General features: G+C 66.5%; 106 protein-coding genes (2 of these 106 running past the window's edge). 60 read left to right on the top strand and 46 right to left on the bottom strand.

All coding sequences use genetic code 11. The annotated features are described in order from the left end of the window. Positions 1–947 carry the 3' portion of a CAP domain-containing protein gene (locus AB4Z27_RS02070; RefSeq protein ID WP_441643839.1) on the top strand. 214 nt of this gene lie to the left of the window's left edge, so the window shows 947 of its 1,161 coding nt (coding positions 215–1,161); the start codon falls outside the window, past its left edge; its stop codon occupies positions 945–947. A gap of 154 nt (positions 948–1,101) precedes the next feature. Continuing rightward, entirely contained in the window at positions 1,102–3,018 is a 1,917-nt protein-coding gene (gene ggt, locus AB4Z27_RS02065; RefSeq protein WP_441643838.1) for a gamma-glutamyltransferase, read from the top strand. A 94-nt stretch (positions 3,019–3,112) separates the two neighbouring features. On the opposite strand, the gene AB4Z27_RS02060 is transcribed toward ggt, so the two are convergent. The 4 genes from AB4Z27_RS02060 to AB4Z27_RS02045 all read right to left on the bottom strand — a co-directional run bounded on the left by AB4Z27_RS02060 (position 3,113) and on the right by AB4Z27_RS02045 (position 7,820). Further along, the gene (locus tag AB4Z27_RS02060; protein ID WP_092292473.1) at positions 3,113–4,114 is read right to left on the bottom strand and encodes a Bug family tripartite tricarboxylate transporter substrate binding protein; all 1,002 of its coding nucleotides are present in this window, start codon (positions 4,112–4,114) and stop codon (positions 3,113–3,115) included. 198 nt (positions 4,115–4,312) lie between these two features. Continuing rightward, complete coding sequence (locus AB4Z27_RS02055) at positions 4,313–5,389, bottom strand: phosphotransferase (RefSeq protein WP_441643837.1); 1,077 nt, start codon at positions 5,387–5,389, stop codon at positions 4,313–4,315. A 60-nt stretch (positions 5,390–5,449) separates the two neighbouring features. After that, positions 5,450–6,229 carry an oxepin-CoA hydrolase, alternative type gene (locus AB4Z27_RS02050; RefSeq protein WP_441592011.1) on the bottom strand — a complete coding sequence of 260 codons (780 nt, stop codon included), beginning with the start codon at positions 6,227–6,229 and terminating at the stop codon, positions 5,450–5,452. Between the two features lie 67 nt (positions 6,230–6,296). Then, complete coding sequence (locus AB4Z27_RS02045; protein ID WP_441592012.1) at positions 6,297–7,820, bottom strand: 3-hydroxyacyl-CoA dehydrogenase; 1,524 nt, start codon at positions 7,818–7,820, stop codon at positions 6,297–6,299. Positions 7,821–7,998: 178 nt separating this feature from the next. Here AB4Z27_RS02045 and AB4Z27_RS02040 point away from each other — a divergent pair, with 178 nt between their 5' ends. From AB4Z27_RS02040 to AB4Z27_RS02030, 3 genes are all read left to right on the top strand, one after another. Then, the gene (locus AB4Z27_RS02040; protein WP_092292481.1) at positions 7,999–8,640 is read left to right on the top strand and encodes a glutathione S-transferase; all 642 of its coding nucleotides are present in this window, start codon (positions 7,999–8,001) and stop codon (positions 8,638–8,640) included. A 208-nt stretch (positions 8,641–8,848) separates the two neighbouring features. Beyond that, positions 8,849–9,349, top strand: a complete 501-nt coding sequence (locus tag AB4Z27_RS02035) for a PAAR domain-containing protein (protein ID WP_441592015.1) — start codon at positions 8,849–8,851, stop codon at positions 9,347–9,349. Positions 9,350–9,352: 3 nt separating this feature from the next. Continuing rightward, positions 9,353–9,964, top strand: a complete 612-nt coding sequence (locus AB4Z27_RS02030) for a hypothetical protein (RefSeq protein ID WP_092292485.1) — start codon at positions 9,353–9,355, stop codon at positions 9,962–9,964. A gap of 760 nt (positions 9,965–10,724) precedes the next feature. On the opposite strand, the gene AB4Z27_RS02025 is transcribed toward AB4Z27_RS02030, so the two are convergent. Both AB4Z27_RS02025 and AB4Z27_RS02020 read right to left on the bottom strand, forming a co-directional pair. Then, on the bottom strand, positions 10,725–11,897 hold the full coding sequence (locus AB4Z27_RS02025) for a pyridoxal phosphate-dependent aminotransferase (protein WP_441643836.1): 1,173 nt from the start codon (positions 11,895–11,897) through the stop codon (positions 10,725–10,727). A gap of 52 nt (positions 11,898–11,949) precedes the next feature. Beyond that, the gene (locus AB4Z27_RS02020) at positions 11,950–12,477 is read right to left on the bottom strand and encodes a putative toxin-antitoxin system toxin component, PIN family (RefSeq protein ID WP_092292491.1); all 528 of its coding nucleotides are present in this window, start codon (positions 12,475–12,477) and stop codon (positions 11,950–11,952) included. 40 nt (positions 12,478–12,517) lie between these two features. On the opposite strand from AB4Z27_RS02020, the gene yaaA reads away from it, so the two are divergent. Together yaaA and AB4Z27_RS02010 are read left to right on the top strand one after the other, a co-directional pair. Continuing rightward, on the top strand, positions 12,518–13,303 hold the full coding sequence (yaaA, locus tag AB4Z27_RS02015; RefSeq protein WP_441592021.1) for a peroxide stress protein YaaA: 786 nt from the start codon (positions 12,518–12,520) through the stop codon (positions 13,301–13,303). A 36-nt stretch (positions 13,304–13,339) separates the two neighbouring features. Next, the gene (locus tag AB4Z27_RS02010; RefSeq protein ID WP_092292495.1) at positions 13,340–14,482 is read left to right on the top strand and encodes a M14 family metallopeptidase; all 1,143 of its coding nucleotides are present in this window, start codon (positions 13,340–13,342) and stop codon (positions 14,480–14,482) included. Positions 14,483–14,537: 55 nt separating this feature from the next. On the opposite strand, the gene AB4Z27_RS02005 is transcribed toward AB4Z27_RS02010, so the two are convergent. The 3 genes from AB4Z27_RS02005 to AB4Z27_RS01995 form a co-directional block, all read right to left on the bottom strand. Further along, complete coding sequence (locus AB4Z27_RS02005; RefSeq protein WP_369823390.1) at positions 14,538–15,290, bottom strand: BspC domain-containing protein; 753 nt, start codon at positions 15,288–15,290, stop codon at positions 14,538–14,540. Between the two features lie 286 nt (positions 15,291–15,576). Then, on the bottom strand, positions 15,577–16,449 hold the full coding sequence (locus tag AB4Z27_RS02000; protein ID WP_092292499.1) for an N-formylglutamate amidohydrolase: 873 nt from the start codon (positions 16,447–16,449) through the stop codon (positions 15,577–15,579). 25 nt (positions 16,450–16,474) lie between these two features. After that, entirely contained in the window at positions 16,475–17,461 is a 987-nt protein-coding gene (locus AB4Z27_RS01995; protein ID WP_092292501.1) for a Bug family tripartite tricarboxylate transporter substrate binding protein, read from the bottom strand. A gap of 160 nt (positions 17,462–17,621) precedes the next feature. On the opposite strand from AB4Z27_RS01995, the gene AB4Z27_RS01990 reads away from it, so the two are divergent. Beyond that, positions 17,622–18,524: a LysR family transcriptional regulator gene (locus AB4Z27_RS01990; protein ID WP_092292503.1), complete on the top strand. Its 903-nt coding sequence runs from the start codon at positions 17,622–17,624 to the stop codon at positions 18,522–18,524. Positions 18,525–18,543: 19 nt separating this feature from the next. Here the strand turns inward: AB4Z27_RS01990 and AB4Z27_RS01985 are convergent, their stop codons facing one another. From AB4Z27_RS01985 to AB4Z27_RS01975, 3 genes are read right to left on the bottom strand one after another with little or no spacing between them, the layout of a single operon-like run. Further along, on the bottom strand, positions 18,544–19,719 hold the full coding sequence (locus AB4Z27_RS01985) for a vWA domain-containing protein (protein ID WP_441592025.1): 1,176 nt from the start codon (positions 19,717–19,719) through the stop codon (positions 18,544–18,546). Positions 19,720–19,746: 27 nt separating this feature from the next. Next, complete coding sequence (locus AB4Z27_RS01980; protein WP_092292507.1) at positions 19,747–20,337, bottom strand: GNAT family N-acetyltransferase; 591 nt, start codon at positions 20,335–20,337, stop codon at positions 19,747–19,749. Between the two features lie 5 nt (positions 20,338–20,342). Then, positions 20,343–21,221 carry an AAA family ATPase gene (locus tag AB4Z27_RS01975; RefSeq protein WP_092292509.1) on the bottom strand — a complete coding sequence of 293 codons (879 nt, stop codon included), beginning with the start codon at positions 21,219–21,221 and terminating at the stop codon, positions 20,343–20,345. Positions 21,222–21,573: 352 nt separating this feature from the next. Between AB4Z27_RS01975 and AB4Z27_RS01970 the strand changes: the two genes are divergently transcribed. Next, positions 21,574–21,921, top strand: coding sequence for a c-type cytochrome (locus AB4Z27_RS01970; RefSeq protein WP_092292511.1), 348 nt, complete (start codon positions 21,574–21,576; stop codon positions 21,919–21,921). A 22-nt stretch (positions 21,922–21,943) separates the two neighbouring features. Then, positions 21,944–22,342, top strand: coding sequence for a c-type cytochrome (locus tag AB4Z27_RS01965; protein WP_441643862.1), 399 nt, complete (start codon positions 21,944–21,946; stop codon positions 22,340–22,342). 89 nt (positions 22,343–22,431) lie between these two features. Here AB4Z27_RS01965 and aroG read toward each other — a convergent pair whose 3' ends face one another. The 4 genes from aroG to AB4Z27_RS01945 form a co-directional block, all read right to left on the bottom strand. Beyond that, positions 22,432–23,511 (bottom strand): 3-deoxy-7-phosphoheptulonate synthase AroG, encoded by a 1,080-nt coding sequence (aroG, locus tag AB4Z27_RS01960; protein ID WP_177219872.1) that lies wholly within the window; start codon positions 23,509–23,511, stop codon positions 22,432–22,434. Positions 23,512–23,948: 437 nt separating this feature from the next. After that, on the bottom strand, positions 23,949–25,409 hold the full coding sequence (gene tldD / locus AB4Z27_RS01955; RefSeq protein ID WP_092292517.1) for a metalloprotease TldD: 1,461 nt from the start codon (positions 25,407–25,409) through the stop codon (positions 23,949–23,951). Positions 25,410–25,477: 68 nt separating this feature from the next. Continuing rightward, complete coding sequence (locus AB4Z27_RS01950; RefSeq protein WP_441592029.1) at positions 25,478–26,335, bottom strand: carbon-nitrogen hydrolase family protein; 858 nt, start codon at positions 26,333–26,335, stop codon at positions 25,478–25,480. Between the two features lie 36 nt (positions 26,336–26,371). Then, positions 26,372–30,754, bottom strand: coding sequence for a YhdP family protein (locus AB4Z27_RS01945; protein ID WP_441643835.1), 4,383 nt, complete (start codon positions 30,752–30,754; stop codon positions 26,372–26,374). 109 nt (positions 30,755–30,863) lie between these two features. Between AB4Z27_RS01945 and glnE the strand changes: the two genes are divergently transcribed. Continuing rightward, entirely contained in the window at positions 30,864–33,830 is a 2,967-nt protein-coding gene (gene glnE, locus AB4Z27_RS01940; RefSeq protein WP_441643834.1) for a bifunctional [glutamate--ammonia ligase]-adenylyl-L-tyrosine phosphorylase/[glutamate--ammonia-ligase] adenylyltransferase, read from the top strand. Positions 33,831–33,867: 37 nt separating this feature from the next. Further along, positions 33,868–34,449 carry a rhombosortase gene (gene rrtA / locus AB4Z27_RS01935; RefSeq protein WP_092292525.1) on the top strand — a complete coding sequence of 194 codons (582 nt, stop codon included), beginning with the start codon at positions 33,868–33,870 and terminating at the stop codon, positions 34,447–34,449. Here rrtA and mprA read toward each other — a convergent pair. The 4 genes from mprA to AB4Z27_RS01915 all read right to left on the bottom strand — a co-directional run bounded on the left by mprA (position 34,446) and on the right by AB4Z27_RS01915 (position 39,405). Next, complete coding sequence (gene mprA / locus AB4Z27_RS01930; protein WP_441643833.1) at positions 34,446–36,068, bottom strand: MprA protease, GlyGly-CTERM protein-sorting domain-containing form; 1,623 nt, start codon at positions 36,066–36,068, stop codon at positions 34,446–34,448. The genes rrtA and mprA overlap by 4 nt on opposite strands. Positions 36,069–36,146: 78 nt before the next feature. Further along, positions 36,147–36,587, bottom strand: a complete 441-nt coding sequence (locus tag AB4Z27_RS01925) for a hypothetical protein (RefSeq protein WP_092292529.1) — start codon at positions 36,585–36,587, stop codon at positions 36,147–36,149. A gap of 66 nt (positions 36,588–36,653) precedes the next feature. Beyond that, positions 36,654–38,444: a DNA repair protein RecN gene (gene recN, locus AB4Z27_RS01920; protein WP_092292531.1), complete on the bottom strand. Its 1,791-nt coding sequence runs from the start codon at positions 38,442–38,444 to the stop codon at positions 36,654–36,656. Between the two features lie 28 nt (positions 38,445–38,472). Next, a complete protein-coding gene (locus AB4Z27_RS01915; protein WP_092292533.1) occupies positions 38,473–39,405 on the bottom strand; it encodes an NAD kinase in 933 nt (310 codons plus the stop codon). Between the two features lie 101 nt (positions 39,406–39,506). Here AB4Z27_RS01915 and hrcA point away from each other — a divergent pair, with 101 nt between their 5' ends. The 3 genes from hrcA (at position 39,507) to AB4Z27_RS01900 (ending at position 42,150) form a co-directional block, all read left to right on the top strand. Beyond that, the gene (hrcA, locus tag AB4Z27_RS01910) at positions 39,507–40,556 is read left to right on the top strand and encodes a heat-inducible transcriptional repressor HrcA (protein WP_092292535.1); all 1,050 of its coding nucleotides are present in this window, start codon (positions 39,507–39,509) and stop codon (positions 40,554–40,556) included. Between the two features lie 63 nt (positions 40,557–40,619). Further along, positions 40,620–41,735, top strand: coding sequence for a ferrochelatase (gene hemH / locus AB4Z27_RS01905; protein WP_441643832.1), 1,116 nt, complete (start codon positions 40,620–40,622; stop codon positions 41,733–41,735). Positions 41,736–41,754: 19 nt separating this feature from the next. Then, positions 41,755–42,150 (top strand): RNA-binding S4 domain-containing protein, encoded by a 396-nt coding sequence (locus tag AB4Z27_RS01900; RefSeq protein ID WP_092292539.1) that lies wholly within the window; start codon positions 41,755–41,757, stop codon positions 42,148–42,150. Between the two features lie 4 nt (positions 42,151–42,154). Here the strand turns inward: AB4Z27_RS01900 and AB4Z27_RS01895 are convergent, their stop codons facing one another. Then, the gene (locus AB4Z27_RS01895; RefSeq protein WP_177219874.1) at positions 42,155–42,319 is read right to left on the bottom strand and encodes a hypothetical protein; all 165 of its coding nucleotides are present in this window, start codon (positions 42,317–42,319) and stop codon (positions 42,155–42,157) included. A 281-nt stretch (positions 42,320–42,600) separates the two neighbouring features. Between AB4Z27_RS01895 and grpE the strand changes: the two genes are divergently transcribed. Next, the gene (gene grpE / locus AB4Z27_RS01890; protein WP_092292541.1) at positions 42,601–43,173 is read left to right on the top strand and encodes a nucleotide exchange factor GrpE; all 573 of its coding nucleotides are present in this window, start codon (positions 42,601–42,603) and stop codon (positions 43,171–43,173) included. Between the two features lie 85 nt (positions 43,174–43,258). Further along, complete coding sequence (locus tag AB4Z27_RS01885) at positions 43,259–43,675, top strand: thioredoxin family protein (protein WP_441592037.1); 417 nt, start codon at positions 43,259–43,261, stop codon at positions 43,673–43,675. Here AB4Z27_RS01885 and AB4Z27_RS01880 read toward each other — a convergent pair whose 3' ends face one another. Further along, positions 43,676–44,986, bottom strand: coding sequence for a phospholipase A (locus AB4Z27_RS01880; protein ID WP_441643831.1), 1,311 nt, complete (start codon positions 44,984–44,986; stop codon positions 43,676–43,678). A 128-nt stretch (positions 44,987–45,114) separates the two neighbouring features. Next, entirely contained in the window at positions 45,115–45,546 is a 432-nt protein-coding gene (locus tag AB4Z27_RS01875; protein ID WP_092292547.1) for a DUF1841 family protein, read from the bottom strand. Positions 45,547–45,652: 106 nt separating this feature from the next. On the opposite strand from AB4Z27_RS01875, the gene AB4Z27_RS01870 reads away from it, so the two are divergent. Together AB4Z27_RS01870 and AB4Z27_RS01865 are read left to right on the top strand one after the other, a co-directional pair. After that, the gene (locus AB4Z27_RS01870) at positions 45,653–46,588 is read left to right on the top strand and encodes a DMT family transporter (protein ID WP_092292549.1); all 936 of its coding nucleotides are present in this window, start codon (positions 45,653–45,655) and stop codon (positions 46,586–46,588) included. A gap of 88 nt (positions 46,589–46,676) precedes the next feature. Continuing rightward, positions 46,677–47,264: a malonic semialdehyde reductase gene (locus tag AB4Z27_RS01865; protein ID WP_092292551.1), complete on the top strand. Its 588-nt coding sequence runs from the start codon at positions 46,677–46,679 to the stop codon at positions 47,262–47,264. Positions 47,265–47,283: 19 nt separating this feature from the next. Here the strand turns inward: AB4Z27_RS01865 and nth are convergent, their stop codons facing one another. Together nth and rsxB are read right to left on the bottom strand one after the other, a co-directional pair. After that, the gene (gene nth, locus AB4Z27_RS01860; protein ID WP_441592040.1) at positions 47,284–47,928 is read right to left on the bottom strand and encodes an endonuclease III; all 645 of its coding nucleotides are present in this window, start codon (positions 47,926–47,928) and stop codon (positions 47,284–47,286) included. Continuing rightward, on the bottom strand, positions 47,925–48,734 hold the full coding sequence (gene rsxB, locus AB4Z27_RS01855; protein WP_441643830.1) for an electron transport complex subunit RsxB: 810 nt from the start codon (positions 48,732–48,734) through the stop codon (positions 47,925–47,927). Before rsxB ends, nth begins: the two co-directional genes overlap by 4 nt. A 231-nt stretch (positions 48,735–48,965) precedes the next feature. Here rsxB and AB4Z27_RS01850 point away from each other — a divergent pair, with 231 nt between their 5' ends. Then, on the top strand, positions 48,966–49,601 hold the full coding sequence (locus AB4Z27_RS01850) for a TetR family transcriptional regulator (protein ID WP_092292557.1): 636 nt from the start codon (positions 48,966–48,968) through the stop codon (positions 49,599–49,601). A gap of 77 nt (positions 49,602–49,678) precedes the next feature. On the opposite strand, the gene AB4Z27_RS01845 is transcribed toward AB4Z27_RS01850, so the two are convergent. Both AB4Z27_RS01845 and AB4Z27_RS01840 read right to left on the bottom strand, forming a co-directional pair. Continuing rightward, positions 49,679–50,920, bottom strand: coding sequence for a polyhydroxyalkanoate depolymerase (locus AB4Z27_RS01845; RefSeq protein ID WP_092292559.1), 1,242 nt, complete (start codon positions 50,918–50,920; stop codon positions 49,679–49,681). 276 nt (positions 50,921–51,196) lie between these two features. Next, a complete protein-coding gene (locus AB4Z27_RS01840) occupies positions 51,197–52,393 on the bottom strand; it encodes an amino acid aminotransferase (RefSeq protein WP_092292561.1) in 1,197 nt (398 codons plus the stop codon). Between the two features lie 191 nt (positions 52,394–52,584). Here AB4Z27_RS01840 and uvrB point away from each other — a divergent pair, with 191 nt between their 5' ends. The 13 genes from uvrB (at position 52,585) to iscX (ending at position 63,835) form a co-directional block, all read left to right on the top strand. Then, positions 52,585–54,660, top strand: coding sequence for an excinuclease ABC subunit UvrB (uvrB, locus tag AB4Z27_RS01835; RefSeq protein ID WP_092292563.1), 2,076 nt, complete (start codon positions 52,585–52,587; stop codon positions 54,658–54,660). Between the two features lie 61 nt (positions 54,661–54,721). Beyond that, on the top strand, positions 54,722–54,943 hold the full coding sequence (locus AB4Z27_RS01830) for a hypothetical protein (protein ID WP_092292565.1): 222 nt from the start codon (positions 54,722–54,724) through the stop codon (positions 54,941–54,943). A 38-nt stretch (positions 54,944–54,981) separates the two neighbouring features. Further along, positions 54,982–55,224: a hypothetical protein gene (locus AB4Z27_RS01825; RefSeq protein ID WP_092292567.1), complete on the top strand. Its 243-nt coding sequence runs from the start codon at positions 54,982–54,984 to the stop codon at positions 55,222–55,224. 33 nt (positions 55,225–55,257) lie between these two features. After that, positions 55,258–55,746 carry a low molecular weight protein-tyrosine-phosphatase gene (locus AB4Z27_RS01820; RefSeq protein ID WP_441643861.1) on the top strand — a complete coding sequence of 163 codons (489 nt, stop codon included), beginning with the start codon at positions 55,258–55,260 and terminating at the stop codon, positions 55,744–55,746. 59 nt (positions 55,747–55,805) lie between these two features. Then, entirely contained in the window at positions 55,806–57,902 is a 2,097-nt protein-coding gene (locus AB4Z27_RS01815; protein WP_441643829.1) for a site-specific recombinase, read from the top strand. A 109-nt stretch (positions 57,903–58,011) separates the two neighbouring features. Then, positions 58,012–58,563 carry a Fe-S cluster assembly transcriptional regulator IscR gene (iscR, locus tag AB4Z27_RS01810; RefSeq protein WP_092292569.1) on the top strand — a complete coding sequence of 184 codons (552 nt, stop codon included), beginning with the start codon at positions 58,012–58,014 and terminating at the stop codon, positions 58,561–58,563. Positions 58,564–58,632: 69 nt separating this feature from the next. Next, on the top strand, positions 58,633–59,856 hold the full coding sequence (locus AB4Z27_RS01805; RefSeq protein WP_304441456.1) for an IscS subfamily cysteine desulfurase: 1,224 nt from the start codon (positions 58,633–58,635) through the stop codon (positions 59,854–59,856). 54 nt (positions 59,857–59,910) lie between these two features. Next, complete coding sequence (gene iscU / locus AB4Z27_RS01800; RefSeq protein WP_092292573.1) at positions 59,911–60,315, top strand: Fe-S cluster assembly scaffold IscU; 405 nt, start codon at positions 59,911–59,913, stop codon at positions 60,313–60,315. 78 nt (positions 60,316–60,393) lie between these two features. Then, complete coding sequence (gene iscA, locus AB4Z27_RS01795) at positions 60,394–60,714, top strand: iron-sulfur cluster assembly protein IscA (protein ID WP_092292575.1); 321 nt, start codon at positions 60,394–60,396, stop codon at positions 60,712–60,714. Positions 60,715–60,800: 86 nt separating this feature from the next. Continuing rightward, on the top strand, positions 60,801–61,319 hold the full coding sequence (gene hscB, locus AB4Z27_RS01790; RefSeq protein WP_092292577.1) for a Fe-S protein assembly co-chaperone HscB: 519 nt from the start codon (positions 60,801–60,803) through the stop codon (positions 61,317–61,319). A gap of 78 nt (positions 61,320–61,397) precedes the next feature. Then, positions 61,398–63,263, top strand: a complete 1,866-nt coding sequence (hscA, locus tag AB4Z27_RS01785; protein WP_092292579.1) for a Fe-S protein assembly chaperone HscA — start codon at positions 61,398–61,400, stop codon at positions 63,261–63,263. Between the two features lie 37 nt (positions 63,264–63,300). Then, positions 63,301–63,639 carry an ISC system 2Fe-2S type ferredoxin gene (fdx, locus tag AB4Z27_RS01780; RefSeq protein ID WP_092292581.1) on the top strand — a complete coding sequence of 113 codons (339 nt, stop codon included), beginning with the start codon at positions 63,301–63,303 and terminating at the stop codon, positions 63,637–63,639. Position 63,640: 1 nt separating this feature from the next. After that, the gene (gene iscX, locus AB4Z27_RS01775; RefSeq protein ID WP_092292583.1) at positions 63,641–63,835 is read left to right on the top strand and encodes a Fe-S cluster assembly protein IscX; all 195 of its coding nucleotides are present in this window, start codon (positions 63,641–63,643) and stop codon (positions 63,833–63,835) included. Between the two features lie 92 nt (positions 63,836–63,927). Here iscX and AB4Z27_RS01770 read toward each other — a convergent pair whose 3' ends face one another. The 5 genes from AB4Z27_RS01770 to prfB form a co-directional block, all read right to left on the bottom strand. Beyond that, on the bottom strand, positions 63,928–64,623 hold the full coding sequence (locus tag AB4Z27_RS01770; RefSeq protein ID WP_441592046.1) for a glycine zipper 2TM domain-containing protein: 696 nt from the start codon (positions 64,621–64,623) through the stop codon (positions 63,928–63,930). Positions 64,624–65,249: 626 nt separating this feature from the next. Next, complete coding sequence (locus tag AB4Z27_RS01765) at positions 65,250–65,840, bottom strand: peptidoglycan recognition protein family protein (RefSeq protein WP_441643828.1); 591 nt, start codon at positions 65,838–65,840, stop codon at positions 65,250–65,252. 221 nt (positions 65,841–66,061) lie between these two features. Beyond that, positions 66,062–67,594 (bottom strand): lysine--tRNA ligase, encoded by a 1,533-nt coding sequence (lysS, locus tag AB4Z27_RS01760; protein ID WP_092292589.1) that lies wholly within the window; start codon positions 67,592–67,594, stop codon positions 66,062–66,064. Positions 67,595–67,649: 55 nt separating this feature from the next. Further along, positions 67,650–68,408 (bottom strand): SDR family oxidoreductase, encoded by a 759-nt coding sequence (locus tag AB4Z27_RS01755; protein WP_441592050.1) that lies wholly within the window; start codon positions 68,406–68,408, stop codon positions 67,650–67,652. A gap of 109 nt (positions 68,409–68,517) precedes the next feature. Next, a protein-coding gene (prfB, locus tag AB4Z27_RS01750; protein ID WP_143093866.1) for a peptide chain release factor 2 occupies positions 68,518–69,622 on the bottom strand; the annotation gives its coding sequence in 2 pieces (ribosomal slippage) (positions 68,518–69,540 and positions 69,542–69,622; 1,104 coding nt in all). Positions 69,623–69,798: 176 nt separating this feature from the next. Here prfB and AB4Z27_RS01745 point away from each other — a divergent pair. Continuing rightward, positions 69,799–70,545: a M23 family metallopeptidase gene (locus AB4Z27_RS01745; RefSeq protein WP_092292596.1), complete on the top strand. Its 747-nt coding sequence runs from the start codon at positions 69,799–69,801 to the stop codon at positions 70,543–70,545. Positions 70,546–70,564: 19 nt separating this feature from the next. On the opposite strand, the gene AB4Z27_RS01740 is transcribed toward AB4Z27_RS01745, so the two are convergent. The 4 genes from AB4Z27_RS01740 to AB4Z27_RS01725 form a co-directional block, all read right to left on the bottom strand. Beyond that, positions 70,565–71,074 carry a hypothetical protein gene (locus AB4Z27_RS01740; protein WP_255370742.1) on the bottom strand — a complete coding sequence of 170 codons (510 nt, stop codon included), beginning with the start codon at positions 71,072–71,074 and terminating at the stop codon, positions 70,565–70,567. Further along, positions 71,071–71,949 (bottom strand): hypothetical protein, encoded by an 879-nt coding sequence (locus AB4Z27_RS01735; protein WP_092292598.1) that lies wholly within the window; start codon positions 71,947–71,949, stop codon positions 71,071–71,073. The genes AB4Z27_RS01740 and AB4Z27_RS01735 overlap by 4 nt, the downstream gene beginning before the upstream one ends. A 116-nt stretch (positions 71,950–72,065) precedes the next feature. Then, the gene (recJ, locus tag AB4Z27_RS01730; RefSeq protein WP_092292600.1) at positions 72,066–73,766 is read right to left on the bottom strand and encodes a single-stranded-DNA-specific exonuclease RecJ; all 1,701 of its coding nucleotides are present in this window, start codon (positions 73,764–73,766) and stop codon (positions 72,066–72,068) included. A gap of 47 nt (positions 73,767–73,813) precedes the next feature. Continuing rightward, on the bottom strand, positions 73,814–74,974 hold the full coding sequence (locus AB4Z27_RS01725; protein ID WP_092292602.1) for a hypothetical protein: 1,161 nt from the start codon (positions 74,972–74,974) through the stop codon (positions 73,814–73,816). A 102-nt stretch (positions 74,975–75,076) separates the two neighbouring features. On the opposite strand from AB4Z27_RS01725, the gene AB4Z27_RS01720 reads away from it, so the two are divergent. From AB4Z27_RS01720 to AB4Z27_RS01705, 4 genes are all read left to right on the top strand, one after another. Beyond that, positions 75,077–76,327 carry a lipoprotein-releasing ABC transporter permease subunit gene (locus tag AB4Z27_RS01720; RefSeq protein ID WP_092292604.1) on the top strand — a complete coding sequence of 417 codons (1,251 nt, stop codon included), beginning with the start codon at positions 75,077–75,079 and terminating at the stop codon, positions 76,325–76,327. Further along, positions 76,320–77,069, top strand: a complete 750-nt coding sequence (gene lolD, locus AB4Z27_RS01715) for a lipoprotein-releasing ABC transporter ATP-binding protein LolD (protein ID WP_092292606.1) — start codon at positions 76,320–76,322, stop codon at positions 77,067–77,069. The genes AB4Z27_RS01720 and lolD overlap by 8 nt, the downstream gene beginning before the upstream one ends. Positions 77,070–77,118: 49 nt before the next feature. Then, positions 77,119–77,961 (top strand): TatD family hydrolase, encoded by an 843-nt coding sequence (locus AB4Z27_RS01710; protein ID WP_092292608.1) that lies wholly within the window; start codon positions 77,119–77,121, stop codon positions 77,959–77,961. Positions 77,962–78,085: 124 nt separating this feature from the next. Beyond that, positions 78,086–80,641 carry a DNA internalization-related competence protein ComEC/Rec2 gene (locus tag AB4Z27_RS01705; protein ID WP_441643827.1) on the top strand — a complete coding sequence of 852 codons (2,556 nt, stop codon included), beginning with the start codon at positions 78,086–78,088 and terminating at the stop codon, positions 80,639–80,641. A gap of 42 nt (positions 80,642–80,683) precedes the next feature. On the opposite strand, the gene AB4Z27_RS01700 is transcribed toward AB4Z27_RS01705, so the two are convergent. Further along, positions 80,684–81,640, bottom strand: coding sequence for a MurR/RpiR family transcriptional regulator (locus tag AB4Z27_RS01700; protein ID WP_441643826.1), 957 nt, complete (start codon positions 81,638–81,640; stop codon positions 80,684–80,686). Positions 81,641–81,899: 259 nt separating this feature from the next. On the opposite strand from AB4Z27_RS01700, the gene edd reads away from it, so the two are divergent. The 12 genes from edd to ftsB all read left to right on the top strand — a co-directional run bounded on the left by edd (position 81,900) and on the right by ftsB (position 95,099). Beyond that, positions 81,900–83,786 (top strand): phosphogluconate dehydratase, encoded by a 1,887-nt coding sequence (gene edd / locus AB4Z27_RS01695; protein WP_441592062.1) that lies wholly within the window; start codon positions 81,900–81,902, stop codon positions 83,784–83,786. 188 nt (positions 83,787–83,974) lie between these two features. Then, positions 83,975–84,493 carry a gluconokinase gene (locus tag AB4Z27_RS01690; protein ID WP_092292614.1) on the top strand — a complete coding sequence of 173 codons (519 nt, stop codon included), beginning with the start codon at positions 83,975–83,977 and terminating at the stop codon, positions 84,491–84,493. A gap of 243 nt (positions 84,494–84,736) precedes the next feature. Further along, positions 84,737–86,212, top strand: coding sequence for a circularly permuted type 2 ATP-grasp protein (locus AB4Z27_RS01685; RefSeq protein ID WP_441643825.1), 1,476 nt, complete (start codon positions 84,737–84,739; stop codon positions 86,210–86,212). Between the two features lie 35 nt (positions 86,213–86,247). Continuing rightward, positions 86,248–87,321 (top strand): alpha-E domain-containing protein, encoded by a 1,074-nt coding sequence (locus AB4Z27_RS01680; protein WP_092292619.1) that lies wholly within the window; start codon positions 86,248–86,250, stop codon positions 87,319–87,321. A gap of 81 nt (positions 87,322–87,402) precedes the next feature. Next, entirely contained in the window at positions 87,403–88,269 is an 867-nt protein-coding gene (locus AB4Z27_RS01675) for a transglutaminase family protein (RefSeq protein ID WP_092292621.1), read from the top strand. 152 nt (positions 88,270–88,421) lie between these two features. After that, complete coding sequence (locus tag AB4Z27_RS01670; RefSeq protein WP_177219875.1) at positions 88,422–89,225, top strand: peptidase; 804 nt, start codon at positions 88,422–88,424, stop codon at positions 89,223–89,225. A gap of 39 nt (positions 89,226–89,264) precedes the next feature. Beyond that, on the top strand, positions 89,265–90,083 hold the full coding sequence (locus AB4Z27_RS01665; protein ID WP_441592068.1) for an alpha/beta fold hydrolase: 819 nt from the start codon (positions 89,265–89,267) through the stop codon (positions 90,081–90,083). A 175-nt stretch (positions 90,084–90,258) separates the two neighbouring features. Continuing rightward, entirely contained in the window at positions 90,259–91,917 is a 1,659-nt protein-coding gene (locus AB4Z27_RS01660; protein ID WP_092292627.1) for a CTP synthase, read from the top strand. 23 nt (positions 91,918–91,940) lie between these two features. Further along, positions 91,941–92,810, top strand: a complete 870-nt coding sequence (kdsA, locus tag AB4Z27_RS01655; protein ID WP_092292629.1) for a 3-deoxy-8-phosphooctulonate synthase — start codon at positions 91,941–91,943, stop codon at positions 92,808–92,810. Positions 92,811–92,935: 125 nt separating this feature from the next. Further along, positions 92,936–93,226: a DUF1330 domain-containing protein gene (locus AB4Z27_RS01650; RefSeq protein WP_092292631.1), complete on the top strand. Its 291-nt coding sequence runs from the start codon at positions 92,936–92,938 to the stop codon at positions 93,224–93,226. Positions 93,227–93,302: 76 nt separating this feature from the next. Then, a complete protein-coding gene (gene eno / locus AB4Z27_RS01645) occupies positions 93,303–94,592 on the top strand; it encodes a phosphopyruvate hydratase (protein WP_092292633.1) in 1,290 nt (429 codons plus the stop codon). Positions 94,593–94,757: 165 nt separating this feature from the next. Further along, positions 94,758–95,099, top strand: a complete 342-nt coding sequence (gene ftsB, locus AB4Z27_RS01640; protein WP_092292635.1) for a cell division protein FtsB — start codon at positions 94,758–94,760, stop codon at positions 95,097–95,099. Between the two features lie 24 nt (positions 95,100–95,123). On the opposite strand, the gene AB4Z27_RS01635 is transcribed toward ftsB, so the two are convergent. From AB4Z27_RS01635 to AB4Z27_RS01625, 3 genes are all read right to left on the bottom strand, one after another. After that, positions 95,124–95,465, bottom strand: a complete 342-nt coding sequence (locus AB4Z27_RS01635; protein ID WP_369823395.1) for a hypothetical protein — start codon at positions 95,463–95,465, stop codon at positions 95,124–95,126. 103 nt (positions 95,466–95,568) lie between these two features. Continuing rightward, positions 95,569–96,576, bottom strand: a complete 1,008-nt coding sequence (hslO, locus tag AB4Z27_RS01630; protein WP_177219876.1) for an Hsp33 family molecular chaperone HslO — start codon at positions 96,574–96,576, stop codon at positions 95,569–95,571. A 60-nt stretch (positions 96,577–96,636) separates the two neighbouring features. Further along, the gene (locus AB4Z27_RS01625; protein WP_092292639.1) at positions 96,637–97,161 is read right to left on the bottom strand and encodes a gamma carbonic anhydrase family protein; all 525 of its coding nucleotides are present in this window, start codon (positions 97,159–97,161) and stop codon (positions 96,637–96,639) included. Positions 97,162–97,330: 169 nt separating this feature from the next. On the opposite strand from AB4Z27_RS01625, the gene AB4Z27_RS01620 reads away from it, so the two are divergent. Beyond that, positions 97,331–98,197 (top strand): ferritin-like domain-containing protein, encoded by an 867-nt coding sequence (locus tag AB4Z27_RS01620; RefSeq protein WP_441643824.1) that lies wholly within the window; start codon positions 97,331–97,333, stop codon positions 98,195–98,197. Here AB4Z27_RS01620 and AB4Z27_RS01615 read toward each other — a convergent pair. Beyond that, positions 98,186–99,937 carry an acyl-CoA synthetase gene (locus AB4Z27_RS01615; RefSeq protein ID WP_441592077.1) on the bottom strand — a complete coding sequence of 584 codons (1,752 nt, stop codon included), beginning with the start codon at positions 99,935–99,937 and terminating at the stop codon, positions 98,186–98,188. The two genes, AB4Z27_RS01620 and AB4Z27_RS01615, sit on opposite strands and share 12 nt — an antisense overlap. A 159-nt stretch (positions 99,938–100,096) precedes the next feature. On the opposite strand from AB4Z27_RS01615, the gene AB4Z27_RS01610 reads away from it, so the two are divergent. Continuing rightward, on the top strand, positions 100,097–100,990 hold the full coding sequence (locus AB4Z27_RS01610; RefSeq protein WP_092292645.1) for an alpha/beta fold hydrolase: 894 nt from the start codon (positions 100,097–100,099) through the stop codon (positions 100,988–100,990). A gap of 20 nt (positions 100,991–101,010) precedes the next feature. On the opposite strand, the gene AB4Z27_RS01605 is transcribed toward AB4Z27_RS01610, so the two are convergent. Further along, positions 101,011–102,078: an NAD(P)/FAD-dependent oxidoreductase gene (locus AB4Z27_RS01605; protein WP_441643823.1), complete on the bottom strand. Its 1,068-nt coding sequence runs from the start codon at positions 102,076–102,078 to the stop codon at positions 101,011–101,013. Between the two features lie 151 nt (positions 102,079–102,229). Here AB4Z27_RS01605 and AB4Z27_RS01600 point away from each other — a divergent pair, with 151 nt between their 5' ends. The 7 genes from AB4Z27_RS01600 to AB4Z27_RS01570 all read left to right on the top strand — a co-directional run bounded on the left by AB4Z27_RS01600 (position 102,230) and on the right by AB4Z27_RS01570 (position 108,323). Continuing rightward, on the top strand, positions 102,230–103,075 hold the full coding sequence (locus AB4Z27_RS01600) for a 3',5'-nucleoside bisphosphate phosphatase (protein ID WP_441592177.1): 846 nt from the start codon (positions 102,230–102,232) through the stop codon (positions 103,073–103,075). Positions 103,076–103,115: 40 nt separating this feature from the next. After that, positions 103,116–103,751, top strand: a complete 636-nt coding sequence (locus tag AB4Z27_RS01595) for an L-threonylcarbamoyladenylate synthase (RefSeq protein WP_441592081.1) — start codon at positions 103,116–103,118, stop codon at positions 103,749–103,751. A 67-nt stretch (positions 103,752–103,818) separates the two neighbouring features. Then, positions 103,819–104,484 (top strand): site-2 protease family protein, encoded by a 666-nt coding sequence (locus AB4Z27_RS01590; RefSeq protein WP_092292651.1) that lies wholly within the window; start codon positions 103,819–103,821, stop codon positions 104,482–104,484. 5 nt (positions 104,485–104,489) lie between these two features. Further along, entirely contained in the window at positions 104,490–105,089 is a 600-nt protein-coding gene (locus tag AB4Z27_RS01585; protein ID WP_092292653.1) for a class I SAM-dependent methyltransferase, read from the top strand. 155 nt (positions 105,090–105,244) lie between these two features. After that, entirely contained in the window at positions 105,245–106,129 is an 885-nt protein-coding gene (gene dapA / locus AB4Z27_RS01580; protein ID WP_092292655.1) for a 4-hydroxy-tetrahydrodipicolinate synthase, read from the top strand. Positions 106,130–106,192: 63 nt separating this feature from the next. After that, positions 106,193–107,461, top strand: coding sequence for an outer membrane protein assembly factor BamC (gene bamC / locus AB4Z27_RS01575; RefSeq protein WP_092292657.1), 1,269 nt, complete (start codon positions 106,193–106,195; stop codon positions 107,459–107,461). A 70-nt stretch (positions 107,462–107,531) separates the two neighbouring features. Beyond that, positions 107,532–108,323, top strand: a complete 792-nt coding sequence (locus AB4Z27_RS01570) for an MBL fold metallo-hydrolase (RefSeq protein ID WP_092292659.1) — start codon at positions 107,532–107,534, stop codon at positions 108,321–108,323. Between the two features lie 131 nt (positions 108,324–108,454). Here the strand turns inward: AB4Z27_RS01570 and AB4Z27_RS01565 are convergent, their stop codons facing one another. Together AB4Z27_RS01565 and AB4Z27_RS01560 are read right to left on the bottom strand one after the other, a co-directional pair. Further along, entirely contained in the window at positions 108,455–108,697 is a 243-nt protein-coding gene (locus AB4Z27_RS01565) for a hypothetical protein (protein ID WP_092292661.1), read from the bottom strand. Positions 108,698–108,895: 198 nt separating this feature from the next. Further along, on the bottom strand, positions 108,896–110,104 hold the full coding sequence (locus tag AB4Z27_RS01560) for a ribosomal protein uL16 3-hydroxylase (protein ID WP_441643822.1): 1,209 nt from the start codon (positions 110,102–110,104) through the stop codon (positions 108,896–108,898). 11 nt (positions 110,105–110,115) lie between these two features. Here AB4Z27_RS01560 and AB4Z27_RS01555 point away from each other — a divergent pair, with 11 nt between their 5' ends. After that, a complete protein-coding gene (locus AB4Z27_RS01555; protein WP_092292663.1) occupies positions 110,116–110,646 on the top strand; it encodes an FKBP-type peptidyl-prolyl cis-trans isomerase in 531 nt (176 codons plus the stop codon). A 155-nt stretch (positions 110,647–110,801) separates the two neighbouring features. Here the strand turns inward: AB4Z27_RS01555 and AB4Z27_RS01550 are convergent, their stop codons facing one another. After that, positions 110,802–111,848: a hypothetical protein gene (locus AB4Z27_RS01550; RefSeq protein WP_369823388.1), complete on the bottom strand. Its 1,047-nt coding sequence runs from the start codon at positions 111,846–111,848 to the stop codon at positions 110,802–110,804. Next, on the bottom strand, positions 111,845–111,967 hold the 3' portion of the coding sequence (gene mutS / locus AB4Z27_RS01545; protein WP_092293299.1) for a DNA mismatch repair protein MutS. It continues 2,493 nt past the right edge of the window; the window shows 123 of its 2,616 coding nt (coding positions 2,494–2,616); the start codon falls outside the window, past its right edge; its stop codon occupies positions 111,845–111,847. The genes AB4Z27_RS01550 and mutS overlap by 4 nt, the downstream gene beginning before the upstream one ends.

Genomic DNA, 111,967 nt, shown 5'->3' with positions numbered 1-111,967 from the left:
GCGCCGACCGCGCCTGCTACACGGTGACCGGCAGCGCGCCGGCGCCGGTCACGGGCAGCGTGAGCCTGCTGCCGGCGCGCGGCACCGGCGTCTCGGGCTATCGCGTGCTGGACGACGCGCGCAGCGCCGGCCTCTGCTACGCCAACTATCGGCGCGAGCAGGTGGGCCTGCCGCCGCTGACCGCGCGCGACGCGCTCAATACCGTCGCCCAGAACCACACCGCCTACATGCTGGCCAACAACCTGCTCACGCACGACGAGCAGTCGGGCAAGTCCGGCTACACGGGCGCCGCGCCGAACGACCGCATCCAGGCCGCCTATCCGACCAATGCCACGGCGGAAGTCGTGGCGGCTGGCAACAAGTGGACCAGCGCGGCGGGCGCCAACCTGTCGATGGCGCCGAAGGACGCGCTCGTGGCGGACCTCGTCAACGCGCCGTTCCACCGCGCCGCGCTGCTGGGCAGCTACGGCTCGGCCGGCAGCGGGTTTGCGGAAAGCGTGGGCGCCGGCAGCAGCGGCGGCACCTCGGCCAGCTACTACCAGACCATCGACCTCGCCGATGCCAGCAAGGGCGGCGCGGATAACCAGGTGGTGGCGTACCCGTACAGCGGCCAGGCCGATGTGCCGGCGAGCTGGGTCAACAATGAGAGCCCCAACCCGGCGCCTTCGTACACGGGCCAGACCATGGGCTACCCGGTGACGGTGCAGGCCATCAACACGTCGCTGGTGTTCAATGCCGATACGTTCACCATCACCGACGCCGCCGGCACCAACGTGCCCTGCGAGAAGGTGGATGCGCGCACGTCGGGCATGTCGAGCTACGCGCGCGGGCTGGCCATCTGCACGCCGCGCGCGCCGCTGGCCGCCCACACGCGCTACAACGTCACCGTCGGCGGCACGCTGAACGGGCAGGGCGTGAACCTGAACTGGTCGTTCACCACGCTGTGATGGCGAACTGACACTATGTATACGGGGCGGCGCCCGCCGCCTCGTTCCCGTGCCTCCGCGCCGGTCATCCCCGATCGGCCAATCAGCCGTTTACAAGCGCATTACCGGTCATCTGCGTCTACAATCGCCTCAGCTTCCCCCCAGGAGAGATGGCATGGCTCGCGCAGTGACGAAGACACCGGCAGTTTCCCCGTCAACCCCCTCCTTGCTGTGGCGCGGCACGCTGGCCGTGGCGCTGGCCGCCGTGCTGGCGGGCTGCGGCACCGCCGCCAAGGATGCGGGCACGCCATCGGCATCGGGCACGGCCACGGCCGCGCCGGCCCAGGCGCCGGCGGCTGCCATGCCGCCCGCGCCGGAGGTCTCGTCGGGTTACCGGCCCGACATGACCACCAGCTACGGGCAGAAGCACATGGCCGCCGCGGCCAATCCGCTGGCCACCGAGGCCGGGCGCGAGATCCTGCGCGCGGGCGGCTCGGCCATCGACGCCGCCGTCGCCATGCAGGCCGTGCTGACGCTGGTGGAGCCGCAGGCCACCGGCATCGGCGGTGGCGCCTTCATCATGTACTGGGACGGCAAACGCGTGCAGGCCTTCGATGGGCGCGAGACGGCCCCGGCCGGCGCCACCGAGAACCTGTTCATGCGCGCGGACGGCAAGCCGATGGAATTCTCCGAAGGCCAGATCGGCGGCCGCTCGGTGGGCGTGCCCGGCGTGCTGCGCGCGCTGGAGATGGCGCACCGCCAGCATGGCCGGCTACCCTGGGCGCGACTGTTCCAGCGCGCCATCACGCTGGCCGAGAACGGTTTCCCGATGTCCCAGCGGCTCTACACCCAGGTGGCGGCCGACAAGTTCATGATGGGCTCGTCGGAGATGGCCGGCTACTTCCTCGATACGCAGGGCAAGGCCAAGCCGGTCGGCACCCTCGTCAAGAATCCGCAACTGGCCAAGACGCTGCGCGAGATCGCCAAGGGCGGCCCGAACGTGTTCTATAACGGGCCGATTGCGCAGGACATCGCTGCCAAGGTCAACAGCCATGCCAATCCGGGCAGCCTGAGCACGGCCGACCTGAAGGGCTATCGCGCCAAGGAGCGCGTGCCGGTCTGCACGGACTACAAGCGCTGGAAGGTGTGCGGCATGCCGCCGCCGTCGTCGGGCGGCATCGCCATCGCCCAGATCCTGGGCACGCTGGAGGCCCTTGAGAAGCGCGACCCACGCTACGCGCTGGCCAGCCTGAAGCCGCAGCCGGTGAACACCCCGGCGCGTGTGGAAGCCGCGCCGCTGGCCGTGCACGCCATCTCCGAGGCCGACCGCCTGGCCTACGCCGACCGTGGCCTCTACGTGGCCGATGCCGACTTCGTGCCCGTGGATGTGGCCGCGATGGTCAGCCCGGCCTACCTGACCGAGCGCGCCGCGCTGATCGGCGACAAGAGCATGGGCCGCGCCCAGCCGGGCACGCCGCCGGGAGTGAAGGTGGCGTTCGCGCCGGATCGTTCGCCGCCGCGCATCTCCACGTCGCAGATCGTGGCCGTGGACAACCGGGGCGGGGCGTTGTCGATGACGACGACCATCGAGTCGTACTTCGGCTCGCACATCATGGTGCGCGGCTTCATGCTGAACAACGAGATGACCGATTTCTCGTTCACGCCGAGCGAGAACGGCAAGCCGGTGGCCAACCGCGTGCAGCCGGGCAAGCGCCCGCGCTCGTCGATGGCGCCGACGCTGGTGTTCGACCGCCAGAGCGGCAAGCTGGTGGCGGCGCTGGGCTCGCCGGGTGGCTCGCAGATCATCGAGTACGTGTCGAAGACGTTGGTCGGCCTGCTGGACTGGGACATGGACGTGCAGACCGCCGTGGGCATGGGCAACTTCGGCAGCCGCAATGGCCCGACCGAAGTGGAGAAGGGTCTGGTGACGCCGCAACTGGTGGAATCGCTGCGCGGCATGGGCCATCAGGTGGCCGAGATCGAGATGACGAGCGGCACGCAGGCCATCGTGCGCAAGACCCTGCCGAACGGCAAGCCGGGCTGGGCCGGCGGCGCGGACCCGCGCCGTGAAGGGGTGGCGCTGGGGGAGTGATTCAGCCGGATTGATGCTGCAGGAAAGACAAAAAGGGCGCGAAGATATCGCGCCCTTTTTGCTTGCCGCGTTGCAGCGGGGAATGCCGGTGGCGTCAGCCGTCCAGCTTCACGCCTGCGGCCTTCACCACCTGGGCCCAGCGCTTTTCCTCGGTCGAGAAGAACTTGCTGGTTTCCGGCGGCGTCATGGTCACCACTTCGGCGCCCTGGCCGGCCAGTTGCGCGCGGATTTCCGGGGTGCGGATGATGCGGATCAGCTCGCTCGAGAGGCGGGCCACGAGCGCATCCGGCATGCCGGACGGCGCCATCACGCCCTGCCACGTACCCGATTCGAAGTTCGCCACGCCTTGCTCGGCAATCGTCGGCACCTGTCCGACCAGCGCCATGCGCGTGCGCTTGGACACGGCCAGCAGCTTGAGCTTGCCGGCCTGCACCTGCGGATAGGTCGCCAGCATCCCGTTCATCAGCACCTGCGCGGTACCGCCCACGGTGTCGGCAATCGCCTGCGCGCCGCCCTTGTACGGCACGTACTGCCATGCCGCGCCGGTGGCCTGCTGCACCGCCACGCCCGCCAGATGCGGCGCGCTGCCGATGGCCGTCACGGCGAAGTTCAGCGTCTGCTTGTGCGACAGCGCCACCAGTTCCTTGAGGTTGTTGGCGGGCACCGACGGATGCACCACCAGCAGGTGGGGCGAGTAGGCCAGCATCGACACGCCCTTGAGATCTTTCTCAGGGCTGAAGCTCAGCTTGGTGTAGACGGACGGGCTGATGGCCAGCGCGCCCACATCGCACAGCAGCAGCGTGTGGTTGTCCGTGCCGGCCTGCGCCACCATGGCGGCGCCGATGTTGCCGTTGGCGCCCGGACGGTTGTCCACCACCACGGCCTGGCCCAGCGCTTCGCCGAGCGGCTTGCTGATCAGGCGGGCGATGATGTCCGACGAACCGCCGGCGGGGTAGGGCACCACCAGCCGGATCGGCTTGGTCGGCCACTTGTCGGCAGCCCAGGCCGACGCCGGGGCGAGGATGCCAGAGGTGCCGAAGGCGCCCAGTGCGGCCAGGCCCGATGCCTGGCCAAGGAATTGGCGGCGATTGCTCATGCTGTGTCTCCTAATGCTTATCTGCTTATCGTCTGTTGTCGTACAACATGGCAGCAGTGTAGACGCGATTTAGCCTTTGGTCATCAGGGTTATGGCTAGGGATAGTACTCAGTTGTCTGATGACATGCAGACAATTGCCCCCCCAGAAGGCACATCGCCCCGGCGGTGCGGGGCGATGTCGGGCAGGAAGATGCAGGATCAGGCGCCTGATTTCTGCGCGTAGGCCCAGCCCATTTCGGCCATCGGGCGGGCGCGCTTGCCGGCGTCGGTGGCCTGCGCCGACGACGCCGTGCCATCGACCACGCGCTTCATGATCCCCTGCAGGATGCCCGCGATGCGGAACATGCTGAAGGCGAGGTAGAAATTCCAGTCGCCCGTGATCTGGCGGCCGGTGCGCTGCTCATACAGGCGACGATAGGCGGCTTCATCGGGAATGCCCAGCGCCTGATGGTCGAGCCCGGCGATGCCCCGGAACTGGCCCGGCTGGATATGCCAGCTCATGCAGTGATAGCCGAAGTCAGCCATCGGATGGCCCAGCGTGGACAGCTCCCAGTCGAGCACGGCCAGCACGCGCGGCTCGGTGGGGTGGAACATCAGGTTGTCGAGCCGGTAGTCGCCATGGACGATGGTGGTCAGTTCGTCGGCATCGGCGGGAATGTGATTCGGGAGCCATGCGATGAGCTGGTCCATCGCCGGGATCGATTCGGTCTCGGACAGCTTGTACTGCTTGCTCCAGCGCTCGATCTGGCGCTGGAAGTAGTTGCCCGGCTTGCCGTAGTCGGCCAGCCCGATCGCCTTGTAGTCCACCGAATGCAGCGCGGCGATGACGCGGTTCATCTCGTCGTAGATCGCGCCGCGCTGGGCCGGGGTCATGTCCGGCAGCGCCTGGTCCCACAGCACGCGGCCGCTGACGAACTCCATGATGTAGAACGCGCGGCCGATCACCGACTCGTCCTCGCAGAGCGCGAACATGCGGGCTACGGGCACGTCGGTCTGGGCGAGGGCGGCCATCACGCGGTATTCGCGCTCGATGGCATGCGCCGACGGCAGCAGCTTCGCCTTCGGCCCCGGCTTGGCGCGCATCACATAGGTCTGGCCGGGCGTGATCAGCTTGAACGTGGGGTTCGACTGGCCGCCCTTGAATTGCTCGATGGTCAGCGGGCCGGCAAAGCCCTCCACATGCTGGCGCATCCAGGTCTCGAGCGCGCCCATGTCGAAGCGCTGCTGGTCGGCCACGGGGCGGGTCCCTTCAAAATGCGAAACGTTGCTGCTCATGCTGTCTCCGGTCTGTCTTTTTTATGTGGCGATGGCGTCGGTGCGTGGCGCGGGGGGACTTCAGCGGTAGTTCGGCTTGCGCTTCTCCAGGAAGGCGCTGATGCCTTCGCCCGCGTCCGGGTGGTGCAGCGCTTTCACGAAGCTGTCGCGCTCGGCGGCCAAGTGCTCGGTCAGCGAGGCGCTGCCGGCGTGGTTGATCAGCGCCTTGATGCCCTGGACCGCGTTCGGCGATTCCTTGGCCAGGTTCTCGGCAATGCGCAGCGCCTCGGTCACGGCCTGCCCCGGCGGCACCACGCGGTTCACGATGCCGAAATGGGCCAGTCGTGCCGGATCGACCGGCTTGCCATCCATCATCATTTCACTGGCGAGCTGGCGCGGCAGCATGCGGGCCAGTTCGTAGGAGCCGCCGCCGTCCGGCGTCAGGCCCACCTTCACATAGGCCATGACGAACTTGGCGTCGCTGGCCGCCACCACGAAATCGCACGCCAGCACCAGCGAGAAGCCCGCGCCGGCGGCGGGGCCTTCCACGGCGGCGATGATCGGCTTGGGGAACGCGTGCAGCGTTTCGATCCAGTGATTGAGGATTTCGATGCTTTTGGCCTGTACCTCGGCCGGCTGGGAGCGGTTGCCGAGCAGGCGGTTCAGGTTGCCGCCGGCGCAGAACACGCCGTCGGCGCCGGTCAGCACCACCGCGCGGATGGTGTTGTCGCGCGCCGCCACTTCCAGCGCCTCCTGGCTTGCCGCGTAGATGTCCGGATGCAGCGCGTTGCGCGCCTCGGGGTTCGAGATGGTCAGGACGAGCGTGGCGTCCACGCGTTGGGAAAGCAGTTGGGCGGTCATGGCGGCCTCTTGATGGGCAATGCGGGAGAAAAAAGCGCCCCGTGTCTCGGCGGGGCGCCCGGGAGGATCAGGCTTCTTCGGTCAGCAGCGACAGGCCCAGGCCGGCCCTACGCCACAGCCACGGGCTCGGGCGGTAGCGCATGTCGCCAGTCAGGCGGTCCAGGTTGCTCAGCACTTCGAGGATCTGCGCGGCGCCAATCGCATCGCCCAGCGCCAGCGGGCCCTTGGGGTAGCCCAGGCCGAGGTTCACGGCGAGGTCGATGTCGGTCGGCGTGGCGATGCGTTGCTGGGCGATGTCGCTGGCGATATTGACGATGCAGCCGATGATGCGCTGGGCGACGAAGCCGGCCGAGTCGCGGATCACGGTGACGGGCACGCCATCGCTGGCGAACAGGCCGTGCGCGGCGTCGCGGGCGGCGGCGCTGGTGGCCGGCGTGGTCATCAGCGTGCGGCGCTTGGTGGCTTCGAACGGCAGCAGCGTGTCGATGGCGACCACGCGGCTGGCATCGAGCCCTTGCTGCAGGGCAGTCGTGGTGGCGTCGAGACCCAGCGGGGTGACCACGATCAGTGCGTCGGCGGACGGGGCGTTGCCGCCTTCCGGCGTGACGCCGAGCGCGGTCAGCAGCTTCACGGTCATCGCATGACCACGCTCATTGGCGCGGCTCACCCACACGCTGGCCGGGCGCGCATCGGGCACCGGCTTGGCGGCAGGCACCTGCTTCTGGCCGTCCGGGTAGGCGTAGAAGCCCGCGCCGGTCTTGCGGCCCAGCAGCCCGCCCGTGTAGCGCAGCGCCGTGATCGGCGACGGGCGGTAGCGCGCTTCCTGATAGAACTGGTTGTAGATCGATTCCATCACCGGGTGCGACACATCGAGCCCGGTCAGGTCCATCAGCTCGAACGGGCCCATGCGGAAACCGGCTTGCTCGCGCATGATGTTGTCGATATCGACGAATTCGGCCACGCCTTCCTGGGCGATCTTCAGCCCTTCGATATTCATGCCACGGCCGGCGTGGTTGACGATGAAGCCGGGCATGTCCTTGCAACGCACCGGCGTGTGACCCATGCGGCGCGACAGTTCCATGAGCTGATCGCCGATGGCGGGGTTGCCCGACAGGCCGTCGATGACCTCCACCACCTTCATCAGCGGCACCGGGTTGAAGAAGTGGTAGCCCACCACGCGGCCCGGGTGCCTGGCGCCCACGGCGATGGCCGTGATCGACAGCGACGAGGTGTTCGACGCGATCACCGCGTCTTCCCGGACGATGGCTTCCAGCTTGGCGATCAGGTCGCGCTTGACCTCGAGCTTCTCCACGATGGCTTCCAGCACCATGTCGCAGCCGGCCAGGTCTTCCAGCGCGTTGCACGGCTTCACGCGGGCCAGCGCGGCCTCGCTGTCGGCGGCGCTGATCTTGCCCTTGTCGGCCAGCTTGGCGAACGTGTCCTGCAGGTACTGGCGCGCGGCGGCCACGGCTTGGGCGTTGACATCGAACAGGTTGACCGTCAGGCCCGCCTGTGCGGCAATCTGGGCAATACCGCGGCCCATGGCGCCCGTGCCGACGATGCCGAGCGTTTGAATAGTGGGTTGGCTCATCGTTCGTCCAAAAAAAGTTGTGGTTAAATTAGCACGATCGTACGATTTCTGCATCTTCCGCGACAGCGGGTAGGCTTACGTGGCGTGCGAAGATCGGCCAGGCGGGGGCGCCTCAAGCGTCCTCGGGTCTACATGGACGCGACCCGGACGATCCATTTCAATAACGGAGAGAGACGACATGCTGAAGCTCTGCGGCTTTGCCGCCAGCAATTACTACAACAAGGTCAAGCTGGCGCTGCTGGAAAAGAACCTGCCATTCGAGGAAGTGCTGGCCTGGATCGGCGAAACCGACCTCGCGGCGACGCCCCTCGGCAAGGTGCCCTACATCATCACCGATTCCGGGCCGCTGTGCGAATCGGAAACCATCGCGGAATACATCGAGGCGACTTATCTCCAGGCGCCGCTGCTGCCGCATGACGCCTACCAGGCGGGCAAGGTGCGCGAACTCGTCACCTTCATGGAGGTATATCTGGAGCTGACGGTGCGCGAGCTGTATCCGGAGGCGTTTTTCGGCGGCAAGGTCAGCGATAACCTCAAGGAGCGCCAGCGCCGCCTGCTGGACCGTTATATCCCCGGTTTCGCCAAGCTGGCGAAATTCTCGCCCTTCGTGGCTGGCGACACCTTCACGCTGGCCGACTGCGCCGCCATCTGCCACCTGCCGCTGGTGTCGTCCTGCACGAAAATCATCTACGGCGAAGATTTGCTGGCGGACCTGCCGGTCAAGGCCTACCTCAAGGCCATGTCCGAGCGGGCGAGCGTGCAGAAGGTCAACGCGGACCGCAAGGCCAATACCGAGCTGATGCTGAGCCGCAACCGGTAAATCGCCGCGATTCACCGGATAGGCTTTGATCAGCATTTTCTGGCGCCCCGCTTGCGGGGCGCTTTGCATTGGCAGGGCCGATGGGAAATGCGCGGCTCGGGGTTTTCCGAGCACTCACCATTTGGTGCAAATTAATCAGGATTCTTCTATATACGGCCGATTTTTTCGTCGGTTAGATGGCGGCTCATCTAACAACGAAGGGGCACGTATGGCGGGTCAAAAAGGCATCGTTCGCCGGGGCGATACGACGACACACGGCGGCAAGGTATTGGAGGGCGAGCCCACGTTCGTCTTCTACGGGGAACCGGCGGCCGGCGTCGGACACATGGTCTGGTGTCCGCAATGCAAGGGCACCTTCCCGATCATCGAGGGCGATCCCACCTTCCAGGCCATGGGCCGCGCCATGGCGCTCGACGGCATGCTGACCGCGTGCGGCGCCCGGCTGATTTCCTCGATAGGCGCCCAGGCGACGGTCCGGCACCCGGTGAGCGGAACCTCGGCCGACCCGGCGCCCGATGAAGAGGACCGCTACGACGACCGCTACATCCTGCGCGACAGCGCCACCGGCGAGCCGCTGCCCAACACGGAATACGCGGCGGTCCGGGCCGGCGCCGCGCCCGAATTCGGCACAACCGACGCACAAGGCCGCACCCATCTGCTGGCAGCCCAGCAACGCGCCGACAACGTGACGATCTACGTCGAGGGGTGAGCGATGACCGAAACGCTGACCTCTCCGACCACGGGCAAGACGCTGGTGCGCGCCGGCGTCCGGGCGACTACGTTGACAAGGTTTGATGAAGCGAAGCCGATTCCCGTGCAGCGGGAGTTTATTGAGGTGGTGGTGTTTGATTCGAGGTTGCTTAGCCGTGGCTCGCAGTGGGGGCACGCTGCCATCGAAATTGACGGCACCGTCTACAGCCGTGCCCCAATATTATTCTTCAAGGGCGGGTACAGAAAATATCTGATTGGTAACACGAGGCGATGGAGAACCAAGCCAGACGGCACAATCGGAAAGGGCGTATATCGCGATGCCGTCGGGCTGCTGATGTGGGTATCTCTACGAGAGAAGGCCCTCATTAGAGACGAACTGGAAAGACGTGTGGCGGTCAATGCGAAATACTCATTATTCGATAATTCATGCAGCTCCAACGTTGCCGATGTGCTTGAGTTGGCCGGCATCATGGCGCGCGATCCGCGAGCGTTTGGCGAGCTGACACCGGTCATGCCCGCTGAATTACTCGGCGTATTGAAGAAGTCGAATCGTCTCGTCGAGACGCGAAACTATAAAAAGGGGTGGGAAGGTGGCGCGTCGGCAAACTGGTAAAGCCCGTCACTGGTGCGCCGTGGGGCTTGCCTGCATTGTTGGCGGAATGCTCTATGGATACTGGGCGGGCTATCGCATCCCTCTTAGCACTCACGTTGCGACAATACCCATCGAGCTATACGGAGATGCCGCTGGGATGGTTGAGCCCGTTGAATCCGTCATAGGTAAGGTGCAGGCCGGTGAACGCTGCAGGTTTATTCAGGTGACCATTGCGGAGGAAATGATGTTCTCCTACCGGGTGAAGTGTGGGGATTTGGACGGATGGACTGACGCCGGTGGTGCATTTGCGCCGCGGCTAGATCCGTACGAACTGTTCTCACTGAAATAAGGGGGGGGAAGGTGGCGCGTTGGCAAACTGGTAAGGCGTGGCCATGGTTCGTCGCAGCATTGTTCTGCATCGTCTTGGCTCTGGGATATTGCAGCGGCTACCAAGTACCGATCAGAACGCATGTGGCGACGAAACCCGTCCCCCTCTACGGGAATCCCGAAGGAATGGTGCCTCCAGTTGCCCCCTTGGTTGGGGAAGTCGCACCCGGTGCGCGATGCAGGTTTGTGCAAATCGGCGTTGCAGCGGAAATGATGTACACCTACCGCGTGATATGCGGGGAACTGGATGGTTGGACCGAGGAGGCGTTTGCATTCGAGCCGGCTCTGAATTCCTATGAGCCAGTTCAACAGGAAGAATGGAGGGAAGGTGCCACGTCGGCAACTAACCCATGCAGCCCGGGAGCCGACCACGTTCCCGGGCTGCCGGAATCCCTCAAATCTTCGCCAACCGATCCAGCGCCAACTTCAGCGTCTCTTCCTTCTTCGCAAAGCAGAACCGCACCACGCCCGATTCGCGCGGTTGCGAATAGAACGCCGACACTGGAATCGCGGCCACGCCGATCTCGCGCGTCAGCCACATCGAGAAATCGGCTTCGCTCATATCGGAAATCGCCGAATAATCGACGCACTGGAAGTACGTCCCGTCCGAGGGCAGCAGCTTGAAGCGCGTGGAGGCCAGCCCGGTGCGGAAGTAGTCGCGCTTGGCCTGGTAGAAGCCGGCGAGGTCCAGGTAGGGCGCCGGGTCGGCCATGTAGTCGGCCAGCCCGAACTGCACCGGCGTGTTCACCGTGAACACGTTGAACTGGTGGACCTTGCGGAATTCGTTCGACAGCGCAGCCGGCGCGGCCACGTAGCCGATCTTCCAGCCCGTGACGTGATAGGTCTTGCCGAAGCTCGACACCACGAAGCTGCGCCGCGCCAGCTCCGGATGGCGCGAGACCGACTCGTGCCGCTGGCCGTCGTAGACCATGTGCTCGTACACCTCGTCCGAGAGCAGCAGGATGTCCGTGCCGGCTAGCAGATCGGCCAGTTTCTGCATGTCATCGGTACGCCAGATGGTCCCCGTGGGGTTGTGCGGCGTGTTGATGAGGATCATCCGCGTCTTGGGGGTGATGGCGGCGGCGAGCTTGTCGAACGGGATCCGGAACGCCGGCGCCTCAAGCGTGACGGGCACTGCGACGCCGCCGGCCATTTCGATGGCGGGCAGGTAGCTGTCGTAGCAGGGCTCGAGCACGATCACTTCATCGCCCGGATGCACTGCGCACAGGATCGCCGTCAGGAGGCCCTGCGTGGCGCCGGCCGTGATCGTAATTTCCGTATTCCAGTCGTACGTGTGGTCGTACAGCGTGGCGATCTTGCCGGCGATGGCCTGGCGCAGCGCGGGCACGCCGGCCATTGGCGGGTACTGGTTGTGGCCGGTGCGCATGGCGTGGGCCACGGCATCGACGATGCGCGCGTCGCAGTCGAAATCCGGGAAACCCTGGCCGAGGTTGACGGCGTTCTTCTCGGCGGCCAGCGCCGACATCACGGTGAAGATGGTCGTGCCGACCTTGGGCAGGCGCGACAGCGGCGGGGTCAGGGGTGCGAGCGAGGATTCTGCGGACATGGCGCGGGAAGGAGGCAGGTTAGGGCGGCGGGTTCAGGACAAGCGGGTCATTTTAGCGGGGATCGGCGCCGGCAGTGGATGCCTCGGTCGCGGCGGCCAGCCAGGCGGCGAAAGCCGGCGGCGGCAGGATCTCCACGCCGCTCATGCGGCGCAGGCGGCTCCTGAGCTTCAGCACGGCCTTGTCCTTGGAGACCAGCAGCGCGGCGCGCGAGAAATGCGCCAGTTCGATGAACTTCTGGTCGTCGGTGTCGCGGCACTTGGGCAGCCGCACGGCGTCGAAGTCGGTCTGGTCCGGGGCGGGTTCGAGCGTGGCGAGCCGGTCCACCTGGGCCAGCGCGGCATCGATATCGACCGAAAACCGCGCGAATTGCGGGTAGGCCAGTACCCGGCGCAGCTCCTCCCGGCAGTCGGCGCGGATCACCGGGGCGATGGTTCCGGCGTCAAGCGCGGCGCGGATCGGCGCCACGTGGGGGTCCTGGAATACGAGCAAATCGACCCAGATATTGGAGTCGAGGACCACGCGGGGCGGCGGGGCGGCAAAAGCGACGCAAGGGGCGCCGGCGGTGGTGTCTGTGGGCATTCGCTACAATCTGGTCTTTGTTCCTGCCCGCGATTTTGCCATGCTCATCGTTCTGTCTCCTGCCAAGTCGTTGGATTACGAGACGCCCCCGCGCATCAAGACCCACACGATGCCGCGTTTTGTCGACCGTTCCACCACGCTGATCGAGCGCCTGCGCCGGCTGGCGCCGCAGGACGTAGCCGCGCTGATGGACATCTCCGACAAGCTCGCCGTGCTCAACGTCACCCGCTTTGCGGACTGGAGCCCCGAGTTCACGGCGGCCAACAGCAAGCAGGCGGTGCTGGCCTTCAATGGCGATGTTTACGATGGGCTGGACGCGAAATCGCTGTCCACCGATGACCTCGGGTTCGCCCAGAAGCACATTCGCATCTTGTCCGGCCTGTATGGCGTGCTGCGCCCGATGGATTGGATGCAGCCGTACCGGCTGGAAATGGGCACGCGCCTGGACAACGTGGCCGGCAAGGACCTCTATGCGTTCTGGGGCGACGACGTCACGACCCTCCTGAACAAGGACATGGCCGACCTCAAGCACGAGGGCGCGGCCACGCTCGTGAACCTCGCCTCCGAGGAATATTTCAAGGTTGTGCGACCCAAGGTGCTTGCCGCGCGCGTGATCACGCCAGTGTTCGAGGACTGGAAGGGCGGGCGCTACAAGATCATCTCGTTCCACGCCAAGCGCGCCCGGGGCACGATGGCGCGCTATGCGGTGACGCACCGCGTGACCGAGGCCAGCAAGCTCAAGCGGTTTGCCGAAGACGGCTACGCCTACGACAAGGCCGCGTCGGACGACACCCGCTGGGTGTTCCGCCGCCGCCTGGAAGACTGATAAAAGACTGATCGCTGACTGGAGAACCCGATTCCCATGACCTCAGCCCTGCATATCTCCACGCTGTTCGATTCCGGCGCGATCGAAGTCGAGGCGCTGGACCGTGCCGACGATATCCGCCTGCGCATTCGCGCCGACTCCCACGCCGATTTCCGCCAGTGGTTCCATTTCCGGCTGCAAGGGGCGGCGGGGCAGGCGTGCCGGCTCCAATTCGTGAACGCCGGCGAGTGCACCTATCCCGATGGCTGGCGCGACTACCGCGCGGTGGCGTCCTACGACCGCGCGCACTGGTTCCGCGTGCCCACGCGCTATGAGGGCGGCACGCTGACCGTCGAATTCACGCCCGAGCACGACAGCGTGTGGTTGGCCTATTTCGAGCCGTATCCCGAGGAGCGCCACCTGTCGCTGCTGGCCTCGTGCCAGCGCTCGCCGCTGGCGCGGCTGTCGCATCTGGGCAGTACCGTCGATGGCCGCGACCTGACCTGCGTGACCGTGGGCCAGCCGGGGCCAGGCAAGAAGACAGTGTGGATGATCGCCCGCCAGCATCCGGGCGAGAGCATGGCCGAATGGTTCTGCGAAGGCGTGCTGCAGCGGCTGACCGGCACCGGCATGTGGGCCGGCGACCCGGTGGCCCGCAAGCTGCTGGACCGGGCGGTGTTCCACATCGTGCCGAACATGAATCCGGACGGTTCTGCGCGCGGCAACCTGCGTACCAATGCCGCGGGCGCGAACCTGAACCGTGAGTGGATGCAGCCGAGCCTGGAAACCAGCCCCGAGGTATGGCACGTGCGCCGCGCCATCGAGGCCACGGGCGTGGACCTGTTTTTCGACATCCACGGCGACGAAGGGCTGCCCTATAACTTCGTGGCCGGGAGCGAGATGCTGCCGGGCTTCACCGATGCGCAGCGCGAGCAGCAGACGCGCTTTATCGACGCCTTCAAGCGCGCCACGCCGGACTTCCAGGACGTGCACGGCTACGCGGCCAGCAAGTACAACGCGGACGCCCTGAAGCTGGCGTCGAAATACATCGGCCACACCTTCGGGTGCCTGGCGCTGACGCTGGAAATGCCGTTCAAGGACAACGCCGACCTGCCCGATCCCGCGGTGGGATGGAATGGTGCGAAAAGCGGCCTGCTGGGCACGGCGATGCTCCAGGCGGTGCTGGAGTATCTGGAATAAGGCTCAAGGTGTTCCTCCCCTCCCCGCAAGCGGGCGAGGGGAGAACCTCCAGCGCTTACTGCTTCTTCTTCGTCTTGGTTGACGTCTTCGTCGTCGATTTTGTCGACTTCGACGACGATGTCGACGCCTTGGCGCTGCTCTTGCCCTTCTTCTTCGACGTCGTCGTCGGCGTGGCCACGGCCGGCGCGGCGGCTGGCTCGGCGATGACGTCGCCGTTGCTGTCGAGCAGTTCGTAGGCCAGCATCATCCCCTCGTCATACCCACAACGCACCCGCACGGGTTGCCATTGCGCCTCGCCGACACGCTTGTGGGCCGAGGCCGCGAACGTCACCACCGAATTCACCGGCACAGCCTGCTTGCCCTGCGAGAACCGGCCGCTCCACGGCTCCACCGTGGCCTGCCCATTGCTCAGCGCGCCGGTGGGAATCTTGAGCGCGTCGTAGGTGGCCGAGCGCGGCACCACCCAGCTGGCATGCGCGGCGCAATCGGCCACGCTGGCCGTCGCGTTCTCGGTCTTCATCAGCTGTTCGCGCATCCGGGTCCGATACTCGGCCAGGCTCACGCGGCCCTTGTCGGGCAACGTCACGGTCTTGATCGGTGGGTTGGTATTGACGACTGGCGGGGGCTTGACAGTCGGTGTGGCAGAAGCGGGAGCGGTAGCGGCGGGCGTGGTGCCCGGGGCGGCGGCGGTGTCGGTGGCCTCATCGCCCGGTGCGGTGGCGCACCCGGCGAGGGCCAGCGCGCCTGCCACTGCGGCGGTCAGCATGCACAGCCGGCCACCAAACAGTTCGGAAATTCGTCGGATCACGGGATCGTCTTTGCTTGTTCAGCAAGGAGGGTTGGCGAAGGATTGCCATGATAGAGGAAAGCCCCGCGCCAAAGTTCCGAAATGTTGTTACGTTCCGTTCGAATTGCGCGTAACGGCAGCGCAACCGCCGTGATCACGCTGCGTTCATGCGGGATCGGCGTCGTTCCAATATCAGAAAAGGCGCACGCGGCGCAAGTCAGGCGAACCCCGATGCAGTGCACGCGATGGAATGATCCCCGCCCGCGAGCGCGGGCGGGAACGGTCAGGGATGACCTTGGGGAAGACCTCAGGCGGTGCGCGTGAAGCGCAGCAGGTCGTCCATCAGCGCGTTGAGGTCGCGCTTGAGCTTGTCGAAGCCGGCGTTGGGCGCGAGGCCGACTTCATCCATGTACAGCTTGCGATTGATCTCAAGCTGCAGGCTGTTGCGGTTGGCCTGGGGCTGGCCCAGCACCCGCACGATCTCCACGCCCTTGTAGGGGTGGTTGCGCCAGACGTCGTAGCCCATCTCCTTGAGCACGCCTTCCACACGGTCGGTGAAACGCGTGTCGCAGGTGGTGCCGTCACGGTCGCCCACCACGAAATCCGGGTGTTGCAGGCCGGGGTGCTCGGTCGCGTACTGGGCGGCCTCGCTCGGCATGGAATGGCAGTTGATGTGCCAGACCTTGCCGTGGCGCGCCACGCCTTCGTCCGCCAGCCGTTGCAACTGGGCGTAGTAGGGCACGTAGTAGCGGTCGATGCGGGACTGGAGTTCGGCCACGCCGAGCTTGCGGTCGTAGATCGGCTCGCCGGTGTCCAGCACGCGCCAGACCAGGCCCTTGCCGAGGCGGGTCTTGGAAGTTTCCTGCTTGGCGCCGGGCCACGGCGCGTCCAGCAGGACTTCGTCGATCTCGCCCAGGCCGCGGTTGGCGTCGAGGTAGCTGCGCGGGAAGCCGGCGCAGAGCAGCGGGATGCCGCGCCCGGGGGCGTCGGCATAGAGCGCATCCACGAAGGTGTCTTCCGCCTGCCGCAGCAGCGGCAGGGGCAGGTTGCCGGCGTAGCGGAAGTCCGCCGGATACGTGGTGCAGCTGTGCGGGGAATCGAGAAAGAGCGGGCTGCTCTCGCCTTCCGGCATGTGCAGGAAGTACGGGCTTTCCGCGGTCTTTCGGTCTGCTTCAGTCATGCTGTGCCTGGGTTTGTTCCGTGGATTAGTCCAGGGAGATCTTGGCGGCGGCTGCCACGCGCTTGTTCTTGGCCACTTCGGTGGAAATCTGCTTGGCGAACTGCGCCGGGGTGTCGCCCACCGGGGTGGCGCCGAGCTTTTCCAGCTTGGCCTTCACTTCCGGCATCGCCAGCACCTTCACGGCGGCGGCGTTCAGCTTGGCCTGGATGTCGGCGGGCAGCTTGGCCGGGGCGATCAGGCCGAACCATGCCGAGTCGTTCACTTCGCCCAGACCCAGTTCGGCGAAGGTCGGCACGTTCGGCAGGGCAGCCACGCGCTTCGGCGCGGCTACGGCCAGCGCGCGGAGCTTGCCGCCTTCGATGAACGGCAGCGAGGAGGGCAGGTTGTCGAACAGCACCTGGACCTGGCCGGCCAGCGCGTCGTTCAGCGCCGGGCCCACGCCCTTGTACGGCACGTGCAGCAGTTCGGTGTGGCTGCTCATCTTGAACAGTTCGCCCATCATGTGCGAGACGCTGCCGTTGCCGGCCGAGCCATAGGCCATCTTGTTCGGCTCGGCCTTGGCCAGCGCGATGAACGACTTCATGTCGGTGGCCTTCACACCCGGGTGGATGCTCATCACGTTCGGCACCGAAGCCAGGTTCGTGATGGGGGTGAAGTCCTTGGTGGCGTCGTATTGCAGGCGCGGGTACACGGCCGGGTTGATGCCGTGGGTCGAGGCGGTGGCGATGCCGAGCGTGTAGCCGTCCGGCGCGGCCTTGGCGAGGTAGCCCGTGCCGATGCTGCCGCCGGCGCCGCCGCGGTTATCCACGACTACGGCCTGGCCCAGTTGCTGGCCCAGCTTGTCGGCCACGATGCGGGCCACGATGTCAGTGGTGCCACCGGCCGGGAACGGCACGACCAGCGTGATCGGCTTGGTCGGATACGTGCCCTGGGCAAAGGCGGGCAGGGTCAGGCCAGCGGCCGCGAAGGCAGTGGCGGCGGCGATGGCTTGGAGCAGGGGACGGCGTTGCATCAGGTCGATTCCGAGGAGGGAAAGAGGGGGAAGAGGGGGAAGAGATTCGAAAAGAACGGTTTTTCCGATTCTGCGCGTGCGTGCAAGGGACTGGCAAACGAAATAAAATCCCCGGATCATTCCAATTGGTATTGAAGGAGTTAGATTTGGGAGGTGAAGCATGCGCCGCTTATGTCCGTCAATGACGGAGTTGCAGGCCTTCGAAGCGGCGGCGCGCCACAACAGCTTTACCGTCGCCGCACGTGAACTACACGTCACACAAGGGGCCGTGAGCAAGCAGGTGCGCAGCCTGGAGGCGTTTCTGGGCGTGGAATTGTTCGAGCGTGTCCGCCAGCGCCTGATGCTGACCGACGCGGGCGAGCGCTATCTGGAGCGCATCCGCCCCAGCCTCAACGAGATCGAGGCGGCCAGTGTGGAGTTGATCGCGCGACAGGGCCGCGGCGGCATCCTCCACATCGCCAGCATGCCTACGCTCGGCGCCAAGTGGCTGATACCGCGCCTGCCGCAGTTCTTCGCCCGGTATCCGGAAGTCACGCTGGAGTTCGTGCCCCATGCCCAGGGCTACGATTTTTCCCAGCCCGATCTCGATGCGGCGATTCGTTTTGGCGATGGTGTCTGGCCGGGGAGCCTGGCCGACTATATGACCGGGCGCGAGGTGCTGCCAGTCTGCCGGCCCGGCCTGCTGGCCCAGGAGCCCGACGGGGTGGCGCGCACGCCGGCGGTGCTGCTGGGCTACCCGCTGCTGCACCACACCACGGTGCCCGAGGCGTGGCCAGACTGGCTGTCCGAGCTGGGCGTCTCCACTCGCCAGGCCTGGAGCGGCGCGCGCTTCGACCAGTTCTCGCTGCTCACGCAGGCGGCGATGTCGGGGCTGGGCATCGCGCTGATTCCGCGCTGCCTGATCGAGGAGGAGTTGGCCACCGGCACGCTGGTGGTCGCCCATCCCGCGCGCGTGCTGGCGCGGAAAGGCTACTACCTGTGCTACCCGGAACAGAAGGCGCACCTGCCGGCGCTGCAGACGTTCCGGGCGTGGGTGATGGAAGGGGTGGACGTGGTGGCGTGAGGGGAAACGAGGGCCTGAACTACTTCGACAGCACCTTCATCGCCTGTTCCAGCCCGGCCAGCGTCACCGGATACATCCGGTTCTTCATGATCTGGTTGATCACCGTGATGGACTGGCGGTACTGCCACAGCCCCTCCGGCTCCGGATTGAGCCAGACAAAGCGCGGGAACTGCTCGATCATCCGGTTCAGCCACACCGCCCCGGCCTCGGGGTTGTTGTACTCGACCGAGCCGCCCGGCTGAAGAATCTCATAGGGGCTCATCGTGGCATCGCCGACGAAGATCACCTTGTAGTCGGGCGTGTACTTGTGGATCAGGTCCCAGGTGGCGATCTTCTCGGCGTGGCGGCGCCGGTTGTTCTTCCACACGTAGTCGTACAGGCAGTTGTGGAAGTAGTAGTACTCGAGGTGCTTGAACTCGGTCTTGGTGGCCGAGAACAGCTCCTCCACGCGCTTGATGTGGTCGTCCATCGAGCCGCCGACGTCCATCAACATCAGCACCTTGACCTTGTTGTGGCGCTCCGGCCGCAGCTTGATGTCCAGCAGCCCGGCGTTGGCGGCCGTGGAGTGGATGGTGTCGTCGAGGTCCAGTTCGGTGTCGGCCCCCTCGCGCGCGAAGCGGCGGAGGCGGCGCAGCGCCACCTTGATGTTGCGCGTGCCCAGTTCGACCTGGTCGTCGTAGTCCTTGTAGGCGCGCGACTCCCAGACCTTGATCGCGGTACGGTTGCCCTTGGACGGCCCGCCGATGCGGATGCCCTCCGGGTTATAGCCGCCATGGCCGAACGGCGAGGTGCCGCCCGTGCCAATCCACTTGTTGCCGCCCTCGTGCTTTTCCTTCTGCTCTTCCAGCAGCTGCTTCAGGCGTTCCATGAGCTTGTCCAGCCCGCCCATGGCCTCGATCTTGGCTTTTTCCTCGGCGGACAGTTCGCGCTCGAGCGTCTTCTGGAGCCAGTCGAGCGGAATGTCGCTCTTCCAGTCCACCAGACTCTCCACGCCCTTGAAATAGGCGGCGAAGGTCTGGTCGAATTTGTCGAAGTGCTTCTCGTCCTTGACCAGCGTCATGCGCGACAGGTAGTAGAACTCGTCGATCGACGGCGAGATGACCTGCGCGCGCAGGGCCTCCAGCATGGTCAGGTATTCCTTGACCGAGACCGGCAGCTTGGCGTGCCGCAGCGAGAAGAAGAAGTCGATCAGCATCGCATTTCCCTTAATTTCTGGCTGCGATCAGCGCGGCCGCTCGAGCTGGAACTGCAGATGCGCGCGCACGGTGGGCCATTCGCTGGCGATGATGGAGAACACCACCGTGTCGCGCAGCGAGCCGTCCGGCATGCGCGAGTGACTGCGCAGCACGCCATCCTGCTTGGCGCCCAGCCGGGCGATGGCGGCGCGGCTCTGGTGGTTCATCCAGTGCGTGCGGAATTCCACGGCGATGCAGTCGAGCGTCTCGAACGCGTGGCGCAGCAGCATCAGCTTGCATTCAGTGTTGAGCCCGGTGCGTTGCACGCGGCGCGCGTACCAGGTCGAGCCGATTTCCACGCGGCGGTTGGCACCGTCGACATTCATATAGGTGGTCATGCCGGCCAGCCGGCCGGCGGCGTCGCGCACGGCGAACGGCTGCATCAGGTCGCGCGCCTGGAGGTCCAGGCGGCGCCGGATCTCGGCCTCCATGCCTTCGGGCGTCGGCACGCTGGTGTACCAGAGCTGATGCAGTTCGCCATCGGCGGCGGCTTCGCGCAGGCCGGCAGCGTGGTCGGGCGAGAGCGGCTCGAGCGTGGCGTGGCGCCCGGTCAGCGTGACGGGTTGGACGAAAGCCATGCCGATCAGCGGTTCGCGCGGTTCATGAACACCAGGCGCTCGAACAGGTGCACGTCCTGCTCGTTCTTGAGCAGCGCGCCGTGCAGCGGCGGAATCGCGGCCTTGCGGTCGGGGCTGCGCAGCGCCTCGGCGGGAATGTCCTCGGCCATCAGCAGCTTGAGCCAGTCGATCAATTCGGACGTGCTCGGCTTCTTCTTCAGCCCCGGCAGGTTGCGCATCTCGTAGAACGCGTCCAGCGCGGCGGCCACCATCTCGCGCTTGATGCCCGGGTAGTGGACGTCCACGATCTGCTGCATGGTGTCCGCGTCGGGGAACTTGATGTAGTGGAAGAAGCAGCGGCGCAGGAAGGCGTCCGGCAGCTCCTTCTCGTTGTTCGAGGTGATGATGACCATCGGCCGGTGCCTGGCCCGGATCAGCTCGCGCGTCTCGTAGACGTAGAACTCCATGCGGTCCAGTTCGCGCAGCAGGTCGTTCGGGAATTCGATGTCGGCCTTGTCGATCTCGTCGATCAGCAGCACCACGGGCTCGTCGGCCTCGAAAGCCTGCCAGAGCACGCCCTTGACGATGTAGTTGCGGATGTCGTGGACCTTGTCGTCGCCGAGCTGGGAGTCGCGCAGGCGCGACACCGCGTCGTACTCGTACAGGCCCTGCTGGGCCTTGGTGGTCGACTTGATGTGCCATTGCAACAACGGCATGCCCAGCGCGGCGGCCACTTCCTCGGCCAGCATGGTTTTGCCGGTGCCCGGTTCGCCCTTGATCAGCAACGGCCGCTGCAGCGTGCGGGCGGCGTTGACGGCCAGCTTCAGGTCATCGGTGGCAACGTACTGGGCGCTACCCTCGAAGCGCGTGGACGGGGACGGATTGGCGTTGGCGGGCGTGGACATGAGGCAACCTGTTTTAGGCGGAATGGGCCAGTATAAAAGCAGAAACCGATTCGCGTTTAGTGGGGGACACCCGGGGCTGGTCGTCTGGACTGCCACGTGCCGCCTGCGGTACAATGCGCCGGTTTGACGCGCCCCCAAAGTCAAGTTCCCACATGCCCGGCAGTCTGCCCGTTGTCATGCAGATCCCCCGGTGCCGGCAACAAGCGCGAGATGGTTGCAGAATGGTGTCAGAGCACCCGCGGCACATCCACAACGCTTTTCCGCGATTGCATCCCCACCCCCGTTCCTAAACCGTCTCCGGCCAGCAGGGCAGGTCACGCACGGTTTAACACTTCCCAATCATCTAAAGACAATGAAAAAGCTCCTCACGATGGTGGTGTTGGGCGCGGCCGCAACGGCTGCGCAGGCCCAGGACGCAAAGGGCAATGTGGACACTGCCAAGGACAAGGTTGCAATGTGCATTGGTTGCCACGGCATTCCGGGCTACCGTGCATCGTTCCCGGAGACATACGAAGTACCGATGCTGGGCGGCCAGACCGCCAAGTACATTGAAAACGCGCTCAAGAGCTATCAGAAGGGCGATCGCAAGCATCCGACGATGCGGGCGATTGCCGCGAGCCTCTCGGACAAGGACATTGCAGACGTGGCGGCCTACTACTCGCAGCAGAAGGCCGATACCAAGAACAACACGCTGAAGTAAGAGGCTCAGAGACATGAAGACGCTGATGACGCTGAACAAGCTCCGATTTGCGGTGGGCGCGCTCGTGCTGGGCGCTGCCACCCTCCCGGCCGCCGCCGCCGACATCGCCGCCGGCAAGGCGCTGGTGGAGAAGGGCGCCTGTGTGGCCTGCCACGGTGCGGGCCTGAACGCCCCGATTACGCCCGACTATCCCAAGCTGGCTGGCCAGCATGCGGACTACCTCTACCACGCGCTGGTGTCGTACCAGATCAGCGGCAACCCGCAGGTGGGTCGTACCAACGCGATCATGGCTGGCCAGGTCAACGCCAACCCGGCCGTGACCGACAAGGCCGGCAAGCCGCGCCCGTTCACGCGCAAGGAGTTGAAGGACATCGCCGCGTATGTCGAGTCGCTGCCCGGCGACCTGGTACTGAAGAAGTAAGTCCCCACGCGGGGATGTAAAAAAAGCCGCTTCCGAGGAAGCGGCTTTTTTGTTGCGCCGGCGCTGAAGCTGGAGCGCCCGCAGAGGCTTCAGTTGCCGCTGCCGGTCACCAGGCGGCGCTGCTTCACCGCATTGGCCAGGGTTTCGAGCACGGTCACGGAGTCGTCCCAGCCGATGCAGGCATCGGTCACGGACTGGCCGTAGGTCAGGTTCTCCACCGGGGTGCCCTGCACGTGGTCCTGGCGGCCGCCCACGAGGTGCGACTCCACCATCACGCCGACGATGCGCTGGTCGCCCCCGCCGATCTGGCGGCCGATGTCCTCGCAGACCGGGATCTGGTTCTCGTGCTTCTTGCTGCTGTTGGCGTGCGAGGCATCGACCATCAGCCGCGCGGCAAGACCCGCCTTCGAGATGGCGTCGCACGCTTCCTGCACGCTGGCGGCGTCATAGTTCGGCGTCTTGCCGCCGCGCAGGATGATGTGGCAGTCCTCGTTGCCGGACGTCGACACGATGGCCGAGTGGCCGCCCTTGGTCACCGACAGGAAATGGTGCGGCTGCGAAGCGGCCTTGATCGCATCGACGGCGATCTTGACGTTGCCATCGGTGCCGTTCTTGAAGCCCACCGGGCACGACAGCCCCGACGCCAGCTCGCGGTGCACCTGCGATTCCGTGGTCCGGGCGCCGATCGCGCCCCAGCTGACCAGATCGGCAATGTATTGCGGGCTGATCATGTCGAGGTACTCGGTGCCGGTCGGCACGCCCAGCTCGCTGATGTTCAGCAGCACTTCGCGCGCGGTACGCAGGCCGTCGTTGATCTTGAAGCTGCCGTCCATGTGCGGGTCGTTGATCAGCCCCTTCCAGCCCACCGTGGTGCGCGGCTTCTCGAAATAGACCCGCATCACCACTTCCAGCTCGTTGGCGAAGCGGTCGCGCTGCACCTTGAGCATCTTGGCGTATTCCAGCGCGGCACGGGTGTCGTGGATCGAGCAGGGTCCGATGATGACGATCAGGCGGTCGTCCATGCCGTGCAGGATGCGATGCATGGCCTGGCGGGCACCGTAGATCACGTCGGACGCTGCCTCCGAGCAGGCGAACTCGCGGATCAGGTGCGCGGGCGGCAACAGTTCCTTGAGTTCGCGAATACGCAGGTCGTCGGTGTTCTTCAACATGATGGCTCCGGGTCTTTGTGAGGTCGTTAGTCTGGTAGTGGGTTGCGACGCGGACGTGGCGGGGATAAAAAAAGCCGCCAGGTTCGCTGGCGGCTTTTTTTGAATTTCGGGCTACTTACAACTGTCCCTCTCCATCCGCCAGCGGTGCGAGATCGCTAAAAAAGTAAAAGTAAAACTTGGCGGACATGGCGGTGTTTCGGGTCAGCTTGTGTCGGAATCTGGGTGATGCGTCGAATTTATGCTGTGGTGCGCGATGAAAAGGCATTTAATTGCGCGGCCATCGGTCAATTCATGGCTCGCAATCGCCACACGCCCGACAACGAAGCATCTTTATATCGCTTTTCAAGATCGATGGCAAGCGTCAATCGCGTGGAATCGCAACAGATTTCGCCAAAAACGGCAGGCCGCCGCCATCGATCCCGGGTCCGTCACAGACTTCAGGCGGTGCCGCCCACGGTCATGTTCTCGATCCGCAGCGTCGGCTGGCCCACGCCCACCGGCACGCTCTGGCCTTCCTTGCCGCACACGCCCACGCCCGAGTCCAGGCGCATGTCGTTGCCGATCATGGTCACGTCCTTGAGCGATTCGGGGCCGTTGCCGACCAGCGTGGCGCCCTTGACCGGCGTGGTGATCTTGCCATCCTCGATCAGGTAGGCCTCGCTGGCCGAGAACACGAACTTGCCGTTGGTGATGTCCACCTGGCCGCCGCCGAAGTTCACCGCGTACAGGCCGCGCTTCACGCTGGCGATGATCTCCGCCGGGTCCTTGTCGCCGTTGAGCATGTAGGTGTTGGTCATGCGCGGCATCGGCAGGGCGGCGTAGCTCTCGCGGCGGGCGTTGCCGGTGACCGGCATCTTCATCAGGCGCGCATTGAGCGTGTCCTGGATGTAGCCGCGCAGGATGCCGTCCTCGATCAGCGTCGTGCATTGCGTCGGGTTGCCCTCGTCGTCGAGGTTCAGCGAACCGCGCCGGTTGGCCAGCGTGCCGTCATCGACGACGGTCACGCCCTTGGCCGCCACGCGCTCGCCCATGCGCCCAGCGAATGCCGACGAGCCCTTGCGGTTGAAGTCGCCCTCCAGCCCGTGGCCGACGGCCTCGTGCAGCAGCACGCCGGGCCAGCCCGGGCCGAGTACCACGGTCATCGCGCCGGCCGGGGCGGGGCGCGCCTCCAGGTTCACCAGCGCCGACGCCACGGCTTCATCCACATACTTGGCCAGCAGTTCGTCGGTGAAGTAGCCGTAGGCGTAGCGGCCACCGCCGCCCGAGGAACCCACCTCGCGCCGCCCGTTCTGCTCGGCGATCACCGTGACCGACACGCGCACCAGCGGACGCACGTCGGCGGCGATCACGCCGTCGCTGCGTGCCACCAGCACCACGTCATATTCGCCGGCCAGCCCGGCCATGACCTGCACCACGCGCGGGTCCTTGGCGCGCGCCATCTTCTCGATGCGCTCCAGCAGCGCCACCTTCTCGGTGGCGGTCATCGAATCGAGCGGATCGTTCGGCGTATAGAGGTTGCGCCCGGTCTGGGAGGCCAGCGCGCCGGCCACCTTCACGCGGCCGCTGCCGCTCTTGCCGATGGTGCGCGTGGCCGCCGCAGCCTGCGACAGCGCCGGCAGGCTGATGTCGTCCGAATAGGCGAACGCGGTCTTGTCGCCGGATACGGCGCGCACGCCTACGCCCTGGTCGATGCTGAAGCTGCCCGACTTGACGATGCCTTCCTCCAGGCTCCACGCCTCATTGCGCGTGTACTGGAAGTACAGGTCGGCATAGTCGACCTTGTGCGTGAAGATGTCGGCCAGCACGCGCTGGAGCTTGGCCTCGTCGAGCCCATACGGCGCCAGCAGCAGTTGCTGCGCCGTGGCCAGGTTGCGGATTCCGAGATCACCGGCGTTCATGATTGTCCTTTCAGCATTCATTGAAGCCGGCACGGGCCGGCTTCAGATCGTAGTCGTTGGGGTAGATGCTACAGCACCCGATGGCGCAGCGCCGGCAGGTTCTGGCGGACTTCCGCCAGCCGCGCCGGGTCGATCACGCCGGCCACCACGCCTTCGCCCTCGGGCAGCACGCCAAGCACCTCGCCCCACGGATCGACCAGCATCGAGTGGCCCCACGTGCGGCGGCCGTTTTCGTGCTTGCCGCCCTGTGCGGCAGCCAGCACATAGCACTGGTTTTCGATCGCCCGGGCGCGCAGCAGGATCTCCCAGTGCGCCTGGCCCGTGGTGTAGGTGAAGGCGGCCGGCATCAGAATCAAGCTCGTGCCGCCGCCGGCGGCCAGATGGCGGTACAGCTCGGGGAAGCGCAGGTCGTAGCAGACCGACATCGCCACGCGTCCGCACGGCGCCTCGAAGGCCACCGGCTCGGTCCCGGCCAGGATGGTGCGGGACTCGTCGTAGCTTTCGGTGCCCTTGGTAAAGCCGAACAGATGGATCTTGTCGTAGCGCGCCACGCGCTCGCCGCGCGGGTCGAAGGCGAGCGAGGTGTTGTAGACCCGGCCTGCGTCGCCGCAGTGCAGCGGCAGCGTGCCGCCCACCAGCCAGATCCGGTGGCGCCGCGCGGCATCGGCCAGGAATTGCTGCACCGGCCCGTCGCCGTCCTGCTCGCGAATCGCGACCTTGTCGGTCTCCTGCCGGCCCATCATGCCGAAGTACTCGGGCAGCAGCACCAGTTCGGCACCGCCGCGCACGGCTTCGGCGATCAGCGCGTCGGCGCGGACGAGATTGGCATCGAGCGATGTGCCCGTCACGGTCTGCACGGCGGCGACGCGGAACGGGGCCGAAGGTGTGGCGGAAGGTGTGGCTGAAGGCGGGGCGGAAGCGGTCATCGTGGGGCGTCCTGTGTCTGGGCGGCCAGCCGGTTCCTAGCGAAGGAACTCGGTCGCGCGGTCCTGGATCGACGGCTGTCGGGGCTTATTGTCCTCCACTTTCGTGATCTTGGGATCGGCCCACGATCCGGACACGTGATAGTGCAGCGTGAACACCTTGGAGAACTCGTCCGCGAACAGCAACTGGGCGGCCAGCGTGCCGATGCCGAGCACCGGATTGATGAACGCGGCCGCCACCGAGGTAGTCGTGGCGTTGATGCGCGGCACCACCGAGACCTGGAGGTCCTGGGTCTCGCGCAGCAGGTTGGCCGTGCCGCTCATCGACGCCATCATCTGGCTGCTCTTGAGCTGGAATTCGTCGATCTTGCCGACGCCGTTCTCGATCGTGCCGCTGCCGGTCAGGTCGTCGAAGACCACGCCCCGGTTGGACAGGCTGCGGAAATCGAGCGTCGCGAACTTCAGCAGGCTTTGCAGGCTCAGCACGCCCAGCAGGCGCGCGGCGCCCGGCTCCACGCTGAGGATCTGGCCATTTTCCAGTTTCAGCGAGAGCCGGCCGGACAGCGACGGGTAGTCGATCGACAGCGGCGAGCCGCGCCACGCGATGCGGCCTTCGAACGCGCCCTTGCCGTCGCGCAGCGTGTGCGCCATGCCCATGCGGTCCAGCACGTCGCCGGCGTCGCGGATGTCGAGCTTGAAGTTCAGCAGCGTGCGGCGGCCCTCGGTGGGAGAGGCGTTGCCGCTCGCCACGGCATCGCGCAGGCGGCGCGGTACGCGCCAGGTGCCATTGCCGGTCAGCGTGGCGCCCGGCTGTTCGATGGTGAGGTTGTCCAGCGTCCAGACTGGCTCGTTGCCGGCGTGGCTGGTGTGCGCCTTGACTTCCAGCTTGCCGAAGTCCTTGCCGCGCAGGATGAACTTGTCCGCCACGAGGTCCAGGGCGGGCAGTTCCTCGATATTGCGGGCCATGGTGTCGACGGCATGGCCGTCATCGGCGGCTTCGGGGATGTCCAGCCGCGACAGCCGCACGGACAGCGCGCCGGACGGCGTGTTGGCATCGCGCCGCCATTGCGCCGTGCCGGCGATCTGGCGCGAGGTCATCTGCGCGTTCCAGCCGCTGCCTTCGCGGGTGGCGTCGAGCGAGACGTCGTCGAGGCTGCGTCCGAAGGCATCGAGCGCCTTGGCGCGCACGGTCACGCGCTCGGGCAGGAAGGGCGAGTTGCGATCGACGTTGTTCGGGTTGTCGCGGCCCGGCGCGGCCGGCGATGGCGCTGTGCCGCCCAGCGCGTTGCGCCAGGCATCGACGTCGAACCGCTCGGCGGTCAGTGCGGCCGTGACGCCGGTCGCCGGCTGAGGCGCCGGCTGGCCCACGCCGATGCCGCCCGAGATGACCTCCAGGCCCTCGGCGCCGCGCCGCAGGACATAGCGCGCCGCCACCGCGTTGCCAAGTTGCACGGTCAGATCGTCCTGCCCGGCGCGGGCCGCCGCCGTGGCGGGACGCAGGTCGAAACGCAGCGGCATTTCCTGCGCAGCCGTCTTGACCAGCGGCGCCGGCAGGTTCAGCGCCATGCCGACGAGGCTGGAGCCCACCTGGATCTGGAGATGCTTGTCGCGGATGCCGATCTCGGCGTTGTAGGCGGTGGCGCCTTCCATATGCGTGCCCGCGCTGCTGCCCGCCGCGGCCAGCGCGTCGCGCAGGCCGGCCGCCGTGGCGGTGCCGCCCACGGTCACGCGCGTGGTGCCGTCGGACTGGGTGCCGCCTCCGATCCGCGTCTCGCCGCCAAGGAAGCGGCCGCGCACGTTATCGAGCCGGAAGCCGTGCTCGTTGAAGGCCACCACGCCGGTCGCGCCGTAGAGCGTGGGCAGTTCCGGGAACAGCGTCACATCGTTGCCGGGGAAGCGGAACTGGCCGTCGACCTTGGTGCCGGCTGCGTGATGCAGCGGCAGGTCGAGTTTCAGCTTCAGGTCGCCCTGACCGGGTGCGTGTGAGTTTTCCGTCACGTTTCCGGTCCAGCCCTTGACCGGGGTATTGGCGATGAAGCGCAGGAAGCTCTGCACCGGCCCGTTGGCCATGCCATCGATCATCAGGTGGCCGTGGTCGCTCAGATCGTCGATGCGGCCGTTGACGTTCTGCAGCACCACGCCCGGCACGCCGCGCACTGCCGCGCGCTTGGCCAGGAAGGTCAGGCTGCCGCGCTCGAACATCACATTGCCCTGGATGTCGGTGAAGTCGGGCCAGGCCGTGCCGGCGTTGGCATTGCTATTTCCGTTGCCATTGGTCTTGCCGTGGCCGTTGCCATTACTGTTGCCGGTCACGCCACCATTCACGTTCGGCCCGGTCTCGTGCGGGGCCACCTGGTAGCTCACGTTCTGCACCGGAATCTCGGCGCGGAAGTCGCCCGCCTTCTGGAACGGGGGATGGAACGGGAAGTGGGCCAGGTCGCCCTTGATCAGGAACTTGGCGCCGGTGGCCTCACCGCCGACCAGCGCGCCGCCCAGGTAATGGCGCGTGCTGGGCAGCGTCAGCGGCAGGTAGCGGACGATGCGGTTGGCCAGGGCGCGGTCCAGTTCGCCCGAAATATCGGCGATGCCGCCATGGCCGTCGCCGCCGGCGTGCCAGCCGCCGCGCACCGTGCCGGCCGTGTCGGCGTTGGCAAAGCGCACGCCATCCGTGTGCACCGCGAGCTTGCCGGACTCCTGCGTCCAGCGGATCTCGCCGCGCAGTTCGTCGAACGGGATGCGCGGCTCCTCGAACACGCCCGGGAACATCAGCGCGGCATCGGTGCTGTCCACGCGCGCGGTGCCCTGGCGGTCATCGAAACTGAAATTGCCCGAAATCTGGGCGAAGCCGGGCGTGCCGGCGCGGGGCAGGCCATCGGCAGCCATGGCCGGCACGGCCGGCTGGCTGTTCACCGAAACCTTGCGCAGCGTGCCCTGCACGGCGTAGTGGGATGCCCCCGGGGCGCGTGACAGCATCCCGGCGCGGTCGCGCGACCACGCCACGTCGAGGTTGTCGATGTGGCCGGCCGGCTGGAGCGCGCGCAGTTGGCGTAGCAGCGCGGTGTCCAGCGGCAGGGAGGTGGCGAGCGCGCGCACCGTGTTCAGGTCGAACGTGGGCGCCTTGAGCGCGAACTTGCGCAGTTCGCCCTGGTTGTCGCGGGTCCAATTCACGGTGACCTTGCGCATGCCTTCGCGCCAGGACGTATCGGCGCTCGAAGGCGGCCCGGCCAGCGGCTCGGGCTGCCAGAGCAGGGTGTCGATGGTCAACTGGTGGTTGCCGGCACGGTCGCCCTTGTGCAGCAGCAGCGCCTGCGCGTTGGCCAGCTTCAGCGGCTCGGCGGCGCCGGCCAGCTGCAGGTCCACGCCCGTGGCGCGCATCCGCATCTGGCTGCCGATCAGGTGGCCTTCGCGGAAATCGACCGACCCGGACGTGCTGAAGACGCCGCTGTCCACGTGGTCGAAGATGGCGAGGTAGCGCTGCACCACCGGCAGCTGCATCTGGCTGAAGTCCCAGTTGGCCTGGCCGGTCCAGTGGCGCCAGTCGCCGGTGGCGCGCAGGTAGTCGTGACGCAGCGCGGCCTGGAAGACCAGTGGCTGGGGCGCCAGCGAGGCGCTGCGTGCCTCCAGCCGGACCGTGTGCTGGGCGCCGTTGCGGTGCGCGGTGAAATGGATGTCGGCCACGTCCAGTTGCGGCAGGCGGGCCTTTTCGTCGAGCCAGCGCAGGTTGCCGCTCATCAGCTCGATATGGCCCTGGGCCAGCAGCCAGTTCAGGAGCGGATCGTCATTGGTCGTGGACGGGTGCGCCTCGATCGGCACGCCGGCCACCAGCAGGCGGCCCTCGGGCGTGCGGCGCACGAGCACATCGGTGCGCTCGGCCATCAGGCTGGCGAACTGCAGGGTCAGCGCCGGCACGGAATGCCAGGAGAGCTTGCCGTCGAGGGTGCCGGCGGAGAGCAGCACGCGCTGCTGGCTGTCCACGGCGCGCACGTTGCGCGCGCGGAACGCCGGATGCCAACCGTCCCAGAATGTATCCAGTTCGCCGATGGTCAATTGGGCGGTCAATGCCGCCGAGCCTTGCTGCTCCAGCCACTGGCGCGCAGTATGGGCCTGCGGCCACAGCACGAAGCGGATCAGCAGCACCGCCACCACGGCGAGTGCGGCCAGCGCCAGCACGATGCGCACCAACATTCGCCAGAGCCGGGGCCAGACCGGATGCACGACGCCGGCACACAGCGCGCGCCAGCCGCTACGGGCGGCCGCACGCAGCCGCGCACCCACGCCGGACGCCACGCTGGGCGCGGGTGCGGAGGAGGATTGAGAAGCCTGGGAAGCCTGCCCGGCGGTGGCGGCGGACGCCTCGGCAGCGGCGCTGGCGGACGTTGAACCGTCGGCGGGCGCGGCAGGGGCGGCGGGGCGTCTGGACATGCGCAGATTATCCGACAATACTAGCCGCTCTCCAAAGTGGTCGATAAGGGTGCGTTGTTGCGCCACCGCGTATCGCCACGGCGCCTGCCCGCATTGCAAAGTTACTGGAATGACTGTCCCTGATCCGACGAGTTCCGCCGCGGGCGCCGCCCCGGCTCACCCCCTTCCCACCGAGGCGCCGGATGCGCCGCCTGGACCCATCGGCAACATGGTCGAAGGGGCCTATGCCACGGTGATGGCCAGGGAGTTACCCGCCACGGATTCCAATGCCGCCGGCGAGGGCGACGTATTGTACTCGGGGCAGGCCTCCCATTACGCCCGCCGCGTGCTCCAGGCGCGCCCCGAACTGGCCGCCGTGGTGGCCGATGCCGCCCGGGCGCCCCTGACGCGTGCGTGGATGGAGTCGCGGCTGCAGGCGCTCCACGCCCCGTCCGCCGATGCCGAAGCCGCCGCCGCCCAGGCGCTGCGCCGGCTGCGGGCCGAAGTCATGTGCGTGGTAATCGAGCGCGACCTGCGCGGGCTGGCCCCGCTCGGCGAGATCACGGGGGCGATGACCGACCTCGCCGAACTCGGCATCCAGTTCGGCCTGCGCGTGCTCGGCGACGACCTGGCCGCCACCTACGGCCGGCCCACCGGCGCCCAGAGCGGCGAGGTGCAGGAACTGGTGGTGGTGGGCATGGGCAAGCTGGGCGGGCGCGAACTCAACGTCTCGTCAGATATCGACCTGATCTTTCTTTATGACGAGGATGGCGATACCCAGGGCGGGGCGCGCAGCCTCTCGAACCACGAATATTTCATCCGAGTGGGGCGGCGCCTGATCAACCTGCTGTCCGAGGTGACCGCCGACGGCTACGTGTTCCGCGTGGACATGCGGCTGCGGCCCAATGGCGATGCCGGCCCGCTGGTGTGCAGCCTGGGCATGCTCGAGGAATACCTCGTCGTGCAGGGCCGCGAGTGGGAGCGCTACGCGTGGATCAAGGGCCGCGTGGTGTCCGCGCTGGACACGCCGCACGCCACGCGCACCGCCGCGCTGCTGGGCCGGCTGACCACGCCGTTCGTGTTCCGGCGCTACCTCGACTATGGCGTGATCGCCGCCATCCGCGCGCTGCACGCCCAGATCCGTGCGGAAGCGGCCAAGCGCAGCGGCGGGCTGGCCGGCCACGGCGTGAACCAGCGCTCGTTCAATATCAAGCTCGGGCGCGGCGGCATCCGCGAGATCGAGTTCATGGCGCAGGTGTTCCAGTTGATCCGCGGCGGCCAGGACCCCGCGCTGCGCGTGCGGCCGACGCTCGAAGTCCTCGACGTCGCCGTGGCCCGCAACCTCCTCCCGGCGGGGCAGGCCGAGCAGTTGGCCGATGCCTACCGCTTCCTGCGCCAGCTGGAACACCGCCTGCAATACCGCGACGACGCCCAGACCCACCACCTGCCGACCAGCGAGGATGAACAGCTGGCCGTGGCGCGGATGATGGGCTACGAGGACTGGCCTGCGCTGGTCGCCCAGATGGATGGGCTGATGGCGCCCGTGGCGCAGCAGTTCGAAGCCACCTTCGCCGATCCGTTCAGCGACCCGGACGCGCCGCAGTGCGAGGCGCTCTGGCCCGAGATCGTGCGGGAAGGGCAGGGCTCGCGGCCCACGCAGGACGGTCCGGACGAGACCGATCCCGAGTCCTCGCCATGCCAGCGGCTCCAGGCGGCCGGCTTCAGCGACTGCACCGGCCTCTACGACCGCCTGCGCGCCATCGCCACCTCGGTGCGCTACCGCGCGTTGTCCGAGTCGAGCCGGGCGCGCTTCGACCAACTGGTCAACCGCGCGCTCGACCTCGCCAACAAGCAGGACGATGCCGACAGCACCATCGCCCGTTTCCTCGATTTTCTCGATGCGATCAGTCGGCGGGCCTCGTATCTTTCGCTGCTGTCCGAGTACCCGCAGGCGATGGATCGCGTCGCCCAGACGCTGCATGCTTCGCGCTGGGCGGCGGCCTACCTGACGCGCCATCCGCAACTTCTGGACGAACTGCTCGATAGCGAGGCCCTGGCGAGCGCGCCGGACTGGCCCGCCTTCCGTGCCCGCGTGGCCGAGCGCCTGCAGGTGGCGCACGGGCAGATCGAGATGCAGATGGACATCCTGCGTCGCGAGCACCATGCCGAGACCTTCCGGATCCTGCTGCAGGACCTGCACGGCCTGCTAACGGTGGAGCAGGTGGCCGACCGTCTCTCCGATCTGGCCGATGCGATGCTCGAAGTCACGCTCGGGGCGGTCTGGGCCCAGTTGGCCACGCGCCACACCGAGACACCGCGCTTCGCGGTCATCGCCTACGGGCGGCTGGGTGGCAAGGAGCTGGGCTATGCGTCCGACCTCGACATCATCTTTCTTTATGACGATGACCACGAGCGCGCGCCTGACGTCTACGCAGCCTACGCTCGCCGCCTGATCACGTGGCTCACGAGTCACACGGCGGCCGGGATGCTGTTCGACGTGGACATGCGGCTGCGGCCCAACGGCGCGGCGGGGCTGCTCGTGACGAGCTTCGACGCGTTCCGGCGCTACCAACTGCGCGAGGGCGACAACACGGCCTGGGTCTGGGAGCATCAGGCGCTCACGCGGGCGCGCTGGTGCGCCGGCGACAGCGAGATCGGCGCGCGCTTCGAAGCACTGCGCGAAGAGGTGCTGCGCCAGCCGCGCGACGCCGCCGCGCTGCGCGACGAAATCGTGCAGATGCGTGCCAAGGTGGCCGAGGGCCATCCCAACCCCATGCCGCTGTTCGACCTCAAGCACGACCGGGGCGGCATGGTCGACATCGAATTCACGGTGCAGTACCTCGTGCTGCTGCACAGTGGCGCGCATCCGTCGCTGACCGGGAACAAGGGCAATATCGCGCTGCTGCGCATGGCCGGCGAGTTGGGTTTGATCGACAAGACCGTCGCTGTGGCCGTGGGCGATGCCTACCGGCTATTCCGCGCACGCCAGCACAAGCTGCGGCTCGATGGCCAGGACCAGGCGCGCGTGCCGCCGGCGTCCGTGGCGGAGCAGGCCACGCAGGTGCGAGCCCTGTGGAGCGCAGTCTTCGGTGAGTAGTTCGGCCCCGCCCCAGCCCGACCACGGCTGGCCGGCCATGCTGGCGACCATCGCCGGTGTGGCCGGGGTGGCCGCGCTGTTCACCTTCGTCCCCTGGCTGCACGCCCACGGGCTGTACCTGCGCGATGCCGTGCGGCTGGACGGCCAGTGGTGGCGCCTGGCCACGGCAATGTGGGTCCATCTGGACTGGCGCCACTATCTGGTCGACTTGGCCGCGGCCGCAGGCTTGCTGCTGCTGGCCGGCCGCGCCACCCGCATCCGCGAGATGCTGGCCGTGCTGGTCATCAGCGGGCTGGCCGTGCAGGTGGCCTTGCTAAGAATCCCCTCGGTCGGCTGGTACGGCGGGCTCTCCGGCGCGCTCCACGGCCTGGCCCTCTGGACCGGCCTGCGCCTGCTGCAAGCCCCAGGCGTCTCGCGCGTGATCGGCGTCATCACCTGCCTGGTGGTGATCGGCAAAGTCTGGACCGAGCAGTCCTGGCTCGCCGCTCTCGTCTTCGACCCCTCCTGGGGCTTCAGCATCGTCCGCGCGGCCCACGCAGCCGGCGCAATCGCCGGGCTGGCGTGCTGGGTCCTGCAGGAATGGTGGCGCACGCGGCGCGGGAATGACGCGGGGCGCTAGCGAACCCGCCGCCGCATCCCAAATCCCACCACCCCAATTCCCAGCAACACCACCGCGCTCCAGGGCGCGATGGCCCCACCGCCACCACCCCCGCCTCCGCTATCCGAGGCCACCGGCGCGGGGGCGGGGGTTGCCGTGGCGGCCGGGTTCGCGGCGGCCACCAGCGCGCCGTCGGCGTCCAGCAATCCTGCGCCGCATTTGCCGACGTTGGCACTGGCCGTGCAGTAGGTATTGGCGGGATGGGCGCGCGCGGAGCTTTTCAGGCCAGCGGTGACCTGGGCTGGCGTCAGCGCGCCGTTGACCGCGAACATCATCGATACCACGCCGGAGACCATCGGCGCGGCGAAGCTGGTGCCGGCCGAGTTGCTGATGACGAAGTTGCCGGCGGTGGTCGTGCCGGAATTGCTCAGCGTGCGGATCAGCGACGAGCCGCCGGGCGTGGAGCAGGTGGGTGTGTTGCCGACCATGACCACGCGCGAGTTGCCGCAGCCGCCGCCCGGGGCGCTCAGGGCGACCTGCGGGCCGACGTTGGCGAAGCTGGCGTTCTCGCCATCGTTCGCGTGAGCGGTGACGGCGATGACGCCGGTGCAGTCGGCGGGGGCTTCCACGGCACCGGCCGAATTGCCGGCTGCGGCCACGACCACTACGCCGGCGGCGTTCAGGTCGTTGACGGCCTGCTGTTCGATGGACGAGCAGCTGCCGCCGCCCAGGCTGATATTGACGACCTTGGCGGGCGTCGGATTGGCCGGCACGCCGGGCACGGCGAGCCCGCCGGCCCAGCGCATGCCATCGACCGTATCGGACAACAGCGCGCCGCAGCGGCCCGAGACGCGCACCGGCTGGATCCGCGCGGCCCAGTCCACGCCGGCGATGCCCACGCCGTTGTTGGTCAGCGCGCCCAGCACGCTGGCCACGCGCGTGCCGTGCCACGTGCTGTTGGCCTGTCCGCTGCCGTCCTGACACGTCTGGCCGGCCGGCACGAAATCGCCCGGATCGATCGGATCGCTGTCGCGGCCATCGCCGTCATTGGAGACGGCGGTGGTGCTGATGAAGTCGTAGCCAGGCACGAGCCGGTCGATCAGGTCCGGGTGGGGCAGGTAGCCGGTGTCGACCACGGCCACCACGATGCTGGCGTTGCCGCGCGAGCGGTCCCAGGCGCGTGTGAGGTTGGCGGCGCCCACGACCTGGCTCGGCAGGGCCATATAGGTCTGGGCGCTGGCGAATTCGGGGTCGTTGGGAATGGAGTCGTGCAGGCGCAGCCAGCGGTCGGGCACCGCATCGGCGATGCGCGGGTCCTGGCGCAGCCGCTTCGCCACCGTTTCGGGGTTGTCGCCCTTGGTGTCGGTCACGCTCATCAGTTGCAGCGTGCCCGCCATCGACCGCTTCACGCCGAGCGCCAGGCCCGTGTTGGCCTCCACGTTGCGCATCTGGGTGGAGGTGGCGGGCTGGCTGCCGTCCCGCCAGCGCACGATGTAGTTGCCCGTGTAGACCGGCGCGGCCCGCGCTCCGGCGGCGCCCTGCGCGGTCGCCGGCAGGCTCCAGCAGGCGGCTACCGCCAGCAGTGCGGCGGACAGCCCTTGGGCGGCGCGACGGCCGCGCTTCAGCGTGTGGTGTGGCATCTACGACTCCTGGGGGCGTTGGTAGTGCGATGCGAACTGCTGAACTGCTGAGCTACAACCTACAGGAAAACGGGCGCTTTATTGCGCAGGCATGTCCCGGCTGGTGGGCATGGTGCGATGCGGCTTGAGCGTGCGGTCCGACGTGGCCGATTCCACGCGCGGCGCGGCCTGGAGCGTGGTCACGGCCTGCTCGAGCGTGATGTCGGGCGCGGCCGTGATGGCGGTGACCAGCCACACGCCACCGGACATCGGCCGCTTCACCACGTACCGCACCGGGCCCTCGATCGTCGCCAGCAGCTTGCCGGCATCCTCGGACACCATCACCTCGGGTGGCGTGAACTTGACGAGGATGTCGCCGATGGCGCGGTCGTCGGTGATGCTGCCGCGCGGCGGGGCGAACGATTTCGACTCCGACGCGCAGCCCGAGACGGCGCCCAGCGATGCCAGCGAAGCAGCGGCGGCCAGCGCCATCGCCAGGACCTTGCGGCGGGGGTGTTGCGGGGACTGACCAGCGGTCATGGGGCGAAGCTCCTGAAATCTGTATCTATATATATAGCGGGATGCGGACGTGGCGACGGTGCGGCTTTAGCCAGCAGCCCGGCGCGGGCGGCGCGAGCCCCCTTCGCGCGGGGTGGTGCTGGCCTGGTTGGCCGCAGGACTCGCGGCCAGTTCCGCAGCGCGTGCCCCTTGCGCCAGCATCTCCTGCGCGTGTTGCGTCGTCGTGGCGGTGACCGTGGCCCCGCCCAGCATGCGCGCGGTCTCGTTGACACGGCCCTCGGTGTCGAGCACGCGGATCCTGGACCGCGTGACGGCGGCCCGGGCCTTCGTGGCGTCGGCCGTCTCCTTGCTGACCAGCAGGTGCGTGCCAGCCTGCGCCGCCACCTGCGGCAGGTGGGTCACGCAGAGCACCTGCCGCGCGCGGCCCAGTTCCTGCAGGCGCCGGCCCACCACCTCGGCCACGGCGCCGCCGATGCCGGTATCCACCTCGTCGAAGATCAGCGTGGGCGTGGGCGCGGCTTCGCTCGTGATGACGGAGATGGCGAGGCTGATCCGCGCCAGTTCGCCGCCGGACGCCACCTTGGCCAGCGGGCGGGCCGTCACGCCGGCATGGCCGGCGACGAGGAATTCCACCTGCTCCAGCCCGTGGCTCTGGCCTTCGGCCTCGTCGAGCGGGTTCAGCGCCACCACGAAGGTGCCGCCGGCCATCGACAAGCCCTGCATGGCGTCCGTGACCGCGCCGGACAACGCCTTGGCAGCGGTCTTGCGTGCGGCGGACAGGTGCCGCGCCAGCGTCAGGTAGGCGGCGCGCGCGGCGGCCTCGCGGGCCAGCACCTTGTTGAGGTCTTGCGCGGACTGCAGGTCGTCGAGTTGCTGGCGGCGGGCCAGTAGTTCGTCCGGCAGTTGCTCCGGCGGCAGGCGATACTTGCGCGCCGCCGTGTGCAGTGCCTGCATGCGCGCTTCCACGGCCTGCAGGCGTTCCGGATCGAGTTCGAGCCGGTCGACGTAGCGCGTCAGCGAATGCGCGGCTTCCTCGACCTGCACCTGCGCCGGTTCCAGCGCGGCGAGCACGTCGCGTAGCGCGGGATCGACATCGGCCAGTTGCTGGATGCGGTGCACCACGCTGTTGAGCACGGACAGCACGGCGCCATCGGCCTCGGACAACGCGTCCAGCGCGGCGCGGCTGCCGTCGATCAGGCCGGCCGCGTGCGAGAGGCGGTTGTATTCGCCCTGGATCTCTTCCCACTCGCCCGCCTGCGGCGCCAGCTTGTCGAGTTCGCCAACCTGCCATTCCAGGCGCTCGCGTTCGAGCTGCATTTCGCGCGATTGCGACTCCACGGCTTCGCGCTGGCGCACGCAGGCGCGCCAGGCCCGCCACGCCTCCGCCACCGCGCCGGCCTGTTCGGTCAGGCCTGCGTGGGCGTCGAACAGGTGGCGCTGGGCGTCCGGGCGGAGCAGTAGCTGATGGGCGTGCTGGCCGTGGATGTCGACAAGCTGGTCGCCCACCTCGCGCAACTGGGTCAGCGTGGCCGCCGTGCCGTTGATGAACGCCTTGCTGCGCCCGCCCGCATCGACGGTGCGGCGCAGCAGCACGGTGCCTTCGCCGTCGAGGCCGGTTTCGTCGCCGGACAGTTCGCGCTCGGCCAGCCAGGCGTCCAGCGCCGCGTGCGTGCCGAAGGTGGCGCTGATGCTTGCGCGGGTGCTGCCTTCGCGCACCACGCCGGCGTCGGCGCGTTCGCCGAGCACCAGGGCCAGTGCATCGATCAGGATGGACTTGCCGGCGCCGGTCTCGCCGGTGAAGACGGTGAAGCCGGTGGTGAAGTCGAGGTCGAGCGTATCGACGATGACGAAATCGCGGATGGACAGGCTGCGGAGCATCGTGGCCTTGGGGGGAGTGGGGGCCGGCTCAGAGCCGGTTGTCCTCGGTCGGGTATTCGTGCCAGTGCAGCTTCTTGCGCAGCGTGGCGTAGTAGTTGTAGCCCACCGGATGCAACAGGGTCACGGTCTTGCTGGAGCGGCGCACGACGATCCGGTCGCCCTGCAGCAGCGAGGTCAGAGACTGCATGTCGAAATTGGCGCTCGCGTCGCGCGCGGTGGCCACCTCGATCGTCACTTCGGCGTCGTGCGGCAGCACGATCGGGCGATTGGACAGCGCGTGCGGAGCAATTGGCACCAGTACCAGCCCAGACAGCGTAGGATGCAGGATCGGTCCGCCGGCGGCCAGCGCGTAGGCGGTGGAACCGGTGGGCGTGGAGACGATCAGGCCGTCCGAACGCTGGTTGTACATGAAATAGCCGTCCACCGAGACGGCCAGCTCGACCATGCCGGAAATGCCCGAGCGGTTGACCACCACGTCGTTGAACGCCAGCGCGGAGAAGATCACGCCGTCGTCACGGATCACGCGGGATTCCAGCAGCATGCGGGTCTCGGCCTCGTAGCGGCCGGCCAGCATCTCGGGCAGGGCGCGCGTCACGTCTTCGAGCGGGATGTCGGTCATGAAGCCCAGCCGGCCATGGTTCACGCCGATCAGCGGCACATTGAGCCCGGCCAGCTGGCGGGCCAGGCCCAGCAGCGTGCCGTCGCCGCCGAGCACCACGGCCACGTCGGCCTCGCGCCCGATCTCGTCGGCCGAGAAGACGGGGTAGCCGGAGAGGCCGGTCGCCTGCGCGGTTTCGCGCTCGAACACCACGTCCTGGCCGTTGCGCGAGATGACGGCGGCCAGTTCCTCGAGCGGGCCCTCGATGCCGGCGGTCGCGTACCGGCCGACCAGGGCAACGGTCTGGAACGCGGCGCGGGGCGCGGCGGCGGGGGCGATGGCTGGGTTCTGGGGGGCAGACATGCCGGGATTAGACCATACCGCCGTGACCATTGTCAGTAGGCGGGCACGCACCGGTGCGAAGCCCGCCCGAACCGGGGAAAGTTGTTTAAAATCGGGGCACTATGGACGAACGTTCGAAAACGCTTCTCAAGACCCTGATCGAGCGCTACATCGCCGAAGGCCAGCCCGTGGGCTCGCGCACCCTGTCCAAGTACTCGGGTCTCGATCTCTCGCCGGCGACCATCCGCAATGTGATGTCCGACCTCGAGGAAATGGGGTTCATCGCCAGCCCGCATACGTCGGCCGGCCGGATTCCCACGCCGCGCGGATACCGGCTGTTCGTCGATTCGATGCTCACGGCGCGCCCGCTGGAGGGTGGCACCATCGAGATGACCGCCGAACTGGCCGCGCTGACCGGCCAGATCCAGGGCCAGCTGGGCGGACAACAGCTGGGGCCGCAGCGGATGATCACGGCCGCCGCGCATACGCTGTCGAACCTCTCCCGCTTTGCCGGCGTGATCATGACGCCGCGCCGGGGCCAGTCGTTCCGCCAGGTGGAGTTCATGCGCCTGTCGGAGAAGCGCATCCTGCTGATCATCGTCAGCCCCGAGGGCGACGTCCAGAACCGCATCATCCAGACCGAACTGCCGTACACCCCCGCCCAGCTGATCGAGGCGGCCAATTTCTTCAATTCCCACTACGCCGGCATGAGTTTCGATGCCGTGCGCAGCCATCTGCGCGTGGAATTGCAGGACATCCGCCGCGATATGTCAGCGCTGATGCAGGCCGCCGTGGAGGCGGGCAGCAGCGCCATGGCCGAGGATGACGACCAGGTGTTCATCTCCGGCGAGCGCAAGCTGCTCGAGGTGGAAGACCTGTCGTCCAGCATGGACAAGCTGCGCCGGCTGTTCGATGTCTTCGAACACAAGACCAACCTGCTGCAGCTGCTCGATGTCTCGAGCCACGCGCAGGGCGTGCAGATCTTCATCGGCGGCGAAAGCCAGCTCGTGCCGCTCGAAGACATGGCCGTCATTACCGCGCCCTATGGTGTCGATGGGCAGATCGTCGGCACGCTCGGCGTGATCGGCCCGACGCGGATGGCCTATGAACGGGTCATCCCGATCGTCGACATCACCGCGCGGCTGCTCTCGAGCGCGCTCTCCCAGAACTGATGGCAGCTTGCGGGCACGCCACGTGACAGCGCGTGCGTGGCGCCCGCCATTTCCGGAAACCCTATGACGTTCTCGGCAGAACCGGCTTACCAGCATGGCCAGGCGCCCCGCACGGCCATCCTGCTTATCAACCTGGGCACGCCGGATTCGCCCACGCCCAAGGCGGTGGGGCAGTATTTGAAGGCGTTCCTGTCCGACCCCCGTGTGGTCGAGATCCCGCGTCTGGCCTGGCTGCCGATCCTGCACGGGCTGATCCTGCCGTTCCGCTCGCGCGCTTCGGCCATGAAGTACGAATCGATCTGGCTGCGCGAGGCGCACATGACCGGCTCGCCGCTGCTGGTGCACACCGAGCGTCAGGCCCACGCGCTCCAGCAGCACATGCACCGGCTCGGCCACGACGTGACCGTGGCCTGCGCCATGCGCTACGGCAATCCGTCGATTGCTTCGGTTATGGAGGCCCTGCGCCGGCAGGGTACGGAACAAGTGCTGTTATTGCCACTTTATCCGCAGTATTCCGGGACGACCACGGCCACCGCGTTCGACGAGGTCTTTCGCGTGCTCGCCGGCTGGCGAAATCAGCCGGAATTGAGACTGATAAAGCACTTTCACGATCATCCGGCCTATATTTCGGCCCTGCAGCAGCAGGTGAGCGGTTATTGGGCGCAGCACGGCATGCCGGACTTTGCCCGGGGCGACAAGCTGATCCTGTCCTTCCACGGCCTGCCGCGCCGATTGTTGGATCTGGGCGACCCCTACCATTGCGAATGCCTGAAGACCGGGCGGATGCTGGGCGAGGCGCTCGGCCTGCAAGCGGGTCAGTATCAAGTGACGTTTCAGTCGCGTTTCGGCAAGGCGGAATGGCTCCAGCCCTATACCGCGCCGACGCTGACCGAACTCGGCAAGGTCGGCACGCATCGCGTGGACGTGTTCTGCCCCGGCTTCCCGGCCGATTGCATCGAGACGCTCGAGGAAATCGCCATGGAAGGGCAGTCCGAATTCCGCGTGGCGGGCGGCCAGGAATTCCATTTCATTCCCTGCCTGAATGATGCGGACTACTGGATTGCCGGGCTGGCCGAGATCGCGCTGCAGCATCTGCAAGGTTGGCCATTGCGCCAGCCGCATCCGCACGAGTTGGAAGCGCGGCGCTCGCGGGCGCAGACCCGCGGTGCCGCGGCGTAAGGAATCAAAGAGTTAGACGATGGATGTGGACTTCGAGGCGGGTGCCCGGCAACGCATCGACAAATGGCTGTGGTGCGCCCGGTTCTTCAAGACGCGCTCGCTGGCGGCCGAGGCCGTGGAGCGGGGCCGGGTGGAGGTCAACGGCCAGCCGGTCAAGAATTCACGCGAAGTGAAGCCCGGCGACGCCGTGATGATCGACGCGCACCAGCAGCGTTGGGAGATCGAGGTGAAGGGCGTGGCCGCCTCGCGCGGGTCGGCGCCCGTGGCGCAGACGCTGTATGCAGAAACGCCGGCAAGCCAGGCCCGGCGTCAGGAAGAGGCGGAACGGCGGCGCATGCAGCCTGAGCCGACGGCGCAGCTACAGGGCCGCCCGACCAAGCGCGACCGGCGCCGGATCGACGATTTCAGAAATTAGGGATTCAGCGGTTGTACGGGAAGTACGGAACGATGTAGTGCTTGAACACCGCCTTGCCGCTGCCATACTCGGTTTCACGCGGCGTGAACGCGCCGGAGGCGCAGATGAAGAGTGTCATCACCGACAGCGCGGCGAGTAGGCACACGGTAACAACAGGCAGCTTGTGCATGGCGAACCTTCCGAAGGATGCACCAAAATGATTCACAGCGTGCTCCCGTTATTTTTGTCATTTTTCATTGATAGATCTTAGTCATTGCGTTGCAGCAAAGCAATGAACACCAGATTGCATCAATCACGGCTTTGTAACCGCGTATTTCGGCGTCTCGCCCCCTTCACACTTGAAAAAACGGGGAGTGGCGCCAACTGCGGCTAGACTTGCCGGTTTGGCATCCCGACCCACCCGACGGCCTGCGCCAGGCGGGCCGAGTTTTAGATTTGATACGGATCGACATGGAAGAACAGAACCAGACCCAGACGCCATCTTCAGCTTCGAGCACGCCGCAGGCGGCGGACGATGCCCTGCGCGCCCAGCAGCCTGGCACGGACGCCCCGGCCGGCGATGACGTGGCCCGCCTCACGCAACAGGTGGCCGACCTGGAGGCCAAGGCCAAGGAAAACTACGAGCTGTTCCTGCGCGCCACGGCAGAGGGCGAGAACATCCGCCGCCGGTCGCAGGACGAGGTCAGCAAGGCACACAAGTTCGCGATCGAGAACTTCGCCGACAACCTCGTGCCCGTGATGGACAGCCTGCAGGCTGCGCTGGCCGACAACACCGGCGACCTCAAGAAGCTGCGCGAAGGCGTGGAGCTGACCGCCCGCCAGCTGGCCGCCGCCTTCGAGCGCGGCAAGATCGTCGAGTTGAACCCGGTGGGCGAGAAGTTCGACCCGCATCGTCATCAGGCGATTTCGATGGTGCCGTCCGAGCAGGAGCCCAACACCGTGGTGAACGTGCTCCAGCGCGGCTACATGATTGCCGAGCGCGTGCTGCGCCCGGCACTGGTGACGGTCTCGGCGCCGCGCTAAATCCCGCGCAAGCCGGAAACCCCCAAGCCTGACCCGACGCCCGGTGCCTGAACGCCCGGGCGTTGTTGTTTCCAGGAACCCTGCGATGTCAGACGACGCTCAATCCCCCCATCCCGATCATCTCGATCACCGCGCCTTCGACGCCTTCGCCATGCAGGCTGTCGACGGGAGCACCATCGACGCGGCCATCGCCGCCGCCGGCGAAGACCTGGTCTGCGTGTTCTTCTGGGGCGTGGACTGCTTCAACTGCGAGATGGCCAAGAAGGCGATGCTCGCCAACCCGGACCCGATTCGGGCGCTGAACCTACGCTGGCTGCACGCCAACGTCTACGAACACCCCGAGCTGGGCAAGCGTTTCGGCCTGCACGGCATTCCGGTGTTCATGTTCTTCCAGCGGGGCAAGAAGCTGGGCCGCGCCACGGGCTGGCACGGCCACGGGCAGTTTGCGTCCGCCGTGGCTAACGCGCGGCTCAAGGCCGAGGGCAAGCCGCTGGCCGGTTGATCAGCGCGACAGCGCGTAGCCGATACGGAACTGCCACGGCGTCTTCTGGTTGTAGTCGAGCAGGCTCTCGCCGTAGCCGTAGAAGTAGCCGGCCATCAGGTATCCCGCCGTGCCCGGCAGCAGCCGCGCGAGCGGGTAGGTGAGCTGCGCGTCGACGCTGCCATAGCCTTTGCGCGTGCCCTTGCGCAGCGTGGCGGCGAACTCCCACGAATCGGGCCGGCCATAGGCCACCAGCAGGTCCATGTAGCCGCGATAGTGGGCGATGTCCTCGTTGTCGCTCTTGCCGACGTAGGCGTACACCTTGGGCGCCACGCGCCAGTGCCAGTCGGTCTGGTCGCCGAAATACATGGTCGGCTTCAGGAACAGCGTGTTGACGCTGCGCGACTGGTCGCCATCGCGCCCGTTCGACTCGTGCTCGAAACCGGTGGCCAGCGAGAGTCGGCTGATCACGCTGTTCTTCACGCCCGTATCGGACAGGTAGTAATAGAGGCTGGGCCGGTAGTTGGTGTCGCGGAACGGGCGCGATTCGTCGTGCAGGTCCCATAGCGAGAACTGCGTGTAGGCGAAGTACAGGTTGTCCAGCACGCTCTTCGAGGTCGGGTTCTCGCCCTCGAACAGGCGGTACTTGAAGCTGATCTGGAACTTGGCGTTGGCGCCGTCGTGGCCGCCGAACATCAGGTACATCGGCTCGTTGAACGAGAGGCGCTGCGCGTCGCGCAGGTCGGCCGGCGAGGGCCCCGGCGTGCCGCCGTTGGCGGCGGTGACGATCGGCGTGACGGGTACGGTTGCCCCATCCGGCTGCGGCGTGCCTTGGGCGGAAGCCAGATCCTTGTGCTCCGTCGCGGCGTTGCCCGGGGCCGTGGCCGCTACGGCGGGTGCAGCGGGGACTTCGCCCGGCAGCGGCGCGCGGTTCAGCGAGACGACGACCGGCGCGGCGTCGATGCCGGCCACGTCGAGCCGCACCTGGCCACGCATGCCGGCCGGCCAGTCGGCGGTATAGGTGATGGTGCGGATGTCGCCGTGGCGCAGGTTCAGCACGGACGGGCCGCCGCCGGTGCGCTTCATCTCGATCCGCACGGGCGCGGCGAGATCGCCGGTGGCGCTCACCTGGAGCGTATCGGGCACCGCGTAGCGCCGCGTCGACTGGTCGGCGCTGACCAGCAGCGTGAGCGTGAAGGGGCGCGTGCCGTCGATCACGCGCGGCGGTTGCAGCAGCGAGACGGCGGCGTGCGCGGAAATCGGGCCCAACAGGGCGAACGAAAGGAGAGCCGCGCTGCCGAAGCCGGCGCGGCGAGGCACGGAGAGAGACATGGATCGTGCGCGTCGCGTCGGCGCAGGGGCCGGGGACACGTCAGAGTTTGGAATGCCCGACAGCCTAACACGTGGCTCGCGGGCATCTTGTGACGAATTGTTGGTGTGAAAAGTGCGGGGTAAGCCGGTCAGCCGGCAGCGCGGCGGCGGATATTGTCGACGTAGGCCTGCCCATCTGGCGGCATACCGGTGCGCTGTGCATTCCAGAGCATTTCGCCGAGGCATTCCATGATCTGGTGCTGGGCCTCGTGCTGGGAATCGAGTCGCCGCGAAAGTGCCTCATACGCCGCGCGAATGCCGGGCGGCTGATCGATCGACACCTGTTCGGAAATCGACAGGTGCATCGCCAGATGCAGGAACGGATTGGTCTGGCCGCCTTCGGGCGTGTAGTCGCGCGTGAGCGCGCCTTCGGTATCGGTCAGCAGCGGGTGGTATTCGGGATGCTCGTCGATCCAGTCGACGGCAATCACTTCGAGCGGGGTGAGGACATTGCCCGCCACCCGTTTCTGCCACGCGTCGCAGAAGAACCGGCGGACTTCTTCTCTTGAGGGATTGAACATGATGGGCGGTATTGTAAACGAGCCCTCCGAACGCTGCCGGCCGCCCGCCGCGCACAAGTAGAATGCGGGCTTCCTGGTGTCTCCTTCCCGCTTCTTCGCACCGCCCATGACCGCTTCCGCCACCCTCGGCCAGGCCCGCCACACGCTCGCCGGCGTGCTGATGATTGCGCTGTCCGCCAGCGCCTTTGGGGCCATGGCGATCTTCGCGCGCTACGCCTATGCCGCCGGCGCTGATGTCTATGGCCTGCTGGCGGTGCGCTTCGTGCTCGCCGCCGTGGCAATGGCCGTGGTCATGCGCACGCGCGGCATCCGTCTGCCGCCGTGGCGGCGCGTGCTGGCGCTGGCGGCGATGGGCGGCATCGGCTACGTCAGCCAGTCCTACTGCTTCTTCACGGCGCTGAACTACGCGCAGGCCAGCCTCGTGGCGCTGCTGCTCTATCTCTACCCGCTGTTCGTGACGATCCTCGCGGCGATCTTTCTCAAGGAAAAGCTGACCAACGCGGCGGTGATCGCGCTGGTGCTGTGCTCGGTCGGCGCCGGCCTGACAGTGGGCGGCGGGGAGGGCAGCCCGCTCGGCATCGCGCTGGGCGTGGCGGCGGCGGTGATCTACTCGATCTATATCGTGGTGGGCGCGCGCGTGACGGCCGGCGTCAACGCCATCGCCACCACCACGGTCATCTGCACCGCAGCAGCGGTGGTCTATGTGACGGTCGGCATCCTGCGCACTGGCGCCGGCGTGCCGCCGCAGTTCCCGGGCGACGCCGGCGGCTGGCTCGCCTTGATCGCCATCGCGCTGGTCTCCACGGTGCTGGCCATCCTGACCTTCTTCGCGGGCTTGCAGCGGCTGGGCGCTTCCAAGGCGTCGATGCTGTCCACGCTGGAGCCGGTGGTGACGGTGCTGCTGGCGGCAATGTTGCTGGGCGAGCACATTGGCGCCACGCAGGCCATCGGCGGTGGGTTGATCCTGGCCGGGGTGCTGTGGCTCACGCGTCGCGCCAGCGGCACCGCCCAGCCAGACACCGCCGTCGACGAAAGGATTTGAGGGACATCGTGAAAGCCGTTGCTCGGCTTTCCGCGCATCGATCGGTACAATCGCGCTTTCTTTCATCCAGAAACCGGGAAGACGCGCAATGAAATCGATCGATCAGGCAGCAGTCGCACAATTGTTCACCGAAGCCCGCACGCACAACGTGTGGCAGGACAAGCACGTGGACGACGCCCTGCTGCAGCAGATCTATGAAGCGATGAAGTTCGGCCCGACCGCCGCCAACAGCAGCCCGGCCCGCATCGTGTTCGTGAAGTCGGCCGCCGAGAAGGCCCGGCTGCTGGAATGCGTGTCTGCCGGTAACGTCGAGAAGACCCGCTCGGCGCCTGTCACCGCGATCATCGCCTTCGACAACCACTTCCACGACCAACTGCCGAAGCTGTTCCCGCATGCCGACGCCCGCGCGTGGTACGCCGGCAACACCGAAAAGATCGCGCGCGATGCGCTGATGAACAGCTCGCTGCAAGGCGGCTACTTCATCCTGGCCGCCCGCGCGCTGGGCCTGGACTGCGGCCCGATGGGTGGTTTCGATGCCGCCAAGGTCAACGCGGCGTTCTTCCCTGACGGCAAGTGGTCGGTGAACTTCCTCGTGAACCTGGGCTACGGCGACGCTGCCCAGCTGCATCCGCGCGGCCCGCGCCTGTCGTTCGACGAAGCCTGCCGGATCGTCTGATCCCCGCCGGCGCCGGGGCTTACGCCTTCGGCGCCGGGGTTTTCTCGCGGAACTCGCACAGCGGCTCGATGGCGCAATGCCAGCATTCGGGCTTGCGTGCCTTGCACACGTAGCGCCCATGCAGGATCAGCCAGTGGTGCGCGTCGTGCAGGAACTCCTTCGGCACCACCTTGAGCAGCTTCTGCTCGACGATATCCACATTCTTGCCCGGCGCCAGCCCCGTGCGGTTGGAGACGCGGAAGATGTGCGTATCCACGGCGATGGTCGGCTGGCCAAACGCGGTGTTGAGCACCACGTTGGCTGTCTTGCGGCCCACCCCTGGCAGGGCCTCCAGCGCCTCGCGGTCCGGCGGCACGCGTCCGCCATGCCGCTCCACCAGAATCCGGCAGGTCTCCATCACATGCTTGGCCTTGGTCTTGTAGAGGCCGATGGTCTTGATGTAATCGATCAGCCCCGCCTCGCCGAGCGCCAGCATCTGCTGGGGCGAGTGGGCCACCGGGAACAGCAGGCGCGTGGCCTTGTTCACGCCAACGTCGGTGGCCTGCGCGGAGAGCAGCACGGCAATCAGCAGCTCGAAGGGCGAGCTGTATTCGAGTTCCGTGGTCGGGGTCGGGTTGACGTCTCGCAGCGTTTCGAAGATCGCGCGGGTCTTGGCGGCGTTCATGCGTCGGGAGTCTTCTTGTTGTTGTCGGGGGTTGCCTGCGTCAGGCCGGCCTTGGCGCGGCGGGCTTCGGCGGCATCGATCTGGGCCTGCACGGCCGGCGACACATTCTCGGTGTTGCGCGGCGTGGCGGCCGCCTGTTTCTGGCGCGCGCGCTCGATCGCGGCCTGGATGATCGCCTTCTTGCGGTCCTGGGCGGCGCGCTCGGCATCGGAGATGACGGGTTCCGCCTGGAGCGCCTCCAGCTTGGCCGCGGCCTTGGCGGCCAGGCGCGCGTCGTTCTCCTCGCGCTCGCGCACCAGCCGGGCGCGGCGCGCCAGGTAGCGCGTGTGGGCGGCGTCGGCCTGCGCGGGCGACCACGCAGCCCAGCCCGTCTTGTCGCCCGTCACCGGAATCATGTCGATGCAGTCCACCGGGCACGGTGCCACGCAGAGATCACAGCCGGTGCACCAGTCGGGCAGCACGGTGTGCATCTGCTTGGCCGCGCCGGCGATGGCATCGACCGGGCATGCCTGTATACAAAGCGTGCAGCCGATGCAGCGCGATTCGTCGATGCGCGCCACGGCCCGCGACTGCTCCACGCCATGCTCCGGGTCCAGCGCACGCGGCGCCACACCGAGCAGGGCGGACAGCCGCACGATGCCCTCGGCGCCGCCCGGCGGGCAGCGGTTGGGTGTGGCCTCGCCCCGGGCCATGGCCTCGGCGTACGGGCGGCAGCCATCGAACCCGCATTTGGTGCATTGGGTTTGCGGCAGCAGGGCTTCTAGGCGGTCCGCCAGCGTGGCGGCGGCGTTGAGGGTGATGGTCACGACTGCGAGGAACGATGTGAGGGACGACTAACGCTTCTGCACGCCTCTGCGGGCGTGTGCGCGGCAAGGATTATCCCCGATTTCCCGAAACGGCAGAACCGGCGATGATTGGCGCGCCACGCCGTCGCCTCACCCATTTGGGCGATATGTGGCGGATCTTTGGACGAGGCACGAGCAATATATGCTCGCCCGTGCCATATAATCCCGCGCAACCGACCGACTCCGGAACCCATGTCAAACGAGCCAAAAACCAAGCGGGATCCCGAAGGCACGCGCCGGCGCATCCTGGCCGCCGCCACTGAAGAATTCGCAAAGGGCGGACTGGCCGGCGCACGCGTCGACCAGATCGCCCGGCGGGCCGAGACCAACGAGCGGATGCTCTATTACTACTACGGCAGCAAGGAAGGTCTGTTCCTGGCCGTGCTCGAAAAGCAGTACGCCGAGTTCCGTGCCGCCGAGGAACAGCTTCACGTGACCGATGAAGACCCGGTCGCTGCTGTCCGCACGCTGGCCCGCTTCGTTTGGGACTGGTACTACCAGCACCCCGAGTTCATCCGCCTGGTCAACAGCGAGAACCTGCACGAAGCGCGCCACCTGAAGAAGTCCGCCCAGTTGCACCAGCTGATCAATCCGGTGGTCAACGTGCTGGCAGACATTATCCGGCGCGGCCAGCAGCAGGGCGTGTTCCGCGATAACGTGGACGTACCCCAGTTCTACCTGACCATTTCGGCGCTCGGGTACTACGTGCTGTCCAACCGCTACACCATCAGCGCGGTAATTGGCCGCGACGTGGCTTCGGAAGACGAGCACGCGCGCTTTGCCGAGTTGCACACGGACATGCTGCTGGCCTTCCTGCAGAAGCGCTGAGCGGTTATCCCGGTCGGAAAAACAAAAATGCCCGCGAGATCATCGCGGGCATTTTTGCATTCGGCGTCCGGCTGGCTTCAGCGCGATTTACGGATGAAATCGCGCAGTTCCGGATAAATATTCTCGCGCCAGCGGCGGCCCGAGAAAATCCCGTAGTGGCCGGCCTTCGGCGCGGTGATGTGATGCCGCTTGGCCTTGGGAATGCCGGTGCACAGGTCGTGCGCGGCGGCGGTCTGGCCGGCGCCCGAGATGTCGTCCAGTTCGCCTTCGATGGTCAGCAGGGCCGTGGTCTTGATGTCCTGCGGACGCACCGGCGCGCCGTCGATCTCCCACGTGCCGTTGGCCAGTCGGAACTCCTGGAACACTTCCTTGATGGTGTCGAGGTAGTACTCGGCGGCCATGTCGAGCACGGCGTTGTACTCGTCGTAGAAGCGCACGTGCGCCTCGGCATCGTCGGCATCGCCCTCGACCAGGCTCAGGTAAAAGTCATAGTGCGAGGACAGGTGGCGGTCCGGGTTCATCGCCACGAAGCCGGCATGCTGCAGGAAGCCCGGGTAGACGCGGCGGCCGTGGCCCGGATAGTTCGCCGGCACGGTGTAGATGACGTTGTTCTCGAACCACTCGTACGACTTGTTGGTCGCCAGCGAATTGACCGCCGTGGGACTCTTGCGCGCGTCGATCGGGCCGCCCATCATCGTCATCGTGCAAGGGGTGGTTTCCTTGTTCGACGCCATCAGCGAAATCGCGGCCAGCACCGGCACCGTGGGCTGGCAGACCGAGATCACATGCAGGTTATCCGCGCCGATATGGCGGATGAATTCCTGAATGTAATAAATGTAGTCAGACAGGTGGAACGGGCCGACATCGGACGGGACCATGCGCGCATCGACCCAGTCGGTCACGTAGACCTTGTGGTCTTGCAGCAAGGTGCGCACGGTGTCGCGCAGCAGCGTGGCGTGGTGGCCGGAGAGCGGGGCGCAGACCAGGACGACGGGTTCGTCCTTGAGCAGCTTGATGGTCTCGGGGTCGTCCGCGTAGCGCTTGAAGCGCACCAGCTTGCAGAACGGTTTTTCGAAGACGGTTTGCTCGACGATGGGGATGTCCCGGCCGTTGGAGCGCACCGACTTGATGTCAAACGACGGTTTCTCGTATTCCTTGCCGAGCCGGTAGAGCAGTTCGTAGCCGGCCGCTAGGCGAGGTGCGCCCGGCACCAGGGAAAGAGGACTGAGCGGGTTGGTGAAGGTCTTGGCCGTCGCCTGAGCCCAGGCGGTCAGCGGGTTCAGCATGGAGCGCTGGAATTCGTGCAGTTGGTAAAGCATGCCGGTACCTGTTGCCTTTCTGTCGGGCGTTTGTGCCCGATGGATTATGCCCGCAATCGAACGGTCGTGCTTTGCAGCATACGCTTCCAAGTTACGCCGCCAAGCGGGGAAGACAATAGGACATTGGCTTGAATTCGTGGTGACAGACACCTACAGACACAAAAAGGCGACCGGGAGTGACCTCCCCGTCGCCTTTTATGTGGCACTGCGTCAGAACTGGTGCAAACGGCGTGTTGCTTTTTGGTGCAATGCGCCGAAGCCTTCGTGCTGTGATGCTTAGTACACTGCAGCGATGGCGTTGACCACCGCGTCGATGTTGCGGCTGTTCAGCGCCGCCACGCAGATCCGGCCCGTACCCACGGCGTAGATACCGTGGTCGTTGCGCAGGCGGTCCACCTGGTCAGTGGTCAGGCCCGAGTACGAGAACATGCCGCGCTGGGCCTTCACGAACGAGAAGTCACCCGGCACGCCCTTGGCGGCCAGCTTGTCCACCAGCGCATGGCGCATCAGCTTGATGCGATCCCGCATTTCGCCGAGTTCCTGCTCCCACATGGCGCGCAGCTCGGGGCTGTTCAGCACCGTGGCCACCACCGTGCCGCCGTGCGTGGGCGGGTTGGAGTAGTTCGTGCGGATCACGCGCTTGACCTGCGACATCACGCGCTGGGATTCTTCCTTGCTCGTGGTCACGATCGACAGCGCGCCCACGCGCTCGCCGTACAGCGAGAAGCTCTTCGAGAACGAGCTGGAGACGAAGAACGGCAGGCCGGAATTGGCGAACAGGCGCACGGCGGCGCCGTCCGGGTCGATGCCATCGGCAAAGCCCTGGTAGGCCATGTCCAGGAACGGGATCAGGTTGCGTTCCTTGACCAGTTCCACCACCTGCTTCCACTGGGCTTCCGACAGGTCCACGCCGGTCGGGTTGTGGCAGCAGGCGTGCAGCACGACAATGGTGTTGGCCGCGTAGGACTTCAGCGATTCCACCATGCCGGCGAAGTTCAGGCCATGGCTGGCGGCATCGTAATAGGCGTAGTTCACGACCGGGAAGCCGGCCGATTCAAACAGCGCGCGGTGGTTTTCCCAGCTCGGGTCGCTGATGGCGACCTTGGCATCCGGGTACAGGCGCTTCAGGAAGTCGGCGCCAATCTTCAGGGCGCCGGTGCCACCAAGTGCCTGGGCCGTCACAACGCGGCCTTCGGTGATCAGGGCCGATTCCTTGCCGAACAGCAGGGTCTGCACGGCCTGATCATAGGCGGCGATGCCTTCGATCGGCAGGTAGCCACGCGGCGTGGCGCTGGCCAGGCGAGCCTTCTCGGCCTCCTGCACGGCGCGCAGGAGGGGAATTTTCCCTTCGTCGGTGAAGTACACGCCAACGCCCAAGTTCACCTTGGTGGTGCGGGTGTCGGCATTGAAGGCTTCATTCAGGCCCAGGATCGGGTCGCGCGGGGCCATCTCGACGGCAGAAAACAAACTCATTTGGATTCTCGTGGTCAGCTGTGTAACAAAACGGAGGGCGTAGAATGCTTCGGGCTGCGCTGGCGGATCGCGTCGATGGCCCTACTGACAGGAACTGACAGTAGCGTGATGCCACAATGCTTGAAGCGGGTCCGCGCAACCCCAAGATTCTAGCGTATCCGCCAGTTTTTCCTCAGGTTTTTCCCTACCCTATGACGAATCTCGCCGAAGTCGCCCCGGTCCTGGACGAAGACAAATTCGTCACCTTTCCGGGCTCCCCGTTCCAGCTCTACCAGCCGTTCCCGCCCGCGGGGGACCAGCCCCAGGCCATCCGCCAGCTTGTGGAGGGCGTCGAGGATGGCCTGTCGTTCCAGACCCTGCTGGGCGTGACCGGGTCCGGCAAGACCTTCACCATGGCCAACGTCATCGCGCGCATGGGGCGGCCGGCCATCGTCTTTGCGCCGAACAAGACACTTGCGGCCCAGTTGTACTCGGAATTCCGCGAGTTTTTCCCGCGCAACGCGGTCGAGTACTTCGTCAGCTACTACGACTACTACCAGCCTGAGGCCTATGTGCCGCAGCGCGACCTGTTCATCGAGAAGGACTCGTCGATCAACGAGCATATCGAGCAGATGCGGCTGTCGGCCACCAAGAGCCTGCTCGAGCGGCGCGACACGATTATCGTGGCGACCGTGTCCGCGATCTACGGGATCGGCAATCCGAGCGAATACCATAAGATGATTCTGACGTTGCGCACCGGCGACAAGCTGAGCCAGCGCGACATCATCGCGCGGCTGATCGCCATGCAGTACACGCGCAACGAGACCGATTTCCAGCGCGGCACGTTCCGCGTGCGCGGCGACACGCTCGACATCTTCCCGGCCGAGCACGCCGAGATGGCCGTGCGCGTGGAGCTGTTCGACGATGAGGTCGACTCGCTCCAGTACTTCGACCCCCTGACCGGGCGCGTGCGTCAGAAGATTCCGCGTTTCACGGTCTACCCGTCGAGCCACTACGTCACGCCGCGCGATACCGTGCTGCGGGCGATCGAGGACATCAAGGTGGAACTGCGCGAGCGGCTCGATTTCTTCTACAAGGAGAATCGTCTCGTGGAGGCGCAACGGCTGGAGCAGCGCACGCGCTTCGACCTGGAAATGCTCTCGGAACTGGGCTTCTGCAAGGGCATCGAGAACTATTCCCGGCACCTTTCCGGCGCCAAGCCGGGCGAGCCGCCGCCGACGCTGGTCGATTACCTGCCGCCGGACGCGCTGATGTTCCTCGACGAGTCTCACGTGCTGATCGGCCAGCTCAACGGCATGTACAACGGCGACCGCGCGCGCAAGACCACGCTGGTCGAGTACGGCTTCCGCATGCCGTCCGCGCTGGACAACCGGCCGCTGAAATTCGACGAATTCGAACGCAAGATGCGCCAGGTGATGTTCGTCTCGGCCACGCCGGCGCAGTTCGAGAAGGACCATGCGGGGCAGGTGGTGGAGCAGGTGGTGCGGCCGACCGGCCTGGTCGACCCGATCATCATGGTGCGCCCGGCCACGACCCAGGTGGACGACCTGCTATCCGAGATCAACATCCGCGTGCAGGCCGGCGATCGCGTGCTGGTGACCACGCTGACCAAGCGGATGGCCGAGCAGCTGACCGAATTCCTGTCCGAGAACGGCGTCAAGGTACGTTATCTGCACTCGGACATCGATACCGTGGAACGCGTGGAGATCATCCGCGACCTGCGTCTTGGCACGTTTGACGTGCTGGTGGGGATCAACCTGCTGCGCGAGGGCCTCGATATTCCCGAGGTGTCGCTGGTGGCCATCCTCGATGCGGACAAGGAGGGCTTCCTGCGCGCCGAGCGCTCGCTGATCCAGACCATCGGCCGCGCCGCCCGGAACGTCAACGGCACCGCCATCCTCTATGCCGACCGCATGACGGATTCGATGAAGCGCGCGATCGACGAGACCGAGCGGCGCCGCATCAAGCAGATCGCGCATAACGAGGCCCATGGCATCACGCCGCGCGGCGTGGTCAAGCGGATCAAGGACATTATCGACGGGGTCTATGACCCGAACGAGGTCCGGGCGGAACTGAGCGCAGCCGCCGAGCGCGCGAAATACGAGGACATGAGCGAGAAGCAGGTCGCGAAGGAGATCAAGCGGCTGGAGAAGCAGATGCTCGACCATGCCAAGAATCTCGAGTTCGAAAAGGCGGCCCAGGTTCGCGACCAACTGGCCAAGCTGCGCGCCCAGGTGTTCGGGGCGAGCGGCGATCACATCCTATAGTGTCTAGGGTGTCCGGGGGCATCCACGCCGGACGGAGCCGGTCAACAACGAGGAGCGCGCCATGGTGACACAGTTCGAATACGGTGGTTACGCGGTGGTGGCGCGGGCAATTCCGCATGCCGGAGGCGGGTTTTCGGGCGTTGTGACGATCGCCGACGCGTTCGGCGAGGTCAGCGGTCCGACATTCGAATCGGAGACCGGCGCGGCGGCCACCCCGGAGGCGGCCCTGGCATTGGCCGAAGCCGCCGCCATGCGCACAATCGATGCCGGCGAGGTGAACTGACCCGGGCCAAGGGTCGCCGGCAGCACAGGAGACAAGACATGGCCTATAGCAGTGAATGGAAAAAGAGGGTTTTCGAGACGCACGAGATCCAGGTGCAGGTGAAACCCCGTTCGTCGATCGAGTGGGAATACACGGTGCGCGTCTGCCGCCCCGGCACCAATATCCGCGCGGCCGGCACGCTGGTGGAAACCGCGCCACCGACGGACCACTTCAAGACACCGGAAGAGGCGGAAGCGGCCGGCTGGGAGAGAGGGCGGGAGCTGGCGGTGCAGTTGGCATAGTGCCGACATCATCGGCAAAGTAAAATCATGCCGATGAAAAAATTCGCCATCCTGATGTGCTGCATGGGCAATATCTGCCGTTCGCCGACGGCGGAAGGCGTGCTGCGCGCCAAGTTGATCGCCGCGGGTCTTGCGGAGCAGGTCGAACTGGATTCCGCCGGTACCCACGACTATCACCTCGGGCGCCCGCCCGATGCCCGCAGCCAGCGCTACGCGCTGCAGCGCGGGTATGACCTGTCCGCGCTGCGGGCGCGCAAGGTGGGGGTGGCGGACTTCCAGCGCTTTGACCTTGTGCTGGCGATGGACCACGCCAATATGTCCACGCTACGCACACTGCATCCCGAAGTCAGCCCGGACAAGCTCCGGCTGCTGATGAGCTTTGCCACCCGGCACCCTGCCGAGGAAGTGCCCGATCCCTATTACGGCGAGGGCGATGGCTTCGAAACCGTGCTCGACTACGTCGAAGACGCCTGCGACGGTGTGGTAGCCATGCTGCGCGAACGGTTGGCGCTCACCCGCTGAGGTCCCCGCCAAGCCCCGCAGCCCCAGGCCGGCACGTTGCCGGCCCTCCAGAGATATCCATGGTTTTTTCCCTGTTCCGCAAATGGCGCAAGTGGCGCGAGTCACGCAATGCGAGCTTGCAGCTCGACGCCATCCTGGCCTCGGCCAATCCCGACGCCTTGCTCGCGGACCGCAACGCCTGGCTCGTCGAGCTGGGCTACTGGCTCCGGCGCGACGGCAGCCTGGCCGTCGATCCCGATCCGGATACCCACCCCGATCAGGCCAACGCCCCGGCGCGCAGCTATCCCGCCCACGTGCGGCTGCGTTACCTGCTCCAGGTGCTGGCGCGGCACCCCGATTGGGCGGATCGCTTCGCGCGCACCATCCGCTCGATCGTCCGTGACAACGATCCCACCTCGCTGTTCTGCGATACCGGCGTGGCCTCCCACCCCGGTTTCTGGGGCGAGATGGTCGATCGGCTCCAGGCGCGCTTCCTGCCGCCGCCGCCCAACCGCAACGACATGGCCGGCCTGTTCGCGCTGGTCTTTGCCGATGAGGCTGATGCGGATTGGGTCGATGGACTCGATGCCGACCTGATCGAGCGCATCGCGTCAGCGCTGCAATCGGGCGCCGGGGACGATCGCATCCAGCTCGAGGACACGCTGGCCGCAAGCATCCAGGTGCTCGCCAGTCAGGTGCGCGCCACCGGCCTGAGCCAGTCAATTCGTTCGCGTCTGCCCGGCCGCGTGCAGGACACGCCATTTTTCCGGCTCGACATGGCCATCGCGGCGTTGTGCGAAGAGGGGCTGGCCCATGACAACGAGGTCTTCGGCCATCGGCTCAACTATTTCCGCGCGCTGCTCGATGGCTGCCTGGCCGCCGCGCAGCATGTCTATGCCGATCTCGAGGAGAACGGCGTCTCCGTCGAGGTGGTGTTCCAGATCGAGCGCATGAAGGTCCGCCTGGCGCGGATCGACCTGCTGCTCAACGCCTGGGTGGACCCAGGCCGCCACAGCCGCCACGCGCACCTGATGGCCGAGCTGATCCGCTCCACGCAGGCCCGGCGCAGCATCGCGCATCTGGCCGGCTCATCGTTCGCGCAACTGGCGCGCAAGGTGGTGGAGCGGTCCGCCGAGACCGGCGAGCACTACATCACGCGGGACCGTAAGGAGTACGGCGAGCTGCTGCGCGCGGCGGCCGGCGGCGGGCTGGTCACGGTGGTCACGGTTTATCTGAAATTTCTGATCTACGGCCTGCATCTGGACAAGTTCCTGGAGGGCCTGCTGGCCTCGCTGAACTATGCCGGCAGCTTCCTGGCGATCCATTTCGCGCATTTCACGCTGGCCACCAAGCAGCCGGCGATGACCGGCCCGGCGCTGGCGCACCGGCTCGATGGCGTAGGGCGGCCAGAGGGGCGCGAGGCCTTCGTCGACGACACCATCGCGATGATCCGCTCGAACGCGGCGGCGATTTTCGGCAACCTGGCCGTGGTGTTCCCGGTGGCACTGCTGGTGCAGTGGCTGGCCGGAAGGCTGCTCGGCGCCAACCTGATCACGCCGGCCAAGGCCATTGCCACGATCGAATCGTTCTCGATTCTCGGCCCCACGCCGCTCTACGCCGCGTTCACCGGCGTGCTGCTGTGGCTGTCGAGCCTGATCGCCGGCTGGGCGGACAACTGGTTCGCGCTGCACCGCGTGCACGACGTGATGGCCTACCACCGCCGGCTGCGCTACGTGCTGGGGCAGGGCGGGGCGATGAAGCTGGCGGATTTCTGGAAGCGCAATCTGTCGGGCATCGCGGGCAATGTGTCGCTGGGCTTCCTGCTTGGGCTCGGGCCGGAGATCCTGAGCTTCTTTGGACCGCATATGGAAGTGCGCCATGTGACGCTTTCCACCGGTTCCGTGGGCACGGCCATCGGCGTGCTCGGCATGGATGCACTGCGCATGCCGTCGCTCTGGCTGGCCGTGGCCGGTATCGCGCTGATGGGGGTGTTGAACGTGGCAGTCAGCTTTGCGCTGGCCTTCTATATGGCGATGCGGTCGCGCAACCTGCCTCGCGTGGATCGGCGCGAACTCAGTGCGGCGGTGCGCAGGCGCATTGTGCGGCACCCGATGTCGCTGCTGATTCCGCCGCGCGCGGTGCCCGTGGCGGCGCCCGCGTCGGGCGATGCGGCCTGAAAAGCGTCGTGCCGGATACCGTGCACTGCAGCAGGGGTACTTGACTGATTTGGTCGGATAAATTTATACTTGAGCGAAACGATCAAGTATTTCCTTCTCCCCGAGCATCATGAGACTGACCACCAAAGGCCGTTTTGCGGTAACCGCCATGATCGACTTGGCCATGCGCCAGGATCAGGGGCCCGTCACGCTCGCTGGCATCAGCCAGCGCCAGAAAATCTCTCTGTCCTACCTGGAGCAGCTGTTTGGCAAGCTGCGCCGGCACGAGATCGTGGAAAGCGTGCGCGGTCCGGGGGGTGGCTACAGCCTCGCCCGCAAGGCCGAGGACGTCACCGTGGCGGACATCATCATCGCCGTGGACGAGCCACTGGACGCCACGCAGTGCGGCGGGAAGGGTAATTGTAACGGAGATGATGGATCCGGGCGATGCATGACCCACGAGCTGTGGGCCACGCTGAACCAGAAGATGGTCGAGTACCTCGACTCCGTCTCCCTGAAGAACCTCGTTGACCAACAGCGCGCCCGCCAGCCGGCGGTGCTGCACGACATGCGCGAAGACGCCGCACAGTCCGTGCCGGTGACGCGCAGCAAGGCCGAGAAGCAGGAAAAGCCGGCGCGCCCCCGCGTGGTGAACTCGGTGTTCAGCCTCGCGCAGTCCTGAGCAGATTTCAGATAGTTGGTTTAAACTATCGGTAGACAGTAAGCGATTAGCGGTCCCTATAAGGCAGTCATAACGATGAGCACCCCACATTTCCCCATCTACATGGATTATTCGGCCACGACGCCGGTGGACCCGCGCGTAGCCGACAAGATGATTCCGTACCTGCGCGAGCAGTTCGGCAATCCGGCCTCGCGTAGCCACGCCTATGGCTGGGAAGCCGAGCGCGCGGTCGAAGAAGCGCGTGAGCAGGTGGCCGCGCTGGTGGGCGCCGATCCGCGCGAGATCGTGTGGACGTCGGGCGCAACCGAGTCGAACAACCTGGCCATCAAGGGTGCCGCGAACTTCTACTCGGGCAAGGGCAAGCATCTGATTACGGTGAAGACCGAGCACAAGGCGGTGCTGGACACCACCCGCGAGCTCGAACGCCAAGGCTTCGAGGTGACCTACCTCGACGTCAAGGACGACGGCCTGATCGACATGGACGTGTTCCAGCAGGCGATTCGCCCGGATACGATCCTGGTGTCGGTGATGCTGGTGAACAACGAGATCGGCGTGATCCAGGACGTGGCGCAGATCGGCGAAATTTGCCGCGCCAAGGGCATCATCTTCCATTGCGATGCGGCCCAGGCCACCGGCAAGGTCACCATCGACCTGAACACGCTGAAGTGCGACCTGATGTCGTTCTCGGCCCACAAGACCTACGGCCCGAAGGGCGTGGGCGCGCTGTATGTACGTCGCAAGCCGCGTGTGCGGATTGAGGCGCAAATGCACGGCGGTGGTCACGAGCGCGGCATGCGTTCGGGCACGCTGGCCACGCACCAGATCGTCGGCATGGGCGAAGCGTTCCGCCTGGCCCGCGAGGAAATGGCCACCGAGAACGAACGGATCCGCATGCTGCGTGACCGCCTGTGGCGCGGCCTGTCGGGCATGGAAGAGGTGTACCTGAACGGCTCGCTGGAACACCGCGTGCCGCACAACCTGAACGTGAGCTTCAACTTCGTGGAAGGCGAGTCCCTGATCATGGCGATCAAGGACGTGGCCGTGTCGTCGGGCTCGGCCTGCACGTCGGCCTCGCTGGAGCCGTCGTACGTACTGCGCGCCCTGGGCCGCAACGACGAACTGGCGCACAGCTCCATCCGTTTCACGGTGGGCCGCTTCACCACCGAGCAGGAGATCGACTACACGATCGAACTGCTGAAGAACAAGATCGGCAAGCTGCGCGACCTGTCGCCGCTGTGGGAAATGTTCAAGGACGGTGTCGACCTGAACTCGATCCAGTGGGCCGCCCACTGAGCAGCGCCCAAAACAATAACGACCCCCATTCAAGATTCGTCAGAGGTAGCCAAAATGTCTTACAGCAACAAGGTTCTCGACCACTATGAAAATCCGCGCAACGTCGGTTCGTTCGACAAGAACGACGACGCGGTGGGCACCGGTATGGTCGGCGCTCCGGCCTGCGGCGACGTGATGAAGCTGCAGATCAAGGTGAATGAGGCGGGCGTGATCGAAGACGCCAAGTTCAAGACCTACGGTTGCGGCTCGGCCATCGCGTCGTCGTCGCTGGTGACCGAATGGGTCAAGGGCAAGACCGTCGACCAGGCCCTTGAGATCAAGAACACGCACATCGCCGAGGAACTGGCGCTGCCGCCGGTGAAGATCCACTGCTCGATCCTGGCCGAGGACGCCATCAAGGCGGCGGTCGACGACTACAAGAAGAAGCACGGCGTTCCCGCCGCGCAGCAGGCTGCCTGATCGGCGGACTGGCTTTTTCGTTGGAAACTGCCGCGCCCGGCGCATTGGCCGGACGCGGTGTCTGACAGCAAGGCAACGATGATCACAATGACCGAAAAGGCGGCGAAGCACGTCGCCCGCTACCTGGAACGCCGCGGCAAGGGCGTGGGCCTGCGCGTGGGTGTGAAGACCACCGGCTGCTCCGGCCTGGCTTACAAGCTTGAATACGTGGACGAAGTGCTACCCGAGGACCAGGTCTTCGAGACGCGGGGCCTCAAGGTGATCGTCGACCCGAAAAGTCTGCCGTACATTGACGGCACTGAACTGGACTTCGCACGCGAAGGGTTGAACGAGGGTTTCCGCTTCAACAACCCGAACGTCAAGGACGAGTGCGGCTGCGGCGAGTCGTTCCGGGTCTGATATCCGGCGACGTGCTGAAGTGCGCTGAAGTGCAATGAAGTGCGAAAGGGGGGCGGCGTGGCCGCTCCTTTTTGTTGGGGAAGGTTTTGAAAGACGATTTTTTCTCGCTGTTCGGCTTGCCGGTGCGCTTCGATGTGGATCAGGCATCACTCGATGAGGCCTACCGCACCGTGCAGTCTCAGGCCCATCCGGACCGCTTTGCCAACGCCGGCGATGCCGAGCGGCGCGTGGCGATGCAATGGGCCGCGCACGCCAACGAAGCCTATCGCACGCTGCGCCAGCCGCTGAAACGCGCCATCTACCTGCTCACGCTGCGCGGCGTGGACATCCAGGCGGAGAACAATACCGCCATGGCCCCGGCCTTCCTGATGCAGCAGATGGAATGGCGCGAGGCGCTGCAGGAAGCGGTGGAAGACCGCGCAACGGACCGGCTCGACGGCCTGCTGCGCGACCTGCGCCAGGAACGGCGCGAGCGCCTGGAGGCGCTCGGCGCGCTGCTCGATGCCGGCAGCAATGAGGCAGCCGGCGCTGCGGCGCGGCAATTGATGTTTATCGAGAAGATCGAACACGACGCCAGCGAGGCGATCGACCGGCTGGAAAACTAGGCGAATCGCCAGTCTCCCGGCACGGTCCTCCCCGGCGAAGTCCGGACATCGCCCCACAAGAACACGCGAAGAATCATCATGGCACTGCTCCAGATTTCCGAACCCGGCATGTCGCCGGCCCCGCACCAGCGGCGCCTGGCAGTCGGTATCGACCTTGGCACCACCAACTCGCTGGTGGCTGCCGTGCGCAACAGCATTCCCGAAGTGTTGTCCGACGAGCGCGGCCGTCCGCTGCTGCCCTCGGTCGTGCGCTACCTGCCGGACCGTACGGCCCACATCGGCTATCGCGCGCAGGACGAAGCCGTGCGCGATCCCAAGAACACCATCGTCTCCGTCAAGCGTTTCATGGGCCGTGGCCTGCGCGACGTGGCCAATATCGAGCACAGCCCGTACGACTTCGTCGATGCGCCGGGCATGGTGCAGATCAAGACTGCCGCCGGGGTGAAGAGCCCGGTGGAGGTGTCGGCCGAGATCCTGGCGACGCTGCGTCAGCGCGCCGAGGATTCCCTTGGCGACGATCTCGTCGGCGCCGTGATCACGGTGCCGGCCTATTTCGATGACGCCCAGCGCCAGGCCACCAAGGACGCGGCCCAACTGGCCGGCCTGGAGGTGCTGCGCCTGCTCAACGAGCCGACCGCGGCGGCCATTGCCTACGGCCTCGACAACGCGGCCGAAGGGATTTACGCGGTTTACGATCTCGGCGGCGGCACCTTCGACATCTCCGTGCTCAAGCTGACCAAGGGCGTGTTCGAAGTGATGTCCACCGGCGGTGACTCCGCGCTTGGTGGTGACGATTTCGATCAGCGCCTGCTGTGCTGGATCGTGGAACAGGCCGGCCTGCAGCCGCTGTCCGCCGAAGACACCCGGCTGCTGATGGTGCGCGCCCGTGCCGCCAAGGAAGCCTTGTCCGAGAGCGACAGCACGGTGATCGACGCGGTGCTGGCCAGTGGCGAGATCGTTCACCTGCCGCTGTCCGCCTCGGTTTTCAACGATATTACGAAGCATCTGGTGCAGAAAACGCTGGCGCCGGCGCGCAAGGCGCTGCGCGATGCCGGCGTCGAGACGCAGGACGTGAAGGGCGTCGTGCTGGTGGGCGGTGCCACGCGCATGCCGTCGATCCGCAAGGCTGTGGGCGACTACTTCGGCCAGACGCCGCTGACCAACCTCGATCCGGACAAGGTTGTGGCCCTCGGCGCCGCCATGCAGGCCAACCTGCTGGCCGGCAACCACGCACCCGGCGAGGACTGGCTGCTGCTCGACGTGATTCCGCTCTCGCTGGGCGTGGAAACGATGGGCGGACTGGTCGAGAAGATCATCCCGCGCAACAGCACGATTCCCGTGGCACGCGCCCAGGAATTCACGACGTTCAAGGACGGCCAGACCGCGATCGCGATCCACGTGCTTCAGGGCGAGCGCGAACTGGCGAGCGATTGCCGCTCGCTGGCGCGCTTCGAGCTGCGCGGCATTCCGCCGATGGTGGCCGGTGCCGCGCGGATCCGCGTGACCTATCAGGTGGATGCCGACGGCCTGCTGTCGGTGGCCGCGCGCGAGATGCACTCGGGCGTGGAGGCGTCAGTCTCGGTCAAGCCGTCCTACGGCCTGGCTGACGACGACATCGCGCGCATGCTGCAGGACAGCTTCCGCGAGGCCGAGCACGACATGAAGACCCGCGCGCTGGCCGAGGAGCGCGTGGAAGCCGAACGGCTGGTGGAAGCCACCACGCGCGCGCTCGAGGTGGACGGCGACCTGCTGACCGCCGAGGAGCGCGCGAGCGTGGAAGTGCTGATGGCCAATGTGCGACAGATTGCAACAGGCGACGACCACCACGCGATCAAGACCGCCGTGGAGCGGTTGTCGCATGGCACGGACGAATTTGCCGCACGCCGCATGGACCGCTCGATCAAGAGCGCGCTGGCGGGGCGCAAGGTGCAGGAGCTCGGCTGAGCCGCACCGAATTGAGAATAGTCATACCAGGACAGACATGGCACAAATCATCGTATTGCCTCACGTGGAACTGTGCCCCGAGGGGGCCGTGTTCGAGGCACCCCAGGGCACCAGCATTTGCGACGCGCTGCTGAGCCAGGGCATCAACATCGAGCACGCCTGCGAGAAGTCTTGCGCCTGCACCACGTGCCACGTGGTAGTGCGCGAAGGCTTCAATTCGCTGGAAGACGCCGAGGAAAAGGAAGAAGACCTGCTCGACAAGGCCTGGGGCCTGGAGCCGAACTCGCGCCTGTCTTGCCAGGCGCTGGTGGCGGACGCGGATCTGACCGTAGAAATTCCAAAATACACGATCAACCACGCCAAGGAAGGCCACTGAGATGAAATGGACTGACACCTTCGACATCGCCGCGGCGCTCTACGACAAGTACCCCGAGGTGGACCCAGTGACGGTCCGCTTCACGCAACTGCGCCAGTGGGTCCTTGAACTGGACGGCTTCGACGACCTGCCCGAGCGCTCGGGTGAGAAGATTCTCGAGGCGATCCAGGCTGCGTGGATCGAGGAAGCGGCGTAAGGCTGCACCTATCGTAGATCGATGAAAAACGGCCGCGCTGGCATCCACCAGCGCGGCCGTTTCGCTTTCCCAGGGGAAGCGCTTACCCCCGCTTACCCCGTTACCAGCACGCCACGTTCCATGTGGACACGCTGGCCCACATCGACCCCCGGCGGGTTCTTGTAGGTGAAGGTACGGCGCGTGCCATCGTCCATCTGCACGCTGACGCGGTAGGCCTTGTCCTTGTTCACGTGCTTCTCGACCACGTTGCCGGCGTAACCGCCCGCCGCCGCACCGGCTACTGTGCCGAGAATCCGGCCGTTGCCGCTGCCGATCTGGTTGCCGAGCAGGCCGCCCACCACGGCGCCGCCGACCGCGCCCACGCCGCTGGTGGGCTTCTCCGATTCCACGACGCTCACGGCCGTGACGCGGCCAGCCGTATGGCTGGGCCGGGTGGCGGGACGCTCCTCGGCCTGAGCCTGCTGCGGGGGCGGCTCGTTACGCGCCTGCTGGGATTGTTGGGATTGCTGGGCCTGTTGAGCCTGTTGGGCGTCATAAGCCGGCGGGCGGGTGGTCGAACCCGGCGGGGGGGTAATGGACTGGGTGGCGACCGGGGCCGGGTAGTCGGCTGGCCCCTGGTTCGCCTTCGTGAGCGGCAACACGCCGGTCACGGCCGCCACCGCGGTCAGGCTGGCCACCACTACGGCGACTGCCGCGGCGCCGACCAGCGGGTGCAGGCGGCGCTGGGGCGGCAGCGGCGGGGTGGGCGAATTCGACGGATGGGCGGTAGCGGGAGTGGGGTGCTGCATTTGTTGTTCTCCGGGTGACCGGACTTGCCGGTCGATACCCCAAGTGTGGCCGAATCGCGCCCCGATTGCCGTTCGATTTTGTAAGCATTCGTAGCGCGGAAAACCCTTGTCAATCATGGGTTTGTCGCGCTATCGGAGTGCGTCCTACAGGCGCTCCAGTAACAAATTGGCTCATGGAAGCGGGCGCTCCCTCTAACATTTTCCCTCATCCTCAAGCCCGTAAGTACATGCGAAGGGGTCGTACCATTTGTTCTTTCCATAGTAGACGTAGACCTTATCGCCTCCGTGCGTCCATACCAGTGTTGCCGTCCCGCCGGAATATAGGCTCCACGCCCCGGTACTGCTGTCCCCGAACACGACGGTGCCCGTGGCATAACATGGGGAGTAGTAGTCGTGGAGCACCATGCGCGCCTGGACAGGGTATATCTTGGAAAAGAAGTTCTTTACCTGCGTCACCGTTGGCCGGAATCTCTTGCATAGCTCGGCTGTCCGCGGATCTCCATCTGGTAGCGATTGGCCGACTTCTTCAATCACCACTTTTCTGACATCTCTGGCTGAGCAAAGCGCGGCCGTCATGCACAGCAAAACAAAGGCAGCGGATCTCAAGAGGGGAAGAGTTCTTGATCTCACCATTTTGCGGTCCTCGCTTCGGTCAGGTTCTTGTAGGAAATATCGGGGTGCCGATAGACTTCCCGCGCCGCCACCGCAAAGGTGTCCATGAGCTCTGAGATCAGCCAGTCCAATGAAGAGTTTTGAGCGGCAGTTACATCCTCGTAAACTTCCTTGTTCTTGGGTCCGATGGCCATGCCTACCAGCTCTATGCCTATCGAGTCATGATTGGATGGAAATCGGTTGGGCCATTTTTTCTTTACTTCGTGTCGATGTAGCGCACCAGTTCCGAGCTTGGATATCTTGTCTAGCTCGATGGGAGAGCACTGTTTGGTCAAAATGCAGCGCGACCGGAGTGGTCCGACGTGATTCGTCACTCTCCGCAAGGATGCGGTTTGATAGATGATGCCGTCCTTGTCTATCAAGAAGTGAGCGCCATTGGCCGCAACATCGCCATAGCTGTTAAATGTATGGGACGACTCCGGGGCGCTTGTCTGGTGTACAACGATCCCATTTACGGTATCCATCGGTCCGCGCTCGATCTTCGGGAAAATCTTCACCCTCACTCGCTCCGCGTCGACATGCCCTTGCTTCGTAATAAATAGCATCCTCGCTCCTGGTTAGGTCGCCCTTATCAACTGGGGGCGGCCATCAACCTAGCAGGAGCGAACACAGGGAAACAATCGCTGATTCCTTAGACCGCGGGTACAGAGACGTTCGCATTTCGGTCGCCACAAAGAAAAACCCCACACTCGAAAAAGTGTGGGGTTTGTCAGTGGTCTGCCACCTGCCACGCATGCGGTGGGTTGTCTGGGTGCGTACCTGCGGTTCAGTCCTCGCGGCGCAGGTGCGGGAACAGGATGACGTCGCGGATGTTCGGGCTGTCGGTCAGCAGCATCACCAGACGGTCGATGCCGATGCCGCAGCCACCCGTCGGAGGCATGCCGTACTCGAGCGCGCGGATGTAGTCGGCGTCGAAGTACATCGCTTCCTCGTCGCCGGCGTCCTTCTGCTCCACCTGCTTGCGGAAGCGGTCAGCCTGATCCTCGGCATCGTTCAATTCCGAGAAGCCGTTAGCGATCTCGCGGCCCGTGATGAACAGCTCGAAACGCTCGGTGATGCCCGGCAACGTGTCCGAGGCGCGCGCCAGCGGCGACACTTCGACGGGGTAATCGACGATAAAGGTCGGCTCCCACAGTTGGCTCTCGGCCGTTTCCTCAAACAGCACCAGCTGCAGCGTGCCGAGGCCGGCGTTCAGGAACTGCGGCGCGCTCGTATTCACGCCAAATTTCTTCAGTTCGGTGCGCAGGAAATCGGCATCGGTCAGTTGCGCGTCGGTGTACTCGGGCGCGAACTTCTGGATCGCCTGGCAGATCGTCAGGCGATGGAACGGCTTGGCGAGATCCAACTCGCGGCCCTGGTAGGTCACCGTGGCGCTGCCGCGCGCATCGATGGCCGCCTGGCGGATCAGGTTCTCGGTGAAGTCCATCAGCCAGCGGTAGTCCGTGTAGGCCGCGTAGAACTCCATCATCGTGAACTCGGGGTTGTGGCGCGGGCTCACCCCTTCGTTACGGAAATTACGATTGATCTCGAACACGCGCTCGAAGCCGCCGACGACCAGGCGCTTCAGGTACAGCTCGGGCGCGATGCGCAGGAACATCTGCATGTCCAGCGCGTTGTGGTGCGTAATGAAAGGCTTGGCCGCCGCACCGCCCGGAATCGGGTGCAGCATCGGCGTTTCCACTTCCATGAAGCCGGCGTCGGCCATATGGCGGCGCAGCGACGAAATGGCGTTTGTACGAGCCCGGAACGTGGCGCGTGTCTCGGGCGAGACGATCAGGTCCACATAGCGCTGGCGGTACTTGGTCTCCTGGTCGGCCAGGCCGTGGAACTTGTCCGGCAGCGGGCGCAGCGACTTCGACAGCAGGCGTAGTTCGCGCACCTGCACCGACAGCTCACCCTTGTTGGTGCGGAACAGCTCGCCGCGCGCGCTGATGATGTCGCCCAGGTCCCAGTGCTTGAACGCGGCGTAGACGTCTTCGCCCACCTTGTCACGCGTGACGTAGAACTGGATCTGGCCGCTGCCGTCCTGCACGGTCGCAAAGCTGGCCTTGCCCATCACGCGCTTGAGCATCATCCGGCCGGCGATGGCCACTTCCACGGGCTGCGCTTCCAGCGTGGCCTGGTCGGTCTCGCCGTGCTCGGCGTGGAGCGCGGCGGCCTGATGCGTCGGGCGGAAGTCGTTGGGGAAGGCCACGCCTTGCTGGCGCAGGGCCTGCAGTTTCTCGCGCCGCTCCGCGATGATCTTGTTCTCGTCGGCGGCAGGCGTATCGGCGGCTGGGGCGCGGGTCGGTTCGGTCATGATGTGTCGGTGGATCGCTCCGGCTTGGCGCCGGCGCGGTTCGGTTCAGTTCGGTTCAGTAATTGCGGATGTCGTCGAGTTCGGTCTTGCCGAAGTCGGGACGCTCCAGGTAAGCCACGATGCGCCGCGCCGTGTCTTCGGGCGAGGCGAGCTGGTCGTTGGCCTTGAGATCGCGGAAGCGCTGCACGGCCGCGAAGTCCGCACCGCGGATGGTTTCCTGCATGTCGGTATCGACCACGCCCGGCGCCAGCGCCACGGCGCGCACCGCGCGCGGCTCCGGCACGCTCGCGTACTCGGCGTTAACCGAGCGGATGAACATGTCGAGCGCGGCCTTGCCGGCGCAATAGGCGCTCCAGCCCGGCACCGGGTTGCGCGCGGCGCCCGACGAGATCGCCAGCACCTTGCGCGCGCAGTCAAAGCGGGCAGTGTGCTCGATGAACGCGCCTGTCATGGTCATCGGCGTGGCCAGGTTGGTCAGCAGATGGGGGATGAGCGTGGTCTCGTGCAGCGCCGTGATCGGGCCAATCGGCTCTACCACGCCGGCATTGAGGATCAGCGTCACGCTGGCCGGGGCATCGTCCACGGCATCAAGCACGCTGCCCAGCCAGCCGGCGGCCGCGCTGGGCTGGGACAGGTCCTGCAGGTGCCAGGCCACCGGCACGCCGCTGGCGGCGATATCCGCCTCCAGTTCGGGGCTGCGGCTGCGCGCCACGCAGATCACCCGGTTGCCCGGTTTCAGCAACGCGCGGGTCAGTGCCGCGCCCAGGCCGCGCGATGCGCCCGTGACGATATAGAGATGGATACCTGCGCTCATGGTGCCCCGGATGTCCTGGTGGTCTTGGTGGTTCGAAGTTGAAGCGGAATGCGTCGAAGTTGGCCGGCGGAAACCGGCGCGCCACCCCGGGGGCGGCGCGCTGGTCTGCTTACAGGCCCTGTTTCAGGCTGGCCTCGATGAACGGATCGAGGTCGCCGTCCAGCACCTTCTGGGTGTTGGACATTTCCACATTGGTGCGCAGGTCCTTGATCCGGCTCTGGTCCAGCACATACGAGCGGATCTGGTGGCCCCAGCCCACATCGGTCTTGCCGGCTTCGAGCTTGTCGGCCTCGGCCTGACGCTTGCGCATCTCATGCTCGTACAGGCGCGACTTCAGCATCGACATGGCCTCGGCACGGTTACGGTGCTGCGAACGGTCGTTCTGGCACTGCACGACGATGCCGGTGGGGATGTGGGTAATCCGCACCGCCGAATCGGTCTTGTTGATGTGCTGCCCGCCCGCGCCCGATGCGCGGTAGGTATCCACGCGCAGGTCGGCCGGATTGACTTCCACCTCGAACGAATCGTCCACCTCGGGGTAAACGAACACCGACGAGAACGACGTATGGCGGCCGCCCGACGAATCGAACGGCGACTTGCGCACCAGGCGGTGCACGCCGGTCTCGGTACGCAGGTAGCCGAACGCGTAGTCGCCCTCGATCTTGATGGTGGCGCTCTTGATGCCGGCCACGTCGCCCTCGGACTCTTCGAGCACCTCGGCCTTGAAGCCCTTGCGCTCGCAGTACTTCAGGTACTGGCGCAGCAGCATCGACGCCCAGTCGCACGCTTCCGTGCCGCCGGCGCCGGCCTGGATGTCGATGAAGGCGTTGGCCTGGTCCATCTCGCCCGAGAACATGCGGCGGAATTCCATGCCGGCCACGATCTCCTCGAAGCCCTTGACGTCGGTTTCGATGGATTCGAGCGTTTCATCGTCGCCTTCCTCGCGCGCGAGCTCGAACAGCTCGTCGGCGCCAGTCAGGTCGTCCGTCAGCTTGCCGAGGACCTGTACCACGGCCTCGAGCGCTTTCTTTTCCTTACCCAGGTCCTGGGCCCGCTTGGGGTTGTTCCAGACCTCGGGGTCTTCCAGCTCGCCGTTGACTTCGTCCAGGCGTCCTACTTTGACATCGTAGTCAAAGATACCCCCGTAGATCTTCCGTCCGGGAACGGAGATCGGAGATGGCACCGGAGATGGCGTTGAGGCGTTCTGCTTCCATGATGTTCCTGCGCTTCCAAAACCTTGAATTATAGCGGATTGGCGCCGTAAATCCCGGGAGGGATCGTCGCGTGTGGCGAACCGTTCGCGATGCGAACGGTCTACCAGGGGATCGCGGCGCCACTTGGCAACACTTCGGCGACAATATCGGTAAATAACAGGAGTGAATTCGGACGCATGACAGCAAGCAACTTCGCCAGACCAGACGTGTCTGCGGCCCGCCGCCGCGCGCTGGGCCGCCTTGGCGCGGCAACGATGGCCACGCTCACGGCCACGCTGCTCGCCGCCTGTGGCACGACCCCGACAGAACCGGCGCCGGACGGCTTCTACCGCGTGGAACGCGGCGACACCATGTACTCGATCGCCCGGCGCAACCGGCGCTCCGTGGCCGAACTGGCCCGCTGGAACGACCTGACGGACACCAACCAGATCGAGGTCGGGCAACTGATCCGGGTGCGGCCGCCAGCCGCGGCGGCGGCAGCGTCGGCATCGGCACCGTCCAAATCATCGGAAAAATCTGAAAATTCGGCCAAACAGGCCGATACCGCGCCATCGCGCCCGCCGGCCAACGCCATCAAGCTGCAATGGCCGGCCGACGGCCGCGTGACGGGCCGCTTCGCCCTGCCGGCCGAGAAGGGCCTGCGGATCGAGGTGCCGGCCAACGGCAAGGTCCGCGCTGCCGCCAGCGGCTGGGCCATCCACGTCGGCACCCTGCGCGGCTACGGCATGCTGGTGATCGTGAAGCACAGCGACGACTGGCTGACCGTGTACGGCAACCTCGACAAACCGCTGGTCAAGGAAGGCGCCCGCATCACCACGGGGCAGGAAATCGGCAGCATGGCCGGCGCGGCCGAGCTGCACTTCGAGGTGCGCGGCAACGGCAAGCCGGTGAATCCAGCCACCTACCTGCCGGCGCGCGGGTAGGGAGATTGCCTGCGGCAGGCTATTGGGCGCCTGGATCTTTCGGTTTGGGCGCCTTGAATGGCTTGATCACGTATTTCTCGCCATGCTTGCGGCAGTCATTGGCGACGGCGCGCCACCAGGCTTCGGTGACGAGGTAGGTGCTGCCGTTGATGTCGTCGGGGGTAGGGACGGTGTCCCGGCCCAATTTCAAGGTGCGATTCGCAGCCGTCAACCCGATGTCACGCATATCCCGATACAGATTTCCCCGCCATAGCATGAGGGTTTGCTCCTCGTCCCATAGCACCCAAGCCTGGGACGTGCCGTCTGGCCATTTGTAGCCAACGGCGCAGAAGCGATTGGTTCGACCATTCTTTCCGGAGCTCAATAGAACATGCTTCATGGCGTGGAGTGGCTGTCGATAATAGGGATTCGTTGATACCTTAATTCGGCTGCTCGCCACTTCGGCAATGCCAGGCGGCAGCGGGCCTGCTGCCTGGGTGCTGAGGCAGGCAAAGGCCAGTATCACGGGCAAGATGAATCGTTGCTTCATCGCCTTGCCTCCAGTGCTCCGCTGGTGTTCGGCGTCAATTGAGCCAGGAATGCGTCGGTCAGGGTATAGAAGTCCTGGCCGCCCTTGGCGCGAAACTTGACGAAGTTGTGCCCTGGGCTATCCGAGCCTTCAGTTTTCCATGCGTATAGCTTCTTGGGGCAAGGGTCGGCGCCGGCCTTCGTGCCCTTGGAGACGGCGATAGCATGTTCCACAAAGATCTGATGAGATCTGTAACGATTGTCTGCACCATCGTGCGCCAGATTGAGTATGGCGTTCAGTGTGACGTTCTGCGCTGGAGCCAGTTGTGGAAATTGCTCAAAGCCTTCGACCTGTCGTTGAGCCTTGATCAGCGTGGTCAAAGTGGAGGCGCCCCGAGCGGAGAAGTGTTGCGGCCCCAACTTCAGACGGTTCCGAAGTACGTGCACCATCCACTGCATGCTCTCCAGCGACTCATCCAGGCTCACAAACTTGGGATGGCTCGGGGCGGCGTTCTCGACAATCAACATCCGCGCGAGAATCCCTGCCTCGGTATCCGCTTCCGGGAGCTTGAGTCGCGGCTCAAGCTCCACGGTCAGCCGTGCCGTATTGCTGTCCTTATGTTGCAGTCGCCCCTGTGCGTCTGTTACGTAAGCGTCCAGATGGACGACGCGTCGGCTGACGATGCTGTGATCCTGCACTTCCAGTCGGAGCACCTGCTCGGCTCTTCTGTCATCGACCCTTAGCGGCACGACGCTTAGGACGCTGTCAGTACTCCGGAGAACGAGGTGTTTCCTATGTGGACCGAGTCCGGAAACCTTGAACTGGAGTCGATTCCCCGGAAAGAGGGTGATTTGCGCGCCGAGTGGCGCGCCGTTGCTGCGCAGGAGTTTGGCCATATTGCTTCAACCATGAGGAGGAAGCGGCCATTGTTCAGGCCCGCGACTGCGCGCGTAAATCGTAGAACAGCGGAAATGTGTACCAGTTTTCCGCAGTCCCGCCAGCGTCTGCCGATTTACTGCGCGTGTTCGATCACCAGTTGCACGCGCGTGACCCCGTTGAAGGTGTTGTTGTCCAGCCGGTAGGCCACCGTCGCGCTGGCGCCGTCGAGGGCGTCGGCGTGGTTGAACCAGATCGCGTCGAAGCGCTGGCTGCCGCGCCCCAGTTGCAGCTTCAGATGCTTGCCCTTGAGCACGGTCTGGCGCAGGACATCGAATTCCCCGCAGAACGTGGGGGGCGGGAAGCCCTGGCCCCAGACCTGACCTTCTAGCAATGCGACGAATTCCGGGCTGAAGCACGATTCCTCGATGTCGCCATCGGTCTCGATCACGCGCGCCAGCTGGTCGTCCGTCAGCCATTCGCGGCCAACGGCTTCGAACGCCGACATGAAGGTGTCGAAGTCGGCCGAGCGTACGGTCAGGCCAGCCGCCATCGCATGTCCGCCAAATTTCACGAGCAGGCCGGGGTGCCGCTTCGACACCAGATCGAGCGCATCGCGCAGGTGGAACCCCGGGATCGAGCGGCCCGAGCCCTTGATGTGTTCCTCGTCGCCCGGTGCGAAAGTGATGGTCGGGCGGTGGAATTTCTCCTTGAGCCGCGACGCCACGATGCCGATGACCCCCTGGTGCCAGGTGTCGTTGAACACGCTGAGCGTGTAGCGCGATGCCGGATCCAGTCCCGCCAGCGGCTGTTCCAGGATCTGCAGGGCCTCCTGCTGCATGCCGGCCTCGATATCGCGCCGCTCGCGGTTCATGCCGTCCAGTTCCTGGGCGATTTCCCACGCGCGGTTCGGGTCGTCGGTCAGCAGGCATTCGATGCCGAGCGACATGTCGGCGAGCCGTCCTGCCGCATTGAGCCGGGGACCCAGGCCGAAACCAAGGTCGAACGTATTCGCCCGCGTGGCCTCACGCCCTGCCGCGCGGAACAGCGCCGCCACGCCCGGATGCATGCGCCCGGCGCGCATCCGGCGCAGCCCCTGGGCCACGAGGATGCGGTTGTTGGTGTCCAGCTTCACAACGTCCGCGACGGTACCGAGCGCGACGAGGTCAAGCAGGGTTTGCAGCGGCGGCTGGGTCGCCTGGGTGAACGCGCCGCGCCGGCGCAGCTCCGCACGCAGGGCCAGCAGCACGTAGAACATCACGCCCACGCCCGCCAGGTTCTTGCTCGGGAACTCGCAGCCGGGCTGGTTTGGGTTGACGATGACCGCCGCCTCCGGCAGCTCCGCGCCGGGGAGGTGGTGGTCGGTCACCACCACGTCGATGCCGAGCGCATTGGCCGCCGCCACGCCGTCGACCGATGCAATGCCGTTGTCGACGGTGACGATGACGTCCGGCTGCTGCTGGGCGGCCAGCGCCACGATCTCGGGCGTCAGCCCGTAGCCGTACTCGAAGCGGTTTGGTACGATGAAATCCACGCGCGCGCCGAGCATCCGCAGCCCGCGCACGCCCACGGCGCAGGCCGTGGCGCCGTCGCAGTCGTAGTCGGCCACGATCAGCAGCTTGCGGTTGGCGGCGATGGCATCGGCCAGATACTCGGCCGCGTGGCCGATGCCCTTCATCGTCGTGGGCGGTGTCAGTTCCGGCAGTTCGGTGGCCAGGTCGGACGGATGCAGCACGCCGCGCGCCGACAGGATGCGGGCCAGCGTGGGGTGCAGGCCCGACTTGGCCAGCACATCGGCGTGGGGTTCGGAATAAGAGCGGATGGCGATCCGGGTCATGGTCGTTTGTCCAGAAAAGCGGGCGCGAAAAGCGGAAAACGCGCGGATCAGGCCACCATGGCCAGGTCGGAAAGCAGGGCGCGCCAGTCGCCGCGCGCGCCCATGCCACGCCAGAACTTGCGCAGGTCGGCACGCCGCACGGTGAACTCGGCGTAGTGGTTGTCGCCGCCCAGCACGAGGGTGACGCCCATGATGCGGCCATCGGCCAAGGCCGCCAGTACCGGGGTGAACCACTCGGCGTCGAGTGCGTGCATGCGCTCAAGCCAGAGGCCCCAGTCCTGGGCGATATGGGCCTCGGTGGCGGTGTCGAGCATCGCCATGACATGGCCGTCGGCCTTCGCAATTTCCTCGAATTTGGCTGGCTGCGGGTCAAGCAGGCTATCGCTGGCGAGGGCCAGGCCAGCCAGGAAGGGGTCGTCCGTCAGCACGGCGTCGGCCAGCCGGTTGACGAGGCTCAGCTTGCCCCCGCCGTGGAGCCACACTGAATTAATGGTCAGGCGGCCCTCGGCCTCGCGCGCCTGGTTGACCGGATGGTCGTGCCAGGTCATCTGGATCTCGTTCTGGAGGCGTCGCCAGTCGCGCGCCCGCGCGCCGGCTTGCAGCCAGATGTCGATATTGCGGCCCGTGGCGCGCACCGGCGTGGTGGCTTCCAGCTCGCCGAATACATCGTCGGCCACATACCAGCGGGCGGGGTGGGGCGCGTCCAGCGCAATGCCGGACTCACGGAGCAGGTCGTCGATGGCGGCGCGCAGCGCAGCGGCCTCGTCGGGGCGGATCTCAAGCTGGTCCGGATGCATCAACACAAGGTGATCCCGCGCCGCGTGGATATGAACCGGCTGGAGGCAGGCCCAGCCCTGATCGCCGTTCTCTTCCCGGATCAGGGAGGCGGCAGGCGGCGCCTGGGCGGGGTCCGGCAGGCGGTCCGCGGCACGTTGCCGCAGGTCGGCCAGGCGCATAAAAGGCGCAGTCGGCACCTGCCGGGTGTCCAGGCCGGCCCGGCCGGCCAGCCAGCGCTCCTGCGGCAGGGTGCGCAGGAACGGATCGTCGTGGGTCTCGCGCGGGCCCGGGGCGGCGCGGGTGAGCAACTTTCCGAGCGCCGGCAACTCCAACTGCCGCAGCAGCGCGCTGGAGACGACGTCGTCCGCGGCGTCGTTGCCGGCGCCAGGCGGGACGGAAAAGGGCACAATCAGGGTCAGGTGCGTCATCATGGTTGCCGAGATTGTAAACTTCCGGCTGGCCGGCGCCAGTTTTCCGTCACCCAAGGGGGGCGGATGGCCCGCCGGCGCGACTTCCGAACAACAGGATTCCTCTTGAACTTTCCCTACGAGTGGCAGATCGGCTGGCGATACACCCGCGCAAGCAAGCGCGCCAGCCGCAATACGTTCATTTCGTTCATTTCCATGATCTCGATGTTTGGCATCGCCCTCGGTGTGGCGGCGCTGATTGTCGTGCTGTCGGTCATGAACGGCTTCCAGAAGGAAGTGCGGGACCGCATGCTGTCGGTCCTCGCCCATATCGAGGTCATCGCCCCGGGACCGTTGCCCGACTGGCACAAGACCGCCGCCGAGGCCATGCGGAACAAGGAAGTGGTGGGGGCGGCGCCCTACGTGGCCGCCCAGGCCATGCTCACCCGCGAAGACGCGGTGCGCGGCGTGCTGCTGCGTGGTGTGGATCCTGCCGAGGAGCCGAAGGTCTCCGACGTGGGCAACCAGTTCCGCGCCGGCAGCATGAACGCGCTGGTGCCGGGCGGCTTTGGCATCGCGCTCGGCAATGAACTGGCCAACGCCATGGGCGTGCGCGTCGGCGACAAGGTGACGCTGGTGGCGCCGCAGGGCACCATCACGCCGGCCGGCGTACTGCCGCGGCTCAAGCAGTTCACCGTAGTTGGCGTGTTTTCGTCCGGCCACTACGAGTTCGACAGCGCCCTGGCCCTGATCGACATCGAGGACGCCGAAACACTGTTCCGCCAGTCCGGCCCCACCGGTGTGCGGCTCAAGCTGTCCGACATGCAGCGGGCCCCCCAGGTGGCCCAGGAGCTGGCCGGCACGATGAGCGGCGAGCTGTACCTGCGCGACTGGTCCAAGCAGAACCGCAACTGGTTCGCTGCCGTCCAGACCGAAAAGCGCATGATGTTCATCATCCTGACGCTGATCATTGCCGTGGCGGCGTTCAACCTAGTCTCCACGCTGGTCATGACCGTGACCGACAAGCAGGCCGACATCGCCATCCTGCGCACAATGGGTGCCCAGCCGCGCTCGATCATGAAGATTTTCATCGTCCAGGGCGTGGCGATCGGCTTCATCGGCACCGTCCTCGGCGTGCTCGGCGGCACGCTGATCGCGACCAATATCGACGTGATCGTGCCCTTTATCGAACGGGTGCTGCATGTGCAGTTCCTTCCACGTGACATCTATTTCATTAGCGAACTGCCTTCGGACCCTCGCGTGAACGACATCGCCACCATCGGCATCATCTCCTTCGTGCTGGCCACCCTGGCCACGATCTACCCCAGCTGGCGCGCCGCGCGCGTGAACCCGGCGGAGGCGCTGCGCTATGAGTGACACCTCCCTGCTCCAGGAAGCCGCCACCCTCCCGGCAGTGCCCGGCCTCGCCGTGCAGTCCGGCACGCCGGTGCTGGTGGCTGAGGGCCTGTCCAAGCGTTTCCGCCAGGGTGGCCTCGACGTGGACGTCCTGCGCGGCGTAGACGTGCGCGTGGACGCTGGCGAGAAGGTTGCCATCGTCGGCGCGTCCGGCTCCGGCAAGTCCACGCTGCTGCACGTGCTGGGAGGGCTGGACAACCCCGACGCCGGCCGCGTTGCACTGCTCGGCAAGCCGTTCACCTCGCTGCGCGAGAGCGAGCGGAATACCGTTCGCAACCGCGCGCTCGGCTTCGTCTACCAATTCCACCACCTGCTGCCCGAATTCACCGCGCTGGACAACGTCGCCATGCCGATGCGCATCCGTGGCCTCAAGGAACGCGAGGCGCGCGCCGCCGCGCAAGCCATGCTCGAGCGCGTGGGCCTGGGCGGGCGGGCAAAGCACCGTCCCGGCGAGCTGTCCGGCGGCGAGCGCCAGCGCGTGGCCGTCGCCCGCGCGCTGGTCGGCCAGCCGGCCTGCGTGCTGGCCGACGAGCCCACCGGCAACCTCGACGACCACACGGCCGGCGGCGTGTACGACCTGATGCTCGAACTGTCGCGTACGCTCGGCACGAGCTTCGTCATCGTCACCCACGACACGGACCTCGCTGGCCGCTGCGACCGCGTGTTGCGCCTGCGCGACGGGCACCTGCACCGCGAACGCTGACCGGACATCGGTCCTCACCCCAACCGACCCACCGCCCCGCGCCCCCACCATGTGGATCGATACCCACTGCCACCTCGACGCCAGCGAGTTCGATAGCGACCGCGCGGGCGTCACGCGCGCGGCGGCCGAGGCTGGCGTCTCGGGCATTGTGCTGCCTGCCGTGGCGGTGTCCAACTTCGATGCCGTGCGCGCGCTGGCCCATGCCGGCACCGAGGCGGACGGCGCCCCCTGTGTCTACGCGCTCGGCATCCATCCCCTCTGCACACCTGGCGCCGGGCAGCAGGATCTGGACGAATTGCGACGCCAGGTAGCCGCGTCGATGGACGATCCGCGCTTCGTCGCCATCGGCGAAATCGGCCTCGACTTCTTCGTCCCGGGTCTGGACGTCGCCCATCAGACGTGGCTCTACACCGAGCAGGTGAAGATCGCGCGCGACTTCGATCTTCCCGTGCTGCTGCACGTGCGCAAGTCGCAGGACCAAGTCTATGCGCAACTACGCCGCGTGGGCGTGCGGCAGGGCATTGCACACGCCTTCAACGGCAGCCACGAACAGGCGCGCCGCTATGTCGAGCACGGCATGAAGCTCGGCTTCGGCGGCAACCTGACCTTCTCTCGCGCCAAACAGATCCGCCGGCTTGCGGCGGAATTACCGCTCGAGGCCATCGTGCTCGAGACCGACGCGCCCGACATCGCGCCGGCCTGGCTCTCCGACGACCAGTTCGGCGAGCAGCACAAAGCGCGCAACACACCGGGCGAGGTGGTGGGCGTGGCGCGAGTACTCGGCGAACTGCGTGGCGTGCCGGAAGCTGAGCTGGCGCAGGCCATGTGGCGCAACTCGGTGGCGGCGCTGCCGCGTCTGGCGGCGTTTGCAGACATCATGGCGCCGCGCTAAACGCGTGGCAAGACGCCGGCCGCCGTTTTAACAAACTTCCACAAAAACACATCATTCGTTAACGTTTTGGCGCCATCGCGCACAGTACAAATACGCCATCGGAAAGCGTTGTCCCGGAGGTGTGATGCGAGCTGTGCTGATGGCGTTCGTCGCTGGTTGCTGGTGGCTCCAGCAGCAGGCCGTATTGCCGTCGGCGTGGCGGTGGTGGTGGCAGGCGCTGACGGGGGCCATCGGCGTGGCGGCGCTGACGTACGTCGTGCGTTGTCGTCATGGGGATACGCCTGTTGTCAGGCGGTGGATGTGGCGCGCGGCGGTGGTGGCGCTCGCGTGCGCGGCGGGGTTCGGGTGGGCGGCATGGCGCGCCGACAGCAGGATGGTGGACTGGCTGGACCCCGCGCTGGCGGGGCGTGACATCGCGCTGCAGGGCATGGTTGCCGGGCTGCCCGATGCGGCAAGCCAGGGCACGCGCTTCCTGTTCGCGGTAAGCGGGTCGCATGAGGCGCGCCTGCCGCCACGGGTTTTGCTCACCTGGCGCGATCCGCCGGAGGCGTTGCAGCCGGGGCAGCGCTATCGGCTGACGGTCAGGCTGCGGCGGCCACGCGGGCTGGCCAATCCATATGGCTTCGACTACGCGTACTGGCTGTTGGGCGAGGGCATCGGTGCGACGGGCTATGTGCGGGACGGCGAGCCGCAGGCGGAGGCGGGGCCGTTGCCATGGGCGATTCACGTGCAGGTGTGGCGGGCGGGCTTGCGGGACCGGCTTCGTGCGGCGCTGCCGCCGGATGCGCGCTTCGGGGCCGTGCTCGTGGCGCTGGTGATCGGCGACCAGCGCGGTATCGCCACCGAGGACTGGGAGGTGTTTCGACGGACCGGCATCTCCCATCTGGTCAGCATTTCCGGTTTGCACATCACGATGATCTCGGGCGCAGCTGGCGCTTTGGCCCTGGGGTTGTGGCGGAGGTCGTTCGGGCTGGGGCGGCGGCTGCGCCGGCCCTTGCCGCTGATCTGGCCGGCGCAGCAGGCGGCGCTCGTGGTGGCGATACTGACCGCCTTGGGTTATGGACTGATCGCCGGGATGCAGGTGCCGGCGATGCGAACCGTGTGCATGCTCGCCGTGGCGGCGCTGGCATTGTGGAGTGGCCGGGCGCCGCCGGCATCGGTCGTGCTCGCGTGGGCGGCGGGCGTGGCGGTGGCGATTGACCCATGGGCCGTGATGTCGCCCGGTTTCTGGCTGTCATTCGGTGCGGTGGCGGCGATCTTTCTTGCCGCGCGGGAACCGCCGCAGCGGGCTAGGGCAGAGGGGCGGTGGCACAGGGCGAGGGCGGCTGTGGGGGCAACGCTGACGGGCGCCGCACGCACGCAGTGGGCGGTGACAGTCGGGCTCGTGCCGCTGACGCTGCTGCTGTTCGGGCAGGTGTCGGTGGTGTCCTGTCTTGCCAATGCTGTCGCCATTCCGGTGGTGAGCTTGCTCGTCACGCCGTTGGCGCTGGCGGGTGCTGTGCTGCCGGTGATTGTGGCCAGGCCGCTGCTGGCGGTCGCGCATACGACGATGACGTGGTTGTCCGATGCGCTCGCCTGGCTTGCGGCGCCAGCGTGGGCCGTTTGGGAAGCGGCGCAGGCGGGACCCGTCTGGATGGTGTTGGCGTCTGCCGGGGTGGTGTTCGTGTTGATGCCTCGCGAGCGGGCGCCGGATGTTCGGGCGGCAACGCCTTTGCGCGGCGCGCGGCCTGCTCGGCCCGCACGGCGTACGTGTCCGGCGGTGCGCGCACCGCCACGCTGGTGTGGGGCGTTGCTGATGATGCCGATGCTACTGGCGGGCCGGACGCCCGTACCGGAAGGGGAGGTCCGTGTCACGGCGCTCGATGTCGGGCAGGGCACGGCGGTGCTGGTCGAAACCAAGGCGCATGCGCTGCTCTATGACACGGGGCCGGGATACCCGTCAGGGGCCAGTGCCGGCGGGCAAGTTATCGTGCCGTGGCTGCGGGCGATGGGCGTGCGGCGGCTCGATGCGCTGATGGTCAGTCACGAAGATGCGGACCATGCCGGCGGCGTGCGCGAGGTGCTGGCCGCGGTGCCGGTGGGGCGGCGGCTGACGGGGGCGCCGCTCGATCACGGGCTCCTGATCGGATCGGCGCCGACAAAAGGCGGCGTGGCGAGCAATGCTGCGCCATGGCAGCCATGCGAGGCTGGCGCGGCATGGACGTGGAATGGCGTGCGCTTCGTCATCCTGCATCCGTCAGTGTCGGACCTCGGCAGCGCGCGGCTGGCGAGCAATGCACGCAGTTGCGTGTTGCGCGTGGCCACGGCGCACCGCAGCTTGCTGCTGACTGGCGACATTGGCGTGCGCGAGGAACAGGGGTTGATTGCCGCGGTGCCGCCGGAGGATCTGCGTGCCGATGTCCTGCTGGTGCCGCACCATGGCAGCGGCACGTCGTCGGGCGCGGCGTTCCTGCGTGCGGTGCAGCCAGAGGCGGCGGTGTTTCAGCTCGGATATGGCAACCGCTACCGGCATCCGCGCGACGATGTCTGGCGGCGGTATGGGCGCCAAGGCATCGCGCGGTATCGGACGGATGAAACGGGCGCGGTGTCGATCGTCACGGCGGGGCCGCGACTGGCGATTTCGTCATTCCGGCAGCGGGAGCGGCGGTACTGGCGCGATGCACCGGCGGCGCCGCGTTAGGCGTCGGCGCCAGCCCGGGTTGTCTCGGGAGGGCGGGAGGCGTCAGCTGCGCGAACCAGCGCGCGCGGTCTTCGGCGTCTTGGTCGCCGGGGTTTTGGCCGTGCCGCCGGTGCCGCCGGTGGCAGCCGCCACCGCTTCGCGGGACGCCGGCGCCTCAGGCGCGGCGCCGCCGATGCGGCGCTCGCGCAGGTGCGCCTTGGCACGTTGCAGGCCGGCCGCGACGGTGTCAGCGCGCTCCAGCGCCACGCCGGCAGCGAGCACGTCGCCGAGTACGAGGTGGCTGATGCGGGAGGTCATTGGCGTGTAGACCTCGCTGTCTTCCTCGACGTCGGAGAACACGCAGACGTCGGCCAGCCGGGCCAGCGGCGAGCCGCTGTGGGTCAGCGCCAGCACGCTTGCGCCGCTGGCGCGGGCGAGCGTGGCGGCGGTCAGCATGTCCCAGGTGCGGCCGCTGTTGGAGACCAGCACCGCCACGTCGCCAGGGCGCAGCAACGCGGCGGACATGCTGAAGACATGCGGGTCCGAGTAGGCCGTGGTGGGAATGCCTAGGCGGAAGAATTTGTGCTGGATATCGAGCGCGACGATGCCGGAGTTGCCGCAGCCATAAAACTCGATGCGGCGCGCGCTGGCCAGCAGGCGGATGCCGTGCTCGATCTGGTCGGCCGACAGCGCGTTGCGGACCGCCATCAGTGTGGCGATGGTGCGGTCGAAGACCTTGCCGGCGATGTCGGCCGGGCGGTCGTCGGCCTCCACGTCCTGGTGGACGAACGGCGTGCCGCCGCCCAGGTTCTGGGCGAACTGGAGTTTGAACTCCTTGAAGCCGTCGTAGCCCAGCGCGGCGCAGAAGCGGGCGATGGTCGGCTGCGAGACGCCGGCGCGTTCGGCCAGTTCGGGCATCGACAGGCGAATCACGCTGGCGCCGTGGCGGGTGACGTAGTCAGCCAGACGGCGTTCTGACGGACGGAGCGTGTCGTAGACGGCAAGGATTCGGTCGCGCATGGTGGTGCGGGTCTCGGTTGGCCATCGGCGTGGCCATTCTGGGGATTGCAGATGTAGAGATTCTACACACAATGACATGGGGATCGATCGGGAATCGTGGGCCTGCCCCCTTAGGGCTTTCCCGTATTTGCGTCGACAGCATCATATTTTCGCGAGAAAGCGGCTTCCGGCAGGCGGGAGGCCAAGGCTATAATGTAGAAAATCTACATATCGACGGGCGGTTCTTTGCCCGGCGCTCCCCACGAGGAACATTGTCGCCATGACCCAATCCGTTCACGCCGAGGTGTCGGCCGTTACGCAACGCGTTGTCGAGCGCAGCCGCGCGAGCCGCGCCGCCTATCTGGCGCGCTGCGAGCGGGCACAGCGGGAACTCGGCCCGCTGCGCGGCATGTCGTGCGCGAATCTGGCGCACGGTTACGCCGCGCTGCCGGCCGACGACAAGCTCAAGCTTCGCGTCGAGCACGCCCCGAACCTCGGCATCGTCACCGCGTACAACGACATGCTGTCGGCCCACCAGCCGTACGAGCGGTATCCGAACGTGATTCGCGAGGCGGCGCGAGCGGTGGGTGGCGTGGCCCAGGTGGCGGGCGGCGTGCCGGCGATGTGCGATGGCATCACGCAAGGCAACGCTGGCATGGAGCTGTCGCTGTTCTCGCGCGACGCCATTGCCATGGGTACGGCGGTCGCGCTCTCGCACAACACCTTCGATGCCGCGCTGATGCTCGGCGTGTGCGACAAGATCGTGCCGGGCCTGCTGATGGGGGCGCTCCAGTTCGGCCACCTGCCCATCGTCTTCGTGCCCGCTGGGCCGATGGCGACCGGTCTCTCGAACAAGGAAAAGGCGCGCGTGCGCCAGCTCTACGCCACGGGTCAGGTTGGTCGCGATGTCTTGCTGGAGGCCGAATGCGCCGCCTACCACGGCGCCGGCACCTGCACCTTCTACGGCACGGCCAACAGCAACCAGTTCCTGATGGAAATCATGGGCTTGCACATGCCGGGCTCGGCCTTCGTGCACCCGGACAGCGGACTGCGCGATGCGCTGACGGCGGCCGCGGCACAGCGCGCGCTGGCGCTGATCGCGCGCGGCAACGCGTACACGCCGCTCGCCCAGATCGTGGACGAGCGGGCCATCGTCAACGCCATGGTCGGCCTGCTGGCCACGGGCGGTTCCACGAACCATACGATCCACCTTGTCGCCATGGCGCGTGCCGCCGGCATCGTCATCGACTGGAATGACTTCGACCGCCTGTCGGCGGTCACGCCGCTGCTGGCGCGCGTCTATCCGAACGGCTCGGCCGATGTGAACCACTTCCACGCCGCCGGCGGCGTGGCCTATGTGATTGGCCAACTGCTCGAAGCCGGGTTGCTGCACGAGGACGTCCAGACCGTGATGGGGCAAGGGCTGGCGCGCTACACCGAGGAGCCGGTGATGACCGACGGCGCGCTGCGCTGGCGCGACGGTCCGACCACGAGTGGCGATGCCGCCGTGCTGGCACCGGCGTCGGCGCCGTTCTCGAAGGAGGGCGGGCTGCGCCTGATGGCCGGCAACCTCGGCCGGGGCGTGATCAAGGTGTCGGCCGTGGCCGACGAGCACCGTATCGTGGAGGCCCCGGCCCGCGTGTTCGACTCCCAGGAGGCGCTGCAAGTCGCCTTCGAGGCCGACGAACTGAATCGCGACGTGGTGGCGGTGGTCCGCTTCCAGGGGCCGAACGCCAACGGCATGCCCGAGTTGCACCGCCTCACGCCGGCACTCGGCGCACTGCAGGATGCCGGCCACAAGGTGGCGCTGGTGACCGATGGCCGCATGTCGGGCGCGTCCGGCAAGGTACCGGCGGTGATCCATGTGGGTCCGGAGGCGCTTGTAGGCGGCCCGTTGGCGCGGCTGCGCGATGGCGACCGGATTCGTGTGGATGCCGTAGCCGGCACATTGACCATGGTCGGCGATGCCGCCGCGCACGCCGAATTCGCCGCGCGCATCCCGGCGACCGCGCCGGACGACGATTTTGCGCGCTTCAGCATGGGGCGCGGCCTGTTCGGACTGTTCCGGCGCCATGCCCGGATCGCCGAAGAAGGCGGTAGCGCCCTGGACTTGTCCGAGGCCGACGCCGCGCCCGCTGTCCAAACGGCCGGCGTGGTCGCACAATAGGCGGGCGCCCAACTTGCCCTGCACGCACTTAGTCGTCGTTTAGTCATCGTTTAGTCGTTTTACGATTTTCAGCAATCGCCGCGGCCAGGTATCTCCATGCCGCGGTGCACCTTCGCGCCACGTCTTTCGCGCCCGAAGGCTACCGACAAGGATGGCCCGACCATCCGACCATGATCGACGGAGCAGACATGATCTATATCCTGATGGGCGTTTCCGGCAGCGGGAAAACCACGGTCGGCCAGTTGCTGGCCAGCCAGCTGCATTGCGGCTTCCACGATGCCGACGCCTTCCACAGCGAGGCCAACAAGGCCAAGATGCACAACGGCATTCCGCTGACCGATGAGGACCGCTGGCCCTGGCTGGCCGCGATGCGCGCCGCCATCGACACCGCCCGGGCCGAGGGCCGCACCCACGTTTTCACCTGCTCGGCGCTGCGCCAGACCTACCGCGACCGCCTGACCCCGCCCGACGGCGGTGTGACCTTCGTCTTCATGAAGGGCGACGCCGGCACCATCGGCAGCCGGCTGTCGGCGCGCACGGACCATTTCTTCAACCCGGCGCTGCTGCAAAGCCAGTTCGACACCCTCGAGGAGCCACGCGACGCGCTGGTGCTGGACATCCGCCGCACGCCCGAGGCGCTGGTCCAGGACATCCTGGACAAGTGCCCGCCCGAGTCGGCCGCCTGCTCCGGCAAGCCCGCCGCCTGATCTGAACTGACCTGAAGCCGCCAGCCAGCCCTTGGCGCCGTGCCTTCGGCGGCGCCTGGCTGGCAAGCATCTTGCTAAACCGATTCGCGTGCCGGCGCGCGTGACCCTTGCGGGTTTTGCCGGTGCGGATATGCTGAAAGAGCCAACTCGACAAGGCATCGACAAACGGGCGACCGGGGAGACGGCACGGCACGGTCAGTACGAGGCCGGCGCGGGCGCCCATTTCACGAAGGAGCGGCCATCATGGCGGCGCGGTTTTTCGACGAGATGCTGGAAGGGCGGGAGGACGGAGCAGTGGCGGCCATCGAGGCCGGACAGACGCTGCCGTCAGGGGCGGTCAGGGCCCACTACCGCAATTTTGCGGACTGGATCGGGCGGCAGTCCGGTTCGACGATGGACAACAAACGCGCCGAGGCGGACCTTATCTTCCGGCGCGTGGGCATTACCTTTGCCGTCTACGGCGACAAGGACGAGTCGAACAGCGGCACCGAGCGCACGATTCCGTTCGATGTGATTCCGCGCATCTTCCCGGCCAGCGAGTGGGCCACGCTCGAGCGCGGCCTGCGGCAGCGCGTGGCGGCGCTGAACCGGTTCATCCACGATATCTACCACGGCCAGGACATCATCCGCGCCGGCGTGATTCCGCCCGACCAGATCTACAACAACGCCCAATACCGGCCGGAGATGCTCGGCGTGGATGTGCCGCGCGACATTTATGCCCATGTGGCCGGCATCGACGTGGTGCGGGCCGGCGAGGGCGAGTTCTACGTGCTCGAGGACAACCTCCGGGTGCCGTCCGGCGTTTCGTACATGCTGGAAAACCGCAAGATGATGATGCGGTTGTTCCCGGAGCTGTTCGCGCGCAACCGGGTGGCGCCGGTGGCGCACTATCCCGACCTGCTGCTGGACATGCTGCGCAGTGTCTCGCCCCAGAACATCGCCGATCCCACCGTGGTCGTGCTCACGCCGGGCATGTACAACTCGGCGTACTTCGAGCATGCATTCCTGGCTCAACAGATGGGCGTGGAACTGGTGGAGGGCAGCGACCTGTTCGTCGAGGACGAGCACCTCTATATGCGGACCACGCAGGGGCCGCAGCGCATTGACGTGATCTACCGGCGCGTGGATGACGACTTCCTTGATCCCCTCGCATTTCGTCCAGATTCGGCGCTCGGTGCGGCCGGGCTGCTGTCGGTCTACCGGGCCGGCAATGTGACGATCAGCAACGCCATCGGCACGGGCGTGGCCGACGACAAGTCGATTTACCCCTACGTGCCGGACATGATCCGCTTCTATCTGGGCGAGGAGGCCATCCTCAACAACGTGCCGACCTATATGTGCCGGCGCCCGGACGATCTCCAGTTCGTGCTCGACCATATGGCCGACCTCGTGGTCAAGGAAACCCACGGCGCGGGCGGCTACGGCATGCTGGTCGGACCGGCGGCCACGCGCGCCGAGATCGACCAGTTCCGCGAGGTGGTGAAATCGCGCCCCGAGCAGTACATCGCCCAGCCGACGCTGGCGCTGTCCACCTGCCCGACCTATGTGGAGTCGGGCATCGCGCCGCGCCATATCGACCTGCGGCCGTTCGTGCTGTCGGGCAAGGAGGTGCGCATGGTGCCGGGCGGGCTGACCCGCGTGGCGCTGCGCGAAGGGTCATTGGTGGTCAACTCCTCTCAGGGGGGCGGCACCAAGGACACCTGGGTGCTGGAGCGCTGAGCCATGGAACACGCCGATCGCCGGGAGAACCCATCATGTTGAGCCGCACCGCCGACCATCTGTTCTGGATGTCCCGCTATACCGAGCGCGCCGAGAACACCGCGCGCATGCTCGATGTCAATTACCAGACCTCGCTGCTGCCGCAGTCCGCCGAAGTGGCCGAGCAGGGCTGGTGGGCGATGCTCGATATTTCCGAGCTGACCCACGCCTTCGACCACAAGTACGGGCTGCTGCACCGCGACGACGTGATCGACTTCATGGTTCGCGACATGACCAATCCGTCGTCGATCATGAGCTGCCTGCGCGCGGCGCGCGAGAACGCCCGCGCGGTGCGCGGCTCGCTGACCACCGAGGTCTGGGAGACGCTGAACACCACCTGGCTGGATGTGCAGCGCATCATTGCCGAGGGTGAGCTGCGCGACGACCCGTCCCGCTTCTTCGAATGGGTCAAGTTCCGCTCGCATCTGGCGCGTGGCGTGCAGTTCGGCACCATGCTCAAGGACGACGCCTTCCACTTCATGCGGCTCGGCACCTTCCTGGAGCGGGCGGACAACACCGCGCGGATCCTCGATGTCAAGTTCCAGGCCTCCGGCCGGCGCGACGAGGACGATCTCGCTTTCCAGGGCGGCCAATCGCAGAGCCAGAGCCAGGGCGGGGGATTCCGGAGTCAGTCCCAATCCCAGTCCCAGGACGGTAGCGGGCAGTCCCAGAGCCAGTTGCAGAACGATGACCTGAACCGCGAGCAGAACGACTTCTATCACTGGGCAGCCGTGCTGCGCTCGGTGTCCGGCTTCGAGGTGTATCGCAAGATCTATCGCGCCGTGATCACGCCGCAACGCGTGGCGGAGCTGTTGATCCTGCGGCCGGACATGCCGCGCTCGCTGGTGTCGAGCATGGACGAGGTGGTCGCCATTCTCGCGCTGGTGGCCAACCAGCAGTCGTCGGAGACGGAGCGCCAGGCTGGTAAACTCCACGCCGACCTGAAATACGCGCGCATCGACGACATCTTCGCCGTTGGCCTGCACGCCTACCTGACCAGCTTCCTGGAGCGCATTGGCGATCTCGGCAACGGCATCAGCCGGGACTTCCTCGTCCCGCTGGCTGCCTGACGAGGTGCCGGGCACGCCACACCGTTGCCGGATCGGGCGGGTGGCGGGCCGGGCACCGGTCGCCGCGGCGCGTGCCTTATCGTGAAATACAAGATCCACCACAAGACGGTCTACCGTTACACCGAGCCAGTGCGCCGCAGCGTGCACGAACTGCGGCTCGCGCCGCGTTCGGGGCCGCTTCAGTCCGTGCAGGGCTGGACGCTGACCGCACCCGGCAACCTGTCCGAGGCCCGCGACGGCTTTGGCAACATCGTCCATAACTTCACGCTGTCCGGCCCCGCCCAGACGATTTCGATCACGGCGACTGGCGAAGTGGAAGTGATGATTGCGCCGCTAAAAGAAGCGGGGGCGCCCGGCCACCATGGCTTCCACGACCAGCCGGACGCCGGCGAGTCGCGCGTGTCGCCCCTGTACTTTGCCGCCGCCACGCCGCTCACGCAGGCCCCGGCCGCGCTGCGCGCGTTCGCCGCGCCGTTCCTGGCCGCCGGCCACGACGTGCCGGCGTTGCTGGCGCTGGCCGATGGCATCGCGGACCGCGTGCGCTACAGTGCCAACACCACCCACGTCGGTACCAGCGCCGCCGATGCCTTCGCGCTCGGCAGCGGCGTCTGCCAGGACCAGGCGCAGGTGATGGTGGCCGCGTGCCGCGCCTTCGGCATTCCGGCGCGCTATGTCAGTGGTTACTTCTATGACCCGGCCGCCACGTCGATGGCCAGCCACGCCTGGGCCGATGTCTGCCTGGACGCCGCCAGCGCGCTCTGGTGCAGCATCGACGTGACGCACCGTTGCCTGACCGATGGCCGTCACGTACGCCTTGCCGTGGGGCGTGACTACGCCTCGGCTGCACCAATTCGGGGCATTCTGGAGGGCGGGACGGGCGAGACGATGGAAGTCGAGATCGCCATCACCCCGATTCCGCCGATGCCAGCGGTACCGGTCGCTGACTGACCCCACCCCGGGCAGCAATCCTTTCCATCAGACGGCCGTTCGAAGCGACCGATGCCGCCGAGGCGGCTCGCGCCGCGCTAGGGCGCTAGAATGCAAGCTTGCCCCTGAGCGCGCCGCCGAGCCGGCGCGCGGCCAAAACCAACAAGATTCCCATGACGTACTGTGTAGCCATGCGGCTGGATGCCGGCCTGGTATTCCTGTCAGATTCCCGCACCAACGCCGGCGTGGACGCCATTTCCACGGCCCGCAAGATGACCGTGTTCGAAGAGCCGGGCGACCGCGTGATGGTGATGATGACCGCCGGCAACCTCGCGATCAGTCAGTCGGTGCGCCAATGCCTGGCAGAGGGCCGCGACGAGAAGCGCTCGCTGTGGACCGCGCGGGACATGTTCGAGGCCGCTACCATCGTCGGCGACGCCGTGCGCGCCGTGCACAAGCGCGATGCCCATGCGCTGCGCGATGCCGGCATCGAATTCAACGTGAGTCTGGTCTTCGGCGGTCAGATTCGCGGCGAGCGGCCGCGCCTGTTCAATATCTATGCGGCCGGCAACTTCGTCGAATCGACACCGGAAAATTGCTATTTCCAGATTGGCGAGGCCAAGTACGGCAAGCCGATCATCGACCGCGTGGTGTCGCCGTCGCTGCCGCTGGGCGAGGCCGCCAAGTGCGCGCTGATCTCGATGGACTCGACGCTGAAATCGAATATCTCCGTGGGCCTGCCGCTGGACCTGCTGGTCTATGAGGCCGACGCGCTGCGCGTGACTCGCTTCGTCAGTATCGACGAACGCAACGCCTACTTCCGCATGATTCGCGACACGTGGGGCCACCGCCTGCGCCAGGTGTTCGGCGAGATCTGCAACCCCGAGTGGGATGCGGCGGAGCCGGCGGAATTCCCGCTCGCGCGCGATGACGCCGACCGCTGGGGCCAGCCTGTCCGGGCCCGCCGCGAACACTGATCGCCGCTTCCCCGGCATTCCACCCTCCCAAGACGCCGCATGCGCGACATCCTGCTGTTTTCGCACGCCAACGGCTTCCCGGTGCGCACGTATCGGAAGCTGTTCGGTGCACTGGAAGACGATTTCGATATCCGCGCCGTGGAGCGCTACGGCCATGACCCGAAGTACCCGGTCACGCGCGAGTGGCCGCATCTCGTGGAGGAATTGCTAGACGAGCTGGACCGCGCCACGCGTGATGGCACCGAGCGCCCGGTGTGGCTGGTCGGCCATTCGCTGGGCGGCTTCTTGTCCCTGATGGCCGCGCTGCGCCGGCCCGCGCGGGTGCGCGGGGTGGTCATGCTCGACTCGCCGGTGATTGCCGGCTGGCGCGCCGGGCTGCTGCGTTTCTCGCAAATATTCGGCCTCGACGAAAAGCCTGGTCCGGCGGCCGTGACGAAGAACCGCCGCACCCATTGGCCAGACGCCGAGGCAGTGCGTCATCACTTCCTCTCCAAGAAGAATTTCGCGATATGGGATCCGGAGGTCCTGAGCGACTACGCCGAGCATGGCACCGAGCCGACCGGCCACGCTGGCGAGCGGCGGCTGCGCTTCGACCGCGAGGTGGAATACAAGATCTACCGGACCCTGCCGACCAGCCTGGGGCGCAAGGTGTCGCAGGGCGCGCCGGTGCCGGTGGGCTTCGTCGCCGGCACGCGCTCGCGCGAGGTGCGTCAGTGCGGCCTGGGCGCCACGCGCCGGCTGGTGGGCGAGCACCTGCGCTTCATCGAGGGCGGCCATCTTTATCCGATGGAAAAGCCGCTCGAAACCGCCGCGCTGGTGCGTGACCTGATCGGCAAGATCCGGCAGGAATCGCGGTAGACGCCGGTTAGCAGGCGGGCAGGGCGGCGCCCGTGCGGCGCATTGGGCGCAAGGAGGTGCAATGCGGCGCAACCGGGTAGCACCCCGCGGGGTTTCACCCCGGCTGTCACAATTTCCGGGGCCGCGCGGGACGGCCGCTCATGTATAATCCCGATTTCCCCGGCAAGCTCGGTTTATGACCAAATTCGTCTTCGTCACCGGTGGCGTCGTCTCTTCTCTCGGCAAGGGCATCGCTGCTGCTTCGCTCGCGGCCATTCTCGAGTCGCGCGGCCTCAAAGTCACCCTCCTCAAGCTCGATCCCTACATCAACGTCGATCCCGGCACGATGAGCCCCTTCCAGCACGGCGAGGTGTTCGTGACCGAAGATGGCGCGGAAACCGACCTCGACCTGGGCCACTATGAGCGCTTCGTTTCCGCCAAGATGCGGAAATCGAACAACTTCACGACTGGTCAGATCTACGAATCGGTGATCCGCAAGGAACGCCGGGGCGAGTATCTCGGCAAGACCGTGCAGGTCATCCCCCATATCACCAACGAAATCCAGGCATTCGTGGAGCGCGGCGCGGCTGCCTCGCACGAGGGCAAGGCTGACGTGGCGCTGGTGGAAATCGGCGGCACGGTGGGAGATATCGAATCCCTGCCGTTCCTCGAGGCCGCACGCCAGATGAGCCTGCGCATGGGCCGCAACCACTGCGCCTTCGTGCACCTGACGCTGGTGCCGTTCATCGCCAGCGCTGGCGAGCTGAAGACCAAGCCGACCCAGCACTCGGTGCAAAAGCTGCGCGAAATCGGCATTTCGCCGACGGCGCTGCTGTGCCGCGCCGACCGCCCGATTCCGGACGACGAGCGCGCCAAGATCTCGCTGTTCGCCAACATTCCGCAGGAAGCCGTGATCTCGGTCTGGGATGCCGACAGCATCTACAAGATCCCGCAGATGCTCAACGAGCAGGGCCTGGACCGCCTGATCTGCGAGGAACTGCGCCTGGATCCGAAGCCGGCCGACCTGTCGATGTGGCAGAAGCTGGTCAACGCGCAAGAAAACCCCGAGCACGAAATCACGATCGGCATGGTCGGCAAGTACGTCGACCTGACCGAGTCGTACAAGTCGCTGATCGAGGCACTGCGCCACGCCGGCATGCATACCGCCACGCGTGTGAACATCGAGTACATCGATTCCGAGGAACTGGAATCCGGCCATCTGGAAGTGCTCCAGCCGCTGGACGCCATCCTGGTGCCGGGCGGCTTCGGCAAGCGCGGCACGGAAGGCAAGATCCGCGCGATCCAGTACGCCCGCGAGAACAAGGTGCCGTACCTGGGCATCTGCCTGGGCATGCAGCTGGCCGTGATCGAGTTTGCCCGCCACGTGGCGAACATGCCCGATGCCAACTCGACCGAGTTCAACCTCGAGACCGAGCATCCGGTGGTCGCGCTGATCACCGAATGGCTGGACCGCGAAGGCAAGGTCGAGCAGCGCTCGGCCGATTCCGACCTCGGCGGCACGATGCGCCTGGGCGCCCAGCGCGTACCGGTGAAGCCCGGCACCAAAGCCGCCCAGATCTATGGCGAAGAAGTGAACGAGCGCCATCGCCATCGTTACGAAGTCAACAATCACTACGTGCCGCAGCTTGAGGGCGCGGGCATGGTCATTTCGGCCCGTACCCCGACGGAAAACCTGCCGGAGATGATGGAGCTGCCCGAGAGCCTCCACCCGTGGTTCGTCGGCGTGCAGTTCCACCCGGAATTCACGTCCACGCCGCGTGACGGCCATCCGCTGTTCAAGGCCTACGTGGAAGGCGCGCTGGCCAGCCAGCAGCGCAAGGGCAAGTCCGCCTGAGCGCGCCTAGAGAAGGAGCAGCCATGAAACTGTGTGGATTCGATGTCGGCCTCGACCAGCCGTTCTTCCTGATTTCCGGGCCGTGCGTGATCGAGTCCGAGCAGATGGCGCTGGACACGGCCGGCCAGCTCAAGGAAATCACGTCGGCGCTGGGCATTCCGTTCATCTACAAGTCGTCGTTCGACAAGGCCAACCGGTCGTCGGGCAAGTCGTTCCGCGGTCTCGGCATGGAAAAGGGTCTGGAGATCCTGGCCACCGTGAAGCGCGAGATCGGCGTGCCGGTGCTCACGGACATCCACGAGATCGACGAGATCAAGCCCGTCGCTGCCGTGGTGGACGTGCTCCAGACGCCGGCCTTCCTGTGCCGCCAGACTGATTTCATCCGTGCCTGCGCGCAGAGCGGCAAGCCGGTGAACATCAAGAAGGGCCAGTTCCTGGCGCCGCACGACATGAAAAATGTGATCGATAAGGCGCGTGAAGCGGCTCGCGAGGCCGGTCTGCCCGACGACGTGTTCATGGCCTGCGAGCGTGGTGTCTCCTTCGGCTACAACAATCTGGTCTCGGACATGCGCTCGCTGGCGATCATGCGCGAGACCGCCGCCCCGGTGGTGTTCGACGCCACGCACTCGGTGCAGTTGCCGGGCGGGCAGGGCACGAGTTCGGGCGGCCAGCGCGAGTTCGTGCCGGTGCTGTCGCGTGCCGCCGTGGCGACCGGCGTGGCCGGCCTGTTCATGGAAACGCACCCGGACCCGAGCAAGGCGATGTCGGACGGCCCTAACGCCGTGCCGCTGTCGCGGATGAAGGAATTGCTGTCGGTCCTCAAGGATCTCGATGCGCTGACCAAGCGCGCCGGCTTCCTCGAAGACAACTTCAGCTGGCCGGCCTGCGCCTGAGCCAGTGTTGGCAATGACCGCCCGCGCCTGTCGCGGGCGGAATCGTTTCCGGCCCGCATGGTCCATCCTGCACCGACCGTGACGCGCCGTATCGAAAGACAATACAAAAGATTCGGAGATCGCCCATGGCCGCCGGCTTTATCATCGCGTACGTCGACGTGACAGACCCCCAGCAATACGAGCAGTACAAGGTGCTTTCCACGCGCGCCATGCAGGCGCACGGCGCCGAGGTGCTCGTGCGCGGCGGCAAGACCGAGCCGCTCGAGGGGGAATGGGCGCCCACGCGCGTCGTGCTGCTGAAATTCCCGAGCTATGAGGCCGCCAAGACCTTCTACGCGAGCGAGGAGTACCTGGCCGCGCGGGAGTCGCGCGCGCACGCGGCGAAGATGAACATGATCGTTGTCGAGGGCGCCTGACCATCGTCGGCATGATTTGTCACGGTTGGCGGGCATTCTTGCGCAGTCACCAGATTCAACAGTCCAGAGAGGAAATATGAGTGCAATCGTAGATATCATCGGTCGCGAAGTTCTCGACTCGCGTGGCAACCCCACGGTCGAGTGCGACGTGCTGCTGGAATCCGGCGTGATGGGCCGTGCGGCCGTGCCGTCGGGCGCGTCCACGGGTTCGCGGGAGGCCATCGAGCTGCGTGACGGCGACAAGTCGCGCTACCTGGGCAAGGGCGTGCTGAAGGCCGTCGAGCACATCAACACCGAGATCTCCGAAGCCATCATGGGCCTGGACGCCTCCGAGCAGGCGTTCCTGGACCGCACGCTGATCGAGCTGGACGGCACCGAGAACAAGGGCCGCCTGGGCGCCAACGCCATGCTGGCCGTGTCGATGGCCGTGGCCAAGGCCGCTGCCGAGGAAGCCGGCCTGCCGCTGTACCGCTACTTCGGCGGTTCGGGCGCGATGCAGATGCCGGTGCCGATGATGAACATCGTCAACGGTGGCGCGCACGCCAACAACAGCCTGGATATCCAGGAATTCATGATCATGCCGGTCTCGCAGACCAGCTTCCGTGAAGCCCTGCGCTGCGGCGCCGAAGTCTTCCACGCGCTCAAGAAGATCCTGGCCGACAAGGGCATGTCCACGGCCGTGGGCGACGAAGGCGGCTTCGCGCCGAATTTCTCGTCGAACGAGGAATGCCTGAACACGGTGGTGCAGGCCATCGAGAAGGCTGGCTACAAGGCCGGCGAAGACGTGCTGCTGGCGCTGGACTGCGCCGCCACCGAGTTCTACCACGAGGCCGAGGACGTCTACCAGCTGGAAGGCGAAGGCCTGAAGCTGTCGTCGACGCAATTCGCCGACTACCTGGCCAACCTGTGCGACAAGTTCCCGATCGTCTCGATCGAGGACGGCATGGCCGAGGGCGACTGGGAAGGCTGGAAGACGCTGACCGAGAAGCTGGGCGAGCGCATCCAGCTGGTGGGTGACGACCTGTTCGTGACCAACACGAAGATCCTGAAGGAAGGCATCGACAAGGGCATCGGCAACTCGATCCTGATCAAGATCAACCAGATCGGCACGCTGACCGAGACCTTCGCCGCCATCGAGATGGCGAAGCGCGCCGGTTACACGGCCGTGATCTCGCACCGCTCGGGCGAGACCGAGGACAGCACGATTGCCGACATCGCCGTGGGCACCAACGCTGGCCAGATCAAGACCGGCTCGCTGTCGCGTTCGGACCGTATCTCGAAGTACAACCAACTGCTGCGCATCGAGGAAGACCTCGGTGACATCGCTACGTACCCGGGCAAGAGCGCGTTCTACAACCTGCGCTAAGTCCCGAATCTCCCCCTCCCGCCCCGGGAGCGGGGAGATCTCCCCCGCCGCGACACGTTCGTGTTGCAGAGTGTTGCGTTTTTTCAGGCCGATAATTTTGCATTCTTCGGCCGCATAAGGGATCATTGTGGCGGTCGTCAATCTGACGATATCCAATTTGCCCCAATGCGTCTGATTTCCCTGCTGCTGTTCGTGCTGCTGCTCGCCATCCAGTATCCGCTCTGGCTGGGGAAGGGCGGCTGGCTGCGCGTATGGGACCTGAACCGCCAAGTGCAGGAACAGACCACCCACAATCAGGCGCTCAAGCTTCGCAATGCCAAGCTGGAAGGGGAAGTCAGCGACCTCCAGGACGGCACCGGTGCGATCGAGGAACGTGCCCGCTACGAGCTGGGCATGGTGAAGGAGAGCGAGGTGTTCGTGCAGTTCGTGGCCCCGGCCCCGAAGGTCAGCGCCACGCCGCCGCTACCGCCGCCGCCGAATTCCGTTGCCGGCAAGGGCGGTCACTGAGTCGGCTTCGACGCGTTTATCGGCCTACCACCCATACGGGTAGCCACCCCAGCCGCCACCCCAGTATCCCGGGCTGCTCACGCCCACGCCGCCGCCCCAGCGGCCGCCACCCCACCCACCGTAGTACAGACTCCAGTTCGTGTTCGGATAGGCGTACGCCCATGCCTCGGCCTGCTGCTGCCGGGCGATGGCCGCTTCCTGGTCGCGCAGGATCTGCTGGTTCAGTTGCGTCAGCGACTGGCTTTCCTCGGGCGTGATCGGTGCTGGCGGCACGCCGTTGGGCATCAGCCGGGCCGTGGCCGGCGAGCCGTTGATATCGCGCGGCACGGGAGACGCGCAGCCGGCCAGCAGCGCCATGGCCAGCATCGCCACAGCGCCCGCCGGCCCGAGGCGGGAACAGGAGGAGCGGGGGCGATGGTCGGCTTGCATGGCGGGTGTCCTCAAATCATGGATTCCGGGCGGGGGCGGCTCAGTGTTGCTGGTGCGCGCCGTCGCCGGCACCGGTGGCCACGGGCGCGGTGAACAGCTGGGCGCTGTCCACGGGGTCGAACTCATAGCGCTGGCCGCAGAAGTCGCAGTGGATCTCCACGTGGCCGCGCTCGGCGATGATGCTCTCCACCTCGGCCTGGCCCAGCGACTGGAGCATGCCCGCCACCTTGGCGCGCGAGCACGAGCACTGAAAATGCGGCGTCATCGGCTCGAAGACGCGCAGCCCGGTGGCCTGCAGGTCTTCCCAGAACAGGCGGCGCAGCAGCGTGTCCGGCGACTCCACCAGCAACTCCTCCTCCTTGAGCGTGGCGCCGAGCTGGCAGGCGCGGTCCCAGGTGTCGAGGTCCTGCGCGCGGCCAGCCTCGTCAAGTGCCGCGCCGGTCTCGCCCACTTCCATCGTGCCGCCGTACGACGGCAACTTCTGCAGTAGCATGCCGGCCGCCACCTGGTCGTTCGAGGCGAGCCACAGGCGCGTGTCGAGCTGCTCGGACGCCTGCATGTAATGCTCCAGCACCGCGCCGATCGACGACAGCGGGCCGTGCTCGTCCGACAGCGGGACGATGCCCTGATAGGCCTGCTGGCCCGGCAGCTTGTCCTGCGGGTCGAGCGTGATCGCAAAGCGGCCCTGGCCGTGCACGTTCACCATCTGCCTGAGCGTGGCGTCGTCGGCGATCTCGACGTCTTCGGCGATCTTGGCCGTGGCGCGCATCGAGAGGTCCGACAGGCATTCCACCACCAGCATCCGCACCGGGCCGTCGCCATGCAGCTGCATGACGAGTGCCCCGTTGAACTTGAGATTGGCTGACAGCAGCGCCGCCGCCGCCATCATCTCGCCCAGCAGGCGCCGCACCGGCGCCGGATAGGCATGGCGGTTGAGCACCTCTTGCCAGGTGGCCTCCATGCGGACCAGTTCGCCGCGCACCGGGGCGGCGTCGAACAGGAATTTCTGAAGGGTGTCGGGATTCGAGGTTGCGGTCACGTTCGTCATCTATCTAGCGGTAAGGCGCGGGTTGCGGGCGCGCGGGCGGGGCCGCGCGCTGGTATGTCATCAGTCGATGCGCTTCAGGTCGGTCTTGTACATCGCCTGGCGCTTCGCGTAGGTCTCGGCGTTGCGGTAGAGGTTGGCCACGTCGGCATCGGTCAGCTCGCGCACGACCTTGGCCGGCGCGCCCAGGATCAGCGAGCGGTCCGGGAACACCTTGCCCTCGGTCACCACGGCGCCGGCGCCAACCAGGCATTCCTTGCCGATCACGGCGCGGTTCAGTACCACGGCCTGGATGCCGATCAGCGACCCTTCGCCCACGGTGCAGCCGTGCAGCATGGCCTGATGGCCGACGGACACCTTGTCGCCCAGCGTCAGCGGCGCGCCCGGATCGGTATGGAGCACGGAGCCTTCCTGGATGTTGGTGTCTTCGCCCACCACGATCGGTTCGTTGTCGCCACGGATCACCACGCCGGGCCAGGCGCTTGCGCGCGCCTTGAGCGTCACGTTGCCGATGATGGTGGCTTCGACGGCCACGTAGGCATCGCTGTGGATGGTCGGGGCGAGGTCGCCGATCTGGTAAAGCGCCATGGGGTCTCCTGGGTCCTGCCTGAGGCAGTGGGGCTGATGATGCGATCTGAGGTAATTGGGGATGGCCGCCGCGATTAAAAGAGCACTGAAGGGCGCGCGCACCCCGGCGAACCGGCGTGGTGACACGCTGCGACGCTCTACAATGGCGACTCCCCGGAATTTTACGCCTATGCCAGTCACCGCACCCGCCGCCGGACTCGATTTGCCGCATGCCCGCCTGCTACGCCACCGCGCGCTGGAAGTGCTATGCATGACCGATGCCAGGGCGAAGGCCGATGCGGCGCGGGCGCTGTTCGAGGCCGTGGTGGCCGCAGAAACGGCCGGGCAGGCCATCGGCGATACGGATACGGCACTCGCTCCCGCTGCCGGCCTGGCCTTGCCGGGCCGGCCCGCGCGCCCGGAACTGGTGCCGCCCCAGAAGGTGGAGCGCCGCCGCTCCCTGCGCACCCCGGCGGGGCGGGCGGCGATGATTCATGCCCTGTGCCATATCGAATTCAACGCGATCAACCTCGCGCTGGATGCCGCGTGGCGTTTTGCCGGCATGCCGCCGCGTTTCTATCGCGACTGGCTCCAGGTGGCGAGCGAGGAGGCCCTGCATTTCACGCTGCTGGCCGACCATCTGAGCACGCTGGGCGCCGAATATGGCGACTTCCCGGCGCATAACAGCTTGTGGGAGATGTGCGACAAGACCGCCGACGACGTGCTGGCGCGCATGGCGCTGGTGCCGCGCACGCTCGAGGCACGCGGGCTGGACGCCTCGCCGCCGGTGCGGGCGAAGCTGGCCGAGGCCGGCGACGAGGCCGCCGCCGCCATCATCGACATCATTCTGCGCGATGAAGTGGGGCACGTGGCCATCGGCAACCACTGGTATCGGTGGCTGTGCGCGCAGCGCGGGCTGGACCCCGTGCCGACCTACGCGGTGCTGTCCGAGCAGTACCGCGCGCCCCGGCTGCGCGGCCCGTTCAACCTCGAAGCCCGCCGCGCGGCGGGCTTCGACGAGGACGAACTGGCCTGGCTGGAAGCCTCAGCCGGCTGAGGTGGGCGCCGGCGCCCCCCCGGCTGCTTTCGCTTTCTCCTGCTCCTGCAGTCGCAACACCCGCCGCTGGATCTTGCCGGTGGTCGTCATCGGCAGTTGATCGATGAATTCAATCGCCTTGGGATACTCATAGGGGGCTAGCTGTCCCCGAACATGCTGCTGCAATTCGGCGATCAGCGCGGCGTCGTTGTCGAACGAGCGCGCCACGGCCGGGGTCAGTACGATGAACGCCTTGACGATGGCCCCGCGCTCGGGGTCCGGCGACGGCACCACCGCACAGTTCGACACCGCCGGGTGCTTGAGCAGGCAGTTTTCGATCTCGCTCGGCCCGATCCGATAGCCCGACGACTTGAACACGTCGTCCGCGCGGCCCTGATACCAGAGATAACCGTCCGCATCCATGCGGGCAAGGTCGCCTGTGCGGCACCAGCGCAGGCCGTCCAGCTCGGTGTACTTGCCCGCCGTGGCGGCCTCGTTCTTCCAGTAACCGAGGAAGAAGACCGGGTCCGGATGCCCGTGGATGTCGGTAGCGCAGACCGCCACCTCGCCGTCCTCGTCCGGCGCGCAGGGGCGGCCCTCGTCGTCGATCACGGCCACGCGGTGGCCCGGGTAGGGGCGGCCCATCGAGCCCGGCCGCGCCGGCCAGCCGAGGCGGTCGTCGTCATACTGCGCGGTGCAGTTGCCGACGATGTAGTTGATCTCGGTCTGGCCGAACATCTCGTTGACGATGACCCCGAGGGCGTCGCGGCACCACGAGAACACGGTCTCGCCCACGGCCTCGCCGGCACTCATGACCGCGCGCAGCTTCAGCCGGTAGCGCGTGGACGGGTCCGGGCACGCCTTCATCATCTGCTTGAGCGCAGTGGGGAACAGGAAGGTGTTGGTCACGCCATAGCGTTCGAGCAATTCGAAGGCACGTTCGGCGGAGAACCGGCCCTGATAGCCGACGATGGGCTTGCCGAAGTACAGCGCCGGCATCAGCGCATCCCACAGGCCGCCGGTCCAGGCCCAGTCGGCCGGGCTCCAGAACACGTCGTCGTCCTGCGGATACCAGTTCTGCGAGCAGACGAAGCCGGTCAGGTTGCCGATCAGCGCCCGGTGTGGCAGCAGCGCGCCTTTGGGCGGCCCGGTGGTGCCGCTGGTGTAGATCAGCACGGCGGCTTCGTCGGCCTTGGTCTGCTCGGCCGTGAAGGTAGGCAGTTGGGCGGCCAGCAGGGCGTCCCAGTCCAGGTCGCCCCGGCCCGTGGCGGCGCCGGCGCCAATCACGGTGCGCAGGGTGGGGCAGTCCGGGCGGGCGGCGAGCAGGTTGTCGATGGCGGTCTCGTCGGCAATCGCCACGCGGGTTTCGCTGTGGTCGATGCGGTACGAGAGGGCCTCCGGGCCGAACAGCATCGACAGCGGCATGGCCACGGCACCCAGCTGGTAGACCGCCATGCCGGCGATCACGGTCTCGATGCGCTGGGGCATGACGATGGCCACGCGGTCGCCCCGGCCCACGCCCAGCGCGCGCAGCGCGCGGGAGAGCCGGTTGGCCTCGGCCTGGATATGGGCGTAGGTGTAGGCGTCGCGTCGCCCATCCTCGTGCTCGGTGTAGACCGCCACGCGGTCCATGGTGGCCGGGTCTCGGGCCCAGCGGCCGCAGCAGACATCGGCCAGGTTGAAGTGCTCGGGCACGTTCCAGCGGAACGCGTCATGAAGCGCGCGATAGTCATCGCGGCGCGTAGCCGGCAAGGCGGTCATCCGGTTGTCTCCGATGTTTTTGCGGCGTCAGGCCGGGCGGATCGCTATAATCGGCCAGGCGAACGATCGTTCTATTTTTATCCAGGCTGCCGCGCGGCCCCCCATCCGCCGCGCGCCCGAGAAGACCTGGCAATACAGAGACAGAAGGGTAGAGACACCATGACCATCACGGAAACCTCGCGTTCCGAATTTATCACGCTGCGCGGCCTGCGCACGCACGTTCGCCACTGGGGCACGCCCGGCGCGCCCAAGCTGTTCATGCTGCACGGCTGGATGGATGTGGCCGCCTCGTTCCAGTTCCTCGTCGATGCGCTGGCGCGCGACTGGCACGTGATCGCCATGGACTGGCGCGGCTTCGGCGAGACCGACCTGCCGACGCGCTACCCGGGCACCACGTCCTACTGGTTCCCGGACTACGTGGCCGACCTCGAGGCGCTGCTCGATCACTACCAGCCCGAAGGGCAGGTGGATCTGGTGGGCCACAGCATGGGCGCCAACGTGGTCTGTATCTATGCGGGAGTGCGTCCGCAGCGCGTGCGGCGCGTGGTGGATCTGGAGGGCTTCGGCCTGACCCGCACCCGACCGGACCAGGCGCCGGGCCGGCTGGTGCGCTGGCTGGACGAACTGCGCGCGCAGCCGGAGCTGCGCACCTACGAGAGCGAGGCCGCCGTGGCGGCGCGCCTGCAGAAGACCAATCCGCGCCTGCCCGACGATCGCGCCGCCTTCCTGGCCGCGCACTGGTCGCGCCGCAACGCCGAGGGCCGGTGGGAGATCCTGGGCGACGCGGCCCACAAGATGACCAATCCCATGCTGTATCGGATCGACGAAATCATGGCGATCTGGGCCAAGGTGGAAGCCCCGGTGCTACACGTGGAGGCGCGGGACTCCGCCACGCTCCAGCACATCGCCCACAAGCAGCCGCTGGACGAATTCCGAGAGCGCTTCCGCGCCTTCCCGGACTTCCGCGAAGTCACGGTGGATGACGCCGGGCACATGCTCCACCACGACCAGCCGCAGGTGGTGGCGCAGCTGATCGAGGAATTTCTCGCTTGATGACGAGTCGGGATGAAGCCTCACGCGTGCTTGAGCTTCTCCTTGAGCGCGGCGTTGTTGCTGGTGTGCACGTGCACCAGCGACTTCTCCGGGAAGGCGTAGTGGTACGCCTTGCGCAGCGCGAGCGCGGCCTCATGGAAGCCGGAGAGGATCAGCTTTTGCTTGTTCGGATAGAAGCAGATGTCGCCGGCCGCGAAGATGCCGCGGCGCGAGCTTTCATAGGTGGTGGTGTCCACCATGATGCGGCCCGCGCGCATGTCCATGTCCCACTGGGCAATCGGCCCCGGCTCGGACACCAGTCCGTACAGCGCCACGAGTTCGTCGGCGGGCAGCGTCTGCTCGCCGTCGCGGGTCTTGATCGTCGCGGCGGTCAGCCGGTCGGCGTCATCGGTCTGCAGGCCGCCGAGCATACCGACGACGAAGTCCATCTCGCCGGCCGCCACTGCCGCGCGCATCGACGCCACGGTGTGGTCGGCGGCGCGGAAGCCCTCGCGCCGGTGCAGCAGCGTCACGCGCCCGGCCACCTTGCGCAGCGCGAGCGCCCAGTCGAGCGCCGAATCGCCGCCTCCGGCCACGATCACACGGCGGCCGGCAAAGCGCGAGGTGTCGCGCACGGCGTAGTGCAGGTGCCGGTCCTCGAGCGCGGCGGCCTCGGGCAGCGCCACGCGCTGCGGCGCGAAGGCCCCGGCGCCGGCGCAGACCAGCACTGCCGCCACGTCGAAACGCTTGCCGGCGTCGGTGGTCACCAGCAGGCGCGGATGGCCGTCGGCGCTGGCGTGCTCGCTGACGCTGTCGGCGCGCTGGCTGAAGTGCATCGGGAACGCGAACGGCGCGCATTGCTCCATCAGCCGGTCCACGAGGTCCTGCGCCAGGCAGCCCGGCACGGCCGGAATGTCGTAGATCGGCTTCTCGGGGTAGAGCTCGGTGCACTGGCCGCCGGCCCGGTCGAGCACGTCGATCAGCTCGCATTTGAGCCCCAGCACGCCCGCCTGGAACGCGGCGAACAGGCCGACCGGCCCGGCGCCGACGATCAGCACATCGGTCTGCGTGGTTTCTTGGGGAGCGAGCGGGGAGGGCGTGGAAGACATGATCGAGGCAGGTGCGCGGCGGGCGCCAGGTGGCGCGCGGCGCATGGGGGAGCGGAACAAGGCCCCATCATACCTTGCGTGCCTTGGGAATCCGGGCACGCCACCGTTGGCGGCAGGGCTAAAAGACCCTGCCAGGAGTAGAATGAACACCATGCAAAACCCGCACGCCATCAACGCCGATCTGCACTGCCACTCCACCGTGTCCGACGGGATGCTCGCGCCACGTGACGTGGCCGCGCGCGCCCATGCCGGTGGCGTGGCTTTCTGGGCGTTGACGGACCACGACGAGGTGGGCGGCCAGCGCGAGGCGCGCGACGCCGCCGAGGCACTCGGCATGCGCTATGTGCCTGGCGTGGAGATTTCGGTCACCTGGGCCGGCCAGACCGTGCACATCGTGGGCCTGCAGATCGATCCCTTCCATCCGGGCCTGATCGACGGCCTGGCCCGAACCCGCGACGGCCGCGCCCGGCGCGCCCAGGATATCGGCGAGGCGCTGGCCAAGGTCGGCATCCACGATGCCTACGCCGGCGCGCTGCGCCATGTCGGCAATCCTGACCTGATCTCGCGCACCCATTTTGCGCGTTGGCTGGTGGATGAAGGCTATTGCGCGACCATCAGCGACGTATTCAGCGAATATCTGTCCGATGGCCGCCCCGGCTTCGTGCCGCACCGCTGGTCGAAGCTGTCCGAGGCGATCGGCTGGATCCGTGACGCCGGCGGCGTCGCTGTGATGGCCCACCCGGGCCGCTACAACTACACGGCCACCCAGCACGACGCGCTGTTCGACGAATTCACCCAACTGGGGGGCCGCGCCGTGGAGGTCGTGACCGGCAGCCACACGCCCGACCAGTTCCGCCGCTATGCCGATGTGGCGCGCCACTACGGCCTGTTGGCCTCGCGCGGGTCGGATTTCCATGGTCCCGGCGAGGGCCGGGTCGATATCGGCACGCTGCCGCCGCTGCCATCGGACGTTACCCCGGTCTGGCACGACTGGTAGCCGTCCGCCCGCCCCGCCTTCCGCCCCCGACGATCCCTGAATGTCCCAGTACTTCGAGATTCACCCGGTCAACCCGCAGCTGCGCCTGATCAAGCAAGCCGCGCAGATCCTGCGCCAGGGCGGGCTGATTGCGCTGCCGACGGACTCCAGCTACGCGCTGGCCTGCCCGCTCGACGACAAGACGGCCGTGGAGCGCCTGCGCCGGCTGCGCGGCATCGACGACAAGCACCATCTGACCCTGATGTGCAGCGACCTGTCCGAGTTGGGCAACTTCGCGCGCGTGGATAACCGCCAGTACCGCTGGATCAAGGGCGCCACGCCGGGGCCGTACGTGTTCATCCTCGAGGCGACCAAGGAAGTGCCGCGCCGGCTGTCGCACCCAGCCCGCAAGACCATCGGCGTGCGCGTGCCCGACCATGCTGTGCCGCTGGCGCTGCTGGCCGAACTGGGCCAGCCGATGATCTCGGCCACGCTCCAGATGCCCGGCGATGACGAACCCATGAACGATCCGGCCGAAATCCGCGCCCGGCTGGAGAAACAGCTCGACCTGGTGGTGGACGGCGGCCCGGCGCCGGCGCAGCCGACCACCGTGATCGACCTGAGCGGCGGCGAGCCGGAACTGGTGCGGCTGGGCCGGGGCGATGTGGAACGCTTCGGGCTGTCCGCCACGCTTTGAAAATCGGCCACGCTTTGACACAAACCGGACAGCCTGCGGGCGCCATTGCACGGATAGAATAGGGCACATGGATTCCTCGCTCATCCAGACCGTTGCGGTCTACGCCCTGCCAGTCTTGTTCGCCATCACGCTGCATGAGGCCGCCCACGGCTATGTGGCGCGCTTTTTCGGCGACGACACGGCCTACCGGCTCGGCCGCGTCAGCCTGAACCCGATCCGGCATATCGACCCGATCGGCACGGTGGCGGTGCCGCTGCTGCTGTATTTCCTGACCGCCGGGCAGTTCGTGTTCGGCTTCGCCAAGCCGGTTCCGGTAGTGTTCGGCCACCTGCGCAACCCGCGCTGGCATGGCATGTGGGTGGCCCTGGCCGGCCCGGCCAGCAATCTCGTGCAGGCGTTCATCTGGGCGCTGGTGGTGATCGGGCTGGCCTGGGCGCAGGTCCAGGAGCCGTTCTGGGGCCAGATGGCGCGCGCCGGGGTAATCGTCAACGTGGTCGTGGCCGCCTTCAACCTGTTTCCGATCCCGCCGCTGGACGGGGGACGCGTGCTGACCGCCTTCCTGCCGCAGCGCGTGGCGGCGGCCGTCAGCCGCATCGAGCCGTATGGCATCTTCGTGGTGCTGGCGCTGGTGGCGGCGGGCGTGATCACGCGGGTCTGGATGCAGCCGGTGATGAGTCTGCTGCTGTCGGTGGTCGAGCTGATGCTCCGGCCGATCATCCTCCTGCTGCAATAAGCGCCATGACGCTCGCGCACGCGCCACTGGGCGCGCCTTCGTCGTGGGTGACCCGCTGGGCCCACCTGATCCGGCCGGGCGGCCGCGTGCTCGATCTCGCCTGTGGCAGCGGGCGCCACGCGGCCTGGCTGGCGGGGCAGGGGTTTGACGTGCTGGCCGTGGATCGCGACGCCGAGGCCGTGGCGGGGCTGCCCGCCGGCGTGGTGGGCCGGGTGGCCGATCTCGAGCAGGACGGCTGGCCGCTGGGGGACGTGACTGACGGGGCGGACGGGGCGCCGCTGGACGCCATCGTGGTCACCAACTACCTACACCGCCCCCTCTGGCCGCACCTGCTGGCGGCGCTGGCGCCTGCCGGGGTGCTGATCTATGAAACATTTGCAATTGGTAACGAAACCGTCGGCAAGCCGTCCCGGCCCGACTTCCTGCTGAAATCGGGCGAATTGCTCGACATGGCGCGCGGAACCCTCCGCGTGGTGGGGTACGAGGACGGGGTGGTAGAAGTGCCGAAAACGGCGTTCGTCCAGCGGATTTGTGCCGTGCGCGAGTCCACGGGCGGCGCGCCGGGCACCGCGCCACCGCGCTACAGGCTGCCGGCGCGGCCCTAGGCTGGCCGGTCGGGCGGTGCGCCCGGCCCGTGTCAGCGCGCAGGGCGCTTCACACGTTGAAAATCCTGATGTTTCCCCTCACCCCGGGGGAGTCCGGAGCGGCTGACGGTTCCGGTACAATCCCGGATATTCGATTTCCCGAGTTTCCTTAAGCTATGACACAGATTACCGGCAGCATCGTGGCCATCGTCACCCCGATGCATGAGGATGGCAGCCTGGATTACCCCGCGCTGCGCACCCTCATCGACTGGCATGCGGCAGAAGGCACCGATGGCATCGTGATTGTGGGCACCACGGGCGAGTCTCCGACCGTCAACGTGGAAGAGCATTGCGAACTGATCCGCGTGGCCGTGGAGCAGTCCAACAAGCGCGTCCCGATCATCGCCGGTACGGGCGGCAATTCCACCAAGGAAGCCATCGAGCTGACCGCCTTCGCCAAGAAGGTCGGTGCCGATGCGTCGCTCCAGGTGGTGCCGTACTACAACAAGCCGACGCAGGAAGGCATCTACCGCCATTTCCGCACGATCGCGGAAGCGGTGGAGCTGCCGGTGCTGCTGTATAACGTGCCGGGCCGTACCGTGGCCGATATGACCAACGACACCATCCTGCGCCTGGCGCAGGTGCCGGGCATCGTCGGCGTGAAGGAGGCCACGGGCAACATCGACCGGGCCGCGCAGCTGATCAAGGATGCGCCGGAACACTTCGCGATCTACAGCGGCGACGACCCCACCGCGGTGGCGCTGATCCTGCTGGGCGGCCACGGCAATATCTCCGTGACGGCCAACGTGGCGCCGCGCAAGATGCACGAGATGTGCGTGGCGGCGCGTAACGGCGATGTGGTGACCGCACGCCGGCTGCATATGGAAATGATCGAGCTGAACCGCGCGATGTTCGTCGAGGCCAACCCGATTCCCGTCAAGTGGGCGCTGCAACAGATGGGCAAGATGGCCGGCGGCATCCGCCTGCCGCTGACCCCGCTGGCCGAAGCGCAGCACGAGACCGTGCGCCGCGCGCTGGCCAACGCCGGCCTGCTCGCCTGACCTTAACCTTACCGGCTGAACCTTGGCGTATCGCCGCCTTCTTGAAACCAGGATTACGTGTCAATGAAACAGAAGCTTAACCGTCGCGGCGCGACGCAAGTCCGCCGTGCCGCCATGGTCGCGCCCGTGCTGGCCCTGACCCTGATCGCCGGCTGCAGCAGCATCAATGAGGCCATGCAGCCGGACAAGATCGACTACAAGTCCCAGGGCAAGAAGACGGCATCGCTGGACATTCCGCCGGACCTGACCAAGCTCGACGGCGAGCGCCGCTACACGGTGCCCGATGCCTCTGGCACGTCCACGCTCTCGAACTACACCCAGGCCAACGCCGGGCGTGCCCGCGAGGCCAGCCCGACCGACAACGTGCTGCCGGGCGCCCAGGGCGTGCGCATGGAACGCGACGGCAACCAGCGCTGGCTCGTGATCAGCAACGGCATGCGTGCCGACCAGCTCTGGCAGACCCTGCGCGGCTTCTGGCAGGAGAGCGGCTTCCTGTTGGTGCAGGACTCGCCCGAGACCGGCATCATGGAAACGGACTGGGCTGAGAACCGCGCCAAGATCCCGCAGGACATCATCCGCAACACCATTGGCAAGGTGTTCGACGGCCTGTACTCGACGTCCGAGCGCGACAAGTTCCGCACGCGCGTGGAGCGGTCGCAGAACGGCCAGCTCGAGGTGTTCATCAGCCATCGCGGTGCGCAGGAACAGCTGACCGGTGTGGACAAGACCAGCACGGTCTGGACGCCGCGCCCGGCCGATCCTGAGCTGGAAGCCGAATTCCTGTCCCGCCTGGCCCAGCGCCTGGGCGTGCAGAAGGAGCAGGCCGACCGCATGGCCAAGAACCCGACGCCGGCCGGCATCGGCACGAATGACGCGGCCGCCAATGCCGCCACGCCAGCGGTGGGCACCGCCGCCGCCACTGGCATCGGCGCCGCTGCAGCCACCGGCGCACCGTCGGCCGACGGCAGCAAGTCGTTTATGTCGCAAGTCAATGGCACGCCGGCGCTGCAATTGCCGGAGCCGTTCGATCGCGCCTGGCGCTCGGTCGGCCTTTCGCTGGATCGCGTGAACTTCACGGTGGAAGATCGTGACCGTGCCCAGGGCCTGTACTACGTGCGCTATGTGGATCCGCGTACCAGCGTGGACGATCGCGGCTTCTTCTCGAAGCTGTTCACGAAGGCGAACGACGGCAAGACGGCCAAGAAGTACCGCGTGGCGCTCAAGGGCAACGGCACGGGCACCACGGTCACCGTGCTGAACGAGGCCGGCCAGCCGGAGAACACCGAAATCGGCAAGAAGATCCTGTCGCTGCTGGACGAGCAACTGCACTGATGGGTCTTTGTCGCAGTCAGACGGTCCCGACGGCTCCTGCCGTCGGGAGCCATCCCGAGCGAGCGCATCGATGATGCGCTTTGCTTTTTTGGGCAGTGGCAGCGAAGGCAACTCGCTGCTGATCGAGGCCGTCGATGGCACCACGGTGACCCGTGTGCTGCTCGACTGCGGGTTCGGCATCCGTGAGACCGCGCGCCGGCTCGAGCGGCTCGGCGTCACGCCGGGCCAGCTCGACGCGGTACTGGTCACGCATGAGCATGGCGACCACGTGGGTTCGGCCTACGCGTTCGCCGCGCGCCACAAGCTTCCGGTTCATACCAGTCACGGCACCTGGCTCGCCACCGCGCACATGCGCGGCGCCGATGTGGCCGATGTGCGCGTGTGCTGCGCCGACCACGCGTTCTCGGTGGGCGGCTTGCAGATTCTGCCGTACACGGTTCCGCACGATGCCCGCGAGCCGCTTCAGTTCGTGCTGACCGATGGCAACGCGCGGCTTGGCGTGCTAACCGATGCCGGCATGGAGACCCCCTACGTCACAGCGCGGCTCGCTGGCGTGGATGCGCTGGTTCTGGAGTGCAACCATGACCGCGAGATGCTGCGGAATTCGGCTTATCCGTATTCGTTGAAACGGCGTATCGGCGGGGATTTCGGGCACCTGGCCAATGAAGTGGCGGCGGCGATCCTGTCGCGGGTGGCGCATGGCGGGCTGTCACGCGTGGTGGCCGCTCATTTGAGTCAACAGAACAACACGCGCGCGCTGGCCTCGGGGGCACTTGCGGCCGTGCTTGGGGTGGCGCCGGAGGAGATCCTGATTGCAGATCAGGAGGAGGGGCTGGGATGGCAACCGGTCCGCGGCATGTGATTCAAGATTATCTGAGGCCGGAACGGTGCTGAAGCCGAGATGATGCGCCGGACTACCGGGCGCGCCGCGAGTAAATCGCGGGCAATAAAAAAGCCGACCCGAAGGTCGGCTTTTTTATCGGAGTAATCCGATTACTGCTTGGCAGCCGGGGCCGAAGCGTCAGCGGCCGGAGCCGATGCGTCAGCAGCCGGGGCAGCGGCCGGAGCCGATGCGTCAGCAGCCGGAGCAGCGGCCGGAGCCGATGCGTCAGCGGCGGGAGCCGTGGCAGCCGGAGCAGCCGTGTCAGCGGCCGGAGCGGCAGCTTCTTCCTTCTTGCCACAAGCGGCCAGGGCAACAGCTGCCAGCAGGGATGCGATCAGGAGAGACTTCTTCATTTTTCGTCCTTTAACTTTTAATTACTGAAAACAGGCGATGAATAATTACCGGTAATTATCGCTCTTGAACTGCAAATTTGAGGCTCTCCCGGGTGCCGACAATGCAGTGGTACACAGTACTAGCCAGCGGGCGATTATATCCGCGTTTCCCCTGCTTGTGTACAGTCGAAATTTGCTGGTTCTCTTTGTTACGCATTATTACACGCGTACAGGCGCAATCTGCAACCAGCCTTCCAGCGTCCAGTCGTGGAAGGTATCCATCAAGTCGGGCAGCGCGGCGCACGCAGTGACCTCCGCAGCGGTCAGATGACGGTGGTCCGCGAGCCGACGCAGCCATTTCGCCAGCGATGCCGGCGGTTCGTAGGCCTCGCCGTTGAGGAAGAAATGCGTACGGTCATAGAGCGCAATGGAACCCGGAGCAAGGACTACGCCATGCGCCTGGGCCAGCTTCGTGTACTTGCGCAGTGGAATTTCCTCGACCTCGGCGAACATCACCGATTGCTTCGGCTCGGAGAGGTGCGAGCCGAGGAACTCGGACACCATGGCGCTGTTCCATTTCATCGCCTGGAGCCGCTCGGCCACTGCGCGGCCCAGCCCGGCCGGCATCTGCGCGGGATGCGCCGTCGCGGTCTCGTCGGCGTCGGCGTAGCGGCCGTCGAGGCCCTCGTTGCCTTCCACCGTTTCCGATAGCCACGCGAGGAAATGGCCGGCCAGCTCCCGGTAGGCAGGGGCGCGGAAGCCGATAGAAGCGGTCATGCACTCGCCCTCGGCCACCCCGTCGTGCGCGTACTGCGGCGGCAGGTACAGCATGTCGCCGGGTTCCAGCACCCATTCCTCCTCGGCCGTGAAGTCCGACAGGATCTTCAGCGGCATGTCGGGAATCAGGTCGAGCTTGGTTTGTGACGAAATGCGCCAGCGGCGTCGGCCCGATACTTGCAACAGGAAGACATCATAGGAATCGAAGTGCGGACCCACGCCGCCGCCGTCCGTGGCGTAGCTGATCATCACATCGTCGAGCCGCGCGTCGGGCACGAAGCGGAACTGGCTCATCAGGTCGGCCGCGGCCTGGTCGTGCAGGTTGACGCCCTGCACCAGCAGCGTCCACTTGGTGGCCTTGCGCGAAGGGAGGTTGTCCTCGGCAAACGGGCCGTGCTCGAGCTTCCAACGGTTGCGAAAGTACGACACCAGGCGCGACTCCACGTCCTCGCGGTCGGCCAGGTCAAAAAGCGCTTCACGCGACACAGGCGGCACGATTCCGGGCACTGCCTGTCGAATCAGCAAAGGTTTGCGGTGCCAGATCTCGCGCATGAACACGGCGGGTGTCATGCCCCCAAGCAGCGTGAGCGGCGCGTCGGGATCGATGGGGCCCGCAGGCAAGGCCTGCGCGTATAATGCGGAATCGCTCATGGAGTCAAGAATTGAAAATCGCTAAGAACACGGTGGTGTCCGTGGTGTACAAGCTGTCGGACACGCAGGGCAATCTGATCGAAGAGTCGGATGAGCCCATGGTCTATTTGCACGGCGGGTATGATGGCACGTTCCCGAAGATCGAGGAAGCGCTGGACGGCCACGACGCCGGCTTTGAGACCCAGCTGCAGCTGGAACCCGATGAGGCCTTCGGCGACTACGATGCCGACCTCGTGAAGGTGGAGCCGCGCAATCGCTTTCCGGAGCCGCTGGAAGTCGGCATGCAGTTCGAGGGCGTGCCCGAGGACGGCGACGACGAAGACTCCATCATCTACACGATCACTGACGTGGCCGAAGACAAGGTGGTGCTGGACGGCAACCATCCGCTCGCCGGCATGGCACTGCGTTTCTGGCTGAAAGTGTCGGAAGTGCGCGAGGCGACCAGCGATGAAGTCGAGCACGGCCACGCCCACGGTGCCTCGGGCATCGAAGTGGTGGATGAGGACGAGGACGGCGACGACAGCCCTCGCACGCTCCACTGATCTTCCCAAACAATTGAGCGATGCGTGAGCCCGTCCGCAAGGCGGGCCGCAGTGCTGCGATGGGGTCGTCGCAGGACAACGAAGAAGCCGGCAATTGCCGGCTTTTTCTTTGGGTTTTCGGGCTCGCAGTTCCTTTAATTCCCCGCCGTTTCCGGCTAGTTGCCCTTCACCCCGTCGCGCAGCTTCACCTGGAACACCGCCCGCGAGCCCGGCGACACCGTCAACTCGGTCCAGCGGGAGGGCGATCCCACCGGCAGGGCCACGCGCGTGACATTGGCTATGGACTTGCCCGCCGCGTCCCGCAGCGGCTTGTCCACGCTGAAACCGCTGTCGCTCGCATGGACGAGTAGGACCTGGCCCTTGTACTTGCCGGCCAGTTCGCGCAACTGGCGCTTGAACTCCAGATAGCCATCACGCGCGCCGCGTCGCAGGAAGCCATCGAACAGGGTCGGCTTGCCACGCTTCTCCCAGCCATTGCCGAACATTGGATCGGCATGGCCGACCACCACCACGCCGTCGAGGTCACGCTGCTCGGCCACCGAGAACGCGCGGGAGAGCCACTGCCGATTGGCCTCGCGCCGGTCCTCGAACTCGCCGTTGCGGCCGCCCTCGGTACGATAGTGGTTGTTGTCGCCCGGCAGGTTCATGCCGACGATCAGCACGTTGCCCAGTACCATGCGGGCGTTTTCCCGGTAGCTGCGGAACGTGGCCTGGTCCGACTGGCGCGTAACCGGCAGCGTACGGCGCCCCAGCGTGGCGTCCACCGGGAAGTACAGTTCGCGCAGCCGGTTCAACCGTTCCACCGCGTCGAACTCGCCGTTCACCGGCTTCTGGCATTCGGCCCAGTCGTTCTCGCCCGGCACATAGAGCAGCGGTAGTGGCGCGTCGTCGAGCACGCGCTGGCGCACGTTCAGCACGGCATCGCCACACGACTCGGTATCGCCCTTGATGCCGCCGGCATGGACGATCAGCGCCACCTGCTGGGTCGACATCAGATCGAATAATGCGGCCGTGTCGGCCTCGGCCGCCGGCCATTGCGGCACATCGGCGATCAGCGCGATGCGCACGGGCTGCACCGCTGCCGGCGGGGGTGGCGCGACGCGCCCGGTCCGGGCCGCGTGGGCGAGCCCGGGCCCGGCACATGCCGTCCAGCAAACCGCGGCCACCGCCATGTGCCGCCAGACCCGCCGATGTGCCGTCATACGGAGGGCTTGCTCTCCGCCAGCGCCTTGAGCCGGTACAGCGCATCGAGCGCGTCGCGCGGCGTCAGGCTGTCGGGGTCGATGTCAGCCAGCGCGTCGAGCGCCTCCAGGGCGGCCGC

The organism is Cupriavidus sp. KB_39 (assembly GCF_052114485.1).
Classification (GTDB): domain Bacteria; phylum Pseudomonadota; class Gammaproteobacteria; order Burkholderiales; family Burkholderiaceae; genus Cupriavidus.
This window is presented reverse-complemented; position numbering and strand designations above follow the sequence as displayed.

What these genes read in the sequence shown, in the direction of transcription:
- AB4Z27_RS01725 (WP_092292602.1), bottom strand. Translation starts at nt 74,974, where the DNA reads ATGATGACGCACCTGACCCTGATTGTGCCCTTTTCCGTCCCGCCTGGC.
- hemH (WP_441643832.1), top strand. Translation starts at nt 40,620, where the DNA reads ATGACGTTCTCGGCAGAACCGGCTTACCAGCATGGCCAGGCGCCCCGC.
- AB4Z27_RS01685 (WP_441643825.1), top strand. Translation starts at nt 84,737, where the DNA reads ATGGCGGCGCGGTTTTTCGACGAGATGCTGGAAGGGCGGGAGGACGGA.
- AB4Z27_RS01740 (WP_255370742.1), bottom strand. Translation starts at nt 71,074, where the DNA reads ATGAAGCAACGATTCATCTTGCCCGTGATACTGGCCTTTGCCTGCCTC.
- AB4Z27_RS01635 (WP_369823395.1), bottom strand. Translation starts at nt 95,465, where the DNA reads ATGCTGGCCATGGCGCTGCTGGCCGGCTGCGCGTCTCCCGTGCCGCGC.
- AB4Z27_RS01755 (WP_441592050.1), bottom strand. Translation starts at nt 68,408, where the DNA reads ATGAGCGCAGGTATCCATCTCTATATCGTCACGGGCGCATCGCGCGGC.
- AB4Z27_RS01565 (WP_092292661.1), bottom strand. Translation starts at nt 108,697, where the DNA reads ATGAAGAAGTCTCTCCTGATCGCATCCCTGCTGGCAGCTGTTGCCCTG.
- AB4Z27_RS01745 (WP_092292596.1), top strand. Translation starts at nt 69,799, where the DNA reads ATGACAGCAAGCAACTTCGCCAGACCAGACGTGTCTGCGGCCCGCCGC.
- AB4Z27_RS01840 (WP_092292561.1), bottom strand. Translation starts at nt 52,393, where the DNA reads ATGAGTTTGTTTTCTGCCGTCGAGATGGCCCCGCGCGACCCGATCCTG.
- iscU (WP_092292573.1), top strand. Translation starts at nt 59,911, where the DNA reads ATGTCTTACAGCAACAAGGTTCTCGACCACTATGAAAATCCGCGCAAC.
- AB4Z27_RS01590 (WP_092292651.1), top strand. Translation starts at nt 103,819, where the DNA reads ATGGATTCCTCGCTCATCCAGACCGTTGCGGTCTACGCCCTGCCAGTC.
- AB4Z27_RS02020 (WP_092292491.1), bottom strand. Translation starts at nt 12,477, where the DNA reads ATGCCCACAGACACCACCGCCGGCGCCCCTTGCGTCGCTTTTGCCGCC.
- iscR (WP_092292569.1), top strand. Translation starts at nt 58,012, where the DNA reads ATGAGACTGACCACCAAAGGCCGTTTTGCGGTAACCGCCATGATCGAC.
- mprA (WP_441643833.1), bottom strand. Translation starts at nt 36,068, where the DNA reads ATGCCACACCACACGCTGAAGCGCGGCCGTCGCGCCGCCCAAGGGCTG.
- AB4Z27_RS02030 (WP_092292485.1), top strand. Translation starts at nt 9,353, where the DNA reads ATGACCGAAACGCTGACCTCTCCGACCACGGGCAAGACGCTGGTGCGC.
- AB4Z27_RS02035 (WP_441592015.1), top strand. Translation starts at nt 8,849, where the DNA reads ATGGCGGGTCAAAAAGGCATCGTTCGCCGGGGCGATACGACGACACAC.
- AB4Z27_RS01945 (WP_441643835.1), bottom strand. Translation starts at nt 30,754, where the DNA reads ATGTCCAGACGCCCCGCCGCCCCTGCCGCGCCCGCCGACGGTTCAACG.
- recN (WP_092292531.1), bottom strand. Translation starts at nt 38,444, where the DNA reads ATGCTCCGCAGCCTGTCCATCCGCGATTTCGTCATCGTCGATACGCTC.
- iscX (WP_092292583.1), top strand. Translation starts at nt 63,641, where the DNA reads ATGAAATGGACTGACACCTTCGACATCGCCGCGGCGCTCTACGACAAG.
- AB4Z27_RS01595 (WP_441592081.1), top strand. Translation starts at nt 103,116, where the DNA reads ATGTCCCAGTACTTCGAGATTCACCCGGTCAACCCGCAGCTGCGCCTG.
- AB4Z27_RS01845 (WP_092292559.1), bottom strand. Translation starts at nt 50,920, where the DNA reads ATGCTTTACCAACTGCACGAATTCCAGCGCTCCATGCTGAACCCGCTG.
- AB4Z27_RS01870 (WP_092292549.1), top strand. Translation starts at nt 45,653, where the DNA reads ATGACCGCTTCCGCCACCCTCGGCCAGGCCCGCCACACGCTCGCCGGC.
- AB4Z27_RS01600 (WP_441592177.1), top strand. Translation starts at nt 102,230, where the DNA reads ATGCAAAACCCGCACGCCATCAACGCCGATCTGCACTGCCACTCCACC.
- AB4Z27_RS01570 (WP_092292659.1), top strand. Translation starts at nt 107,532, where the DNA reads ATGATGCGCTTTGCTTTTTTGGGCAGTGGCAGCGAAGGCAACTCGCTG.
- AB4Z27_RS01990 (WP_092292503.1), top strand. Translation starts at nt 17,622, where the DNA reads ATGCGCCGCTTATGTCCGTCAATGACGGAGTTGCAGGCCTTCGAAGCG.
- iscA (WP_092292575.1), top strand. Translation starts at nt 60,394, where the DNA reads ATGATCACAATGACCGAAAAGGCGGCGAAGCACGTCGCCCGCTACCTG.
- lysS (WP_092292589.1), bottom strand. Translation starts at nt 67,594, where the DNA reads ATGACCGAACCGACCCGCGCCCCAGCCGCCGATACGCCTGCCGCCGAC.
- AB4Z27_RS02055 (WP_441643837.1), bottom strand. Translation starts at nt 5,389, where the DNA reads ATGAGCAGCAACGTTTCGCATTTTGAAGGGACCCGCCCCGTGGCCGAC.
- glnE (WP_441643834.1), top strand. Translation starts at nt 30,864, where the DNA reads ATGACTGTCCCTGATCCGACGAGTTCCGCCGCGGGCGCCGCCCCGGCT.
- AB4Z27_RS01550 (WP_369823388.1), bottom strand. Translation starts at nt 111,848, where the DNA reads ATGACGGCACATCGGCGGGTCTGGCGGCACATGGCGGTGGCCGCGGTT.
- edd (WP_441592062.1), top strand. Translation starts at nt 81,900, where the DNA reads ATGACCCAATCCGTTCACGCCGAGGTGTCGGCCGTTACGCAACGCGTT.
- AB4Z27_RS02045 (WP_441592012.1), bottom strand. Translation starts at nt 7,820, where the DNA reads ATGAGCCAACCCACTATTCAAACGCTCGGCATCGTCGGCACGGGCGCC.
- rrtA (WP_092292525.1), top strand. Translation starts at nt 33,868, where the DNA reads ATGCTGGCGACCATCGCCGGTGTGGCCGGGGTGGCCGCGCTGTTCACC.
- AB4Z27_RS01895 (WP_177219874.1), bottom strand. Translation starts at nt 42,319, where the DNA reads ATGCACAAGCTGCCTGTTGTTACCGTGTGCCTACTCGCCGCGCTGTCG.
- AB4Z27_RS02060 (WP_092292473.1), bottom strand. Translation starts at nt 4,114, where the DNA reads ATGAGCAATCGCCGCCAATTCCTTGGCCAGGCATCGGGCCTGGCCGCA.
- AB4Z27_RS01670 (WP_177219875.1), top strand. Translation starts at nt 88,422, where the DNA reads ATGACGTACTGTGTAGCCATGCGGCTGGATGCCGGCCTGGTATTCCTG.
- AB4Z27_RS01680 (WP_092292619.1), top strand. Translation starts at nt 86,248, where the DNA reads ATGTTGAGCCGCACCGCCGACCATCTGTTCTGGATGTCCCGCTATACC.
- AB4Z27_RS01995 (WP_092292501.1), bottom strand. Translation starts at nt 17,461, where the DNA reads ATGCAACGCCGTCCCCTGCTCCAAGCCATCGCCGCCGCCACTGCCTTC.
- AB4Z27_RS02000 (WP_092292499.1), bottom strand. Translation starts at nt 16,449, where the DNA reads ATGACTGAAGCAGACCGAAAGACCGCGGAAAGCCCGTACTTCCTGCAC.
- yaaA (WP_441592021.1), top strand. Translation starts at nt 12,518, where the DNA reads ATGCTCATCGTTCTGTCTCCTGCCAAGTCGTTGGATTACGAGACGCCC.
- AB4Z27_RS02040 (WP_092292481.1), top strand. Translation starts at nt 7,999, where the DNA reads ATGCTGAAGCTCTGCGGCTTTGCCGCCAGCAATTACTACAACAAGGTC.
- AB4Z27_RS01690 (WP_092292614.1), top strand. Translation starts at nt 83,975, where the DNA reads ATGATCTATATCCTGATGGGCGTTTCCGGCAGCGGGAAAACCACGGTC.
- eno (WP_092292633.1), top strand. Translation starts at nt 93,303, where the DNA reads ATGAGTGCAATCGTAGATATCATCGGTCGCGAAGTTCTCGACTCGCGT.
- ftsB (WP_092292635.1), top strand. Translation starts at nt 94,758, where the DNA reads ATGCGTCTGATTTCCCTGCTGCTGTTCGTGCTGCTGCTCGCCATCCAG.
- recJ (WP_092292600.1), bottom strand. Translation starts at nt 73,766, where the DNA reads ATGACCCGGATCGCCATCCGCTCTTATTCCGAACCCCACGCCGATGTG.
- AB4Z27_RS01985 (WP_441592025.1), bottom strand. Translation starts at nt 19,719, where the DNA reads ATGCTGATCGACTTCTTCTTCTCGCTGCGGCACGCCAAGCTGCCGGTC.
- AB4Z27_RS01975 (WP_092292509.1), bottom strand. Translation starts at nt 21,221, where the DNA reads ATGTCCACGCCCGCCAACGCCAATCCGTCCCCGTCCACGCGCTTCGAG.
- AB4Z27_RS01710 (WP_092292608.1), top strand. Translation starts at nt 77,119, where the DNA reads ATGTGGATCGATACCCACTGCCACCTCGACGCCAGCGAGTTCGATAGC.
- AB4Z27_RS01735 (WP_092292598.1), bottom strand. Translation starts at nt 71,949, where the DNA reads ATGGCCAAACTCCTGCGCAGCAACGGCGCGCCACTCGGCGCGCAAATC.
- AB4Z27_RS01950 (WP_441592029.1), bottom strand. Translation starts at nt 26,335, where the DNA reads ATGACCGCTTCCGCCCCGCCTTCAGCCACACCTTCCGCCACACCTTCG.
- AB4Z27_RS01770 (WP_441592046.1), bottom strand. Translation starts at nt 64,623, where the DNA reads ATGCAGCACCCCACTCCCGCTACCGCCCATCCGTCGAATTCGCCCACC.
- AB4Z27_RS01765 (WP_441643828.1), bottom strand. Translation starts at nt 65,840, where the DNA reads ATGCTATTTATTACGAAGCAAGGGCATGTCGACGCGGAGCGAGTGAGG.
- dapA (WP_092292655.1), top strand. Translation starts at nt 105,245, where the DNA reads ATGACACAGATTACCGGCAGCATCGTGGCCATCGTCACCCCGATGCAT.
- AB4Z27_RS02050 (WP_441592011.1), bottom strand. Translation starts at nt 6,229, where the DNA reads ATGACCGCCCAACTGCTTTCCCAACGCGTGGACGCCACGCTCGTCCTG.
- AB4Z27_RS01560 (WP_441643822.1), bottom strand. Translation starts at nt 110,104, where the DNA reads ATGAGCGATTCCGCATTATACGCGCAGGCCTTGCCTGCGGGCCCCATC.
- AB4Z27_RS01865 (WP_092292551.1), top strand. Translation starts at nt 46,677, where the DNA reads ATGAAATCGATCGATCAGGCAGCAGTCGCACAATTGTTCACCGAAGCC.
- hscA (WP_092292579.1), top strand. Translation starts at nt 61,398, where the DNA reads ATGGCACTGCTCCAGATTTCCGAACCCGGCATGTCGCCGGCCCCGCAC.
- nth (WP_441592040.1), bottom strand. Translation starts at nt 47,928, where the DNA reads ATGAACGCCGCCAAGACCCGCGCGATCTTCGAAACGCTGCGAGACGTC.
- lolD (WP_092292606.1), top strand. Translation starts at nt 76,320, where the DNA reads ATGAGTGACACCTCCCTGCTCCAGGAAGCCGCCACCCTCCCGGCAGTG.
- AB4Z27_RS01875 (WP_092292547.1), bottom strand. Translation starts at nt 45,546, where the DNA reads ATGTTCAATCCCTCAAGAGAAGAAGTCCGCCGGTTCTTCTGCGACGCG.
- tldD (WP_092292517.1), bottom strand. Translation starts at nt 25,409, where the DNA reads ATGAACGCCGGTGATCTCGGAATCCGCAACCTGGCCACGGCGCAGCAA.
- fdx (WP_092292581.1), top strand. Translation starts at nt 63,301, where the DNA reads ATGGCACAAATCATCGTATTGCCTCACGTGGAACTGTGCCCCGAGGGG.
- AB4Z27_RS01620 (WP_441643824.1), top strand. Translation starts at nt 97,331, where the DNA reads ATGCCAGTCACCGCACCCGCCGCCGGACTCGATTTGCCGCATGCCCGC.
- AB4Z27_RS01820 (WP_441643861.1), top strand. Translation starts at nt 55,258, where the DNA reads ATGAAAAAATTCGCCATCCTGATGTGCTGCATGGGCAATATCTGCCGT.
- AB4Z27_RS01825 (WP_092292567.1), top strand. Translation starts at nt 54,982, where the DNA reads ATGGCCTATAGCAGTGAATGGAAAAAGAGGGTTTTCGAGACGCACGAG.
- AB4Z27_RS01830 (WP_092292565.1), top strand. Translation starts at nt 54,722, where the DNA reads ATGGTGACACAGTTCGAATACGGTGGTTACGCGGTGGTGGCGCGGGCA.
- hrcA (WP_092292535.1), top strand. Translation starts at nt 39,507, where the DNA reads ATGGACGAACGTTCGAAAACGCTTCTCAAGACCCTGATCGAGCGCTAC.
- AB4Z27_RS01970 (WP_092292511.1), top strand. Translation starts at nt 21,574, where the DNA reads ATGAAAAAGCTCCTCACGATGGTGGTGTTGGGCGCGGCCGCAACGGCT.
- AB4Z27_RS01665 (WP_441592068.1), top strand. Translation starts at nt 89,265, where the DNA reads ATGCGCGACATCCTGCTGTTTTCGCACGCCAACGGCTTCCCGGTGCGC.
- AB4Z27_RS01925 (WP_092292529.1), bottom strand. Translation starts at nt 36,587, where the DNA reads ATGACCGCTGGTCAGTCCCCGCAACACCCCCGCCGCAAGGTCCTGGCG.
- AB4Z27_RS01980 (WP_092292507.1), bottom strand. Translation starts at nt 20,337, where the DNA reads ATGGCTTTCGTCCAACCCGTCACGCTGACCGGGCGCCACGCCACGCTC.
- grpE (WP_092292541.1), top strand. Translation starts at nt 42,601, where the DNA reads ATGGAAGAACAGAACCAGACCCAGACGCCATCTTCAGCTTCGAGCACG.
- AB4Z27_RS01605 (WP_441643823.1), bottom strand. Translation starts at nt 102,078, where the DNA reads ATGTCTTCCACGCCCTCCCCGCTCGCTCCCCAAGAAACCACGCAGACC.
- AB4Z27_RS01705 (WP_441643827.1), top strand. Translation starts at nt 78,086, where the DNA reads ATGCGAGCTGTGCTGATGGCGTTCGTCGCTGGTTGCTGGTGGCTCCAG.
- aroG (WP_177219872.1), bottom strand. Translation starts at nt 23,511, where the DNA reads ATGTTGAAGAACACCGACGACCTGCGTATTCGCGAACTCAAGGAACTG.
- ggt (WP_441643838.1), top strand. Translation starts at nt 1,102, where the DNA reads ATGGCTCGCGCAGTGACGAAGACACCGGCAGTTTCCCCGTCAACCCCC.
- AB4Z27_RS01610 (WP_092292645.1), top strand. Translation starts at nt 100,097, where the DNA reads ATGACCATCACGGAAACCTCGCGTTCCGAATTTATCACGCTGCGCGGC.
- AB4Z27_RS01880 (WP_441643831.1), bottom strand. Translation starts at nt 44,986, where the DNA reads ATGTCTCTCTCCGTGCCTCGCCGCGCCGGCTTCGGCAGCGCGGCTCTC.
- AB4Z27_RS01900 (WP_092292539.1), top strand. Translation starts at nt 41,755, where the DNA reads ATGGATGTGGACTTCGAGGCGGGTGCCCGGCAACGCATCGACAAATGG.
- AB4Z27_RS01615 (WP_441592077.1), bottom strand. Translation starts at nt 99,937, where the DNA reads ATGACCGCCTTGCCGGCTACGCGCCGCGATGACTATCGCGCGCTTCAT.
- AB4Z27_RS01625 (WP_092292639.1), bottom strand. Translation starts at nt 97,161, where the DNA reads ATGGCGCTTTACCAGATCGGCGACCTCGCCCCGACCATCCACAGCGAT.
- AB4Z27_RS01815 (WP_441643829.1), top strand. Translation starts at nt 55,806, where the DNA reads ATGGTTTTTTCCCTGTTCCGCAAATGGCGCAAGTGGCGCGAGTCACGC.
- bamC (WP_092292657.1), top strand. Translation starts at nt 106,193, where the DNA reads ATGAAACAGAAGCTTAACCGTCGCGGCGCGACGCAAGTCCGCCGTGCC.
- uvrB (WP_092292563.1), top strand. Translation starts at nt 52,585, where the DNA reads ATGACGAATCTCGCCGAAGTCGCCCCGGTCCTGGACGAAGACAAATTC.
- AB4Z27_RS01915 (WP_092292533.1), bottom strand. Translation starts at nt 39,405, where the DNA reads ATGTCTGCCCCCCAGAACCCAGCCATCGCCCCCGCCGCCGCGCCCCGC.
- AB4Z27_RS01850 (WP_092292557.1), top strand. Translation starts at nt 48,966, where the DNA reads ATGTCAAACGAGCCAAAAACCAAGCGGGATCCCGAAGGCACGCGCCGG.
- kdsA (WP_092292629.1), top strand. Translation starts at nt 91,941, where the DNA reads ATGAAACTGTGTGGATTCGATGTCGGCCTCGACCAGCCGTTCTTCCTG.
- AB4Z27_RS01650 (WP_092292631.1), top strand. Translation starts at nt 92,936, where the DNA reads ATGGCCGCCGGCTTTATCATCGCGTACGTCGACGTGACAGACCCCCAG.
- AB4Z27_RS01700 (WP_441643826.1), bottom strand. Translation starts at nt 81,640, where the DNA reads ATGCGCGACCGAATCCTTGCCGTCTACGACACGCTCCGTCCGTCAGAA.
- AB4Z27_RS02010 (WP_092292495.1), top strand. Translation starts at nt 13,340, where the DNA reads ATGACCTCAGCCCTGCATATCTCCACGCTGTTCGATTCCGGCGCGATC.
- AB4Z27_RS01660 (WP_092292627.1), top strand. Translation starts at nt 90,259, where the DNA reads ATGACCAAATTCGTCTTCGTCACCGGTGGCGTCGTCTCTTCTCTCGGC.
- hslO (WP_177219876.1), bottom strand. Translation starts at nt 96,576, where the DNA reads ATGACGAACGTGACCGCAACCTCGAATCCCGACACCCTTCAGAAATTC.
- AB4Z27_RS01885 (WP_441592037.1), top strand. Translation starts at nt 43,259, where the DNA reads ATGTCAGACGACGCTCAATCCCCCCATCCCGATCATCTCGATCACCGC.
- AB4Z27_RS02025 (WP_441643836.1), bottom strand. Translation starts at nt 11,897, where the DNA reads ATGTCCGCAGAATCCTCGCTCGCACCCCTGACCCCGCCGCTGTCGCGC.
- AB4Z27_RS01585 (WP_092292653.1), top strand. Translation starts at nt 104,490, where the DNA reads ATGACGCTCGCGCACGCGCCACTGGGCGCGCCTTCGTCGTGGGTGACC.